This is a genomic window from Polaribacter staleyi (assembly GCF_038024045.1).
Taxonomy (GTDB): Bacteria; Bacteroidota; Bacteroidia; order Flavobacteriales; family Flavobacteriaceae; genus Polaribacter; species Polaribacter butkevichii.
The window spans coordinates 2,941,246-3,056,588 of sequence record NZ_CP150665.1 but is presented as its reverse complement, the minus strand read 5'-3'; the positions used below and the strand labels follow the sequence as shown (position 1 = coordinate 3,056,588).

The following is a 115,343-nucleotide window of genomic DNA, read 5'->3' as shown; positions in this document are numbered from 1 at the left end:
AGATAGTTTTTGGTTTAGTGCCGTAGAGGGTGAAGTATATGCAATGTCATCATTTTTAATGGCTTTATTATTCTGGTTAGGTTTAAAATGGGAAAGCGAAATACATACTGCTAGAGGAAACAAATGGTTAATTCTAATTAGTTTTGTTGTTGGTTTATCATTCGGAGTACACATTCTTTCATTATTGGTAATACCTGCCATTGTAATGCTATATTTCTTTAGAACATATAAAGAAATCAACTTAAAAACAACTGCAATTGCAACTGTAATTTCTGTAATTGCGTTAATGTTTGTTTTTAAATTCTTATTCCCGTTTACCTTAAAATTCTTTAGTGCTTCTGAGTTGTTTTTTATCAATTCTATAGGAATGCCTTATAACTCTGGAAGTATTATAGCTGCCTTAATTTTAGTAGCATTATTCTATTTCGGATTAAATTTTACACGCAAAAAAAACAAAATACACGCAAATACTTTAATACTTTCTGTATTGTTTATTATGATTGGTTTTTCTTCTTGGATGATGCTACCAATTAGAGCAAATGCAAATACTACTATTAACGAGAACAATCCTTCTAGTGCTCGTGAATTATTAGCTTATTATGATCGTGAACAATATGGTGATGCCAATGTTTTTTATGACACGTATTACTCTAATGCATACGAAAGAACACAAGATGCGAACAAGCCTTACAAAGACGATAAACCTAAGTATGAGAAAAGAAACGGTAAATACGAAATTGTAAACAACTACAAAGGCGTAGTACCAAATTGGTCTGATAAACACAAAGGTTTTATACCTAGAATGGTGAATTCTGCATCAGAAAAAATGTACAAATCTATTGCCGGAATTCCGCAAAACAGTAAACGTAGACCCACATTTGCAGAAAACATTAAGTTTATGATGAGCTACCAATTTGGCTACATGTACGGACGCTATTTTATGTGGAACTTTGTAGGAAGACAAAATGATATTCAAGGAAACTTAGATGTCTTTAATGGAAATTGGCTTAGCGGAATTAATGCCATTGATGAAGTTCGATTAGGTTCTCAAAAAGACCTTCCATCACAAGGACTAAACAATAAAGGAAGAAACAAATATTACTTTTTACCTTTAATTTTAGGAATTATAGGATTGCTTTACCAAATTAAATGGGATAAAAAGAATTTCTTTACACTTTTCTTATTCTTTGCTTTTACGGGTTTTGCTATTATTTTTTACACAAATCCAAGGCCTTTTGAACCAAGAGAAAGAGATTATGCTGTTGTAGGAAGTTTTTACATTTTTGCCATCTGGATTGGTTTTGGCGTACTTGCTTTATATGAATATTTAAAGAATTTTGCGAATAAAAAAATGGTTGCGATTGCAGTTTCTTTAGTTTCTCTTTTAGCCGTACCAACCTTAATGGCTTCTCAAAACTGGGACGATCATGACAGATCTAATAGATACACAACACATTTAAATGCACAAGCGTATTTAGAAAGTTGTGATGAAAACGCCATCATGTTTACCATTGGAGATAATGATACATTCCCACTATGGTATATGCAAGAAGTAGAAGGCATTAGAACAGATGTTAAACTGGTAAACACCTCTCTTTTTGCAACCGACTGGTACATAGATCAGATGAAACGAGCTACGTATAAAGCGGCTCCTATTCCATCTCAATTAAAACATGATCAATATAAATACGGAACTTTAGACGTTGCTTATTCAATGGATCATCCTCGTTTTAAAGATTCCGTAATGACCATTAAAAACTTTATGCGTTGGATTGCTTCTGATAGTGATGCGACGTATGTTGAAACAGAAAACGGTCAGAAAGAAAAGTTTTATCCAACTAATAAAATTAGAATTCCTGTTAACAAACAAAAAGTATTAGAAAACGGAATTGTTGCTCAAAAGGATGCCGATAAAATTGTGCCTTATATTGATATTACTATTGATGATAGAGCCTTGTTTAAAAATAGAATTTTAATGTTAGATATTCTTGCCAATAATAACTGGGAAAGACCTATTTACTTTACAGGTGGTGCAAATGCTGCCGAAGAATATCTTTGGTTAAAAGATTACTTACAATTAGATGGATTAGCTTATAAATTAGTACCTATTAAAACACCAATGGCTAAAAAGAGTTTGTTTGACATGGGAAGAATCGACCCAGAGAAAATGTATACAAACATTCAGAAATGGAATTGGAGAAATATTAATGACGGTAAAATCTATTTAGACGAACAAACTAAAAGAAATTCTATTTCTTTACGTAATAGCTTACTGCGTTTATCTGAAGCTTTCGGTAAAAAAGGTGATACTGTAAAAGCATTAGAAATTTTAGATTTATCTCTAGATAAAATGCCAATTAAAGACTTTGATCACTATAGCTTATCTTTAGGGTATCCAGAAGCTTACTATCACTTAAAAGACTCTAAAAAAGCAAGAGAAACATCTAGAGTTTTAATTGATTTATTTAAAGAAAAACTACTTTGGCTAAGTACTTTCTCTAAAGAAGATACAGAACTTATTTTTGACGACATAGACACAACCTTGTACATGTACAGAAACATTATTAGTCAGGCTGAAGCCGGAGAGGTTGACAAAGAATATTTAGATGCTTTACAAAACGAATTTATAGACATTGTAAAGCTCTTTAATCACCTCATTCCTGATGAAGAATAATAGTTTATAAATGAAAAGTTATTTCCCCAGAACGCCACGTTTTATTATGAGATTATTCTCTAAATATACGTGGCGTTTTAACGCCCACAAAAAAGAAATTTTTCTAACTTTTGATGATGGACCAACCCCAGAAGTAACCCAATTTGTTTTAGCCGAATTACAAAAATACAACGCAAAAGCCACCTTTTTTTGTATTGGAAAAAACATACAAAATCATCCTGAAATTTTTAAGGATATAATTACAAATGGGCATGCTATAGGAAACCATACGCAAAACCACTTAAAAGGTTGGAAAAACAAAACCGCAACTTATGTTGAAAATGTTTTAGAATGCGAGAAAACAATTGAACAATTTAAAAAACCAGAATATTCAAAACTTAAAACTCAAAACTTAAAACTTTTCAGACCACCTTACGGAAAGATAAAAAAAGCACAAGCTAAAGAACTCATAAAAAGAGGCTATAAAATTATTATGTGGAGTGTTTTATCTGCTGATTTTGACACAACAATTTCTAATGAAAAATGTTTAGAAAATGTTTTAAAAAACACCAAATCAGGTAATATTATTGTTTTTCATGATAGTGTTAAAGCTGCCGAAAGAATGCAATACGCATTACCAAAAGTATTAAAACATTTTTCTGATAAAGGGTTTGTTTTTAAGTCGATATAGAAATTACAGAATGTCATTTCGAATGAACTTTTTAACACTTCAACAAACTCAGTGTGACATTGTAAATTTTCATTAATATTACTATTCAATATATTAGTTTGAGCTTACCGAAGACTTTATGGCTTCTTATCTATTTAATTGTTTTTTCCCTTTGTTATTACTGTGAAAACAGGAATCCATACTTACTTTGCTATAGATTCCTGCCTACGCAGGAATGACAATTAGTTGCTAAAATCATTTTACACAAAATCTACTTTATAATAACATAGTATATTTTACTATAAGTAGCCAATAAAACGCCCAAATTGTCATTTCAAAATAAGCTTTTTGCGATTGAGAAATCTTATAATTTTCCTTCATTTTAATAATCGCATCTCGATACTAATTTCATAAAAAAATGAAATACACTCGATTTGACAGTAAGCGAAAATAGAGATTGCTTCGTGCCTCGCAATGACGGATCGTTTTTTTATACTACCAACCAAATAGAAACACAGAAAACATAATGTATTTTCTTTTAAAAAGGTAAATAACACTCCAAATGTCATTTCTAAATGAGCTTTTCGCGATTGAGAAATCTTATAACTTTCCTTAATTTTAAGGATCGCATCTCGATACTAATTTCATAAAAAATAAAATTCACTCGATGTGAAAAAAAGTGAAAATAGAGATTGCTTCGTGCCTCGCAATGACAAAGGTTAGCAAACAAACTCTAGCCCTGATTGAACCTTTCGACAATGCTCAAGACAGGCTATCTGTTTGAGCTCTTTTTACTGTCAGTTCGAGTGAATTTTGAAGAATGAAAAATTTGTATCGAGAACAGAAGTAAAAAAAGCGAGTAGTGAAAGCAGGAAATAGCTTCTAAAAAAATTAAAGGTATTCTTGTATCAAACCAATTAAGGTATTTGCGTCTTGCAAACCAGTTTGACGCCATTTCATTTGGCCATTTTTATAGATCATAAAAGTAGGGTTTCCCTTTACTCGCAAAGCATCTGCCAGTAGTTCATTCTTTTTAATATCTATCTTAATTACTTTGGCTTTTTCACCCAATGCAGCAGCTACATCTCTTAGGGTATGTACTGAGTTATCTGCATCATTCCAATCTGTATAAAAGTCGATTAAAACAGGTTTTTCAGTACTAATTATATCACCAAATTTTGCCATAATATAAATTTTTTTAAAGAGGGAAAATGTGTAAATATCTATTTGTAACTACACAAATATAAAGAAAAGTAATTAAATGGTCTGATTATCAAGCTTTCTTCAATTCTATCACCGTAATTTCTGGCCAAATTCCTACTCTTCCCGGAAATGCATGATACCCAAAACCTCGGTTTACATTAATATATCTACCGTATTCTTCGTACAAACCTGCCCATTGTTTGTACACATATTTAGAAGGACTCCATTTTAACCAACCCGGAATTTCGATACCCATTTGCAAACCATGTGTATGTCCACTTAAAGTAAGCTGATAATTAAAAGGATCTTCTTTTACTTTATACTCCCAATGACTTGGATCGTGAGACATTAATATTTTAAAATCTTCTTTTTTGATGTTTGCAGAGGCTTTTGCCAAATCGCCTGCTTGGTTAAATCCTTTCCCCCAATTTTCTACACCTACTAAAGCAATTTTTTGTCCGTCTTTTTCTAAATAACGATGCTCATCTAGCAATAAATCGAATCCTATTTTTTGATGAATGTCTTTTACTTTTTGAAAGTTATCTATTTTGTCTTGCGGATTCTCCCAATCCATATAATCGCCATAATCATGGTTTCCTAGAATAGAAAATTTGCCTTCCTTTGCCTCTAGCTTATCAAAAACATCCATCCAATTGTCCATTTCATCGGCTTTGTTATTTACAATATCTCCTGTAAACAACATGATATCCGATTTTTGCTGATTGATTAAATCTACTCCGTATTGTATTTTCTCTTTATTAGTAAAACTCCCAGAATGAATATCGGAAATTTGAGTGATTGTAAATCCATCGAAAGCATCAGGTAAATCTTTAAAACTCAATTGATATTTTAAAACTTTGTAATTGTATTTTCCTTGAATAATTCCGTAAATAAAAGCTGCAAAAGGTATTGACGCCAAACCTAAAGCTAATTGAGAAATAAACTTTCTTCTACCTGCCAAAGCTTTTGTTTCTCCGCTAGAAACGGCAGAAAATAATTTTAACACCCAACGATATGCATCTTCTCCAAAAAGTAATATGATAATAACAAGTTTAGGTATAGAAACAGTTAACAACAACCCCATTGCCATTTGAAACTGTGGCGTTTGCCCCTCGCTTCTAGAATAGGTTATAATGTTTACAAAAAAATTAATATAAACCGCAATGCTTACTAATAGAAAGGAATAACGAACTATTTTACTTTTAGAAACCGTTTTAAATGCTTGAAATGTATAAATTTCTACAAGTACAATAACAATTGTTAATATGATTAAAGGAAAAACCCAACGTGGCATAGTTCTATTTTAAAATGTTCGCAAAGATAACTGTTTAAATATCGAATGGATTTTAACGTCTTGTTAAAGTTTTGTACCTTTCTCGAATCTCAAAAAACACTATTTTTGAGGTCAATTTATCATCATTTAAACCACAAAACCAATATAATGTCAGATCAAAAAAGAGTTTTTTTAGTGGATGCTTTTGCATTAATCTTTAGAGGATATTATGCTTTTATAAAGAACCCAAGAATCAATTCTAAAGGATTGGATACTTCTGCAATTATGGGGTTTATGAATTCTCTTTTAGACGTTATTAAGCGTGAAAGACCAGATCATTTAGCGGTTTGTTTTGATAAAGGCGGAAGTGTGGACAGAGTAGAAATGTTTGAAGCTTACAAAGCCAACCGAGATGAAACTCCGGAAGCCATTAAGTTAGCTATACCTTATATACAAGAAATTTTAAAAGCCATGCACATCCCTATCATGGTTAAAGAAGGTTTTGAGGCTGATGATGTTATTGGAACCCTTTCTAAACAAGCAGAAAAAGAAGGCTACAAAACCTATATGGTAACGCCTGATAAAGATTTTGCGCAACTAGTTTCTGAAAATATCTTTATGTATAAACCTCGTTTTGGTGGTGGTTACGATATTTGGGGAGTAGATGAAGTAAAAGAAAAATTTGGTGTAGAAACCCCAGAACAAGTAATTGATTTTTTGGGAATGATGGGAGATTCTGCTGATAATATTCCAGGTTTACCAGGTGTTGGAGAAAAAACAGCTAAGAAATTTTTAGCTGCTTACGGTTCTATGGAAAACCTGTTAGCAAATACCCATGAGCTAAAAGGAAAAATGAAAGAGAAAATAGAAGCAAACGGAGAATTAGGTTTGCTTTCTAAACAATTGGCAACAATTATGTTGGATGTTCCGGTAACTTTTGATGCCAAAGACTTTGAATTAGACCAACCAGATAAAGAAAAAGTAACAGAACTTTTTAACGAATTAGAATTCAGAAATTTATTAACGAATTTCTTACGAACTTTTGCTGTTGAAAATGCTGAAAAATCAAATTCTGTAGAGGATAACAAAAACACGGACTCAAGTCCGTTGCAAAGTAAAAAAGCAGCTCCAGAAGGGCAGTTTGATTTATTTGCGGCTCCTGGAAGCGGAAGTGTTTCTGAAGAAGCCATTGCCTCTGGATTTAAAACCATAAAAGATACAAGTCATTTTTACCAACATATAGATTCGCCTTTTGCTAGAAAATTATTACTTAAAAAATTAATGGAACAAACTTCGGTTTGTTTTGATACAGAAACGACGGGTTTAAAAGCTTTAGAAGTAGAATTAATAGGTATTGCTTTTTCTTACGAAGTTGGTAAAGGATATTATGTTTCGTTCCCAGAAGATCAAGAAGAAACAAAAGCAATTTTAGAAGAGTTTAGACCGTTTTTTACATCCGAAGGAATCGAGAAAATTGGGCATAATTTAAAATATGATATCAAGGTTTTATCCAATTATGATATGCCTGTAAAAGGGAAGTTATTTGATACCATGATTGCGCATTATTTGATCAATCCAGATATGCGTCATAACATGGATATGCTGGCAGAAACGTATTTAAATTACCAACCGGTTTCTATTACAGAATTGATTGGTAAAAAAGGAAAAAATCAACTTTCTATGCGTGTTGTTCCGCTTGCAGACCAAACAGAATATGCCGTAGAAGATGCAGATATTACGTTTCAGTTAAAACAATTGTTTACAAGCGAATTAGAAAGCGGAAATGTAACCAATCTTTTTAATGATATAGAAACGCCTTTAGTTTCGGTATTAACTGCCATGGAAATTGAGGGAATTAACATTAATATCGATTTCTTAAGAGAGTTATCTGTTGCCTTAACAGATGATATTGATAGACTAGAAAAAAATATTTACGAGCAAGCAGGTGAAGAATTTAATATTGCTTCTCCTAAACAATTAGGAATTGTTTTGTTCGAAAAAATGGAGTTGGTTAAGAAACCTAAAAAAACAAAAACGGGTCAGTATAAAACAGGAGAAGATATTTTATCTTTCTTAGCAAAAGACCATAAAATTATTAGAGATATTCAAGAATATCGTCAGTATAAAAAATTACAAAGTACATATGTAGATGCATTGCCAAATGAAGTGAATCCGAAAACAGGAAGAATTCATACGGAATATATGCAAGCGGTTGCTGCAACGGGAAGATTGAGTTCTAACAACCCAAATTTACAGAACATACCTATTAGAACAGAACGTGGTAAAGAGGTTAGAAAATCGTTTATACCTAGAGATGAAAACTACGTGTTGTTAGCGGCCGATTATTCTCAAATAGAATTACGAATTATAGCAGCTTTAAGTGAAGAGGAAAACATGATTGAAGCCTTTAAAAACGGTGAAGATATTCACGCTTCTACCGCTGCTAAAGTTTTTAATGTTCCTTTAAATGAAGTGACTCGTGAGCAAAGAAGTAACGCTAAAACAGTCAATTTCGGAATTATTTATGGTGTTTCTGCTTTCGGATTAAGCAATCAAACAGATTTATCTAGAAGCGAAGCCAAAGAACTAATTGACACCTATTACGAAACGTATCCGAAGTTAAAGGCATACATGTCTGCACAAGTAGATTTTGCAAGAGAGCATGGTTATGTAGAAACGGTTTTAAACAGACGTAGATACCTAAAAGATATCAATTCTAGAAACGCTATGGTTAGAAGTGGCGCAGAAAGAAATGCGGTAAACGCACCGATACAAGGTTCTGCAGCAGACATTATAAAGTTAGCCATGATTCATATTCATAACCGCTTTGAAAAAGAAGGCTTTAAATCTAAAATGTTATTGCAAGTGCATGATGAATTGGTTTTTGATGCGCATAAAGACGAATTAGAAATTATTAGACCGATTATAAAAGACGAAATGGAAAATGCTTTTAAAATGAGTGTTCCTTTAGATGTTGAAGTTGGAATTGGAGAAAATTGGCTACAAGCGCATTAAATATAAAAAATGGAATTAGATTATATTGAAAATATAGATGGTCACGATCAAAATATTGTACGACTTTACAATTTTGATAAAGAAGAAGCAATTCTTTTTAGAGACTTATTGGTAGATACTGTTATTGATAAAAAACAAAAGTTAAATTTAGCACAGGTAGATTTTATTACGCCACGTAATTGCAATTTAATTTTCGGCCTATTCAAATCTGATGAAGGCATTTTATCCGAAGACAATGAAACTTTTTTCTGCATTCTAACCTTAGATGGTTTTGCAAACATGGCAAGACTTTTAGAGCCTTTTTGTAAAAAAGAATCTAGAGGGTATGAATATTTATATGATATTGACAACCCTACAGATTTATTATTTTGCCCAACCGCTACTTATGATGATGAGGATGATGAGCCTGAAGACGAAATAGAGTTTTAAAAAAAATCCCTTTCTAAATCGATAATTCTTATCAATTTAGAAAGGGAAAAACCAACAACTTAACTTAGTAATCTCTTTTTTACTGTATATCTGTTTTTAATCATAATTAAAAAATCTGCGATTATTTGCGTAATCTACGAGACATATAAAGTCGTAATTAGGAGATCATCCCACTGATTTCCGCAGAGGAAAAATAATTATTTTTTATCATAAAAAATTGCGGTGCCACTATATTGTTATATTTTTTAGATTCATGATGTTTTACAGACAATCAATCTCTTTTATTTTAACAATTCAGGATGGCTAAGAATTAATTCTATTTTTTTAATAATTACCGTAATTTCATTCATTTGCGCTTCTATATTTCTAAAATAAAGACTAATATCTCTATTTACCCAACTTTCTGAAATAACTCTTGCCCCCAAACTAATTCTTAAAACAGCACTTTGTAAATCATTTCCGTATTTTACATTTACCGCTTGCCCAATATGACATTTTTGAGCAGCAAGTCTAATAATTTTTAAAGAAGACCCTTCAAACTGTTTCGATAAATCAGAATTTAACAATACATACAGTTTTTTTACATTGTCTACAGACAACACTTCTTTGTTTTTAAGGATGAAAAAAGGAAAAATGGTACGGATATTTCTAATTCCGAATTCTTTATTATCGTACTTATTTTCATTTGCTTCATCACAAAGAGCTTCTAAAAAAGTAGCTTCTTTTATAGAATCTTCAACAAAATTGCAAAACATTTCAATTCCCATATTTCTATATAAAATTGGTGTTTTGTAATATCTGTCCATCTCTACAATCGCTGCTTTCCAACGCATATAAGAACCAATATTAAAGCCTTCGGATAACTCTTTAGAACACACCCAAGACACTGGCCAATCTGAATGATTGTAATATTTGGTTAATCCCTTTGGCAAGGTGTTTTTGGCAGTTTCGATTAATTTACTAACTGTTTCAGGAAAAATTAAAGCTCCTGAGTAAGGAGGCCCTGTAAAATATTTACTTCCCGTTATACTAACAATATATCCTTTACTTAAATAACTTTTTAAATCTGCAGGATCTAATCTAAGTTGGGCAGCATCAATAAGAACTTGTATTGATAAATCTTTTAAAGTACTTAATTTATCCATCATATTTTCACTAGGCGATTGATACCCTAGCTTAGAATGATCCATCACATGCAATACAATATGACGACCTAATTTATTGGTATCTGAAATGGCTTTAAAAACTTCCTCATCTAATTGTGCCGTTGTTTTTAACTTCCCTTTTTCATCTCTAAAAGGTATTTTAATCAAATCGATATCTCTAAACCCTTCTATTCTTTCTCCTTTTTTAGCAGGATAATTAAGAGCTGTATTGTTTTCAAAATGACAACCTTTTAACGCACCAGCTACACCACTACCTGTTTCATCAGAAGCTACTAAAACATGTGTAATCTCTTTTTCTGTAATAATTTGGGTAATCGCGGCTATTTGAAGCGAAGAATCTGTACCTGACGGAGAAAAAAGTATTTGACAAGCATCATTTAACTTAAATATTTTTTTTAGGTTATTTTTTAATGATTCAGAAAATTCGATAGCCGTCTTCTGAAAACCATTTTTTAAACTATCCTTAATTAATATACTTCTTACTTTATCTGTTTTATCATAAGCAAAATTAGAAACACTTGTTGCGGTAGAAGAAGCAAAAGTAAAAGCTTCTGGTCTCGGAAAAGGTCTGCAACCATATTTATTTAACAAATCTACTTCATCAATATTCAATCTAAAATCTCCACCAGCCATCAATAAATATTCTGTTGGTTTTGCCAGATTATCTATAATCGGTTTCCAAGATTTTTTAAACACTTTATCAGCAACATTTAAACCATGAATAGCTTCTAAAGACTCGTGTTTTAATAAATTCTCTGCATTTAATCCTTGTTCATTTTTAATCAAATCAATTAAAAAATAATCTAAATTTTTTAATTTTTCTTTGTCGTTTTTTGGCAATAATTTATAAAAAATTCTTGTTACTTCTAACGCTGCAATATTACACAATGCCGTACCATGTTTTTCTGCTCCCAAAGCTTTATACCATAGTTGCCATTCTATACCGTATCTTAAATAAACCAACGCTAAAACAGGATTTTTTAAGTATAAAGAACCAATTATAATAGACTTATTAGGCACAATTTTAAAAATACCAGGCTCTGTACTAGACGTAATAATATTTATATTGTTAACTTTAGGTACGGTGTTAAATCTTTTTAAAACATGCACTAGATAATTCACGTTTTCTTTTTCAAATAAAGATGTTCTTTTATATTGATCTTCTATAGGTATATTATTTGTCATAAGTACTTTCATTTAAACGTCCTAAGAACGTTTTTGCTCTTCTAATGAGACTATTTTTCTGATTTTTTAACCAGTAAATAATTCGTTTTTTTGGGAATGTAAAATTCTGAAAAAAAAGGTTTATATTATTAAATAAGTGTAAATTATTTTATTTTTATTAATTTCTAAATTTTTATTTACTACTATTTGTTTAAAATCATGTTATCTACAAACTTGGTTCTGAGTATATTTTCTATAAAACTAGGTATATTCTTTGGCAATCTAGACTGCATATCTGCAAAAACAACATCTGATTTTGCCTTACATAACAAGATGTTTTGTTCGTTTTCAATTTCAAATTGAAAACTAAAACGCACTTTTGGCATTTCTTTAATGGTGGTTTTTATGGTAATCAACTCATCAAAGTGTGCAGGTTTTTTATATTTTATATCAAAAGAAATTACAGGCAGCATTATTTGGTGTTCTTCTAGCTGAATTTCATCTAAATTTAATTTTCTTAACAACTCATTACGTGCCTGATGGCAATAAGTTACATAATTGGCATGATATACGTACCCCATTTTATCTACTTCCCCGTAGCGAGGTCTTAATTGAAATACATCAGTAATCATGACTTGTTTTTTCTAATTTACCAGAACTAAGTTGATGCCCCATCTGAAGCTCTTTAGTATCTAAATAAAATTTATTAAACACATTTGAGGGTATAATTAACGGCACACGTTTTACAACCTGAATACCAATTTCTTCTAAACCAACAATTTTATCTGGATTATTAGTTAACAGATTGACTTTCTGCACACCAAGAGCATTAAGAATATCGGCACCTATTTGATAATTTCTTTCATCGGCAGCAAACCCCAATTCTAAGTTTGCTTCTATAGTGTTTCTACCTAATTCTTGTAATTTATACGCTTTCATCTTATTCATCAAACCAATTCCCCTGCCTTCTTGTTGCAAATACACAATTACACCAACTCCATTTTGCTCAATCATTTTCATGGCCTGCATTAATTGATCTCCACAATCACACCTTAAAGAACCAAACAAATCTCCCGTAGCGCAAGCAGAATGAATACGAGTTAAAACAGGTTTGTTTTTAGTAAAGACTCCTTTTATAAGCGCCATGTGTTCTAACCCTGTTTCTTTTTCTTGAAACGGAATCAATTCAAAATGCCCATATTTAGTAGGCAGCTGCACCCTTTCTCCTTGTACAATTGTAGTTTCTTTATGCGTCATTAAATAAATTTAAAAAATGGAAATTAATATTAGTGACTACAGGCATGTGCATGCCCTTTTTTGTGCTTGCGACTATGTTTTGCACAACTAATACCATTATCGGTAGCATTACCATCAACAAACTCTAATATAACGTCTGCAGAATTACCAGAGCAACCTCTTATAACACCAATACCAGCAACAACTAGTTTACTCATGGCACTATCGCCAATATTACCTGCCAACATAAATGTAACACCTTCCTCTAACAAAACACTAATAATATTAGATTTACACCCACATTTACCGTCGGACTCTAACAGTTTTAAATCTTCAATTTCATTAGCATCAGAAAAGGTATAAATTTCATAAAACTTACAACGTCCGAAATGATCTTCTACTTTATTTTCTTGATTGATGGGTATGGCTATTTTTTTCATAATGATTCATTAATTTTTACAATATTTCTAGAGACACCTTTTTTGCGTCTTCCTTTTCTAAAAGGTCTGTTTTCTGGACTTGCATCCAAATCTGATTTTGTCTTGCGACATTTTCCTAATTTCATTCCTGTTTTTGGACCCAACCCTTCAGGACCTTTTCTATTAAAACTTGGCATCAGTTAATCATTTAAATTTACTAATTCGTTTTTATCATCACTTGGGCAATCACCACATACAGCAGTATCTTTAACACCATCAACTAACTTAAAACAGGTTTTGCATTTGTACCAATCTTTTTCAAATTCAAAATTACCTCCTTTAATAATTATCGATTTTCCTTCTACAAATCCTTGTCCTATTTTTTTTAAAGCACTGTTATAAATTCTAGTCAATGTAGGTCTAGAAACATTCATCTTTTTTGCAGCATCTCCCTGTGAAAGGTTGTCGTAAACAACCAACTTAACAGATTCATATTCCTCATACTGCATGACCACGTGCTCTGTATCACAAAAACGAATTCCAAAAGGCTTAAAACCAAGCATTTTTGGCGGATCTTCAACTTTTCTTTTCTTTTTAGGTCTTGGCATTTCTAAAATTTAATACAAAGATAATGAACCTACGTTCATTATAAAATAAAAAATAAGAGTTTTTTTCAAAAAAAAGAGATCCATACAAACAAAAAGAGAATCTACTTTATTTCTTATCAAATTAAGTAAACCAATTTGTGCTATTTTATCTTTAAATTTGCAGCCTATAACACAAGCAATGAGCATCATTTCTAAAGACATACAAAAAGCAGTACAGTTACTAACCAATGAAGAATTGGTTGCTATACCCACAGAAACCGTTTATGGATTGGCAGGAAATATTTTTAGCGAAAAAGCCATCAAAAGCATTTTTTCAACAAAAAAACGTCCGTTTTTTAACCCATTAATTGTACATATTCCTTCTGTAGCTTCTTTAGAAGGAATCGTAACACATGTTCCCGAAAAAGCAAAGTTATTAGCTGCAGCTTTTTGGCCAGGTTCTATGACCTTGGTTTTAAAAAAACACAAAAACATTCCGGATATTATTACTGCTGGTAAAGATACTGTTGCGGTTCGCGTACCAAATCACCCTGTAACATTAGAATTATTAAAACAACTTCCCTTTCCTTTAGCAGCACCAAGTGCAAACCCTTTTGGAAGCATTAGCCCAACAAAACCAGAACACGTAGAACGTTATTTTAAAAATGATATTCAACAAGTTTTAGATGGCGGTGCTTGTACAAATGGAATTGAATCTACTATTATTGGTTTTATAGATGATGAACCTATTATTTACCGATTAGGTGCATTGGCTTTAGAGGATATTGAAGCGGTTGTTGGTAAAATTTCGATAAAAAACAAAGACGACGTAAGTCCGGATGCTCCAGGTATGTTGGCAAGACATTATGCGCCAACAACCCGTACTTTTTTGGTTGATGATGTTGCTAGCGAAGTAAAAAATCATTTAGGAAAAAAAATTGGTGTATTGGTTTTTAAGAATACTTTAAGTGATGCTTCTCTAACCGAAATAGTCTTATCAGAAAAAGGGGCTTTGCATGAAGCAGCATCAAAATTATATGCTTCTTTACACGAATTAGATGGTAAAAATTTAGATGTAATTATTGCAGAACGCTTTCCTGAATCTGGTTTAGGTAAATCTATTAACGACAGGTTGCAACGTGCAACTTTTAGCCTTTAACCCTATAACTTGTAAATTTGAATTATTTCCAAAATTTTAAAGCAGATATTTCTAAAATAGAACTTCCAGCAAAATTTACATTCCCATTTTATTACCAACCTCATACGTTGGCTAAAATTGCAGCAAATGAGCTCCAAGAATATTTAGAGACCCAAACTGATTTTACACATAACTTTGGACTTACAGAAATAGAAAATGAATTGCCAATTGGTAAAATGTTTGGCGTTTTAGTAGTTAAAAATCAACAAAACGAAATTGGCTATTTAGCCGCCTTTTCTGGGAAGTTAGCAGATAAAAGTTTGCCGAAAAAATTTGTGCCACCCGTTTTTAATATGAGAACAGAAGGCAGTTTCTACATAAAAGGAGAACAAGAAATAGATTTAATAAACGGTCAATTATCTATTTTAAAGAAAGATAAAAGTTATTTAAAACTAAAAAAAACTGTTCAAAAACTATCTAAAGAAATAGAAAACGATTTAATGCTGGAGCGAAAAAAAATGAAGCTTCAGAAAAAAGATAGAAAAAACAGAAAAACAATAGGAGCATCAACTTTAAATGAAGCTGATTTTACTATACTTAACCAAAAATTAATTCAAGAGAGTTTTAACAACCAGTTCTATTACAAAGAACTTGTAGAATATTACGAAGATAAAATTGCTAAAAAAAGAACAGAATTGGCTCTTTTTGAAGATAAAATTGCCTCTTTAAAAAAAGAAAGAAAAGAAAAATCTAACTACCTACAACAAACACTTTTTAGTAAGTATGCTTTTTTAAACAAAAATAAGGAACTAAGAAACTTGTTAGATATTTTTGATAATCCAGACGTAAAACCACCCGCAGGTTCTGGTGAATGTTCTGCCCCAAAATTACTTCAACACGCTTTTTTAAACAATTTAACACCTGTTTGCATGGCAGAATTTTGGTGGGGAATTTCGCCTAACACAGCAATTAGAAAACACAAAAACTTTTATCCTGCCTGCCAAGGCAGATGCAAACCCATTTTAACACACATGCTACAAGGCATAAAAATGGACGATAATTTATTATTAGAAAACTTAGCAGAAAAACAAACTTTAGAAATCATTTATGAAGATGATGTTTTACTGGTTGTAAATAAACCAACCGAGTTTTTATCTGTACCTGGTAAAGATATTTCAGACTCTGTGTATACTAGAATTAAAGAAAAATATCCGAATGCCACAGGGCCATTAATTGTACATAGATTAGACATGTCTACTTCTGGAATTCTATTGCTAACTAAAACCAAAGAAGCTAATAAAACACTACAGAGTCAGTTTATAAACAGAACTGTAAAAAAACGATATGTTGCTTTATTAGATGGAAACTTAACTGAAGAGAGTGGAAAAATACAACTTCCTTTACGTGTAGATTTAGATGACAGACCCAAACAGTTAGTAGATTTTGAGTTTGGAAAAAATGCTGAAACCGATTGGAAAATCATCAAAAGAGAAAACGGAAAGACAAGAGTTCATTTTCACCCAATTACAGGACGAACACATCAATTAAGAGTACACGCCGCCCATAAAAATGGATTAAACACACCAATTATTGGTGATGACTTATACGGAAAGAAAGAAAATAGATTGCATTTACATGCAGAATTCATTGAATTTTCGCACCCTACAACTTACAAAAGAATGCGTTTTACGGTTGCCCCTGACTTTTAGAAGAATAAAAATTGATTTTCAATCATTTTAAGGACAAACAACCTTAAATGCAAGACAAACAAGTTATTTTAAAATACAAAAAAACTACCACTCAACATACTATTTATCATAAAAAAAGAAAATAGACTAAATTTATATGTTCATTTTTTTTCAATTGTTAGCTTCCTTTACAATTATACAATGCTCTTAAAAAATAATGATTGATACAACTTTAGCAATACTAAAGTTAAAAAAACTAAGACTTCAAAATATCTAAAAAAAGACTTCTATCAATTTCTTTGGCACCTAAACTAGCTAAATGATCATTATAAATTTGGCAATCTATTAATGAATATTCTTTATTTTTTGCTAAATAAATAAAAGCCAATTTAGAGGCATTAGAAACTTTACTAAACATACTTTCTCCACAAAAAATAGCATTGATCTCTAAACCATACAAACCACCAACTAAATTATCATTCTGCCAAACCTCTACAGATTTTGCAATTCCTTTTTCATGTAAATTAATATAAGCCTGCTCCATTTCATCAGTAATCCAAGTTCCAAAACCATCATTTCTTTCAATATTTTTACAATGATAGATTACCTCTTTAAAAGCTTTGTTCTCGGTTATTGTAAATTGATTTTTGTGAATCAATTTTTGCATCGATTTAGACACTTTTATTGCATCAGGATATAATACCATTCTTTTATAAGGACAATACCAAACAATAGGCTCTCCTTCAGAAAACCAAGGAAAAATTCCGTTTTTATAAGCATAAATTAATCGCTCTTCAGATAAGTCTCCACCTAAGGCTATAACTCCATCATTTGTGGTAAACTCATAAGGCGGAAATTCTATTTTATCTGTAAGCCAAATCATACTATTATCTTTATGGCTAAATTAAGGAATTCTTAAAAAAGTAGGAATCTAAATTATTGTTCATTTAATAAAAATTAAGTCCTTATTTTTGCAATCTATTTAAAGAAAAAGAGCAATCTAAAAATGGCGAAGAAAACAAGAAAGAAAACGAAAACACACAGAGCTAAATTAATGCATAGCTACTTTCATAGAACAGGTTTTTACTTGTTTATATGGGAAAGTTTAAAGAAAGCATTTTGGCCAATTGTTATTGTTGTTGTGAGTTTAATTCTGTTTAATAAATATGTATATAATATTAATGATGGCTTGCATCATTTTACACAAACGGTTTCTAGACTTACCGTTTTAACAACCTTCTTTATTTCTGAAACTTTACTAGGATTGGTACCGCCAGAAATGTTTATTGCTTGGTCTAAAAAAACATCAGAACCTATTTTAAATTTAACAATTTTAGCCACTTTATCTTATACCGGTGGTTTAATTTCTTATTTTATTGGAAAAACTGCTTTAAAAATAAAGTCTGTAAAAGATTATTTAGAAGTAAAAATGGCCGAAAACTTAAAAAACACGCGTAAATGGGGTGGTATTTTAATTTTAGTTGGTGCTTTATTACCATTGCCTTTTTCTATAGCTTGTATTGCTGCCGGTATGATTAAATATCCATTTAAAAAAGTTGTCTTTTTTGGTTTATTTCGTTTTGTAAGATTTGCAATATATGCTTGGGCAATTTTTCAAGTTGTACACTAAACAATCCGTTTAAAAATAATTATCTTTGCCGTATGGGATTAACAAATAATGATATTTTAAAAAAACTACGTGTAGCTCATAAATTACGAGATACAGATATTGTAGAAATTTGTGCTTTAGTAGACTTTAAAGTAAGTAAAGCAGAATTAGGCGCTTTATTTAGAGGTGAAGATCATCCAAAATATATGGAATGTCAAGATCAAATTTTACGTAATTTTCTAAACGGATTGGTTATTCATTTACGTGGGCCAATGCCTAAAAAAGGAGAAAAAAAATAATTTTTAAATTGTTAGACCGCTTCGATTTTAGCAAGAAAAACACAAAATATTAGATAAAAAAAGAGTGTAAATTAAATTTACACTCTTTTTTTTATCTAGAAATCTAACTTTCTAGTAATCTAATTTATTTTCTAGAAAGGTAAATCATCTGGCTCTTCATCTGTAATTTTAGATGCTGGCTCAAAATTATCTGCAGGAGGTATATTACCACTAGCTGCACCTTGAGATAAACTTTCAATTCTCCAACCTTGAATAGAGTTAAAGTATTTAGCTTCACCTTGTGGGTTAATCCACTCTCTACCTCTTAAATTGATTGCAACTTTTACATCTTGCCCAACTTTATAATTGTTTAACAAGTCACATTTATCTTGTACAAACTCTATCATTATCATTTGTGGATATTGATCGTCTGTTGTAACTACTAATTCTCTTTTTTGAAACCCGTTAGCTCCAAAAGTTTGAACGTCTCCAATTAATTTTACTTTACCAATAACTTCCATAATTTCTAATTTAATAAAAGTACTTTCCAAGCACTTTCTACATCATTCTTTTTTAAATACGCTTTCGCAAATGTATGTTTTTTTGTGGTTTCTAATCCAATAAATTCAGAATGTTCTTCTTTAAAGTTATTAACATCCTCTGCTGTTGGTAATTGTTCTACATTACCAAGCATCCCTAAATCATTACCTGTTAAAACAGTACTATTTCTAATTTCTAAAGGAATTTGATCTACTCCAATCCCTAAAGAAGCTATTGGTTTTGGTATTTCAAAAAACCCATCTTTGGCTCTTGTGTAGTAATTACCACCTGCTCTAGCTACTAAATCAATTTTATGCTGATCTATGCTACCATCATCAGCTAAAACAGTTTCTGAAATATGTACTTTTACAACCTCGCAAACTACCAAATTTCCTGCACCACCTTCATCACCTGTAAAAATAATATCCTTTACTTTACATTCTAATTGTACTGGAGATTCTGCTACTCTAAATGGTTTTATTTTATCCGAAGGCAACATCGTAAACCCTGCTTTTTCAAACTCATTTACCCCTTCTGGATATTCTGTAGAACTTAAAGACATTTGTTGTACCATGGCATAATTTACCACATTTATAACCACCTCTTTGGTAGCTACTACATTCTCTAAAGTATGTTTTATAGTATTATCTTTTACTCTTCTTGCGGGAGAAAAAACTAATATTGGCGGATTTGCACCAAAAATATTAAAAAAACTAAATGGTGATAAATTCGGATTTCCGTCTACATCAACTGTACTTGCAAAAGCAATAGGTCTTGGCGCTATGGCTCCCAATAAATAACCATGTAATTTGTGAGTAGAAATGTCTTTTGGATTGATAGAAAGCATAAACAAATTTTTAGATACGTAAAGATACTATCTAATCTTTAAATGAGTTATATACAAGAAACCTTTATATTTGTTTTAATGAAAATTTTCTCTAATACACTTCTATTTAAACGAATTACAGTTTTTGTTTCGTTTATTATTGTCTCTTTAATCCTCTGGAACACCTATACCTTCTTTCAAAAATTTAAACATGAAGAGCGTATTAAAATGGAAATTTTAGCAACTGCTCAAAAAGAAATAGCCAGTGACACCAACTTAGACGCAAATGTAGATTTGCCTTTAAAAATAATTGAGAACAACAGTAATATTCCAATGATTTTGGTGAATGACCAGGGAGCGATAGAATATTTTCAAAACCTTGACTCTGTAAAAGCTTTAAAAACTAGTTATTTAGAAAAACAATTACTAGAAATGAAGGCAGAAAACGAGCCTATTGAAGTGAGTTATAAGGGGAAAAACAAACAATTTATTTACTACCGAAATTCGGATTTATTAAATAGACTCACCTACTACCCTATTGCATTAATTTTAATTCTTGTACTCTTTCTAAGTGTTATTTATATGTTTTACAACTCTAACAAAGTTGCAGAAACTAATAAACTTTGGACAGGTATGGCTAAAGAAACAGCACATCAAATAGGCACCCCTTTATCTTCTCTTTTAGGATGGATTGCAATTTTAAAAATGGAAAAAGTAGATGATAAATATGTAGACGAAATAGAAAAAGATGTTAGCAGACTAAACACCATTGCCAATCGTTTTTCTAAAATTGGTTCTACTCCAGAATTAAAAAAAGAAAATGTGGTTGCTATTACAAAGCAAGCTTTCGATTATTTAGAATCTAGAAGTTCTAAACAAATATCCTTCTCTTTTATCACTACTGATGATGAGATTTACACAAACTTAAATACCGAATTATTTGGATGGGTTGTAGAAAACCTCATTAAAAATGCCATTGACGCCATGTTAGGCAAAGGAGAATTAAAGCTAAACATAGAAAATACTTCTAGAAAAGTAAAAATCACCATATCTGACACTGGTAAAGGAATGCCTAAAAAACTATTTAAGCAAATTTTTAAACCCGGATTTACCACTAAAAAACGTGGTTGGGGCTTAGGCTTATCACTTTCTAAACGTATTGTTTCTGATTATCACAAAGGAAAAATATTTGTCCAAAAATCTGAAATTGGAAAAGGAACTACTTTTGAAATCCTTTTAGACAAAGTATAGTTGAATGGTTTTTGCTATACGCCCTAAAAAGTGTATCTATTTAACACTTATTTCAAACACTAAAACACTTGGCAACACCCAACTTTATTGATAAAATCAACATGTTTTAAACACCAAAAGTTTCTAAAATCAGCACTTTTCTCTCTTAATAAATGGTTATTCAACCGATTTTATCTAATTACAAAAGCAACTCAACTACACAAAACTGCATTTTAAATACATAAAAAAACCACTCGAATAAAAACACCCCATTTTTTTAAACCTCATCACTAAATTTGTAGCTCGAAACGATATTAAAAAATTAAAAACCAGCTATATATGAATAACTTAAGGTTTAAAAAATTAAAGAGAGCATTTTTATTTATTATTCTATTTACTTTTTCTCAGATAGGTTATAGTCAATTAAGTGATTTACATATACTTCCGCCATTAAAACAAGACGCTAACAATCAAGCTATTCAGCAACAAACCATCTATTTATCTACACCAGAAACTGCAAGTTTCAATGTAAAAATATATAGAGGAACAAATACAACAGCATTAGCTACTTTATCACTTTCTAAAGCAACTCCAAAAACCTACAAGCCAGGTAATGGAGACAACAATATAACTCTAGTAACCAATGCTAATACTGGTATTAAATTATCTAACAGTGGTTTGCGTTTCGAATCTGAAAACGGAGAAAAATTTTATGTAAATTATAGAGGAAGATCATCTTCACAAGCAGCCTCAATTACCTCTAAAGGTAGAGCTGCTTTAGGTAAAAAATTTAAATGGGGAGGAGCTCCTATTGAAGCGAACCATAAAACAATGAGTGCAACATTAGGTATTATGGCTACTGAAGACAATACTTCTGTAACAATAAGTGGTTACAATACAGAATGTATATTTAGATATACAGGAACAGTTGCAGGCATTACCGATAATACTATAAACATTACTCTAAACAAAGGGCAGTCTTATGTACTTGAAGCTGCCAAAGATGCAACTACAGCAAATGTAGATGGATGGATTGGAGCATCTATAACTTCTGATAAAGATATTGCTATCAGCAACGGAATGTTAAATTTTGGTGTAAACCCAGGTAGCGCAAGCAGAGATGCTGGAGCAGACCAACCGGTACCAGAAGATAAATTGGGAAAAGACTATGTATTTGTGCGTGGTAATGGTGGTGCAAGTAATGAGTTTGTAATTATCATAGGAACCCAAGCAAACACAGAAATTTATGTAAATAACGAAACAACTCCTTTTGCTACGATAGGTATTGGAGAATATGCAGAAATACCATCTTCTAAATACTCTGGTACAACAAGCGGTAAAAATATGTTTGTGTCTTCAACAAAAGACGTATACGCTTACCAAGTGCTTTCAGGTAGCTCATCTATTGTTACAGTAAGTTTAAACTTTGTTGCCCCTGTAAATTGCTTATTACCTGACACCATGGATCATATCTCTAATATCGAAGACATTTCTGGTATTACAGCATCTGGAGGTTTATTTATCATAGCGTCAACCTCTACAGATAAATCTAACAAAGAACTGAGCTAAAAAACAACTCTTTTCTTCATTAAATTTACGCACTATTATTTTAGGCTCATAATGCTATGAATTCGTATTTTGAGCTTTTATTTTTTATGTAAATACTACTTATTTTGATAAAACAGAAACGTACGTTTCGTCATATGGTAAACCTGATTTTGCAATAGCAAAACTCTGTTTTATCAGTTTATTTGAAACCGCTATTAAAGCCAATTTCTTACTCTTACCCTTGTTAACAATTCGCTCATAAATCTCGCGACATCCTTTATTATGCTTGCAAGCTGTAAAAGCACAGAGAAACAAGAGGTTGCGTAACTTCCTATTTCCAACCTTACTTATTCTACTTCTTCCACGTACACTACTCCCAGATACTCTTATCGTTGGAGTAATTCCTACATAACTACATAATTGTGAAGCTGTTTCAAATTTCTTAAATCCATCAGTAATTACAATTAAAAACAATGCCGTTTTCAATCCTATTCCTGGAATACTAGTTAGCAATGTTAACTGTGCTTGTTGGTCTTGTTTTACTAATGATAGTACTTTTGTTTCGATTCCTAAAATCTCTTTGTCTAAATGTTTTTTAGTCCGTTTTAATGAACCATAAACCCACTTAGAGGGAATCCCTAAAACTTCTTCTCCGTGGATTTTATTCTTAACCGCTGTGCGTTTTTTAATATCACTATCTAATAACCTAAACAACTGTAAACACTCACTCTGAACATTAGTAAGAGCCGTATACAATGGAACTTCATTGATACTTCCATATTCACAGATAGCCTTTGCATCACTTTTATCCGTCTTTACTTTAGATAATTTCATTTGGATAAAACGCTTTACAGACAAAGGATTTACCACCGATACAAAAATGCTTTGTTTGTATAAAAACTGAGCTAATCTGTAATGGTAATAACCTGTTGCTTCCATAATAACTAATGAGTTTTTAGGTAAACTTTTTAAAAAGGTTTTAAACCCTAATTCATCATTTTTAAATTGATCATGACCATTTGTACTTCCATAAACATCAAAAACGTCTTTACTGATGTCAACTCCAAAAATTTCCTTATATTTATTCATAAGAACTGATTTATGAAAGAATAACCTACTTTTACTCACAACAACTTGAAATCGAGATCTAGGTCTCACAGAACTGAACGTGATTGTTAGTAGAAAAGAGAGAGGATTATCAATGTTGTCGAAGTCTTGGCTTCACCGTGTATATTAACCTTAATTCTCTCTTTTATTCTTTCTGATTTATATACTTAAATTTAGTCTTTTATTATAAAATGCTAACTTAAGTTGTGGTTACTGATGATACTGGCGTTATTGGCTTACCTGCAGAAGAAACTGTTTCTGGTACATCCGAATGGAAAACTTTATATCTTACAGGGCTTACAGGAAATGTTTCTGTAAATTCTACTGGTCCAATAGCGGTAGGTTTTTTAGGATATAATGGAGCTAGAGGTATTGCTGGTTATTTTTCTGGATTTGACACTGTACCTGCTACAGAATTAGCTGTTACAGGCGGTGGATGTTTACCAAATGCTAGTATTGAAGTAGTTAATAAAGATTTTGAAACCTATCAATGGTATGATAATGGTGCTTTAGTACAAGGAGCAACAAGCCATACATATACCCCAACAAAAGCTGGAGATTATTACGTACGTGTTTCTAAAGGAGGCTGTACTTATGACTCTCAACCTATCTCTGCTTACTACTGTAACCCAGATATTATTGTAAACAAAACCGCAGACAAAACGGAAGTTATAGAAGGTGGTACAATTACTTTTAAAATTACAGTAGAAAGTAAAGGATTAGACGCTGTAACAAATGTTAACATTTCAGATGTAATCCCTAGTGGATTAACAATATCTAGTGCAGAAGCAAGTACAGGTTCTTGGTCTGAACCAAACTGGACAGTAGGTACACTTACAAGCGGACAAATAGAAACGATTACAATAAAAGCAATCGTTAACCCAATGACAGGTACAACGACTAGCTCTTCATTAACAAACACAGTAACAAACACACAAGACCAAGTAGATAGTAATATTACTACAGACACCCCTTCTGTATCTTTTAATACTTTAAGAGATTATGATGGTGATGGCGTTGCAGATATATATGATATTGACGATGATAACGATGGTGTTTTAGACACTGTTGAAGGAGATGTTGATACAGATAACGACGGAATACCAAACAGATTAGATTTAGATTCTGATGGTGATGATTGTCCAGATACAATAGAGGCTCGCGTACCTGCAGTCCTAGAAAATGCAAACGTAATTAATAACACCTCTATAGACACTGCAGATGCTGTAATAAATATTACAAACAATGCTGTGGGTAGTAATGGACTAGCAGCTAGTTTAGAAGTTAATGATAAGACTACAACTTCAACAAACTTTACCTCTACCTATACTACCTATGCATTAGATAAAAACACAAATGTTTGTGGAGTTGCAATGATTACGCAAGTATATCAAACAAGTAATGAACGTTGGATAGAAATTACCAATAATCACCCTACAAATATTGTAGCACCAAACGCAGCTATTATTACACTCTTTAAAAACACTAATGGAGATCAAGCAGGTAAAGCACCTACAGCTTATACCTCTAATACAAATACTATTAACCCTGGTCAATCTATATTGATATCAGCAGGTAGTGTTACAAATAAACTTTCTACTGCAGTAGAAATAGTAAACACAAATGTTACCAATTTTGCTGGAGGAAATGATATTATAGCATTAACAAGAACATCTAACAATACTGCTTGGGAAGCAAGAACTGATGTTTTAGAAACGATAAAAGACAGTACAAGTTATGTACGTATTGATGAAATTTTAGAACCAAATAGAACTACAGACACAACAGAATGGGTCGCTTTTATAAATGATAATATTATTACGTATTCAGATTTAGTAAATGAAGATGATGAAGAACGTCATACACATGATCCTTTATTATCAGAAATAGCAACTGCAAATAACAATGCCAATATTAAACCAGGTTTACACCATTTTGGACCAACAAATAGAACAAATTCTGATTGGTCTAACGGATATCCTGATAGATCTAGAAATGTTCAAATTTCTGAAACATATTCTTTTTCAGAAAAATTAAGTGCTAGAAAATTTGAAGTTAAAAACGGAAGTGTTTTTAGTATTACTGATAATCTATTAGTAGTAACAAACAACATCAACATTGCTACAGCTACAGATGAAATTAGATTGGTGAGTTCTGACGATACTAATAAAGCGCAATTAATACAAACTCATAAAGGAACTGGACTCGTTACAGGTTTGGGTAGAATTCTTATAGATCAAAACTCAGATGTACCAAGCATATATAGATATAACTATATGAGCTCACCAGTAAACACCGTTGGCACCAATTCTTTTACTTTAGAAAACGTACTAAAAGACGGAACAACACCAACCTCTACAACTTCTACAGTAACAGATATTAATTTTGTAACAGGATATGATGGTAGTACAACATCTCCTATTTCTATACCAGATTACTGGATATATACCTACGCCAATGCATCTGGAAGAAGTAATTGGTCTCATAAATATAAAAATGGAACAATTCCACAAACCGACGGTTTTACAATTAAAGGAACTGGTGTTACCCAAAATTATACGTTTGCAGGTACACCAAAAGACGGAAATTTAAATACAACTATTGGTGCGCAACAATCTTATTTAGTAGGAAACCCATACGCTTCTGCAATAAGTGCTAAAAAGTTTATAGAAGATAATAAAAACACCATAACAGGTAATTTATATTTCTGGGAACATAATGGTGAAGAAGGTACAAATGATGGAACTCAAGGTCATAATTACGGCGGATATATTGGTGGTTACGCAATAAGAAACAGCGCTATGGGAATCGCCGCAAATAAAGTATCTACAAACAATGGTGCAACCCCTACAAATAGTGTTATTGAGGCAGAAACAGGAACACTTTTAAATGGCGCACAAACTTATGAAGATAATGGCATGAGTGGAGTATTACTAAATGGATTGAATCAAAAAGTTACTTTTACTAGTGGTGTTGTTGCAGATTCGTTATTTATTAATTACAAAATAAATCAATCTTTATTTTTAAATATTAAAATAAATGGAGTAGATAACCCTACTTACCTTAACACCACACCTAGCAATTATACAAATGTTTATATTGTTACAAATATAAAAGCAACTGATGAAATTGAATTTATTTATTCTAATGAAAATTCGAATACGAATATCTATATTAACACAATTACTTTAAAAGGAGATGGTGTTGATGATTCTGCCCCATCATTAGGAAACGGAACTTACAAATCTCCAGGTGCATACATATCTATTGGTCAAGGGTTTTTTGTTGATAGTAGTGAAAATGGAGGAACTATTTCTTTTAACAACAGCCAGAGAGAATTTATTACTGAAGGAACAGAATCTGTTTTCTTTAAAAGCAGTAATAAAAAAGCTAAAACTGAAAGTTTTACAAACACATTACCTATTATTAAATTAGGTATGGATTATAAAAATAACAATGGATTAGCCTTACATAGACAAATAGGTATTTCATTTAAAAATGGAAACTCTTTTGATTTTGAAACGGGCTACGATGCACCAATTTACGATGTTGGAACAACTGATATCTACTGGAAATTTCCAAGTACTAATAATAAATATGCAATTGCAGGTGTACAAAGTATTACTGAGGATCTAGAAATTCCTTTAGAAGTTACGTTAAAAAATACTGGTACAGTTACTATTGGTATTGATGAATGGAATGCAATTGACAGAAACATTTATTTAATAGATAGAGTAACAGAAACTTCTTATTTATTAAACAATGCAAAAATTGCTTTAACCTTAGTAAAAGGAACGTATTCAGAAAGGTTCTATTTAGGCTTTAAAGACATTAAGCCAGAAGTAAATACCACGTTAGACACTAAAGATTCTGTTATTTTAGACACAAATGTCTCTGTATATTTAGATAATAATACACAAGAATTGGTTATCAACAATAACAGTAATTTACAAATAGAAAATGTAAAGTTATTTAACCTTACAGGTCAACAAGTAAACAAATGGACTAACTTTAAAACGGCAACAACAGAAAGTAGATTAAAAACTAAAAAACTTTCTAAAGCTATTTATATTGTAAACATAGCAACGGAAAAAGGTATCGTTTCTAAAAAAGTTATATTAGAATAATTTAATTTAAAACACTCATATTGTAACCACGTTTTTATTTTTAAAACGTGGTTATTTTTTTTCTATCAAATATTTATAAAACCATATTCCAAAATTAAACCGAAAAACATCCAAAGTAAAAACTTTAGAAGTATTATTTTTAAGGTAATCTCTTCTCCGTCAATTAATGGCAAAAAAAATCCATCCCAATAAACATACAAAAAACCAAATTTAATCCATGGTTTTCTCTTATTCAAATTGATTAGAAATACTTGCTACTAATACCACAAACTTATCGTTTGTAAATTTTACTTTTTTAATAAATTGAATATCTTCCGTTATATTTGTAGGCACTAAATTTACGTGTACATATGGTACTTCTAAATCCATAACACTCGTACAAACTCTTTTACATGCAACTTCTTTTTTAATGATTTATCATTTGGGTTGATATCTAAAAAAGCAATATAGTTATCATCTTCTAAAGCTCTTTTAAAGCATAGAAGAAGCAACTAACAGCCTACCTATCATATAAAATTAATTATTAATATTCTAAAGTACTGATACCTTTGTTTTACAACAACTCATTTTATTATTACATTAGCATTTTATAATATAAAATACTCAACATCCCCCAAAATGAGAAAAAATTTATATAAAATAGTTATCAGTATTATTTTACTAACCTTAACACAGGTTGGTTATAGCCAATTAAGTGACTTACACTACCTCCCTCCACTAAAACAAGCAGTTAATAATCAAGCAATTGAATAACAAACCATCTATTTATCTACTCCAGAAACTTCAAGTTTTAATGTAAATATATTTAGAGGTACTAGTACTACAGCACTTGCCACTTTATCAATATCAAAAACAAATTCAGCAACTTACTCATTAACTGACGGTGATAACGAAATAACTCTAGTAACCAATCCCAATACAGGTATTACACTATCTAATAGTGGTTTGCGATTTGAATCTGATAATAAAGAAAAATTTTACGTGAACTATAGAGGGAGTTCTTCGGAACAAGCAGCATCAATAACCTCTAAAGGTAGAGCCGCTTTAGGTAAGAAATTTAAATGGGGAGGAGCTCCTGTTGAAGGAAAAAATACTACAAAAAATAAATCTACGGAAATTAGTGCTACATTAGGTATCATGGCTACGGAAGACGGCACTACCGTAACAATAAGTGGTTATGATCCAACATGTAGATTTAGATCTCCAACTGCAGTAGACGGTATTAGTTCTAGCACAATAAGTATTACATTAAACAAAGGGCAATCTTATGTACTTGAAGCTGTTACAGACTTTACACTACCAACACCCGCGGCTAATAAAGACGGATGGATTGGCGCATCTATTGTCTCTAATAAAGACATAGCCATCAGTAACGGAATGTTAAATTTTGGGGTAGATACTAATAAAGTCTCTAAAGACGCTGGAGCAGACCAACCTGTACCAGAAGATAAATTAGGTAAAGAATATATTTTTGTTCGTGGTAACGGAACGGAAGTAGATAAAAGTGAGTTTGTGATCATCATAGGAACCCAAGAAAACACAGAAATTTATGTAAATGATGAGACTGTTCCTTTTGATACAATTGGTGTCGGAGACTATGCAAAAGTACCTTCCTCTAAATATTCTGGTACCACTATTGGAAAAAACATGCACATAGCCACTACAAAAAACGTTTATGCCTATCAGGTTCTTGCTGGAGCCATCGCCAATTCTCATAAAACAGTAAGTTTAAATTTCGTAGCCCCAGTAAACTGTTTATTACCAAGCAGCATGGACCACATCTCTGCTATAGAAGATATTCCTGGACTTACTCCTGCAGGTAGAGTTGGAGGTTTATTTATTATCGCATCAACTACAACAGCAAACGCTGATATTGATGTTACCGATAGTAATGGCGCGGTTAGTTTACCTACAGAAGAAACTGTTTCAGGCACTACCGAATGGAAAACATTTTATATTACCGGACTTACAGGAGATGTGTCTGTAAAATCTACAGGCCCCATAGCTGTTGGGTTTTTAGGTTTTGAAGAAAATAGAGGTATTGCTGGGTATTTTTCTGGGTTTGACACTGTACCAGAAACTGATTTAGAACTTACAGGAAATGTTTGTTTAGATCATAATAACAACCTTACTATTGGCCTCATAGGTTCTCCAACTTACACTTCTTATCAATGGTTTAAAGACGATGTAGAGATTTTAAATGCAACAGGTGCAACCTATTCCCCCACAAATCCTGGAGATTATTTTGTACAAGTTACTACTGGAGGATGTACGTTTGTTTCCCAACCAATATCTGCTTATTATTGTGATCCTGATATTGTGGTAAATAAAACTGCTGACAAAACCGAAGTTATGGAAGGAGAAACCATTACTTTTAAAATTACAGTAGAAAGTAAAGGTTTAAATACAGTTACAAATCTTAACATCTCAGACGCGGTTCCTAATGGTTTAACAATTACTAGCGCAAGTACAAGCATAGGTTCTTGGACAGCCCCTAATTGGACGGTAGGAAATCTTATAAGTGGGCAAGTAGAAACCATTACAATTGTTGCAAAAGCAGATGCAATGACAGGTATTAACGCTACTTCTGCTAAAACAAATACAGTTACAAATACACAAGACCAAACAGACAGCAATACTACCACAGACTCACCTTCTGTTTCTTTTAATCTCTTAAGAGATTATGATGGAGATGGCGTTGCAGACATCTATGATATTGATGATGATAATGATGGTATTTTAGATACGGAAGAAGGAAATATTGATACAGATAATGATGGTATACCAAACCATTTAGATTTAGATTCTGATGGAGACGGTTGCCCAGATGCAATAGAAGCAAATGTACCAACTGTATTAACGAATGCAGATGTAAGTAATTTAGATAATACAACAACTGTAATAACTAATATAGCAAATGCTGTTATAGATATTACACAAGACCTAGTTGGTGCCAATGGATTATCAAATAGCTTAGAAGATGTAGACACAGATACAGCAGCCATAAATTACACATCAACATACACTAATTATGCTTTAGATACAGCATTAAAAGCATGTGGTACACCAATGATAACACAAATATATACTACAGACACAGAACATTGGGTAGAAATTACAAACATAGACCCAACAAATATTGTTGGTATAAACGCAGCAACATTGGCATTATTTAAAGACGGATCTGACCCAACAACAGCAACATCTCCTGTAATTTTTGCCAATACAACAGCTATTCAACCAAGTACTTCTATTTTAATTACTAATAATCTTACTAATGCTTCATTGAGTAATGCTAACGTTACGCCGATTACCGATGCAAACGCAATAGATTTTAAAGATTCAGATGATGTATTAGTACTAACCAAAGGTACAGAAAGCAATGCTTGGAACGGAAAAGTAGATGTTGTAAGCGCAATTGCAGACAATACAAGTTATGTGCGTATAGACGAAACTTTAGTCCCAAATACAGCCTATGACGCTACAGAATGGGTTGCTTTTATAGATGATACTATTAAAACACATTCCAACGAAATAGACGACACTAACAATATAGAACGTCATGCACATGCACCACTTTTATCAGAAATTGCTAATGCAAATGATGCCGCTAATATAAGACCAGGTTTACACAACATTAAACTTACTAAAAGGACAAGCAATGCCTGGTCTAATGGATATCCTGACAGATCTAGAAATGTTAAAATTCTTAATAACTTTAGTACTTCCGATAAATTAGACGCAAGAAAATTAGAAGTTAAAAACGGTAGTATACTTAGTATTACAGACAATTTACTTTTAGTTACTAATGAGGTTAAAATTACAGATACTACCGATGAAATTAGATTGATAAGTTCTGACAACACCAACAAAGCGCAATTAATACAAACACATACATCTACATCTAAAGTAACCGGTGATGGTAAACTATTAATAGACCAAAACTCTACCGCACCAAGTAAATACAGGTATAACTATTTAAGCTCTCCTGTAAATACAATTGGCCAAACAAATTTTACGGTTGCTAGTGTTTTAAAAGATGGTACAAAACCATTAGACGCTACCTCTACTATTGGTAATGGAAGTACTAACATAGCTAAAGAAATTACTTTTGTAACAGGTTATGATGGTGATTATACAAAATCTCCCATAGAAATTGCAGAATACTGGATTTATACGTACGCAGCCTCTGCAGACGGAAAATCTAATTGGTTACATAAGTTTAAAGGAGAAACCATTGCACAAACAGATGGGTTTCTACTTAAAGGACCAGGAAGTTTAAATCAGAATACAAAAGGACAAAATTATACTTTTGTAGGCACACCAAAAGACGGAACATTAACAACAACTATTAGTGCGGGAGATTCTTATCTAGTAGGAAATCCGTATGCATCTGCAATAAGTGCTAAAAAGTTTATTCAAGATAATTTAGATACTATGAACGGAAGTTTATACTTCTGGGAACATGCAGGAGAAAAAGCTTCTAGTAATGGGTCTGAAGGACATAATTACGGAGGATATATAGGTGGATATGGAGTTAGAAACCTATCTGGTGGAGTTGCTGCAACCAGTGTATCTAGCAATAATACTAGCGATAATGGCACACCTACTTTGGGTACTGGTTCTTATACAGAGCCAAAGGCTTTTATAGCAATCGGACAAGGTTTTTTTATAAATGGAGATGATGCCGCCTCTACAACTATAGACAATATTCAGTTTAACAATAGCCAAAGAGAATACATACAAGAAGGAAATGATTCTTATTTCTTTAAAAGTGAAAACAAAAAATTGAGTGCTAAAACACAAGGTCCTCAAAATACATTGTCAATTATAAAATTAGGAATGAATTATATAAATGATGACAATTTACCATTGCATAGACAATTATTAATTTCATTTAAAAACAATAACTCTTTTGATTTTGACAAAGGATATGACACAGAAATTTATGATGTAGGAACTACTGATATCTACTGGAAGTTTCCAAACAATGATAAAAAGTATGTAATTACTGGCGTACAAAGTATTTCTGATGAATTAGAGATTCCTTTAGAATTAATAACATCTAAAGATGGACAAGTAACAATTGGTATAGATGAATCGAATGCGATTGAAAGTGACGTTTATTTAAAGGATAAATTAACAAATACATCTTACTCTCTTAATAGTAAAAATATTGACTTAACACTTGCAAAAGGAACCTATACAGATCGTTTTGTACTTGCTTTTTCTAAAACCACAACATTAAGTGTAGATGATACTCTTTTAGAAAATAAAGTTACTGCCTATGTAGACAACAATGCTAAAGAAATTATAATTAACAACAACAGCAATTTAGAATTAAAAAAAGTAGCTTTATTTAATCTATTAGGTCAAAAGATAGTTGAATGGAATAACATTAAAACTGAAAGTAGACTAAAAATTAATAACCTCTCTAAAGCTATTTATATTGTAAACATAGCGACAGAAAAAGGAATGGTTTCTAAAAAAATTATATTAGAATAATTTATTCTAAAACACTTATATGGTAACCACGTTTTAAAATAAAAACGTGGTTACTTTTTTTTCTTTCTAATCTTTATAAAAGCATATCCAAAAATTAACCCAAAAAACATCCAAAATAGAAACTTTAAAAGAACTGTTTTTAAGATAATTTCTTTATCATCAATCAATGGCCACAAAAAAGCCTCACCAATAAACATACAAAACCCCCAAATTAAACCAATTCCAACCCACGGTTTCATCTTTATTCAAATTGATTAGAAATACTTGCTGCTAACACCACAAACTCATCGTTTGTTAATGTTACTTTTTGTGTAAATTGCATATCTGCCATTTGGTTTGTTGGCACTAAATGCACATGTACATGTGGCACTTCTAAACCAATAACACTCATACAAACTCTTTTACAAGCAACTGCTTTTTCTAAAGCTTTTGCAACTCGGTAAGAAAAATTCATAAGGTTTAAATATTCTTCTTTAGACAAGTCGAATAATTTATTTTCTTCCTTTTTTGGCACTACTAAAGTGTGTCCTTTTGCATTTGGGTTGATATCTAAAAAAGCAATATAATTATCATCTTCTGCTACTTTGTAACATGGAATTTCTCCTTCTATTATTTTTGTAAAAATGCTCATTATGTATGTGTAATTGGATTATAGATTAAATGTAGACAGTAATAAAACTGACAAACAGTAGTAAATATAAAAAAGAATTCGGGTTCTAGCAGTGCTAAAACCCGAATTTATAATGAATAAAAACGTCATTGCGAATGTAATGAAGCAATCTTTTAATCGATAAAGAGATTACTTCGTCATTCTTCCACGTAATGACTTTATCTCGAAATTTCTACAATCTCGAATTTCATAATTCCGTTAGGAACCTTAATTTCTGCAATATCTCCAACTTTTTTACCTAGCAAACCTTTACCTATTGGTGAGTTTACAGATAATTTACCATTTCTAACATCGGTTTCAGAATCTGCTACCAAGGTGTAAGAAAACTCCATTCCGTTTGCAGAATTTTTTATTTTAACGATAGAATGAATCAGTACTTTAGAAGTATCTAATTGAGATTCATCTATAATTCTAGCATTAGAAATTACATTTTTTAATTTTGCAATCTTAAACTCTAAGTGAGATTGTTCTTCTTTTGCTGCGTGGTATTCTGCATTTTCACTTAAATCTCCTTTATCTCTTGCATCTGCAATTTCTTGTGTTACTCTTGGTCTTTCTACTTGCTCTAGTTGCACCAATTCTTCCTTCAATTTCTTTAATCCTTCTGCCGAATAATATGATATATCGCTCATTTTTTTTTAATTTAAATTCATCAACTCTACTTAATAAATTACTTAAATTTATTAATAAAAGAGTAACTCTCTCACTTATAACACCCTTTAGGGGATTAAATTTAAAAATCCCATTACCTTTGCAGTAATGAGATTGTCCTACAAAGATACAAAATATTTGTAAATTGCAATCGTTTTAGATAAAATGAAACTTTTGTATGTTTAAAAAAATAATGTTTTTATGCTTTTGCATAACCGTTTTATCATGTAGCGATAACACGCAAATTAATGATTGTTTTATGGATGTACATGTCTCTGAAGTTTTAAACACCAGACTTCCATCTAACCAACTATTAACCATAAATGGTACTAGCAAAACGTATTCTATTGATGGTAGACAAATTCATATTATTAGAAATAATGCTTCAGACTTTATAGCGTTTGATTTAGAATGCCCAGATAGAAATTGTAATACCCCTTTAGATATTACTACAAATGCTCCGCTAATAACATGTACTTGCCATAATAGAAACTATAATTATTTACAAGGTGGTGCATTAATTGGAGAAGAAGGTTGTGGTATGTTAATGTACACTGTAAACCTTATTGGAAGTGATGCAGTACAAATAAGAAATTAAATTTATAGATTAGTTAAATTGAGTTGCTTATTTTTGCCTAAACACAACAATATTCAACGTGAAAAACTATTATTCTTCAGATTTTAAATTAGGCGTTCTTGGTGGCGGACAATTAGGCAGAATGCTTTTGGCCGAAACTCAAAAATTAGACATTCATACTTCTATTTTAGAAAGCAACAAAAATGCACCTTGTGCACAAATTTGCAACACTTTTGTTGTTGGAGATTTATTAGATTTTGATGCTGTTTATAACTTTGGTAAAACAGTAGATGTACTAACTATTGAAATTGAAAATGTAAACCTAGATGCCTTAGATAGATTAGAAGAAGAAGGTTTAACAATTTTTCCGAAGCCAAAAGATTTACGTATTATTCAGAGTAAAGCAAGACAGAAAAATTTTTATATAGATCATCAAATTCCTACTGCAGCATTTTCTCATTACGCGTATTTAGAGGAATTAAAACATTGTTTCGAAAACAATATTATAGATTTTCCTTTTGTCTGGAAAGCTGCTCGTTTTGGTTATGATGGTACTGGTGTTAAAATTGTTAGAAATATAGACGATTTAAACAACTTACCAAATGTAGAATGTATTACAGAAAAACTGATTCCTTTTAAAAACGAATTGGCAGTAATTGTAGCAAGAAATGTTAGTGGAGAGGTAAAAACATATCCCGTTGTAGAAATGGAATTTCATCCGGAAGCAAATCAGGTTGAGTATGTTATTTGTCCGGCAAGGATAAATAGTACCGTTGCAGAAAAAGCAAGAGAAGTTGCTTTAAAAGTAGTAAGTGATTTAGATTTTGTTGGTTTATTGGCTGTAGAAATGTTTCAAACAGTAGATGATAAAATTTTAGTGAATGAAGTTGCTCCAAGACCTCATAATTCTGGTCATTATTCTATAGAAGCAAGCTATACCAATCAATTTGAACAACATATTCGTTCTATTTTAAACCTTCCTTTAGGAAATACAGACAGTAAAGTTGCCGGAATTATGGTAAACCTTGTTGGTGAAGAAGGTTTTTCTGGTGATGTAATTTACGAGAATATAGAAGAGATTTTAAAGATTGATGGTGTTACGCCACATATCTACGGAAAAAAAGAAACTCGTCCGTTTCGAAAAATGGGACATGTTACGATTGTAAATACAGATATTGATATTGCAAGAAAAGTAGCACAAGAAGTTAAAGAAACGATTAGGGTAATTTCTAAGTAAATTTAAATAGTAAGACAAAACAGATTCCTGCCTTCGCAGGAATGACAAAAATAAAATTATGGTAGGTATAATAATGGGAAGTGATTCTGATCTTCCAATAATGCAAGAAGCAATAGATATTTTAGAGAGTTTTGATATTAAAATAGAAGTAGATATTGTTTCTGCGCACAGAACTCCAGAAAAATTAGTAGACTATTCTAAAAATGCGCACAAAAGAGGCATTCAAGTAATAATAGCGGGTGCTGGTGGCGCAGCACATTTACCAGGAATGGTAGCTTCTATGAGTCCGTTACCAATAATAGGAGTTCCTGTAAAAAGCAGAAATTCTATTGATGGTTGGGATTCTGTTTTATCAATTTTACAAATGCCTGGTGGCGTACCTGTAGCAACGGTTGCTTTAGATGGCGCAAAAAACGCAGGTATTTTAGCGGCTCAAATAATTGGTGCTTCAGACAAAGCTGTTTTAGACAAAATAATTGCTTACAAAGAAGAATTAAAATTGAAGGTTGAACAGGCTTCTGAACGAGTTAGAAAATAAAAAATGTCTCCTCGAGCGCAGTCGAGAGGTTTATATTAGGTCTCGACTGCGCTCGACCTGACACAGTTTAACAATTACACCTTTTTAGATGAATCCACTTTTACAAGATTTTAATACACCTCCTTTTTCTAAAATTTCTAATGAAGATTACAAACCTGCTATTAAAAAAGGGATTGAAATTGCCAAAGCAGAAATTGATAAAATTATAAACAACCCTGAGGTTCCTACTTTTGAAAACACAACCGTTGCTTTAGATTTTACTGGTGAAAAACTAAATAAAATTACGAGTATTTTCTTCAACTTAAACTCTGCAGAAACTAATGATGAGATTCAGAAAATTGCTCAAGAAGTTTCTCCTTGGTTAAGTGAATTTAGTAATGATATTACTTTAAACGAAGATTTGTTTAAAAGAGTAAAATCGGTTTTTGATAGTAAAGAAACGTTAGATTTAACACCAGAGCAAACAATGCTTTTAGAAAAGCAGTACAAAAGTTTTGCAAGAAATGGGGCTAATTTAAAGGAAGCTGATAAAATTGAACTTCGTAAAATTGATGCTCAACTCTCTAAATTATCTTTAAAATTTGGAGAAAACGTATTAGCAGAAACCAATGCTTTTGAACTTCATTTAACAAATGAAGAAGATTTAGCTGGCTTGCCAGAAAGTGTAAAAGAAGCAGCCAAAGAAGTGGCAACTTCTAAAGAGAAAGAAGGATATATTTTTACCTTAGATTACCCAAGTTACATTCCTTTTTTAACCTATGCAGACAATAGAGAGTTGCGTAAAAAAATGGCAATTGCAGCTGGTAAAAAAGCTTTCCAAGACAATGAATTCAACAATGAAAAAATTGTTTTAGAAATTGTAAATCTTCGTCATCAAAGAGCTAATTTATTAGGTTATAAAACACATGCTCATTTTGTTTTAGAAGAAAGAATGGCAGAAACCCCAGAAAAAGTAATCGAATTTTCTAATAATCTTTTAGAAAAAGCAAAACCTGCTGCTTTAAAAGAATTTGAAAATTTAGAAAACTTTGCAAAGAAATTAGACGGAATAGATCATCTTGAAAAATGGGATGGTTCTTACTATTCTGAGAAATTAAAGAAAGAATTATTCGATTTAGATCAAGAATTATTAAAGCCTTATTTTAAATTAGAAAACGTAATTGATGGTGTTTTTGAAATTGCCAACAGATTATATGATTTAAAATTTGAAGAAGTATCTAACATCGACAAATATCACGAAGATGTTAAAACATATAATGTAACAGACATAAATGGTAACTTTATTTCTGTATTCTATGCCGATTTTCATCCAAGAAAAGGAAAACGTAATGGTGCGTGGATGACAAGTTACAAATCGCAACAAATTAAAAACGGAATTAACGAAAGACCACAGGTTTCCATTGTTTGTAATTTTACCAAACCCACCGAAACCAAACCGTCTTTATTAACGTTTAACGAGGTTACAACCTTGTTTCATGAATTTGGTCATGCATTACACGGAATGTTAGCAAACACCACCTACAATAGTTTATCTGGAACGTCTGTTTCTTGGGATTTTGTAGAATTACCTAGTCAGGTTTTAGAAAACTGGTGTTTCGAGAAAGAAGCCTTAGAATTGTTTGCAAAGCATTATGAAACCGGAGAAGTTATTCCGATGAAATATGTAGAGAAGATTAAAGAATCTGCAAGTTTTCATGAAGGAATGCAAACCTTACGTCAGTTAAGTTTTGGTTTATTAGACATGCAATGGCACGGTCAAGATCCATCAGAAATTTCTTCTATAAAAGAGTTTGAAAACAACGCTTTTGCAAACACAAAATTATATCCTGATGTTGCAGAAAACTGTATGAGTACTGCTTTTTCTCATATTTTTCAAGGAGGATATTCTGCCGGATATTACTCGTACAAATGGGCAGAAGTTTTAGATGCAGATGCTTTTGAATATTTCTTAGAAGAAGGAATTTTTAACAAAGAAGTAGCCACAAAATTTAAAGACAATGTACTATCTAAAGGTGGAACAGAAAAACCTATGGAATTATACAAACGTTTTAGAGGTAAAGAACCAAAACCAGATGCACTTTTAAGAAGAGCGGGGTTAATTTAGTATTCAGTTTTCAGTAGCAGTTTTCAGTTCTCATCTTACTGAAAACTGCTACTGCCAACTGTAAACTGTTTCACTGCCTACCAAAATGCTACGCATTTTTCACTTCTATCCATTTACTCATATACTTTGTTGCCTGTAACGTTTGATGTTGCAACAAACTTCCTAAAAAATTATGAGTTCTATGTTGATCTAAATTCTCTTGAATTCCTTTTATTTGGTTGATAAAAAGCACTCCTAACCTCTCTTTATCATAGATTTGATTGATGATTTCAATTCCATTTTTTTGAGATGCTTTCCAAAGTTTTTCATCAGTATATAATTGAACTGCTTTTTCTGAAAATTTAGAGTAATCAGATTCTATAAAACCATTCCAATTAAATTTACCAGACATTCCTTCTGCTCCGATTTCTGTTGCAACACTTGGCGTACCACAAATCATAGCTTCCGTTAACTTTCCTTTTATACCTGCTCCAAAACGAAGAGGAGCTAACACAACCCTTGCGTTTTTAACAACCTCTTTAGCTTCTTCTGCAAAGCCTTTAATAATAAATCCTTCTTTTTTATTATGTAATTGATTTATTTGCTGGTTTGCATACGCTCCATAAATATGAACCTCTACTTTTGGTAAAACCTTTCTAATTTCTTTCCAAATCTCATTTTTTAATGTTAAAACAGCATCCACATTGGGTTTGTGAAAAAAATTACCAATAAAAATAAAATGCGCTCTTTCCTCAAAAGTTTTCCATTTTTCTTGCTGATGAACATCAATCTTATCTAATAAAAAAGGGAGATAACACAAGATTTTTTCATCAACTTTAAAAACATTTTTTAATAAATCCATTTCAAAAGAAGAGATAATTAAACTCATATCACAACGTAAAATTGAAGCGATTTCTCTTTTAGCATCATCAGATTTTAATAAAGCTTCCGTTGTAAATTCTTCTCCTTTTTTTAATTGCTGATGACGAGTTTTTCTTAAAAAATGTAAATCTTCCGTATCTAAAACTCGTATTGCATTTGGGCAATTTTCTGCAACTCGCCAACCAAATTGTTCTTCCATCATAAAACGATCAAACAAAACAATTGATGGGTTTAATTCGGTTATAAAATCATCAAAAGAAGCATTATTTAATGCTATAGCAACTTCATCAACACCTAAAGAACTTAAACTTGTTGCCTTCTCGCTTTTTTGAGCCGGAGAAGCAAACGTTATTTTAAAACCTTCTTGCAAAAACTGTTCTATAAGTTGTAACATTCTACTGCCGGCTGCAGAAGAATTAGGCTCTACCCAAACATACCCAATAATTAAAACCGATTGATTGCTCAATTATTTTGTATTTAATTGTTGTTTATATTCTGCTTGTACTTTTTTACCCCAAGCAACCACAGCATCAATTTGATCTTGTGTTAAATTGGCGTCTCCATGCATCCAAGTATAAGAATCTAACGGCATTTTTTTCTCTTCAACCTCTTCATATAATTCATCCATTTTATGTTCTTTCTTTTTTAAGGAATAGGTGCTCCATGCAGAAAAATTTAAATGTTTCTTACCTTCTTTAACATGCTCTGCTAACCAATAATTTACAGGTGTAATAGTATTGTACCAAGGATACACCGTTTTATCTGTATGACAATCGTAACAAGTAGTTTCTAATATTTTTTGTACATCTACTGGCGGATTTGTTTCTGCTATAAAGGTCTCTACAGAAGCTAAATCTCCTTCATTTTTTTCTGGACCAAAAAATTGTGCCACTAAAAATATGAATACGATAGCAATTCCTATTTTCTTTAGAATTTTCATTGGGTAAATTTTAAGATTTGTAGTACTGTAAAACTACTAAAATCTCTCTTTATTCTGTGAAAATATCCGTATTTTTGTCAACTATCTCTTAAAAAAGAAACCGAAAGGTTACATTATACGCAAAATAAACGCACTCATGAAATACGATATTATTGTAATTGGTTCTGGTCCTGGAGGATATATTGCCGGAATTAGAGCTTCTCAATTAGGTAAAAAAGTAGCAATTATAGAAAAATACTCAACTTTAGGAGGAACATGTACAAATGTTGGATGTATTCCGTCTAAAGCTTTATTAGATTCATCTCATCATTATTATGATGCGATTCATCATTTTGAAGAACATGGAATTGCCGTAGAAAACCCAACTTTCGATTTTAGCAAAATGGTAGACAGAAAAGCTAAAATTGTAGAAACAACTACAGGCGGAATTAAATACCTAATGGACAAAAATAACATTGATGTTTTTGAAGGTTTAGGTTCTTTTGAAGATGCTACACATATTAAAGTTACTAAAAATGATGGTTCTTCAGAAATAATTGAAGGCACAAATATTATCATTGCAACAGGTTCTAAACCATCTACTTTACCGTTTATTTCTTTAGACAAAGAGCGTGTAATTACTTCTACCGAAGCTTTAAAACTACCAGAAGTACCAAAACATTTGGTTGTAATTGGTGGTGGTGTTATTGGTTTAGAGTTAGGTTCTGTATACAAACGTTTGGGTGCAGATGTTACTGTTGTAGAATATGCTCCAAAAATCACTCCAACAATGGATGCTGATGTTTCTAAAGAACTACAAAAAGTTTTAAAGAAACAAGGTATTAAATTTGCTGTAAGTCATGGTGTTACTTCGGTAGAAAGAAATGGTGATGAAGTTGTTGTAAAAGCAAATAATAAAAAAGGAGAAGAAGTAACTTTTACTGGCGACTATTGTTTAGTAGCAGTTGGAAGAAAAGCATATACAGAAGGTTTAGGTTTAGAAAAAGTTGGTGTAGAAGTTAATGAACGTGGACAAGTTGCCACCAACGAACATTTACAAACTAACATTTCTAATATTTTTGCAATTGGTGATGTTGTTGCTGGTGCAATGCTAGCTCACAAAGCAGAAGAAGAAGGTGTTGTAGTTGCAGAATATTTAGCAGGAGAAAAACCACATATCGATTATAATTTAATTCCTGGTATTGTTTATACATGGCCAGAAGTTGCTGCTGTTGGTAAAACAGAAGACGAATTAAAAGCAGCAAAAGCAGATTATAAAGTTGGTAAATTTTCTATGAGAGCTTTAGGTAGATCTCGTGCTAGTGGAGATTTAGATGGTTTTGTAAAAGTTTTAGCTGATAAGAATACTGATGAAATATTAGGAGTTCACATGGTAGGTGCACGTGTTGCCGATTTAATTATGGAAGCTGCCGTTGCTATGGAATACAGAGCATCTGCAGAAGACTTGGCAAGAATTTGTCATGGTCACCCAACATATTCAGAAGCAGTAAAAGAAGCTGCAAAAGCTGCTTGGGACGGAAAGCCTTTAAACGCTTAAAACAGTAAAAAATACACTAAAAAAAATCTCAAAATACATTTATTTTGAGATTTTTTTTTATTTCAGCCTCTTACAACTATTAACTTACTTAAATTTGTTAGGCTGTTACTTTTTTAATTTCTTCATTTGTTTCTAAGGCTGTAAAATCTAATTTCCAACCAATCGTTTCTACTAAGTTTTCTATTAAAAGAATTGCTTCTAAAGCTTCTTTATTTGCAAGGCGAATTAAATTACTTTCTGGTATTTTAGCCAATACATGCTCTTTTGCTTCTTTATTTAGAGTTGTTAAATCTTCTGTATCAAATTTATTAAGATACCCATTTTTTAAATCATAAAATTTAATATCACATTCTATAGAAACCACTTCTGGCTGAGGAAAATCTGACATCACAATTTCTTTTTTTTCTGTATTAGCTTCTAATTTAATTTTTCTAAAATCGAAGCCAATATGTGCTTTTGCGTGAATTAAAATAATGGCTTTTTTCTTACTTGTAAATCCCCAAAAATTTTCTTTGGTGTTTTCATGATGATAAATTTCAGAAAAATCTCCTTCTACGGTAATCAATTTTGATACCTTCTTTATTTTATCTAATAAAATTACCGACTGCTTTTCTGTTAAACTCTTTTTTTTTGATAAAGAGAATTTTTGAGATATAAGATACGAAATCCCTAAACCAATAACTAACCCTAAAATAACTAACTCCATACTGTAAATATACTATTGTTTTCTTAAATTTTAACACTATTTAAGAGGAGGAATATCAAAATTGAAGCCAAAAAAATATTTACAACAAACTCTTTGGGTTAAAAAGTAGAGAAGCTTTTTTTTTAAATAGCTTTTGTTTATTTTTATCCCATGAAAAAAAAACACCTACTTTACTTTTTTCTATTGATTTACACCATTTGCTTCTCACAAAAAACAGACAGCATTCCGCTTAAAAACGGAATAGACAAACCTAGTTTATTGCCCATTCATCATTTTGGGATGTTTTCGGCAAGAATCAATCAAAACTTTAAAATTAGACCACCAGAAATAGCTACTTTAAATTTTTCTTACGCAAGCGCAAATACATTTCATCCTTTTGTAGAAATGTACATACCAAAAGATGAAGCTACTAGGCAAGCTTTAAGTAAGCAAACTTGGTATGACAGACACTTTTATGAAAATCAGCAAACAACTCCAGCAGCGTACGAAAACATTATTGTAGATGCCGTTTTTAAAAACTTTAGGGTAGATTATAATACCAAAATTGGAAAAAACCATGAACTCGGAATTACACTTCGCTCTTATTTAGTTAGTAAAGGAAAATACCCTTTTTCGGTTTTTACAAGTGATGAAACCATAGAGTGGTTTCATAGCAATGTTGCTGGTGGAGAAGATCCTTTTGGTAGAAAATATTATGGTATTAATAAAGTAAATGTAAAATACCAAGATAGAAATGGGAATACTTTAGAATTAAAAGACGGTCAATTTCTTTTTGCTGGAATAGAATTCAATCATTTTTACTACCCAAATTTCATCAACCTAAAAAACAGAAATATTCATGTTAATTTTGGTTCTCATTTAGGTGTTAACACTTCAAAACAGAACCCTTCTATTGATATTGGTGTTTCTGGAAACATCTTAAAAGAATGGAAATTAAACGAAAAATCAGAAATTAGATCTGCCTTTGGTACAAGTTTTTTAAGAAAAAATGCCATTAATTTTAAGGAAAACCTTGTGAACTTAGGAAGCAATAAATTTTTAGGAAGTTTAGAAGCTATGTTTGAGTTTACAAAATACACAAGAAAGAAAAATTATCATTCTGTATCTGTTAATTATCAAATTCAATCTCGCTTTAGTAAAAGAGCAGAAGCAGATTATTATCAATTAGTAGGGCTTTGGCAAGAAATTCATTCTGGTTGGCAAAATGGTTTTGCAAAATTATACGAATACCAATCTGCTTGGAGTTGGCTATATACTTATACTAGAAAAAAATATAGCTTTACCATTTATGTAAAGGAGGATTTGTATTTAAACAACTCGCCAGATTTACAAACAGGAATCAGTTTAAAAATTCCGCTTTCTAACAAATAAGATTTGTATTTTTGCCCCAAATATGCAAAGAACAATTCGCACTTTTTCTATTGAGAACATTATTGAATTCAAGAACCATTTATTGTCTTGGGCGCAACAATTTGAAACGGCACTTTGGCTAGATTCTAATAACTATCACCAAAAATACGCTAGTTTTGATGGTGCTTTGGCAGCAGATGATTTTACTTCCATTAAAACAGATTATCATCAAGGTTTTAACAAGTTAAAAGAATACCAAACTATAACCAAAGATTATATTTTTGGTTATTTAACCTATGATGTTAAAAATGATGTAGAGCGTCTTTCTTCTAATAATTTTGATGGTTTACATTTTCCAGATTTATATTTCTTTCAGCCTAAAAAACTGATTTTTATGAAAGGAAACCATGTTGAGTTTCATTATTTAAGAATGGTAGATGATGAGATTGAAAACGATTTTGAAGAAATTAACAAACTTGAAGAATCAATAATAAAAGAATCTAGTTCTGATATTAAAATAAAACTAAGAATTCATAAAGATGAATACCATGCTAAAGTAAGCCAAGTTTTAGAACATATACATAAAGGAGATATTTACGAGGCCAATTTTTGTCAGGAATTTTATGCCGAAAATGCTATCATAAACCCGGTGGAAGTTTACAAACACCTTAACCAAATTTCCGAACCTCCCTTTGCCTCTTTCTTAAAATTAGATAATAAGTTTGCTTTGTGTGCATCACCAGAAAGATATATTAAAAAACAAGGCACAAAAATAATTTCTCAACCCATTAAAGGCACTGCTAAAAGATTGGTAAGTGAGTTTGATGACGCTCAATTAGCTTTAGATTTAATGCGCGACGAAAAAGAGCGTGCAGAAAATGTAATGATTGTAGACTTGGTTAGAAACGACCTATCTAAAACCGCCAAAATAGGAAGCGTAAAAGTAGAAGAATTGTGCAAGGTTTATTCTTTTAAACAAGTACATCAATTAATATCTACCGTGGTCTCTGAGGTTGAAGAAAACACACACCCAATAGACATAATTCAAAGTACCTACCCAATGGGAAGTATGACTGGCGCTCCTAAAGTATCTGCTATGAAAATTATTGAAAACTTAGAAGAAACCAAACGTGGTTTGTATTCTGGTACAATAGGTTATTTTACACCAGAAAATGATTTCGATTTTAATGTAATTATAAGAAGTATCTTATATAATGAAGAAAAAAAATACATATCTTATTCTGTTGGTGGCGCTATAACGGCAAAATCTATAGTAGAAAAAGAATATGAAGAATGTTTGCTAAAAGCAAAGGCAATGAAGTATGTTTTGCTGAATTCAAAATAAAAAAATATGATACCAAATCAAGACGAACTTTTTCAAAAAACGTTAGATAGTTTAGATGAAAAACCAACGGAACAAAATATGTTTAACATGTTCTTAAAGTTATATCCAGCAGAATGGAAAGCACTAAAAGTTACCTTTTCTAAATTTAACCGAAGTAAACAATTTGGTAAAACAATTCCGTTACCAAAACCAGAAGTATCTATTAGAAAAGACATTCGTGTGTGGTTAAATAAACAATAAATGACTGACATAATATCTTTCTTTTTAGAAATTTATTTAGACATTAAATATTGGATTAAATACAAGAAACAACGGAAGTTTGAGAAAGAAAACAACCTGCCCAAAAGTATTGTTTTGTATCCGTACATAAAACAATTTGCAATAGTATTTAGCGTTCTTTTTGCTGTTTATTTTCTTGTTGTTATTTTTATCTTAAAGGATAATAATCAGAAAAAAACAACCAAAAGAATGAAAGAAATATCTAAACTTTTAGCCTCAGAAAAAAAACAGTTTGGTAAATTTCCATCAGAGTTAAAAGACATTATTAGAAACAATCCTTTAAGATCTAATATAATCATAGATAATTGGAAAACTGCTTTTGTGTATATTCCATCTAAAGATGGACAAAATTATCAATTAATTTCTTTAGGACGAGACGGAAAACTATCTACTAAAGACGATATTGTATATTCTTCTAATTAAAAAAACATCAACATATATAAAATGTGTTATTTTTGAAATATAATGCTACAAGAACTCTCTAACCACATCAACCATAATCTTCCTTTTTTAAAAGGCAAGAAATTATTAATCGCCATTTCTGGCGGAATAGACTCTGTAGCTTTAACACATCTGTTATCAGCATTAAAATTTAACATTTCACTGGCACATTGCAACTTTAATTTAAGAGGAAAAGAAAGCGATTTAGACGAAGCGTTTGTTAGGGAATTAGGAAAAAAACTAAAACTTAACACTTTTGTTACTCAATTTAAAACAAAAGAATTTGCTGAAGAAAACAAACAATCTACACAAATTGCTGCCAGAAATTTACGTTATGACTGGTTTGATAAATTGATAAAAGACCATCAATTTGATTATCTCTTAACAGCACATCATGCCGATGATCATTTAGAAACTTTTCTTATCAATTTAACCCGTGGTGCTGGTTTAGATGGTTTAACAGGCATTCCAGAAATTAATGGAAACATTGTGCGTCCGCTTTTAAAATTTTCTAGAAACGATATTTTAACGTTTGTAAAAGAAAACAATATTTCTTGGCGAGAAGATAAAAGTAATGCATCAACAAAATACATTAGAAACAAAATTAGACATCAAATACTCCCTGTTTTAAAGGAAATTAATCCTAGTTTGTTAGAAACCTTTGCAAAAACAACAGAACACTTAAAAGAAAGTCAGCAAATTATTGAAGACAGCATTAAACAAGTTACATTAGAAATACTTATTACGGATAACAATTACATCAAAATTAATATTGAAAAACTAGAAAAATTATCGAACCCGAAAGCGTATTTATATCAACTTTTAAAAGAGTACAATTTTACAGAGTGGAATGATGTTGCTAATTTACTTGCTGCACAATCGGGGAAACAAATTTTTTCTAAAACACATACTTTATTAAAAGATCGAGACTTTTTATTCCTTTCTAAAAAACTTTCTACGAGTACTGTTGATCAGTTTTTAATTGAAGAAAACACTATAGAAATTACAGAACCTATTCATCTAAAACTTGAAAGCGTAATAGAAAAATCAGCCGAAAATAACCAAACCATTTATGTTGATAAAAAACGTTTAGACTATCCTTTAAAACTTAGAAAATGGCAAGATGGCGATTTCTTTTATCCAACAGGAATGACCGGAAAAAAGAAATTGAGCAAGTATTTTAAAGACCAAAAATTATCGCTTTTAGAAAAACAAAATACTTGGTTACTTTGCAATAATACCAATGCAATTATTTGGGTAGTAGGGTATCGTTTAGACAACCGTTTTAAAACCACTCAACAAACAAAATCGGTTTTAAAAATAGCTGTTTTATAAAAAAAATGATGTTGTTTTTCTATCCCTAAAAAAAACAAAAACAACTCAGAGTAACAGAAAATGATAATTTCATAAAAAAAAGTTGAAATTTATATCGTTTTCTTAAATAAATCAAGGATTATTCATTAAAAAGTAGGTTTAATCATTTCTCTTTTTTGTAATTTTAATCCCGTAAAATCATAAGAACATGAACAATTTACCTAAGCTAGATAGATTTAATGAAAATGTACTGTCTAAATATCAAATTTACAACAGTATTTTCACAACGCTACCTTTTGATACTATAGACGATACTGGGGTTTTGTTACCTCTTTTACATAAAGTTTGTAACAAAGGTTTTAAACTAGAAAAAAACCCTACAGAAATTGTAGAACATTTTTTTAGTAAATATCAAGACGAACCTACAGAAAAAGAAAAAGCAGATTTACTTTTTCGTTTTATTCAATTTATAGAACGTCAAGTTGTTTTATTTGATGCCGTAGAAGATGCCGCATATCCTATTGTAAATAATATGGATGGTTTTGGAACGCTTAGAAACTCTAAAGAAGCTGCATTTCTTAGCAATAAAAAAGACGAATTAAGAGCGCACTTAGAAGATTTTAAGGTTCGTATTGTATTAACAGCGCATCCAACGCAATTTTACCCAGGTTCTGTTTTAGGTATTATTACAGACTTAGATAAAGCAATACAAGATGATGATTTATTACTAATTAGAAAATTGTTAGCTCAGTTAGGTAAAACACCTTTCTATAAAAAAGAAAAGCCATCTCCTTTTGATGAAGCTGTAAGTTTAATCTGGTATTTAGAACATGTATTCTATCACTCAGTTCCTAAAATTTACAACTATATTCAACAACATATTTATGATGGTGAACCGATAGAAAATGAAATTATAGAACTAGGTTTCTGGCCAGGTGGAGATAGAGATGGTAACCCATTTGTAACTACTAAAATTACTTTAGATGTTGCAGAAAGACTGCGTCAAACAATTTTAAGAAACTATTACAGAGACATTAGACGTTTAAAAAGACGTTTTACGTTTGATGAAGTACAAGAAATCTTTGCGAAGTTAGAAAAGAGACTTTATAAGCATGTTGTTAGAAGTTATACGAAAGTTAATTTTTCTCAAAAAATCTTATTAGAAGAGTTATATGCTGCAAAAGAAATCATTGTAAATAAGCATCAATCTTTATTTGTAGAAGAATTAAATGATGTTATCAACAAAGTAAAAATCTTTGGTTTTCACTTTGCAACTTTAGACATCAGACAAGATAGTAGAGTGCATCACCAAGCATTTACACAAATTGTAAAAGACTTATTAGAGACAGGAGACACTACCTTCCCTGAAAATTATTTAAGACTTTCTGACGAAGAACAAGTTGAAATTTTATCTGTTGTAAAAGGAAGCATAGACCCAAGTATTTTAACTGATGAAACTTCTATTAAAACCATAGAATCTATTTATGCGTTAAAAGAAATTCAGCAAAGAAATGGAGAACGCGGAGCAAACCGTTACATAATTAGTAACAACCAAAGTGCTTTACATGTAATGCAAACCTTTGCAATGCTAAACTTATGTGGTTTTGAAAACGAATTACCGGTAGATGTTATTCCACTTTTTGAAACGGTAGAAGATTTAGAAAATGCAGAAGACGTAATGAGAACTTTATATTCTAATAAAGTTTATAGACATCATGTTGCCAAAAGAGGACACAAACAAACTATTATGTTAGGTTTTTCTGATGGAACAAAAGATGGTGGTTATTTAATGGCAAACTGGGGTATTTTTAAAGCAAAAGAAGCTTTAACAAGAATCTCTAGAGAATATGACATTGAAGTAGTTTTCTTTGATGGACGTGGAGGACCACCTGCTCGTGGAGGAGGAAAAACACACCAATTTTATGCTTCTTTAGGCCCAACAATAGAAGACAAAGAAATTCAATTAACCATACAAGGACAAACTATTAGTTCTAATTTTGGTACACAAAACTCATCTCAATACAACTTAGAGCAATTAATAAGTTCTGGTATTAAAAATGATGTTTTTACCAAAGATCAATTAAATGATAGCCATAGAGAATTGATAAATGATATGGCCACTACAAGTTACCAAACTTATGTAGACTTTAAAAATCATCCTAAATTTTTACCGTATTTAGAAAAAATGAGTACGTTAAAATATTATGCAAAAACCAATATTGGAAGTAGACCAAGTAAACGTGGTGGATCTGACAAACTTGACTTTTCTGCACTTAGAGCCATTCCTTTTGTAGGTAGCTGGAGCCAGTTAAAACAAAACGTTCCTGGTTTCTTTGGAGTGGGAACTGCATTAAAAAAATATGAAGACGCTGGTAGATTTGATGAAATTATTGAATTCTATAACGCATCTGACTTCTTTAGAACTTTGTTAGAAAATAGTATGATGAGTTTAACCAAATCTTTCTTTGGCTTAACTTCTTATATGGCAGAAGATGAAGAGTTTGGAGAATTCTGGACTTTAATTTTTACAGAATACGAAACCACAAAACGATTACTTTTAAAGTTAACTGGTCATACAGAATTAATGGAGAATTTCCCTGTAGGAAAAGCATCTATTGAAGTTAGAGAACAAATTGTATTGCCTTTATTAACCATACAACAGTTTGCTTTAAAGAAAATTCAAGAACTTCAAAATAATGGAGGAAGCGCAGAAGATATAGAAATATATGAAAAAATGGTAATGCGTTCTTTATTTGGTAACATTAATGCAAGTAGAAATTCTGCTTAAAATTTTGTTTATCAAATAATTACAGTACATTTATAAAGTAAAATTACGTACTATGAAAAAATACGCTTCTTTACTTTTAACTTTATTTGTTGGTAGTTTTTGTTTTTCACAACAACAAACTACCAACAATAATTTTACTCCAATTAGTATTTACACTTCTTCTTTTGGGGTTAAAACAAACCAAAACCCTTCTTATTCATCCATTAAGAAGAATTTAAATCTCAAAAAGCATTATAAGTTTACCACAGTTTCTTTTGAAGAAATAGATGCAAATCAGTTTTTTATTTCTGATAAAAACCTAAGTACAAAAGCTACTCGATTTATTTATGATGACTACAAAAGTTATCGAGATGAAAACCTTTTAAAAGGATTTTTACAAAAACACGACCCTACTCGATGGGATTCATGTAACTTTAAACAACCAGCCATTAATTAATTTTTTTTATCTTTAAAGAAAAAAAATGCTTGTTAAAGTCTATGGTTCTGCCGTTTTTGGTATCGAAGCAACTACAATTACCGTTGAAGTAAATATTGATAAAGGAATAGGTTACCATTTAGTTGGTTTGCCAGATAATGCAGTTCGTGAGAGTTCTTATCGAATTTCTGCTGCACTCAACAACAATAACTACAAACTTCCAGGTAAGAAAATTATTATCAACATGGCTCCCGCCGATATTCGGAAAGAAGGTGCATCTTATGATTTAACTTTAGCTGTTGGAATTTTAGCGGCTTCAGCACAAATAAAATCAGAACATATAGATGAATACATTATTATGGGTGAACTTTCTTTAGACGGAAGCTTACAGCCCATAAGAGGGGCGTTACCAATTGCCATAAAAGCAAGAGAAGAAGGTTATAAATATTTAATTCTACCGAAGGAAAACGCTAAAGAAGCTGCCATTGTAGATGATTTAGAAGTTTTAGGAGTCGAAAATATTTTAGAAGTTATCCATCATTTTAATGAGGATCAAAAAATTGAACCAACCATTGTTGATACAAGAGCCGAATTTTACAAAAACATCGATTTCCCAGAATTCGATTTTTCTGATGTTAAAGGACAAGAATCTATAAAACGATGCATGGAAATTGCCGCTGCAGGCGGACATAATATTATTTTAATTGGTCCTCCAGGATCAGGAAAAACAATGTTGGCAAAGAGATTACCTTCAATTTTACCACCAATGACGTTGCATGAAGCCTTAGAGACTACAAAGATTCATTCTGTGGTTGGTAAAATAAAAAAAGAAGGTTTGCTATACCAACGTCCTTTTAGAAGCCCACATCACACAATTTCAAACGTAGCTTTGGTCGGCGGTGGACAATACCCGAAACCTGGCGAGATTTCTTTATCGCATAATGGGGTTTTATTTTTGGATGAATTACCCGAGTTTAAGAGAGATGTTTTAGAAGTTATGCGTCAACCATTAGAAGATAGAGAAGTTACCATTTCTAGAGCAAAATTTACAGTTACCTACCCAAGTAGTTTTATGTTGGTGGCAAGTATGAACCCGAGTCCGAGTGGTTTTTTTAACGACCCAAATAGCCCAATGACATCTTCTCCACAAGAAATGCAACGTTATTTAAGCAAAGTATCTGGCCCCTTATTAGATAGAATAGACATTCATATAGAAGTAACTCCGGTTCCGTTTGCAAAACTATCTGAAGAACGCAAGGGTGAATCTAGTGTAGATATCAGAAAACGAGTTACGGCATCTAGAGAAATACAGTCTGAACGATTTAAAGACTTTGAAAACATACATTATAATGCACAAATGAGTGTAAAACAGATTCGTGAGTTTTGTAAATTATCCGAAGAAAGTAAAACACTTTTAAAAACCGCTATGGAAAAATTAAACCTTTCTGCCAGAGCTTATGACCGAATTTTAAAAGTATCTAGAACCATAGCAGATTTAGCAAATTCTAAAAACATTTCTCCAGATCATATTGCAGAGGCAATACAATATAGAAGTTTAGATAGAGATGGTTGGTTGGAGTAAATTATTAACTTTTTTTATTCTTAATATAAATATTATAGAGCAAACCAAACATAATTAAAAAGACACCTAATAAGGTCCAAAGATTATAAATTTCTCCGAACCAAAATGCACCAATAGCAATCATAAAAATAACTTCTAAATACTTTAAAGGTGCAATTACATTTGTCTCGTGAGATTGTAATGCTTTGGTCATGTATAATTGACCAACATAACCAAAAACACCTAAACTTAGTAGCAACAACCATTCTATTAAACTTGGGTTTCTCCAATGATTGATAGACATAATACCTCCAAAAACAAAAGCCATTACCATAAAGTAATTGATAATTACTAATGGATTTTCTTTATCGCCAATTTTACGAATTACCACAAAAATAACCCCTAAAGAAATTGCAGATAATAGTACAAAAATTATTCCTAGAGAATCTACATCTACCCCAAAACCTTTAATGATTAAAACCCCAGAAAATGAGAGTAAAAACAAAAACCATTGTATTGGTTTTATTTTTTCTTTTAAGAATATAAAAGCAAGAATAGCTGCAAAAATTGGTGATGTATATCGTAATGAAACGGCAGTACCAACCGCTAAATAATTTAAAGATTGAAAGAAACAGGTTAATGAAATTACACCTGCAAGCCCCCTAATAAATAATAATTTTTTATGCGTACCTAGAATAGGAATTTTAGCCTTTAAAATTAATGGCACTGTAAAAAATAATGTTCCAATAGATCTAAAAAATACAATTTGATAGGCACTAAAATCATTTAAATATTTTACAACGGCATTCATTAAAGAAAATGCAATGACACTAAAAATCATGTAAAAAATGGCTGTTGAGCTTTTCATCAAGAAGTAGTTTGTATTATTTTAGGTAGCTATTAAATATTACGCAAAAGTAACAATTTAAAAATTGGTTAACCAATTTAGTTTTTGTTTTCTAAAAACTCCAATTTTTATAACTACTGGAGCTTTCTAACTTATTTTCTATAGAATCGTCTAATTCTTTAAAGAAATCGATACCCGTTAAAGCTTCAATTTTATCTACCGAAACCACAAATTTATACAATGGTAAATTCGATTCTTTATGAGGCATTAAAAACGCCAACATTTTAATTTTACCCTTGGTTTTATCTAAGATTACTTTATAAAATTGATTTGGTACAGAAACAGCTTCACTACCAATTGTTTTTAAATTATTTTCTAAAACGCCTCCTGTAATTACAAATACACCATCGTTTTTCTTTGCCCAATAACGCACTTTCTGTTCTAGACGATTCCAGACTCCTGCATTAAATTGATGTTCTTGCGGACTGATATTACTTGTTAAAAAAGTTTCGTCGTGCGCAGCTTTAGAGAAACGTCTGTCGGCAGCAGGACATAAATGCCCTTTATCATAACCAGTTTTTTTATAATTACGCCAATGTGCGGCTTTGGTTTTTACAGCGTTGTCAATTTCAAAATAAGGTCTTTTGTAATTTGTACTACTTAAATCGGATGCTTTTAACTCATACGCAACCCACTCTGCTTGTTCGTGTTTTTCGCTATAGGATAACGAATAATTTTGATGATGCACCACTTGGTTGGTTGTACTTGTTGGCAAAAAATATTGATTGGTAGTTGCTTTTGGTGTTTTACCAGCTTCTATTACAACATTTTCTTTTTGAGCATCTAACAGTTCTTCAGAACCTAAAACAGCTACTAAAATGATAATGGCTATTATGGATAGTACTTGTTTTTTTTTCAAGGTGATTATTTTAAGTTGTAAAGGTATGAATAAAGATAAAGTTAATACACTTCATAAATTATATGAGATTCCTCAATCGCCCAAAAAGCTCATTTCGGAATGACAGAAAGAGAAAATGACAATAGAATTACTAAGAACTGTTCTTTAAAATAGTATTCTTTTTTTAATCCTAAAACTCCGCGTTAGGGATAGAACGGTCTGTTTGAGCTCTTTTTTATTTTTCATAAAAAAAGCGAGTAGTGATAGCCTATTAAAACGCCCAAAAAGAAATTGAATTTATCAAAGAGAGATTGCTTCGTCATTCTTCCTCGCAATGACAAAAAAAAGAAAAACCCTTTCAAATTAATGAAAGGGTTTTTAAATATTTTACAATCAAAAATGAGATTGCCACGTCATTACTTCCTCGCAATGACAAATAGTTTTAGTATCTATAGTGTTCTGGCTTATAAGGACCTTCTACTGTTACACCAATATAAGACGCTTGTTCTGGTCTTAATTCTGTAAGCTCTACGCCTATTTTTGCTAAGTGTAATTTTGCTACTTTTTCGTCTAAATGTTTTGGTAACATATATACTTCATTCTCGTAAGCATCTCTGTTTGTCCAAAGTTCTATTTGCGCTAAAGTTTGGTTTGTAAATGAGTTAGACATTACAAAACTTGGGTGACCTGTAGCACAACCTAAGTTTACTAAACGACCTTCTGCTAATAAAATAATATCTTTTCCGTTGATGTTATATCTATCAACCTGTGGTTTGATCGTATCTTTTGTATGACCATGGTTTTTATTTAACCAAGCCATGTCAATTTCATTATCAAAGTGACCAATGTTACATACAATAACTTTATCTTTCATAGCCTCAAAATGACGACCTTGAATAATATCTTTGTTTCCTGTAGTTGTAATAATAATGTCTGAATTACCAACAACAGTTTCTAAACGTTTTACTTCAAAACCGTCCATTGCAGCTTGTAAAGCACAAATAGGATCGATTTCTGTAACCGTTACAATAGAACCTGCTCCTTTAAAAGAGGCTGCTGTTCCTTTACCAACATCTCCATAACCACAAACAGTTACACGTTTACCGGCTAACATAATATCTGTTGCTCTACGAATTGCATCTACTGCAGATTCTTTACAACCGTATTTATTATCGAATTTAGATTTTGTAACAGAATCGTTTACGTTAATTGCTGGCATTGGTAAAGTTCCTGCTTTTACTCTTTCGTACAATCTATGAACTCCTGTTGTAGTTTCTTCTGATAAACCATTGATTCCTGCAGCTAATTCTGGATATTTATCTAAAACCATATTGGTTAAATCTCCACCATCATCTAAAATTAAGTTTAATGGTTTTCTGTCTTCTCCAAAGAATAAAGTTTGTTCTATACACCAGTCAAACTCTTCTTCTGTTAAACCTTTCCAAGCATAAACTGCTGTTCCTGCTGCTGCAATTGCTGCTGCTGCCTGATCTTGAGTAGAAAAAATATTACAAGAACTCCAAGTAACTTCTGCACCTAAAGCTTGTAAAGTTTCTATTAAAACTGCTGTTTGAATTGTCATGTGAAGACAACCTGCAATTCTAGCTCCTTTTAAGGGTTGCTCGTTTTTGTACTCTTCTCTTAAAGACATTAATCCTGGCATTTCTGCCTCTGCCAATAAAATTTCTTTTCTTCCCCAAGCTGCTAAAGAAATATCTTTAACTTTATTTGGTACGTAAGCTAATTTAGTGCTCATATTATGTATATTTATATTCTAATTTTTCGAACTGCAAAGTTACGACATCCATTTTAAAAAAGTATGCCTCTTTACAAAAGTTTAACGATTAACAAAAACACTAAAGTATTCATTTGGAAAATCGAAGAATCATTTAATCAATTAAATACAAACGTTTTACTTACGGATAAAAGTCAAGCTCGTTTAGACGGAATGAAATCTGACTTACACCAAAGAGGTTTTTTAAGTGTGAGACATTTATTAAAAGAAGCTGGTTATTCTGATTCGGATTTAGTTTATGATGAATTTGGAAAACCACACTTAAAAGATGGAAAGTTTATTTCTATTACACATTCCTTCACTTTTTCTGGGTTGATAATTTCTGATAATTTACATGTTGGTATTGATATTGAAATGCAACGTGATAAAATATTAAAAATTGCACACAAATTTACACACGTTAAAGAGTACGTAACCATTGCAAACCACGATGCTTTAATAAGTAAACTAACCATTGTTTGGGGAGGAAAAGAGAGTTTATATAAAATATACGGTAAGAAAAAATTACGCTTTTTAGAAAATATTTATATTGAAGATTTTGATTTTAAAGACGCAAAAACCACTGGAGAAATTAGATATGATGGTAAAACTACCTCCTATCATATTGAGTTTTTAGAATTTGAAGGTTTTACGTGTGTGTATGCTTTTTAAAAGCGATGTAAAAATATTAAAGGATGATGAAAAAACAAATAGACAAACCAAGAGATGTATCTGACGATGCTATTTTTTCCATCATCGAATTGCAATTATCTAAGAATTATAAAACTACAAGGGTTTCTAATTCGAGATTAAATATTAGAAAAATCTATAATTATACTTCTGCAAACAATAGAGAAGTTACTCATAAACAATTGAATTTTAAGGATTCTGGATGTTTTACTGTAAGTGATACTTCTATTGTATTTATGATGAACCTAAAAAAACAATTCCTTTTTTGGATGATTTTATGGACATTCGGCGTACTTATTACCTGGAAAATATGGAACGCCTCTCTTCTACTCTCACTCTTTCTGATTACAACACCTATTTTAATAATTTGGTTGATTAGAACTGTTGCCTTAAAAAAGTTTATGTCTAATGAGCTTGTTGAGATTTCAAAACAATTAGGTAAATCACTCGGTGTGACACCATCTAATAATCATAGCTGAGAAAACGTAATATCAGTTCGAGTGATTTCGATTTTTTTATCGAAATTGTATCGAGAACACATCAAAAATAAAAAACTACAAGGTTTTTGAAACCTTGCAGGATGACAAAAATTCGTATTTTCGCAGTTGTGAATATTTATCAAAACATTTTATTAGCAAAAAAAGAGGGCAGAAAATTATTGGCTGTTTTAATAGATCCTGAAAAAATCGACTTAAACAACATTACTGCTTTTTTTGAAAAAGTGCATCAATCTATTGCTACACATATTTTTGTTGGTGGCAGTACAGATATAAATAACCTAACCGAAAATGTGGTTGCTGCTATTAAAAAAGAAACTCACTTACCTGTTGTTCTTTTTCCTGGTGATGTAAAACAAATCACACAAAAAGCAGACGGAATTCTATTTCTAAGTTTACTTTCAGGCAGAAATCCGGAATATTTAATAGAACAACAGATAAAAAGTGTTCCGTTTTTAAAGGATTCTAATTTAGAAATTATTTCTACGGGGTATATTTTAATTGACGGACAAAAAGAAACGGCTACTCAAAAAGTAAGCAACACAAAACCAATTGCACAAGAAAACACAGAACTGATTTTAAACACGGCTTTAGCTGGCGAATTTTCTGGCAAAAAATTGATTTATTTAGAAGCCGGTTCTGGCGCCAAAGTGCCTGTGGACGCAAATATTATCACTGTTGTAAAAAATAACTTATCGATTCCTTTAATTGTTGGTGGCGGAATTAGAACAAAAAAACAATTAGAAAATGCTTTTAATGCTGGCGCAGACCTAGTGGTTATTGGAACTGCTTTCGAAAATGATGAAGCTTTTTTTAATCAACTTAAAAAATAATACGCTATAATATTTCTCCACAGTTTGTCATTGCGAAGCGAGGAGAAATCTCATAACAGTGATAACACAACACCAACCAAGCCTTATGTGATTTCTCCCAAAAGGTCGAAATGACAAGATTCTATTTTTTAAATAGTTATAAATGAATTATACTTTTGTCTTTACTAATAAAAACTGAAAAGATTACATTTACAACTTCAAATAAAATTAAATGTCAGAAATTATCGATTTCCTTTTTGGACAGTACAAAACGTATGAAACCACAGATATTGTTTTAGAAATTATTGCGGTAATCTTTGGTTTTTTGTCGGTTTGGTATTCTAAACAGAATAAAATTTGGGTGTTTCCTACAGGAATGATTAGTACTCTAATTTTTGTATATCTTTTGTATAAATGGGAACTTTTGGGTGATATGATGATCAATGCCTACTACTTTATAATGAGTGTTTATGGTTGGTATATTTGGACGTATAAAAGTGATGGAGAGCATGAAACACCAATAAGCAGAACAACTTTAAAAGAAAAAAAACTGAGTATTGTTATTTTTATAGCAACACTTATTTTTGTGTATGCCGTATATACTTATTTTGAAAAATGGACAAGTTGGACTGCCTATGTAGATACCCTTACAACCGCAATTTTCTTTGTTGGCATGTGGTTAATGGCAAAACGAAAAATAGAAAACTGGGTGTATTGGATTATTGGAGACATCATTTCTGCTCCCCTTTATTTCTATAAAGGGTTTACTTTTACTAGTTTTCAGTATTTAATATTTACTTTTATAGCAATATTTGGTTATTTAGCATGGAAAAAGAACTTAAACAAGATCCAATTAACATCGTAAAAGTTGTTTTATTCGGACCTGAATCTTCTGGTAAAACAACACTTTCTCGTCATTTAGCACGTTATTACAATACGGTTTGGGCGCCAGAATTTGCACGTGAATATTTACAAGAAAAATGGAACAACGAGCGTAAAACTTGCGAAAAAGATGATTTATTACCTATTGCAATCGGGCAAATGAAGTTAGAAAATACGTTGGCTAAAAAGGCTGATAAAATTTTAATTTGTGATACCGATTTATTAGAAACTAAAGTATATTCCGAAGAGTTTTATGGAGGTTTTGTTGATGAAAGACTAGACGAAGCGGCAGATGAAAACACATACGACTTGTACTTATTAACGTACATAGACACGCCTTGGGAAGAAGATGATTTACGAGACAGACCAGAGCTACGTTTAGAAATGTTTAATGCTTTTGAAAAATCTTTAATAGACCATAACAGACCATATATTTTATTAAAAGGCGATAAAGAAACGCGTTTAAAAAATGCTACAGCAGCTATAGATAAAATAATTGCTGATAAAGAAAATTTACATTCTTTTTCTGATTCTTTACAAGATGTAGACATGCATTTTTTACATCAAAATACGGGGGATTTTGGAACTCCGTTTGAGTATTGAATGTAAAAGAGAAACAAGATACAAGAGAAGTGATAAGTGATAAGTGATAAGTGATAAGTGATAAGTGATAAGTGATAAGTGAAAAAACTATCGAATATTTATCTAAAAACGCTACTATTTTACTTTTTATAGCCTTTATTTTTAGAACAAATGAACAAAGAAAACATCTTAAAAGAACTTAATTTTAAAGGCATTAGAAGTTCTGGTGCTGGTGGGCAGCATGTAAATAAAGTGTCTTCTAAGATTGAGTTGACTTTCGATTTAGAAAATTCTCTTTCGCTTTCTGATACTGAAAAAACACTTCTAAAAACAAAGCTTTCAAATAAACTTACTAAAGAAAACACCTTAATTTTATTTTGTGACGAATCTCGCTCTCAGCACAGAAATAAAGAAGTAGCTATTAAACGTTTTTTAGAATTATTACGGGTAAATTTAATTCGCCCGAAAAAAAGAAGACCTACAAAACCAAGCAAATCTTCTGTTCGAAAAAATGCCGAAAAGAAAAAAAGAAATTCGGTTAAAAAAACATTGAGAAAGAAACCTGGTTTGGATTAAAATACTACATTTTTTTAACTTAAGATTCCTCAATCGTCAAACCACTCATTTCGGAATGACATACGTATTATTGCTTTTTAAAATGCGTCATTGCGAGGTACGAAGCAATCTATTTATAACACCAAATAAACATCAAAATGACCGATCAAATTCGTTTGGTATAAGAATGAGATTGCCACAGTTTACAAAAAAGTAAACTTCGCAATGACAGAAATTAAAATCGACCTAAAACCAAAAGCTAACAAATAGGCTTAGCCCTGATTGAACGATCTGTTTGAGCTCTTTTTTACTGGCAGTTCGAGTGAATTTTGAAGAATGAAAAATTTGTATCGAGAACAGACTGTAAAAAAAGCGAGTAGTGAAAGCAGGAAATAGCTTCTAAAAAAAGTGCTTTTGTTATTCTCTATGTCAAAAAACTGACTTAATTTTGCGCCGTTCTCATAAAGGGGTGCTAATTTTTAGTTGATAGTGTTTAGTTGTTAGTTTTTAGTCTTACTCAGACTTTTTAAACTTTCTACTTTCTAACTTTCAACTTATAGAAAAGCTGAGATCATACCCATTGAACCTAGAACAGGTAATGCTGTTTAGGAAATATCAAATGTTATTGCGAAGATTTTTTTCTGAAGCAATCTTTCTTATTGAAGAGATTACCACGTTGTAAACTCCTCGTAATGACAGTAATTAATTATTCAACATAAATCACAAGAATAATTACCTCTTTTTATTCGTTTTAAAATTTTTAAAATGAAAAAAATTACTTTTTTTTTATTCTTGTTTACAAGCATTCTTGTAAACTCCCAGACATTTACTCTTAACGGAAAAGTGGTAGATGAAAACAATGATTCTTTGCCAGGAGCAACTATTTTAGTAAAAGAAACTAAAAAAGGAACCTCAACAGATTTTGATGGAAAGTTTAGTGTAAGTCTTCTTAAAGGAGATTATACCATTCAGGTTTCTTTTATAGGTTATAAAACTGTTTCTAAAACAGTTTCTTTAACCAAAAATGATACAATTGCGTTTTCTTTAGTACCAAATGCTACTGTTTTAGAAGAAGTTTTGGTTTCTGCTGTTCGTGTTAAAGCTGATGCGCCAGTAACCCATTCTAATTTATCTAAAGAAGAAATTGCTAAGCGTAATTTAGGACAAGATATTCCTGTTTTATTAAAATATTTACCCTCTGTTATCTCTTCTTCTGATGCCGGAGCTGGTGTTGGTTATACGTATATTCGTGTACGTGGTTCTGATGCTTCTCGTGTAAACGTTACTGTAAACGGAATTCCTTATAACGATGCAGAAAGCCAAGGATCATTTTGGGTAAATATGGGAGATTTTGCTTCTTCTACACAAAGTTTACAATTACAACGTGGAGTTGGTACTTCTACAAATGGTTCTGGTGCTTTTGGTGCTAGTTTAAATATTTTAACGGATGCTATTTCTGAAGAAGCTGGTGGAGAAATATCGAATTCTTTTGGTTCTTACGGTACAAGAAAACATACTGTAAAATTTACAACAGGAAAAGTAAATAATCATTTTGAGTTTGCAGGTCGTTTATCAAACATTTATTCTGATGGTTATGTAGACAGAGCTTCTACAGATTTAAAATCATACTTTTTACAAGGAAACTATACAGACAAAAACACATTAATTAAAGCACTTGCATTTGGTGGAAGTGAAAAAACTTATCAAGCTTGGTATGGTTTAGAAGCAGATCAATTAGAAGAAGACAGACGTCAAAACCCATATACTTACGACAATGAAACGGATAATTATTGGCAAGATCATTACCAATTACATTGGAATGAAAAACTAACTAAAAACTGGTCTACTAATATTGGTTTAAATTACACGAGAGGAAAAGGATATTTTGAACAATTTAAAGGAGAAAGTGCTGTATCTAAATACAACGGAATTGTTACTGCTACAACCACTAGTTGGGATGGAAAACCTGCTACGGACTTAATTCTTCGTCGTTGGTTAGACAACCATTTTTATGTAGTAAATGGAAACGCAACCTACAAAAAAAACAAATTAGAAGTTGTATCTGGTTTTTCTTATAGTAATTACACAGGAGATCATTTTGGAGAAGTAATTTGGGCAAAAGAATTTGCTTCTACTGCAAATATTAGAGACCAATATTACTTTAGTGATGCTACTAAAAAAGATTTTAGTGTTTTTTCTAAAGCTACTTTTAATATTATGGATAATCTAAAGGCTTTTGTAGACATACAAGGTCGTTTTGTAAATTACAAAACAGGTGGTTTAACTTCTGATAGAAATCTATTAAATGTTGAAGAAAAGTTTAACTTCTTTAATCCAAAACTAGGTTTAACTCACAAAATTAACGACAACAATAGTTTATATATTTCTTTTGCAAAGGCAAATAAAGAACCAAATAGAAATGATTACAAAAATGGGGAAGATGTAAAATATGAATCTTTAAATGATTATGAACTAGGATGGCGTTTAAAAAACAAGACAATACAATTAAACACCAATATATACTACATGTCTTATAACAATCAATTAATACAAACAGGTGGCTTAAATGATGTTGGAGAGTATTTACGTGAAAATGTAAAAGACAGTTATCGTTTAGGTATAGAAATTGATGGAAATATTAAAGTAACAGACCAATTTAGTATCAACCAAAATATAACATTAAGTAGTAATAAAATTAAAGACTTTATATTAGACAGAAACGGAACAAAAACAAACATTGGTACAACTAACATTGCTTTTTCTCCCAACCTTATAACTAGTAATGCTTTAGTTTATCAACCAATAAATAATTTTCAGTTATCATTTTTAACTAAATATGTTGGAGAACAATATTTAAGTAATACGAATACTGAAGCTTCGAAATTAGAAAGTTATTTTACCAGCGATTTAAATTTTATTTATGAAATAAAAACATCTTCTATTTTTAAATCTATCATATTTACGGGTGTTGTAAATAACATTTTTAATAAAGAATATGTGGATAGAGGTTATACTTATTTAAACAATTGGTCTAAACCAACCTCTTTTGAAGTACAAGGTTATTACCCACAAGCTACTAGAAACTTCTTAGTTGGCCTTACTTTAAAGTTTTAAAAAAACATCATTTATTAGTATTTTTTGATTAAAATTGACGAAAAAATAAACAAAACGAGCATTTTCTATTGAAAATCGCTCGTTTTTTCGTATATTGTAGATTCATGAGAAATTCTTTCTTTTACATCAAAAATAATACGAGCATTTATAGTCTAGATTTTTGTAGTACAAAAAATCATACTGATAAATCGATTACCGCTGCTTTCTAGTTTTTTAAGAAATTACATTAGTTATCATCTTTTACTTCATAAAAAAGTGTTTTTACACTTCTTTAAAACTATATATATGAAAATTATTAAAATTCAAAGAAAAACAAAATATCAAAAATATTATTCGTCTGCTATGGGAACTCTAAACTCTAGAGTTACTTACATTAAAAAATACTTTTTAGGGATTCCTTTTAAAACGATTCACAAATACCGAGAAACCTATTACGGAGAAATGAAAATGTGTGATGATTGCAATCTATTTATCTAAAATTAATCTTAAAAAACCCCAAACAATATATGAGACAACTTAAAATTGTAAAGCAAGTAACCAATCGTGACGCCAAATCTTTAGAAAAATATTTTCAAGAAATCAGTAAAATTGGTCTTATTACTGCTGATGAAGAAGTAGAACTAGCTTTGAAAATAAAAAAAGGGAACAATAGAGCGTTAGATAAACTTGTTACCGCAAATTTAAGGTTTGTAGTTTCAGTTGCAAAACAATACCAAGGTCAAGGTTTAAAACTATCTGATTTAATTAATGAAGGTAATTTAGGTTTGGTAAAAGCAGCAAAACGTTTTGATGAAACAAGAGGTTTTAAGTTTATTTCTTATGCCGTTTGGTGGATTCGTCAATCTATTATGTCTGCCTTGGCAGAACAATCTCGTATTGTACGTTTGCCTTTAAATAAAATAGGAAGTATTAATAAAATACGTAAAATATATGATCGTTTAGAACAAAACCAACAACGCATGCCTACTAATAAAGAAATAGCAAAACAGTTAGACATGACAGAAACTGAGGTTGCACAGTCTTTAAAAAACTCTGGGAGACATATTTCTATGGATGCACCATTTAAAGAAGGTGAAGATTCTAATTTATACAATCTAATGCAATCTGATGATTCTCCTAGACCTGATAAAAACTTAATGACACAATCTTTATCGATAGAAATAAATAGAGCTTTAGACACGCTTTCTAGCAAAGAAGCTAAAGTGATAAAAATGTTTTATGGCATTAATCTTCCTGCGCCTTGCAGCTTAACTGAAATTGGAGAAATTTTCGACCTTTCTAGAGAAAGAGTTAGACAAGTAAAACAAAAAGCAATTAGGCGCTTGCAACATCAATCTAAGACGCATCTTTTAAAAACATATTTAGGGTAAATAGTTTACTATTCTTAAACTATTTTACAAAAAAAAGGAAGCAAAATTGCTTCCTTTTTTTTGTGTAAAAATTATAGAAATCTACTTTGAAGGCTCTAACAACAATACAATTTTATTAAAATCTGCAGCGCTATTAATTACTGTTCTGTATTCTTCGTACATAGCAACTTGGATATTATTTTCTCTATAATGCTCATCTGCAGTAACGGTTAACGTATTTCCTTTTAATTGGTAAGAAGATTTAAAAGAAAACAATTCTTTACCATCTTTCACATACGAATTGTCAATAATGATATCCTCTAAATTGGTTATTTTATATCCTTTAGGGATATGGAGCGTTAAGGTTCTGTAGTAACTTCTATGAAACTGACCTTCTAAAGGCAACACTCGTTCCTTTTCTTGATACATTTCTAATTGTTGTCCAATTAAATCGCCTAATTTAAATAAGTATTTTCTGCCTGCTTTTTCTACAAATCCTTCTGTTGTAAAATCTACAATAACTTGCAATGGTTTTACCCCAAACAACTCTGCATCGTCATTTATTAGTTTTCTGCTTTTAATTTCGAACTCTGGCGTGGCACTTTCTACAAAACTATCTACTAAATCATTTCTAGCTTCTTTACCTTGAATTAAATGCATAAAAGGTTGAATATTCATGGCATAATATCCGCTGAAAGCTCTGTCTAAATGGACCGTGTTTTCTGTTAAATTATCTTCATCAAAATCGATGGTAACCTTCATAACATCTGCAATTTTATCTGCGGTTACCGGTTCTATATATTTAATTTTACCAGTTACTGATTTCTGATCACCATTTACTACTTCCTTCAAAAACAAACCGTAATTATCGGTTACATAAGGCATCGGGAAACCAAATCTTGTACCTGATGCATTTGGTGACAAATACTTATCTGAAGCAGGGAAATACAGTAAAAAGTCCGTTAAAAAATTAGTCGCTTCAAATTCTGGGTCAAACTTTATTTCATTTCTATCAGTTGTTACAACCAATTCATGCGTTATATTTAAAGTTCTTAAAACAGCGATATATAATTTTATAACTCCGGTTTCATTGGCCACTTGTTGGGCTAAAATTAAATCTAAATTTTCTAAATCATCACCATAAATATCTTGAGAATACACGGTTGTTTTTATGTAATAATCTAATTTTCTTACAATCGTTTCTTCATCTGCTTTTTTTGGCAAGTCTAATTCTTTTATAAAATCGTTAAGTAAACCAGTTGTTTTTTCTGAATATGCTGGATAATAAGAAGTATATAAATTATGAGCGATGTTGCCATAAGAAATAATATCAACATCCATATTATTGGTGTTTTTATCCATTTTATAGACAATAAATCCTCTGGATGCATTATAAGGCGCTTGGTATTCATTTTCTAATTTCGGCACCTTAGCAACATATAATTTATAATGTATTTTATCGGTATTTAAAGTATCTCTATCAACATCTGGTACATTATTATAACTCTTAAATTTAAACAGCAAATTAGTTGGTGAAAATAAATCGAACTCTACATTTTCTTTATAATAAGCATCTTGAATGTACCTTTTTTCTCCAGTATAACTTGGTGGTCTTTTTACCACATACATATATTCAATAAAACTACCTTTTGTAATCCCTTCTAAGGCATAATATTTATAAGTACTTCCTGTCTCTTCATCTTCTGCCGTTAATATTTTAGATTGATCTAGATTGATAATTTTGCCTTCTGGCGTAATTACTCTAGCTTTATTTATTTGTAATTCGGCACCCACCGTAAATGGTAAATAAATTTTGTTATATTCTTCAATGGCGTCATCAGAATTTAACCACAACACTTTGTGCTCTAAAAAATATTCCACTAAATCTTCTTTATCAAAAGTAAATTCTGTTACAGTTTTTTCTTTTACAGCAATCATGTCTTCTGTTCGCTCTTTTTCTACGGTGTAATTAGGACTTGCTTCCCAATCATAACTTTTAAAAAAAAGAGTTTCTTGAGCTACTGCAATCTGAAAAGTAAATAACAAGGCAACTAATAAGCTAATTTTAATCTTCATAATTTATTTTTATTGTTTTTTTAGAACTACAATTTCTTTATAATTTCTTTCAATTTTTTTAATCGCTGTGTTTACTTCTTTTTGTTCTTCTAAAGTTAAAACTAAGAAGTTTAATTCGATTTCTTGCTTGTAAACAACCTCTTTACCAATTGTTTTATAACTAATCTTACAAGTCAAAAAATCATTAGAAACAGTTACATTTTCGGGCACATAATCTACCACATACCCTTTGGGAATTTCAAATGTGGTTGTATAACTAAAGAATTTTTTATAATCGTATTCTATGGCGTTCTTTCGATTCTTATCTGTTTTATAAGAAGAAATATCTTTATTTAAATTTAGATTGATGTAAATTTCATCGCCCAAATTTTTAGCATAATTTTTAATCTCAAAATCATAGTCCACAATAAAATTATCGTCATAATGATATTTATTGGTCTCTTTAAAATTGCTAATTAAAAAAGTATTATTCCCTTTCTGAAACACGTTGTTATAGAACTTTTTTAACTTCGTTTCCGTATTTCCTGTTTCTAAACTATGAAAAATATCAATTTTTGGATATCCAGAAATCTCAGTTTTAGAAGACCCCATAATGCTTCCATTTTCAATTTTTATACGAGTAACATCTGTAACTGCATTTTCTTTAGCAGCTACAATTGGTACTTTTTTAATTTTAAAGTCTTTTCCGTACCCAACCAATGCTTCCTTTCCTTGAATAAAGGAAGTTGGCATTCCGAATTTTATATACCTACCTGTTGCATCTAAATAATAGGTTTTTCCGTTGTTCTCATAAGAGAGAATCATGTGATTGTCTACAACGGGTGTTGGCACCTCATCATACGTATACGGAATGCTTCTTGTACCAATCCAAGTTAGATTTCCTTTCACACCTGCAATTTCTAACATTCTGTACAAAATACTAGAATTGTCTTTACAATCGCCATATTTTTTTCTAAAAACATCGTTTGATTCTCTCGGAATAAAACCACCTAATGCATACTCAAAAGCAATGTATTTTATGTTTTGCTGTGTCCAATAATAAATGGCTTTTACCTTTTCTAAATCGGTTTTTTTATCCGCAGTAATACTTGCAACTAAATTTACCAACTCTGCGTTGGGTGCTTCTGTATTTACATTTTCTACCAAAGAATAATACCAATTGTACAGATCGGATACTTTGCCTAACAATTTACTTTTTTTACCCTTAATTTTATAAGAAGTGATAATTGGCACAATGTGAGGTAAAATGGTTTTGTAACTTGGTGTATTTGCCTCAAACTCATATTCTGGTTGGTTGTTTAACGTCCAGGTATAAATTACGTTATCCCCTTTTTTATCTTCGGTAAATTGAATTTCTGTATCAGAAATATTGAATTCCTTGAATTCTAAATGCACGTTTTCATCAACAATAATGGTGACTTTGTTTTTTTGAACAGGAAAATAATCACCAAAATAAAAAGGGGTTAAAAAACGAGGATTTTTAATTTTCTGAGAATATTTTAAAATCGATTTTGATCCTTTTTTTAAATTCGGATACACATAATTTAACAACTTAGAATCGTCATGAAAAGACTGATTTAATTCATCTTTCTCTGTAAACTTTTCTACTTTATTTTCTACATATTTGTTATTTTCATAAGAAAAAGAAGCGGCTTCTATTTTATTTAATTCAAAAAATGCAGAAAAATTTAAGGTGTTTTTAGAGTTATAAGTGGCAGCATCATTTAAATACAAGTCTTCTTCTAAAAATTCTTGATTGATTTGTAAACTATCATTAACAATATCTATAGTAATTATAGTTTCTTGCTGTAAACGAGTTCTTGCCGCTTCTGGGTGCAACTTGTGATACTTTAAATACTCAGCAGAATACTGAGCATTTAAGCTTGTTATTACAAATAAAAAGAACGCAATTAAACTTAATCTATAAATCTTCAACCTTGTTTGTTTTTATAAAACTAAAATACAAAAAAGAGAGAACAAAACCCCTAAATAAAGGCTCTTGTTCTCTCTCTACTATGTATTTTTATGCTTCTATTTTTCTTTTATCCATTGATTATATCCACCGAGAACGTTTATTACTGTAAATCCTTTTTCTTGAAGTACCTCAGAAGCTTTTGCACTTCTTCGTCCACTTCTACAATAAACATACACAGGCTTATTTTTGTCTAAAGAGTTTGCTGCTTTTACAGGAAAATCGGCATCAAACAAATTTGCAAATTTTGCAGTTTCTATAAACCCTAACTGTACTTCTTTAGGCGTTCTAACATCTAGTAACTGGATGTTCTCTTTTTCTAATAAGACTTTTAATTCTTGTGTAGAAACAGATTTTAACCCTTCTTGAGAATTACAACTTAAAAAGAATAGCGTTAAAAAGAATAATGGAATTAATTTCTTCATTTATTTTATTTTAAAGTTGATGGACACACTGCTGCTGTTCTTTCGATATTTGTATTTCTTATTGCTGCATAACCACCAGCAACATCAATTACATTATGAATACCTCTTGCTTTTAAAATAGAAGCCGTAATTACAGAACGATAACCACCACCACAATACACATAAAAATCTCCTTTTTCAGGAAACTCAGAGATGTGTTCGTTTAAAGAATCTAACGGTGTATTTTTTACATCTACAATATGTTCACTTGCATATTCACCTGGTTTTCTAGCGTCAAAAACCACTGCATTTTCTTTAATTTTTTCTTCTAAAACATCTGCAGAAACAGAAGTTAAAGTATCTATCTCTTTACCTGCTTTTATCCAAGCATCAAAACTACCTTCTAAATACCCTAAAACATTATCGAAACCAACTCTAGACAAACGTGTAATAGTATCTTCTTCTCTACCTTCTGGAGCAACCAACAAAATAGGTTGCTTAATATCTTTAATTAATGCGCCAACCCAAGGAGCAAAACCACCATCTATACCAATAAAAATAGATTGTGGTATAAACCCTTTTACAAACTCCGTTTGATGACGAACATCTAAAATAACTGCACCTGTTTCATTTGCAATAATTTCAAAATCTTTCACAGATAATGGTTTCTCACTATTTTTTATAACATCGTCTATATTTTGATATCCTTCTTTATTTAACTTTACATTTAAAGGAAAGTAGGCTGGAGGCGGCAACAAACCATCTGTAACTTCTTTAATAAACTCAGCTTTGGTCATGTTTGCTCTTAACGCATAATTGGTTTGTTTTTGATTGCCAATTGTACCTACTGTTTCTTTACTTAAATTTTTACCACAAGCAGAACCTGCTCCATGCGCAGGGTATACAATAACATCATCTGCCAATGTCATTACCTTATTTCGTAAACTATCAAATAGAAAACCTGCTAAGTCTTTTTCTGTAATATCTCCTTTTTGTGCTAAATCAGGACGACCAACATCTCCTAAAAACAAGGTGTCTCCACTAAAAAGTGCGTGGTCTTTTCCGTTTTCATCTTTTAACAAATAACAAGAACTCTCCATGGTATGCCCTGGAGTGTGTAATACAGTAATTGTAATATCACCAACCTTAAAAACTTGATTGTCTTCTGCAATAATTGCCTTAAAATTTGTTTCTGCCGATGGACCAAACACAATTTCCGCACCCGTTCTTTCTGCCAAGGTTACGTGTCCGCTCACAAAATCTGCATGAAAATGCGTTTCGAAAATATATTTGATTTTTGCATTATTTTTAGCTGCACTATCAATATAATCTTGTACTTCTCTTAAAGGATCTATAATAGCCACTTCGCCATTACTTTCTATGTAATAAGCTCCTTGCGCCAAACAACCGGTATAAATTTGCTCTATAATCATAATCTTATCTATTTAATACTTTAAAGTTTATTAAAAACAACAAACCTCTCAGATAACTTTTATCAGTTACGTTAATAATTATTTATATGCTTGATGTATATATTTTGCATACTTTTCTTGATGTTCTCTATTGCCTGTCTTATAAAATTTTACAGCTTCGTTTGCACGCATAAAAAAGTGATTGATTCCTATAATCTGTAACACTCCACTTCTAAACAAATCGTCTCTTACAGGGCCTTTAACACCTGCAAAATAAAACATGATATCTTTTTTCTGATAGAACTTAATTCGCTCTTTTAGCATTTCTACACCAGTACTATCAACCCTATTAATGCTCTCTGCATCTATAACTATCAATTTTAATGCCTTTCCTTTTTTTGCAGCCATTTCATCTAAATTATCTCTAAAATAACTTGAGTTGGCGTAAAATATTTGTGCATCAAACCTAAAAATTAAAATATCATCGTGTATAATTACCTCTTCAAAACGATTTTTATTTCTGTAAAAATTAGAATTTGGTACTTTTCCCAATTCCGTTACATAAGGCCTAGAGGTTCTATAAATTAACACAATTAAAGAAAGCCCCACTCCAACAATAATGCCGAATTCGATTCCTAATAATAATGTAGCAATAAAGGTGGCTAACATCAACCAGAAATCTAAATAATTGGCTTTCCATAAAAAAGCAGCTTCTTTAATATTTACCAAATTAAAAACAGCTACAATAATAATTGCCGCCAATACTGTTTTTGGTAAATGATAAAATAAAGGCGTTAAAAATAAGAGTGTAAAAACCACCATTAATACAGAAATTAATGCAGCCATACCTGTTCTTGCTCCGCTTTCTTGATTAATAGCAGAACGAGAAAAACTTGATGTGGTTGGGTATGCACTAAAAAAAGACCCTACCATGTTTCCTAAACCTAAAGCAATTAATTCTTGATTGGGTCTTATTCTGTATTCATCTTGTTTTGCTTCTAAAGACTTTCCTATAGAAATGGTTTCTAAATAACCAACCATCACTAAGGTAAAAGCAATAGGCAATAACTCTCTTATTAAATCGATATCAAACTCAGGAATGCCAAAAGTTGGTAAGCCAGAAGGAATGTCTTTTACAATAGAAACATCCTTAAAAGCTGCACCAAAATACTTTAACATTACAATTCCGAGAATCACAACAATTAAGGCACTAGGTATTTTTTTATTGATTTTTCTAAAGATGATAATCACCACAACAGAAATGAGTCCGATAATAGTTGTGTGTTCATTCAAATCAATTATACGCCTCCAAATATCTGCTACCACATACTGAATTTGATCACTTTGAACAAAGTCTACACCAAACAAATTCCGAAACTGATTAAACCCAATAATTAACGCTACCGCGGATGTAAAGCCCGTTATTACGGGTTTGGATAGGAAGTTTACAATAAACCCCAAACTAAAAACCCCCATAATAAATTGGATTGCTCCAACCATTAATGCTAATAAAATGGCGATGGAAATATAACTATCAGAACCCGCTAAAGCCAAGGTAGAAACCCCTGTTGCAACAATTAAAGAATCCATTGCTACAGGACCAATTGCTACTTGTCTAGACGACCCAAAAATAGCGTACATAACTTGTGGCATTAAAGCACAATACAAACCATAAATTGGTGGTAAACCTGCAATTAGTGCATACGCAATACCTTGCGGAATTAAAATAATACCAACAGTTATACCCGCTAACAAATCTCCCTTAAAAAGAGATCTATTGTAGTTTGGTAACCATTCTAAAATTGGTATTATTTTTTTTATGTTCATTTCTTGAGAATCAAGAAAATAGAATCAAGAATAAAGACAGATATTCTTATTCTATTACTTTAATATTTTTATTTAATTGGTTAATTTCATCTATTCACACAACACACTCTTGTTTCTAAAATTAGATAACAAACACATAGTAACATCAAAAACAAAAATTGTTGTCTATTTTCTATTCTCTTTACTCTTGTTTCATTTTTCTCTAAAACAATTCTCCTTGATTTCTTCCTTTTACTCTTCCTAAATGTGTGTATGCTAATGCTGTTACTTCTCTTCCTCTTGGAGTTCTCATAATAAAACCTTGCTGAATTAAAAAAGGTTCGTACACTTCTTCTATGGTTTCTGTATTTTCTGAAACAGCAGTTGCAATGGTACTTAAACCAACAGGTCCTCCTTTAAATTTATCGATAATAGTCATTAGAATTTTATTGTCCATTTCATCTAAACCATGCGCATCTACATTTAAAGCTTTTAAGGCAAATTTTGCAATTTCTATAGTAATACTTCCATTTCCTTTTATCTGTGCAAAATCTCTAACTCTTCTTAACAAAGCATTTGCTATTCTTGGTGTACCCCTACTTCTACCTGCAATTTCTATGGCAGATTCCATAGAAATAGGAACATTTAAAATATGTGCACTTCTTTGAATAATGGTTGTTAATAATTCTGTTTTGTAATAATGTAATCTACTACTTATTCCAAAACGAGCTCTCATTGGTGCGGTTAACAATCCAGATCGGGTTGTAGCACCAATTAACGTAAAAGGCTCTAAATTTATTTGAACAGTTCTGGCATTTGGGCCAGATTCTATCATAATATCAATTTTATAGTCTTCCATTGCAGAGTACAAATACTCTTCTACAATAGGACTTAATCTATGAATTTCATCAATAAATAATACATCTCGCTCATCTAGATTTGTTAACAAACCTGCTAAATCACCTGGTTTGTCTAAAACAGGGCCAGAAGTAACTTTTATCCCCACCTCTAATTCGTTGGCTAAAATATGTGCCAAGGTTGTTTTTCCTAAACCCGGAGGACCATGAAAAAGCGTATGATCTAAAGCTTCGCCTCTTTGGTTTGCGGCTTCAACAAATATCTTTAAGTTATCTATTGCTTGGTCTTGTCCTGTAAAATCATCAAAAGAAAGCGGACGTAATTTTTTTTCTACGTCTAAATCTTCATTTGATAAATTGTCGTTTTCAGGATTTAAGTTTTCATTCATAACTACAAAGATAATTTATTTTAAAGTACAGTTTTGTAAGATTTGTTACATATCAAAAAAACCTTTCTGAATAAGAAAGGTTTTTTTGAATACGGTATCTAATTTTTAATTTTTTAAAATCTTACTAGTAAATGTACCTTTGTTGGTTTTTATACTAACAATATATATAGAAGAAGATAAACTACCTACCTCTAAATCAAGTTTTTCATCAGATATATTCAGTTTCCATTTTTTAATCTTCTGACCTAGTACATTAAATATTTCTACATTTTCTATAACCAAATTGGTATTATTTATTATTAACAAATTACCAGAACGTTCATCCATATAAGTTCTTAAATGTATATCATAAATTTCATCCCTAGTAATTAATGTTTTAGCTGGGGTAAAGGTGATGAAAAATCTATTCTCATAAATTCCTTTTGATAATTGCAATTCAACCAACTCATTAAATTTTAATTCTGTGGTTGTGTTTTCTAAAGCATCAAATAGATAAATTTTTTGATTAATATTTTCTAATTCATCTATCCTTATAAAAACAGGTTCTTGAGATCCTATAAGAAGTGTTAATGGAACTTTTAAAGCATCATTAATCCCTTCAACTCCTGCAATTGCTAATTTCTGATTATCCATTTCATCAAAATTCCAATATACATCTGTAGATTGAACATCTATCATTACACTTTCATATCCATAATCAAAACCATAAGAATGATTTTCATTAAATGAAATTCCTATTTGCCTATGAATCTTTATATAATCTTTATTCGTAAAATTCATCCCTAGTTTTAAAATAGGAAGCGTATTATTAGTTGTTTTCTTCTCTTTTCCTTTAAAAAAATGAGGCTCAGTTACTTGATAACTTCTTTGCTTATTATTAAAATTGATAGTCCCTCCATCTATATCTGAAAAAACAAAAAAACCTTGCCCTGTAGCAATATACCTTGTTGGAGTGCTGTATGAATAAGAATCTGTTAACCCATTAGAACCAACTACACTAGTAGCAGATGTTGCCATAGAAAAAGTTAATTGAGCATAACCTCCTTCATACCCCGCCTTTATATGACCTTGATCTGTTGCTTCTCCTGAATGTTCCCAAAAATAAAGCGTACCATCAATTGTATCTTCATTATTTAATATAAATGCCTTACCATCTAAAGTACCTGCGTATGGATTCCCTAAAAGACTATTTGTATTTGCAGATAAGTTAAATGAAATATCTCCATCAACTGGACTTCCATAAAAAGTAAAATATTGAGGATTCTCACCTGTACTTTTCATAATATATCCTAAACCTTTAGATAAATACCCCGTATCTTTTAATTGCACCCAATCATTACCTGCTGTACTATTAAAATAAGCCCAAATCCAATAACTTGCTATTTGTATAGGACTAGTAGCAGCCCCATCATAACCGCCAACAAAATTAATATCTGTAATTATTGAATTAGCAGAAAGGCTACCTCCAGGATCTTTCATTATTTCTGAAACTCTATACGTATTACCTCCAATAAACTCTACAACAGGTGATGACCAATAGTTATATCTAAATACGTTAGGAACCTCGCTTTTTTGGCTTATTAATAATTTTCCATTACCCGTTACCTTACTACTGCCATCATGTACTTGAATAAACTGTGCGGTTCCTAAAATTCTAATTTGTGCATTTACATTTATATGAGTGTTATTTAAAACAATTAACGCATTATCACTAACACTTAACACATTATTATCTTGCACATTTAATATTCTTGCATTTAAACTACCTGCAGAATGCGTGTAAGTTTCTTTAATTATTACACTTCTAGATTTATCAGGAAAACCATTACTCCACGCAGACCCTATACGTATGGTTGGATTTATTTTATGTAATCCCAAACCACTGTTGGTTTCTAAAACTGGAGTTTTTACTTCTGATAAGAGCGGTGCATTTACATGCCTTACAATTGCAGGAATTGGATTTGTATCTCCAACAACTGGTATTGAATCATCAATAAAAGAAATCCATTCTGATGGGGTAAAAGTGGTATTTGCTTTGGTTATTTCATCGATACGTACTAATGATGTTGTATTACTAATATTCTTAACAACATCATATCTATTCTCCCAAGCAGAAGCATTTACGGTTTTTGAAAGAATTATAGTGTCGTCTCCACCACTAAAATCAGTAATATTTGCGTCTGTTAATTCGGTAGGATTATTTATAAGAGTAACTCCTGGAAGTGATGCAACAGATTTTATAACAACAGAGCCACCGGCTGGTATACTTGCTATTGTTAAATCTGCCGTAGGCATAATAGCACTTGCAGAAGCAATACCTAAATCTTTAAATAAAACTAAACTGATATTAGTTACAGGTGTTGTTCCAATATTTGTTAATTCTATTGCGTTACCTGACGCCGTTTGATACACTTGACTAATAATTACAGGCAACAAACTACAGCTTTGGTCTTGTACTAAATTATCTTGACTACTCCCTAGTAATTGACCACTATCAGTCGCTATAACCGGAATACCATTTACATCTACATCTCCTTTTAATCGATTGTTACCTTCTACATCTGCAAAAGTAAAAGTAGCACCACCTTCTAATGCATCAGGGCAACCATCTCCATCACTATCCGCATCAAACTGATCTATAATTCCATCTAAATCAATGTCATATCTATCATCTATATTATCTGAATTAGAATCTACAAAACCGCTAAGACTAGGGTCTTTGTAATCTATAATTCCGTTTTTATTTGTATCTGCAATCGGGCTTCCACTATATGCATTTTCTGCAGTATCTAAAATACCATCATTATCGTCATCTAAATCAATAATATCAATTATTCCATCTAAATCAGTATCCGTTGTATCACAAGCTAAAACACTACCATTTTGGCTATCACCAATATTTTGTCCTGTACCACCACCCGCTTCTGTTAAAGTTGGTATTCCCAGTGCGTTTACTGCTCCGGTAATTACAAAATTAGCATCTAAATCCGTTTGCTTAACAGTACCTGTTGCTTCTAAAGCATCCGGACAACCATCTCCATCACTATCCAAATCTAAATAATTAGCAACACCGTCTCCATCAAGATCACCAGTCCCTTCAATAGAATCTAAAACACCATCATTATCATCATCTAAATCATCAGTATCTTTTACACCATCACAATCGTTGTCTTCACCTGCTTCAGATATTGTTTGTGTATTATTACTTGGATCACTATCTGGCTGAAACAACCCCGTTGCTGTAGCTGTAAAACTGATAGGAAATGAAGCCGTACTTACAGATGTAGTAACTGTTAGCGTTACACTTTCTCCTTCTGTTAAATTATCCACAGTCCATTTATTATTAGTATTATTAAAACTTGCTGATAAAGGAGAAACACCTGCTTCAGAAAAAACTGCGGAGTTACTTGTTGCAGACATTCCGGTTGGAATTTCAAAATCTACATCAAAATCTTTTGATAGTTCGGTAGCTGATTTATTTGTTATCGTTGTTGTAAAAGTAGCTGTGGTAGGTGCACAAAAATCATCTGCAGAAATCATTGAGTTTGCCACTTCTAAATCTGTAGCTGGTAAAAGTATTTTTATTGCATCGTAATTATATGCTGTAAAGGCAATGTCTGTATTACCAGATGTAGTATGTACAAAATTAGTTATTTGGTTAAAATTACTAGTTGTAATTCCAAAATCACTTAATTTAATAGAAAGCACTCTTAAATCTCTCTTGGTATTTACACCAAAGGTACCGGTTACCAAACCTGTAGCAGGATTTACTTTGTAAATAGTCCAATCTGTATCGCCAACAGTCGCAACACCTCCAAATGTCACATTTACTTCCGCCCCCACTATATTACCTGCGCTATCTATAAATTTAAATTTATCTGTATTTCCAGGAGACCCTGTTTGAGTAACAATAATGTCTGGCAATGCATCATTAATACTTACTGCTTGGTTTATTACAATGGCATCATACACTATTACTTGACTTTTAATATTAAAAAAGTTTGATGCTAATTCTAATCCATTACTACCATCTCTAACAAAATGAGAAGGAACAATAGGATTAAATGTTTTTATATAATCTGTTGCACTATTATTTTGTGAAACACCGCCCCAATTGGTTCCAATACCAATTAATTCTTCCGATTTATAACTAATAGAAGCTGGCATTGGAAATGAAACAAAATTCCCGCTTGTATATGTTATATTATTAGCCGTTAAAATTGCATCATTAACACCCGTAGAGTAGGTAGCCCCACCTACGGTAAAACCTAATAAATTATTAGAATCATCATAAGTAGCTGGTACTATATTAGAAGATATAAAAAACCCACCATTATCACCATAAATGGATGTTACAGCTGTTTGTGCATTAAAAAATAGAGTAAAATGTAAAATGCAGATTAAAATTATAGAATGAAAAAACTTCTTAGATGAGTTTAAATAAATAAGGGGCATGCTTTTAAATTAAATTAAAAAAATTAGTTTTTTTAAAGATGAATTTTTATTTATAAATAATCTGTTAGTAAAGATAAATACTAGAGCATCTTAACAAATCACTCCTTAATCAGAAATATTTACAAATTTTAATGGGGGAGATAATAATTTAAAACTTATTGATAATCGTAAATATAATAAAATCAAAAAAGCCTTTACAAATTGAAAAGGCTTTTTTTATTGATTTTAAAAAATTTATTTTACTTCAAAAATATTATTCTCTAAATTAATGTCTGCCATTAATCCGCTTTTATCAATAGTAACAGATTTTACAACTTTAGAAGTTGTAAAAGAATATGTTGGCATTGCCCAACCCCAATCTTTTAAAATGGTTGCTGTTGTTGGTTTATTGCCTCTCAACATTTCTAAAGGAATATTAAAACTTTCTGATGTTCCATCAACATAAGCTACCTCAACATCCATTGGCATTGGCATCTGCCCGATTCTTTCTAAAGTAATTGTTTTATTATCAACAGATTTCACACCATAATCTATAGTATGTGTCGTTTCTGTCCACTCATTTAAATACCAACCTAAATCTAATCCGGCAGTTTTTTCCATAGATCGTTTAATATCATTTGGAGTAGGATGCTTAAAACTAAAATCTGTAAAATACTTTTTTAATCCGTTTGCAACATTCTCTTTACCAATAATATATTCTAACTGACTTAAAAAGATGTTTCCTTTAGAATAACTTGCTGTGCTATACGCCCAATTTGTGTTGTATCTATCTGCATGTGTAGATAAAGACTCCTCATAACCCTTTGCAACAATTGCTCTATATCCTTTATAAGAACCTGCATGCGGATTCTCTTTATTTTCTTTTAAGATTTCGTTTTCTGCTTTGTTAGAAATATAGGTTGTAAAACCTTCATCCATCCAAGGGTGTAAACTTTCATTAGATGCTAACAAAAACTGAAACCAAGTATGTGCCATCTCATGTGCTGTTACGCCAAAAAGACTCCCAAATTTACGTTTACCAGTAATTAAAGTAGACATTGCATACTCCATACCACCATCTCCACCTTGTATTACAGAGTATTGTTTATATGGATATTGACCAACATGCTCACTATAATAGGTCATTAATTCGGCTACTTTAGGTTGTAAATCTTTCCAGTTTTTTAAATAAACTTCTTCAAGATCTTTCTTATATAAAAAGTGTAAATCAATTCCGTTTTCCATTTTTAAAACATCATGAATGTATGCAGGATCTGCTGCCCACATAAAATCGTGCACATTTGGTGCTTTAAAATGCCATGTTAATTTATCGCCTTTAGGCAAGTTTAATTCTTTTGAATCATCTTGATACCCATGACCAATTTCTTGAGGGTTTTGTAAATTTCCAGAACCACCAATAGTATAATTTTTATCAATATGAATGGTTACATCAAAATCTCCCCAAACACCTTGAAATTCTCTAGCGATATAAGGAGGCGTATGCCAACCTTGAAAATCGTATTCTGCTAATTTAGGATACCATTGCGCCATAGATAACGCAACTCCTTCTTTATTGTTTCTTCCAGAACGACGAATTTGAACAGGAACCTGAGCATCAAAATTCATTTCTAAAGTAACTGTTTCTCCAGATTTTATAGGTTTATTTAATTGTACTTCTAAAATTGTACCTACGGTTTCATGAGAAACTGCAACGCCATTTTGTTTTAACGAATTTACCTTAATGTACCCTATTTCATCTGGCTGTAATTTGCTAATTCTGTCTCTAACTCTTCTGTCTGGATCTTTAATATTTAAAGAACGAACATCCATTTGAGATCCTGGTTGAAATGCATTAAAATATAAGTGATAAAATACTTTACCTAAATCGTCTGGAGAATTATTAGTGTACACTAAAGTCTGTTTTCCTTTGTATTGATATTTGTTTACATCTACATCAACATCCATTGTATAATCTACATGTTGTTGCCAATAGGTTTCTTTAGACAAATAAGTGGCATTTTTTGTAACCGAACAAGAGGCTAACAGGATGATTGACAATCCTAAAAAGTAAATTTTTCTCATATTTAAGTTGATTAAAGTTCAAAAAAAAAGCAGCACCTTTTACAATGCTGCTTTTCTAAATTAATAATTATTTTTTTCCATTTACCATTTCATCTGCCATTTTTAAGGCATTGTAAGCATTTACAACTCTACCCGAAACTGATAAATCTGCAAAAGGAACTTTTATTCCTTTTGGATTTTCTCTTGATTGAGAACCTGGTTGAATTACATCAAAATTAATTTTGATACCAGAATTCATTAAAATATGTTTTACCTGACTTGCAGATAATTTAGGGTAATAAGAACGAATTAACGCTGCAACACCAACGGTAGAAGGTGCAGCCATAGAAGTACCGCTAAATTTTTTGTATTCATTTTCTGGAGTTGTAGAATAAATTTGAACTCCAGGTGCAAAAACATCTACATTCTTTTTACCGTAGTTAGAAAAATTAGCTGGTAATTTTTCGTTATAATTAGCACTCATTGCACCAATTGTTAATACGTTATCAGAAATTTCTGTTTCTAAATCTTTAGAATCGTTAGGATACGTTCTTTCAACATCAATATTTTTACCATCATTTCCTGCTGCATTTACAATTAATACATCTTTAGAAGCTGCATATTTTATAGCATCATAAACCCATTCTTTTTTAGGTGAATATCCTTTACCAAAACTTGTGTTAATTACTTTTGCTCCATTATCTACTGCATAACGCAAACCTAAAGCAACATCTTTATCATACTCATCTCCGTCTGGCACAGCTCTAACAGCCATAATTTTCACATGATTTGCAACCCCATTTATTCCTATTCCATTATTTCTGCTTGCAGCAATAATACCAGAAACATGCGTTCCGTGTGCTTCATCTTTTACAGAGTGACCGGTTTTATTATTTCCATAAACCTTTACATCCATTGTATAAGCATTGTCTCCAACAGCACTTCTATAGTCTTTTTTTAAAGCCTCTCCATTTAACAAGTCTGCAGAATTTGTAACTAATTTAGTAAGTTCTTCTTTTGCTGCACTTAAAGATGGTAAACCAAAACTAAACATTTGCTTAGCAATCGCAACACCTTGTAATAAAGCAGGATCTTCGGTAACAATAGCTAAAACCTCTTCTTTAGTATAATCTGTTTTATTTAAGTTTTTAGAAATAACATCGTCTGCATTTGTTATTCCTTGTAACATTTGCTCGTATCTTAATTTACTTTTCTCTGCACCTTCTAGTTTTTTATCATAAAACGCTTTTGCTTCTTTTGCTTCTTCTTCACTAGCAATAGATGGGTTTTTTACAATTCTTTCGTATTCTAAATTTTCTTTATAAATACTCCCTAAAAAATTCCAGCCATTAATATCATCTATAAAGCCGTTTTTATCATCATCAATTCCATTACCTGCTACTTCTTTTGGGTTAACCCAAGCCACATCTTTAAGGTCTTCATGCTCTAAATCTGTTCCAGAATCTACCACACCTACAATAACTTCTACTCCTTTTTTACCAGAAAGAAACTGATATGCTTTTTCAATACTCATACCTGGTATCGAATCTGTTAGCAAGTCTGCATGACTCCATTTATTTAACTCATCCTCAGACAACGTTCCTTTTTTAGCGGTTGCATTTAGTACCGTTGTTGCCCCCTGTGGAACAGGAATCTTAGAAATTGATTTACAACTAGAAAAAACTAACCCAGCAAAAGCTACGTAAAAAATAGGTTTTAAAACTCTCATAATCTCACTTATCTTAATTAAATATGTCTATAAATTTATGTGTATTCTTTAATCTAACTCCTTTTTCTGTATGCTGAACCGTACAAATTTCATTATAAGCATCATGTTCTAAAAAAAGGTAATATTCTTTATCTGCAGCTTGGTTTAAAAATGCTGCTTTTTCTTTTAACGTTAACAAAGGCCTTGTATCATACCCCATAACATAAGGCAAAGGAATGTGCCCAATAGTTGGTAATAAATCGGCTACAAAAACAATGGTTTTACCTTGGTAAGTTAACATAGGTAACATTTGTTTTTCTGTATGGCCATCCATAAAAAGTACGTCAAAACCAATTTGTTCTTTAAAATTACTGTGAATAAAATTTAATTGACCACTTTCTTTTATCGGGATAATATTTTCTTTAAAAAAAGAAGATTTTTCTCTTGGGTTGGGTTCGGTTGCCCATTTCCAATGTTTATCATTAGACCAAAATTTTGCGTTTTTAAAAGCAGGTTGTAAAAAAGTTCTTTCTGCATTCCACTCTATAGCTCCTCCACAGTGATCAAAATGTAAATGTGTTAAAAAAACATCTGTAATATCATCTCTATGAAAACCATATTTTGCCAAAGAAGTATCTAAAGAAAAATCTCCAAAAAGGTAATAATAGCTATAAAATTTATTTGATTGTTTTGCTCCTAAACCTGTATCTACAAGAATTAAACGGTTTCCGTCTTCAATAAGCATACTACGCATGCTCATATCTATTAAGTTATTTTTATCTGCCGGATTGGTTTTTTGCCAAATTGTTTTAGGTACAACCCCAAACATTGCACCACCATCTAATTTAAAATTACCTGTTTCTATAGGATATATCTTCATTCTGTGTAGATTAAAATCATAAAAAAAATCGACTATAAAAATAATCAATTAAGACTTAATATATTCACAATACTTCATAAAAGTACAAGGGAACAAAGATGTAGAAAATTATATAAGTTTTTGTTAAGAAAAATCTAAAGGTTACCTATAAAACCTAAAATATTTTATGAATTTTAACCTTACTTATTATTAGCCTTGTTAAAACTCAAATTACATAAAAATTTAGCAACTCTTAAAATTAAAAAAACTAAAAGAGTTAAACCTAGAATTACAAATAACAATTGATTTTCGAAAACAGATTCTACTGCTGCTACATTATTTGAAGATAAAACTTGTAAAAACATAATCTATAGTCTTTTTTAACTGTGGTTAGCAAAAATAGTATAGAACTGCGTTTTTGAAGGTATTTTTCGATAAACTGCACTTTAGTTTCGATGACAAGAGATGTAATTACTTTTAAATAAATTATTCCTTAACTATTATTTGTTGATGAATTTCGTTTCCAAAATTATCTGTAGCAGAAATAAAGTAACTTCCAATCCCTAAATTCACACCAAATTCATGCACTTCTTTTGTGGTTCCCAAATACGTATCATCTACATACCAATACAATACTGCCTCTTTATTTGCATGGGCTATTTTTAAAACAAGTTCATTCTTTTTTCCATCAAAGTTCTTTGGCAAAAAAATGGTGCTTTTTTCTGTTGGATACATAAATTTCATCACATTTTTTTGTTCTCCTAAACAATCATTTCTAAATTTTGGTAACGGTTTGTAAAACGGATTTTTATCCTTGTAATAGTATTCCATTAATGGAGGCAACACAAACCATTTTTTTTGCTTGATATTTTCTAAGCGTTCACAAGAAGTATTTACTTGATAATTTTCTGACACATCCACATTCACCAATACATGATATGGACAAGGTTTGGTTTTTAAACCCGAATTCTGTACAAATTCTACAGTTTTTTCTTCGCAATTTTCAGTAGCCCTATAACCACTTTTAGTACAAACTTCTATTTCTGTCATTTCATCAAAAGGTTTTTCAAACCATTCTGAATTTGGTAATTTATCAAAAATATCAAACAAAATAGGTGCTGCTGCTTGCACGCCAACCAAACCAGGTCTTCCTTCTCCATCGGCATTCCCCACCCAAACTCCAACTACATAATCTTTGGTTGTTCCTATTGCCCAAGCATCTCTGAAACCAAAACTAGTACCTGTTTTCCAAGCAATTTGTTTAGACGAATTAAAAAACTCCCAATTTTGATCTGCATTGGGTCTATTTACATCTTTTAAACTCTCAAAAGTTAAATAAATAGAAGCGGCATCAAAAATGATTTTTTCTGATGATTTTTCTCCGAAATCTATTTTTTTATCGGCATAAAAAGTAGGTTCACAAAATTCATTTTTAAAATACCTGCTCGAATTTTCTGAATAGTGATTTACCGTAGATGCCATTGACGCATAACTCTTACACAAATCCCACAAATTGCTCTCGGCACCACCCAAAGCCAATGTTAACCCGTAATAATTAGGGTTTTTCTTTAAATCTTTTAACTTTAACTTTTGTAAATAATGATGAAATTTTTCTAACCCAAAACTTTGCAACATTCTTACCGTTGGTACATTTAAAGATTTAGACAATGCTAATTTTGCAGAAACAGCACCCGCATATTTTTTGTCGAAGTTTTCTGGATGATAACTTCCAAAATTTGTTGGTACATCTGCAATTAACATATTTGGCAACAAATCTCCACTATCTAACATGGCTGCGTACAAAAATGGTTTTAAAATACTTCCTGTACTTCTAGGCTTATCTATAACGTCTACAAATTTTTGATTTTTTTGCGTTGTTTCAGAATTGCCCACATAGGTTAAAACCTTCCTACTTTGTACATCTAAAACCAAAACAGAAATATTAAATATCTCATTGTTTTTCAGTTTTTTATAATGATTATTTACAATTAAATTTGTTTGAATTTGCAACTTTTTATCAATCGTAGTTTTTACAAATTTTCCATTATTATTTTTATTTATTTTCTGCAATAAATGCGATGTAATTTGTGGAAGTAGATATGGTTTTTGCGGTAATTCTTCTAAAACCGACAATTCATACGTTAATGAATCTATTATTTTTTTAGTGAGTAACTTTTTTAACAATCGATTTCTTTTTGCTAATAATCTATGTTGATTTTTCCCCGGATAAATCAAGTTTGGCGCATTGGGTAAAACGGCTAAAGTTGCGGATTCTGCCCAAGATAAATCTGTAGCTTTTCTATTAAAGTAACGCCAAGAAGCAGCATCTAAACCTATAACATTCCCACCAAATGGCGCGTTAGAACTCCAATAGGTTATAATTTTTTCTTTAGACGCCCTAAACTCTAAACGCGTTGCCAAAATTAATTCTTTTACTTTTTCTAAATAAGTTCTTGGTCTATTATCTCTACTTAACCGAATTACCTGTTGCGTAATGGTACTTCCGCCTCTTTTTACACTTCCGGCTTGTAAATTTTGTTTTAATGCTTTCAAAATAGAAACCGGATTAAACCCTGGATGTTCATAAAAATGTTCATCTTCAAACTGAATTAAACAGGTTTTAAATTTCTGCGGAACCGAATCGTTATGCGGAAAACGCCATTGACCATCTTTTGCTATTAAAGCCCCCAATAACTCATTTTTGTTACTTGTAATTACAGTTGATGTTGGCTTTGTAAATAATTTATTAGGCAAACAAATCACATAGAAAATCAGCAAAACAACCACTAGAATTGTTTTCTTTTTATGACGTTTTATGTAGTTTGTTATTTTCAATTTTTGATGTATTAATTTCTTTTAAGATTTAATTGTCCTTTCGAAATGAGCTTTTTTAGCGATTGAGAAATCTCACAAACAAAATATTCATGATGAGATTCCTCTTCCTACGTCAATTGGAATAACAATTCTACTTTTATCTGTCATTGCGAGTTTACAAAGCAATCTGTAATTTTATTCCAAAGATTGCTTCGTTCCTCGCAATGACAATCATACACATATTACCTGTACAAGCGTCACTTCGAAATGAGCCTTTTCAGCGATTGAGAAATCTCACAAACAAAATATTCATGATGAGATTCCTCTTCCTACGTCAATTGGAATGACAATTCTATTTTTATCTGTCATTGCGAGTTTACGAAGCAATCTGTAATTTTTATTGAAAGATTGCTTTGCTCCTCGCAATGACATTTTTTTACTTAATAACCTGTATCCAACTCCCTTTAGTTCTCACCATATAATCATTATCATACATTGCTTCTACTTGAATCCCTGGTAAATAATAAGTCCCTAAATACGCAGCATTCAATAAAACTGAAAACGTTTTTGTTTCTGATTTTTTAGATTGATGTTTCAAATCGAAGTAAAAATTAACCCTATCATCTCTAATATCTGTATAACGAGCTTCACTTTTTGTGGTCGTTCCAAAATCGGTAAAACGAGTGTTAACAATTTCCCATCCGGATGGAAAAATTTGTGTTAACGCAATATCATTAACCGTTTCGTTTTTAGGATTACTGACCGTAATTTTTGCTACAAAATCCTGACCTTGTTTTAAGTTTTTTATATCAATCGACTTTCCTTGTAAATCTTTATACTGAACAGCAACACTTAAACCTCTAGCTTCTGTAATTTCATCGCCCAAAGGCAATTGACCCGAATTGATAATTCTTGCAAAAACAATATTATTATCATCATTTTTTATGTTGATAGCATTTGTACCGCTTTTTACATCTAAAGTTCGTTGCACCATAGAACTTTGCGTTTTAATAGCCACTGTTTTTCCATTATTGGTATACTTCAAATTCATGGCTTTTCCTCCGTTTTTAACAACCATTTTACCAATTGCTAACAAACTATACGCGGTAGATTGGGTGCTCATCCATCTTTTACTAGACAACTCTTTGGCTATAGATTTTGCCACACTTTTTATGTCTTTATGATCGGTAATTAGCATGGTTTCTAAAGCCATTGCTCGGTTTCTATCTACAGAACCATAAGAGTAATAATTATATTTAGAAGAGGTGAAATTAATGTTTGCACTACTCATAATTTCTTTACTTGCTTCTTTTTGTCCTGCCAAAGCATAAGCTGCAGCCAATCGCCATTTTGCTTCGTTAGAAATTTGCTTAAACTCGCGCATTCTGTTCATGGCAGACAAATCTGGACTACCAGCCAATGCCAATGTATACAATCTGTAAGCTTGCGCTAAGTCTGTGTAATTATGACTATAATTCGGTCTCCAGTTTCTTGCAGCATTTTTCTGATATCTTATAAAATTACTTTTAAAAGTTAACGGTAAAACAAATCCTTTTTTAGCAGCTTCTAACATAAAATGACCTGCGTATGTTGTACCCCAATCATTTACATAATTTTCTCCAAGCCAATAACTCAAACCTCCATTTGCTTGCTGAAAGTTTCCTAATCGCTTAATTCCGTTTTCTATATTTTCCTGAATTTCGCGTTTTTTATCCGACGTTAAGTCGAAAATATCATTCAGAAATAATTGAGGAAAAACACTCGACGTAGTTTGCTCTACACAACCATGTGGATACTGAATTAAATACGCCAATCTACCAGAAAAATTAATTGGCGGAATTGTAGACAACTCTAACGTAGCTGTATTTGAACCTGCTACACCAAATGTACTAAAGTTAATGGTTTGGGTTTGTTTCCCTACTATAGTTGCCTCTACCAATTTAGAGGTAGTTGGGTTTGGATTTACAACATCTAATTCCACTTTATAAGTAGCTTTTTCTCCGTTTCCTGATGCAATAATTTCTACCGTATTTATGCCGTTTGCTTTTAAAACATCCAATTCAAAATACACCATTTTTTCATCTGGTTTCTCAAAATTGATGTTTTGCGTTTTATTGCCAATAACCGAAATTCCGTTAGACGTTTTTACCTGAACCGTTACATTTTTCACTTTTTTATCCATTGCAAAAATGGTAATTGGCAAGGTAACTTTTTCTTTTGGTGATAATTTTCTTGGCAACGTAGCCAATACCATTAAAGGTTTTTTAACAGGCACCGCTTTTTCTGCATTTCCAAAAGCTTCCTTATTTACATCACCAGCAACCACCATTGTTCTTACAGAACCAATATAATTTGGTAAGGTAATTTTATGCGAAGCTGTTTTTCCTTTTCCTAAATAAAACGGACCTAAATACTTTACAACCGGTTTAAACCTGTTGGCTTTTCTATTTTTCCCTTTTGCAGCACTTCCATCTCCACCAATTGCAAAAACCTGATCTATACTACCCGAATACGCACCAATTACATCATCAAAAATATCCCAAGTTTTTACACCTAAAGCTTCTCTTGCATAAAAAACATCAAACGCATTCGGTGTTTTAAATCGTGTTAAATCTAACAAACCTTCTTCTACAACCACCAAAGTATAGGTCATGGTTTTGTTGTTTTTTTCTGAAACTTTTACCACAAACTCTTTTTCCGGCTGTAACTCATCTGGCATAGAAATCTGAGGTTCTAATTTGGTGTTTTTATCTTCTACCAAAAGCGGAATTACACCAAATAACCTTAATGGCAAATCGTTTTCTGAAACATGATGTGGTTGCAATAATGAAATGTTTACAAACACATTGGGTGCCATATTTTTGTTGATAGGAATTTCTACAGAAGTTGTTCCTTTTTTAGTTTCTACCCATTTAGTTTCTAAAACTTTTGTACCATTTTCTATACTGATTAATGCATGCCCTTTACTACCTGAAGGAAATGTAATTTTTGCAGTTTCACCAACAGCATACTTTTCTTTATCCGCAGAAAAAACCAACATTTTAGCAGCTTCTTTATCGCCAGAACCAGCATTTTGCCACCAATTCTTATAAAAATACGCAGTTCTACCCGTTGCATGACCACTTTTTTTATCAATAACACGTATTAAAAAACGACCTCTATCTCTTTCTGGAATATTTAATTTAAAACTTCCTTTTCCTTTAGAATCGGTACTAATTTTTATTGTTTTATAAGGTTTATTATAAGTACTAGAAGTATATCTCGATAAATTATCATCTGAAGAACTCCACCACCAACGCCATTGAATTTGATACACTTCTACCTCAATTTCATCTCTTTTAGTTGGCACTCCTTTTTCATCAACAGAAACCACAGAAAAGGTTTGATTTTCATCCGTAAAGAAAGAACCATATCTATTTCCTTTTGGCGATTTTAACCCGATAAAAGAATCAAAAGGTGCATATTTTTTAGTAAAAGCATCTATAGAAAAATCTCCTCCGTTTTCAAAAGCTCTTACCAGAAACTGAACATTTAACATGCCCGGAGCATTTTTACCAATACTTAATTTACTATTGATATTTGCCTTTCCGTTCGCATCTAACTTCCCTTCAAAAACATTTATTTCTTCGGATGAAAAATCTCTTGACGGATCTGTAAAAACATAATCTTTATAGGCTTTAAAGCTATAATTAGCCGAAGAAACCTTAGCTTTAATTTCTGCTTTTAGATTTTTTGCAGGTGTACCATGCAACCATTTTACATCTAAAGTTCCGTTTATAGGTTTGTTGTTAGATAAAACCTCATCATTAAAATCTACTTTAATTTTTAAACGATTTGGTTTAACTGTTTCAATTTTTAAACTCTTGTAAAACTTGGCACCACCTACAGAAATTTCGGCATTGTAGTTCCCTGTTTTTGCTTCTTGTACTGTAGAAAATGTAAACTTGTAAAAATTATTAAGATTCTCTGATGTTACTTTTTTATACACCAATTTACCACTAGGATCTGTTACTTCTAATTTTACAGGATGATTTTTTGGCAACTTATTATCGGCATCATTTAGCATAAAAGTTAAGTGCACATTATCTCCAGGGCGCCAAACGCCACGTTCTCCATACAAATATCCTTTTAAACCTTTTTGGGTTTTACTTCCGGCAACATCAAACTTACTTAAAGACAAAGAATTTCCGTCTAACAATCTAATATAGCCTTTGTTATTTCCTTTAGAAACTACTGCAAAAGCAGCACTTTTGTCGGTTTCTACATTTGCAAACCCTTCTGAGTCTGTTTTAGTAGAAAGAATTTCTTGTTGCTGAAAATTATATAATTTTATAATAGCACCTGTTTCTGGTTTTGTCGTTAAAATATTAGTAATAGCAAAGAAATAAGAGTTGTCTGTCCCTTTTTTTGCAATGATACCTAAATTAGAAGCCAGTAAATTCTGAGTTACTTCTTTATAGCGATAATAAGAATCTGAACAAGGATTGTCTCTTTCTCTCCAATCATAATCACGGTCTTTATAATCGTATAATTTATTATCCCAATACAACTCTTCTCTTGCATTTGCGTCTTCAACAATACTTAAATCATCAAAGTCATTATCATCAAATTCCTCTAAATTTGTATTGGAAGTTTTATTTTCTGAACACGTATAAAACACCTGATTTTTATGATAACTCAACTCTACCCTGTAAATTGCTCCAGGTTCTGCCTCAAACATTTTAGACAGATCTACACTGTATGCTTTCCATTTTTGTGTATTGTTCTTTTTATTATCAATTAAAGTAATGGTTTGTTTTGCAACTCTTCTACCAACTCTTTTAATTTGATACTCATTATTACTATTGATGTTATTTTCTTGCAAAAACTGCAATACATTATCTTCATATATTTTAATAACTCTAACATCTACTTCTTTTACGTTGATGGCCTCGAAATTGAATTTTAAATCTTTAGAGTTTGGTAAAATTGTTCCGCTACTTATGGCTCTAATTTGTGGTTTTTTTTGCTCGAAAGTAATGGTTTCTTTAAAAAGTTTTTTGAGTTTAAAATCATCTGAATTTCTAATTCCTTCAAAAACGGAAACCAAAATATTTCCTTCAAATTTATTATCAGAAAATACTTTTAACTCATTTCCGTTAACGATAAAACGAGGTTTTTTTTCATTTTGAATAGCAACCAAACCATCAAAATTTTGTTGTTTTTTTAAGCGATCAGAAAAGTTGATAGAAATGTATTGCTCTGTACTATTATTAACTTTTAAGCTTAGTACTTTAAAATTGTTTTTACCCGGAATTAAAATTTTATTTTTTCCTTTTGATGTTGCGTTAATTGCTTTACCATCCCAAGAAATTTCTAATTGAGAATCGTCTACAAAACGTTTGATACTATCAATCTTAAATTCAAATATTTTTCCTTTCTCATACGATTCATTCCAAATTATATTTTTTGAATCGCTGTTTTGAGAAGCATTTAAAAGCTTTTTTGCATTTTCTAGAGAAATTACATCTGCAGATTTTACAACACCTTCTACATATTGATATTCTTTAGAATAGGATTGTAAATTATTGGTTTGAATATTAAAATTAGGTGTAATTGTTTTAAACTGAAACGTGTAATCGTTAAATCCCTGAGGTGTATTTTTATAAATCTCTTTTAACTTTACCGTTACACTATATTCTGTATCTGCATCTAAAACTTCATCCGGAATAAAAATAAAAGCATGCTTATTTACCGTTTTAATTTTTCCGTTTACAAATGGTTTTATAGCAATTATTTCTGATGAAATTTCTTTATTTGCTTCCCAACCGGCTACTTCTTTAGCTAGGTTAATTTCAATATTATTAGCCACAGAAACTACTCCTGAGGTAGTATAACTAATATATTCTTTAAATTTAAAGATATTATCGGTTTTCATTTCTTCTTTTTTACAAGAAAAAATTAATAGCAAAATTGAGATTGTTAAAAGTAGATTTTTAAGTTTCATAATAATTGTATTTGTAAACACTTATCAAAAGTAAGGGTTCCTTTTTAACTTAAGGGTAACCATTTAGTATTCGCTACTGTTTATTTAGTATTCGCATAAAATAAAAAAACCCCAATCTTAAAGACTGGGGTTTTTGAGGTGTCTAGCGGATTCGAACCGCTGTACATGGTTTTGCAAACCATTGCCTAGCCACTCGGCCAAGACACCTTTTTATCTTAAAACTAATTTACAAAAATTTATAAATATGTTTTTAAGGATTGCAAATTTAAGCAAATTTACAAGGATTGCAAGTGTTTTTTTACTTTATCGCTTTTTTGTAAGAATAATTACCACTTCTTCTACATTTCCGCCGATAGGTGGATTTATTTTTGCCACAGAAACTTTGGCTTTTTTTACCATTAAAATTTCTTTAAAAATTCTATCTAATATTCTCTGTGCCACCTCTTCTAACAACTTAGAACGAATTGCCATTTCTTCTTTTACAATACGATTTAAGTGTACATAATCTACCGTATCTGCCAATTCATCTGTTTTAGATGATTTTTTTAAATTGGCTTTAATTTCTACATCAACATTGTATTCAGATCCTATTTTTGCTTCTTCTTCTAAACATCCATGAAAAGCATAGAGTTTTATATTGTTTACTTGTATTATTCCCATTTTGTATTTTAAAAGTACAAATATAGCTTTATTAACCGATTTTTATTGACTTTCTACAACCGTGTTAGTGATAGAAACGGCAGCTTTTTTATAGTTTTTTTTCTAAAACTATAAAAAACTACAGTGTAAAGCACGACCCGCAGGGAAACACCCAAAAAAAAGGACTTAAAAATGAGTTATTTTATGTAATTTTGGGGCTTAATTTTGTACCGAAACAGATGTCTGAAGAGAAAAAATCGCTCAATTTTTTAGAGCATATTATTGAAGAAGATTTAGCAAACGGAATGCCTAAAGAAAATTTACGTTTTCGTTTTCCGCCAGAACCAAATGGGTATTTACATATTGGTCATACCAAAGCAATCGGAATTAGTTTCGGTTTAGGTTTGCAATACAATGCACCCGTAAATTTGCGTTTTGATGATACAAACCCAGCAAAAGAAGAGCAAGAATATGTAGACGCCATTAAGGAAGATATTTCTTGGTTGGGATATTCTTGGGCAAATGAATGTTATTCATCTGATTATTTTCAGCAATTGTTCGATTGGGCAATTTTGTTAATAAAAGATGGAAAAGCATATGTAGATTCTCAGTCTTCTGAAGAAATGCGTCTGCAAAAAGGGACGCCAACTCAGGTAGGTACCAATAGTCCTTTTAGAAACAGATCTGTTGCTGAAAACTTGGAATTATTTCAGGGAATGAAAGACGGAAAATTTAAGGAAGGGGAACATACTTTGCGTGCAAAGATTGATATGGAAAGCCCAAATATGTTAATGCGTGATCCTTTAATGTACAGAATTATGTATAAATCTCACCACAGAACGGGTGATGATTGGTGCATTTACCCAATGTATGATTGGACGCATGGTGAGAGTGATTATATTGAGCAAATATCACATTCTTTATGCTCTCTTGAGTTTAAACCTCACAGAGAATTATATAACTGGTTTAGAGATCATATTTATAATTTTAGTAAATCTGAATACCCAAATCCGCCAAAACAACGTGAGTTTTCTCGTTTAAATTTGAGTTATACAATTATGAGTAAACGTAAATTGTTAACGTTGGTAGAAAAAGGAATTGTAGCTGGTTGGGACGACCCAAGAATGCCTACAATTTCTGGTTTAAGAAGACGTGGTTACACTCCAGAATCTATAAAAAGTTTTATTGAAACTGTTGGTGTTTCTAAGCGTGAAAACGTAATTGATGTAGCACTTTTAGAGTTTAAAATTCGTGAAGATTTAAATAAAACTGCTAAAAGAGTAATGGGTGTTTTAGACCCTGTAAAAGTAGTAATTACGAATTATCCGGAAGGAAAAGAAGAAATCTTAGACGCTAACTATAACGACTATGAAGATGGTTTTGGTAGCAGAGAGGTTCCTTTTTCTAGAGAGATTTATATAGAACGTGAAGATTTTAGAGAGGAAGCTAATAAAAAATTCTTCCGTTTAAAATTAGGAAAAGAGGTTCGTTTAAAAAATGCGTATTTTATTACAGCAACTAGTTGTACTAAAGATGCTGATGGAAATATTACAGAAATACAATGTACGTATGATCCGTTAACAAAATCTGGAATGGACACTGAAGAAAGCAAGCGTAAAGTAAAAGGTACTTTGCATTGGGTTTCTGTAAAACATGCTGTAAAAGCAGAAGTAAGAGCTTATGACAGGTTGTTTTTAGATGAAGCGCCAGATAGCCACAAAGACAAAGATTTTATGGAATTTGTAAACCCTAATTCTTTAGAAATAATTACTGCTTTTGTAGAACCTAGTTTACAAACGGCTAAAATTGGCGAACGTTTTCAGTTTCAGCGTATGGGCTATTTTAATGTTGATGATGATGCTACCGAAGATAATTTAATTTTCAACAAAATTGTTGGATTAAGAGATTCTTGGGGAGGGAAATAAGTAGGCAGTGTTCAGTTGCAGTTATCACTGTTGGGGTGACTTAGTAGGCAGTAGCAGTGGGCAGTTATCACTGTTGGGGTAAGACATCTCGATACAATTTTGATGAAAAATCAAAATTACTCGATGTGACAGAAACCGACAAATAAGTGTTAGGTGTTAGCAAATTACGAAATGTCAGTTCTTGCACGGTAGAGAACTCATAAAAATTATAATTATGAAAAAATTAATTGTTTTAAGTTTATTAATATTCGCTTCTTGTGGTAATAAAAAAGAAACGAAGCAAATTGCAGAAATTTCTTGCGGCCTATGTCAGCTTCATTTAGATGCTGATGAGTGTAGCTTAGCGGTTAGGTTTAATGATAAAGCGTATTTTGTTGATGGTTTTAATATTGATGATTTTGGCGATGCACATGATGAGAAAATTGGCTTCTGTAATGTAATTAGAAAAGCAGAAATTACTGGTGTAGTTAAAGATGGACGATTCGTAGCGAGTTCTATTGAATTGATTGAAGAATAGAACCTAGATTTTAAGCATTAAAAATCATGACATAAAATAGATTTCTGCTTTCGCAGAAACTAAAATATATACGAAATCCGATGAAATAATTTTCATCGGATTTTTTTTATACTGTAAACGGAAGACTGTAAACTACCCACTAATCTAAGGCGCAGGATTCGGAATTAACTTATGAACAGCTTCTATTTCATTTAAAATTTCTTCTGATAAATCAATGTTTATGCTACCAATATTTTCTTTTAACTGACTCATTTTTGTAGCACCAATAATATTACTCGTTACAAAAGGTAATTGATTAATGTATGCTAAAGACAACTCAGTTAAGCTCATTCCGTTTTTTAACGCAATTGCTTCATAGGCTAAAACTGCTTGTTCGGTTAAATCTGTCTGATATCTTGTAATATAATTAGGAAATAAAATTCCTCTTGCATCTGCAGGTTTTTGTCCTCTTAAATACTTCCCTGTTAAAACCCCTTGTGCCAAAGGAGAATACGCTAATAAGCCAATATTTTCTCGCAAAGAAACTTCAGACATTCCGTATTCATAACTACGGTGTACTAAAGAATATGAGTTTTGAATTGTTACCATTCTTGGTAAATTTACCTCTTTAGCAGCTTGTAAATATTGTAGGGTACCCCAAGGTGTTTCATTAGACAAACCTATTTGTCTAATTTTACCTTCGCTGATTAAAGTTTGTAGGGTTTCTAAAATCTCTACATGATTTTCTGCCTCTTTATTAGAAGTTTTATAAGGATAATCTCTTGTACCAAAACAGTTAACACCCCTTTCTGGCCAGTGCAACTGATACAAATCTATATAATCTGTTTGCAACCTTTTAAGACTACCTTCTACAGCATCTATAATTGCTTCCTTTGCAAATCCGTTTGCTCTAATATGCGCTGTATAAGGCCCAGAACCAGCAATTTTACTTCCTAAAACAACCTTATCTCTATTTCCTGTTTTTTTAAACCAATTTCCTATAATTGTTTCTGTAGTTCCATAAGTTTCTGGCGTTGCAGGAACTGCATATAACTCTGCAGTGTCAAAAAAGTTTACGCCTTGTTCTAAAGCGTAATCCATTTGTTTAAAACCATCTTCTTGCGTGTTTTGCCTTCCCCAAGTCATGGTTCCTAAACAAATCTTAGAAACTTTAATATCTGTATTTGCTAATTTTGTGTATTTCATAGTAATGTGTAAACGTGTAATTGTTTATTTGTGTAACTGTACAAAAACTGACCGCGAAATTATAATATATTCTTCTATAAAACAATAAGCGTGTAATTTTACAATTACACGCTTATTAATAAATTTATATTTTAAAATGAAACTTAGTCAAGCTCAGTTTTACATCTTAAATGTTAATTAGAATCTGAAATATGATTTAAAAATATAACGGTCTATTAAACAATTACACGATTAAACAAATAAACAGTGAAACGACTATTTTAAAATTGCATCAATTCCTGGTAATGTTTTACCTTCTAACATTTCTAACATAGCACCACCACCAGTAGAAACATAACTTACTTTATCTGCAAAACCAAATTGTTTAACAGCAGCAACAGAATCTCCACCACCAACTAAAGAGAATGCACCATTTTTGGTTGCTTTATCAATAGAATTACCAAGAGCAATTGTTCCTCCTGCAAAAGATTCCATTTCAAAAACACCTAAAGGTCCGTTCCATAAAATTGTTTTACACTTGTTTACTACAACATCAAAATTTGCTTGAGATTTTGGTCCTGCATCAACACCTTCCCATCCATCAGGAATTGCATTGATATCGCAAATTTGTGTATTTGCATCATTAGAAAAATCATCAGCAGCAATAACATCTACAGGAATATGTACTTCCACTCCTTTTTCTTTTGCTTGCTTTAGAATATCTAAGGCCAATTCCATTTTATCATCTTCACAAATAGAGTTTCCAATTTTTCCTCCTTGTGCTTTAATAAAAGTAAAACTCATTCCACCACCAATAATTAAGTGGTCTACTTTATCTAAAATATTTTCGATAACCGTAATTTTAGAAGATACTTTTGCACCACCCAAAATTGCTAAAACTGGTCTTTCAGAATTATTTAATACTTTGTCTATACTTTCTATTTCTCTTGCTAATAAGTTTCCAAAACATTTGTTTTCTGGAAAAAACTGAGCAATAATAGTTGTTGAAGCATGAGCTCTGTGTGCAGTACCAAAGGCATCGTTTACATAAATATCACCTAATTTAGATAATTTTTCTGCAAAAGCAACATCTCCTTTTTTCTCTTCTTCGTAAAAACGTAAGTTTTCTAATAATAAGATTTCTCCAGACTGTAAATTTGCAACGGCTTCTTCTACTTTATCACCAATACAATCTGCCACAAATTTTACATTTACACCCAAAATTTCAGTTGCTTTGGCTACAATATGACTTAATGAAAACTCATCTTGAAATCCTTTTGGACGTCCTAAATGAGACATTAACACACAGCTTCCTTCTTGCTCTAAAATATCTATAATTGTAGATTTTGCAGCTTGAATTCTAGTAGCATCCGTAACTTCAAATTTATCATTTAAAGGCACATTAAAATCTACACGAATTAACGCTTTCTTATTCTTGAAATTAAAATCTTTTAGTGTTTTCATCTTTTATTAATCTATTTTCAACAAAAATACCGAATTATTTACTCTTTTTGAACTCTAAAACCCAAAATTTAATACAACGTTTGCGAAGATAAAGACAACGCTTACTTCTATTTTAGAAATTAAAAGATTGCACTCTAAAATTGATGGATTAATGCCAAACAAATTTTATATTTGCCTATGCTTTTTAACCAAATTATCGGCCAAGAACACATTAAAAAACACTTAAAAGTATCTGCGGAGAACGGCAGAATTCCGCACGCACAATTATTTGTGGGTAAAGAAGGAAGCGGAACCTTGCCTATGGCAATTGCATACGCACAGTTTTTATTGTGTAATTTTTCTGATAATGTAGACGTTTGTAACTTAAAGTGCGACAAGCTACAACATCCAGATTTGCATTTTACATACCCTGTTACCGCTAATGAAAACGTAAAAAAACATCCTGTTAGTAGTTTGTTTTTAGAAGATTGGAGATCTTTTATAGCTACACAACCTTACGGAAGTTTGTTTAATTGGTTGCAACATATTGGCGTAGAAAATAAACAAGGAATTATTGGTGTTGATGAAGCAGAAGAGGTTGTAAAAAAACTACGCCTTAAAAGTTACGAAGGTGGTTTTAAGGTAATGATTATTTGGATGGCTGAAAAAATGAATATTGCTGCCGCTAATAAACTATTAAAGTTAATTGAAGAACCACCAGAAAAAACGGTTTTTATTTTAATTACCGAAAACGAAGGAGACATTATAAATACTATAAAATCGCGTTGTCAGGCACTACATTTTCCTGCTTTAAGCGAGCAAGATATTTCTAATACCCTAGTGGTAGACCATCAGGTTTCGGATAATGAAGCTGCAAAAATAGCACATCAGGCAGAAGGTAATTTTAACAAAGCCTTGCAATTACTACAGAATAATTCTAATGATCTTGTTTTTGAAGAATGGTTTATTGCGTGGATTAGAACCGCTTTTAAAGCCAAAGGAAACGCTGCTGTTGTACAGCAATTAATAGAATGGTCGGAAAACATTGCCAAAACCGGACGAGAAACTCAGAAGCGTTTTCTAGAATATTGTTTGCAATTTTTTAGACAAGCTTTATTATTAAATTACAAGTCTAAAAACTTGGTTTTTATGGAAACCAAAACCGGATTTGACCTTTCTAAATTTGCTCCTTTTGTGCATTCTGGTAATATTTTAGACATAGAAAAAGAACTAAATGATGCCATGTATCATATAGAAAGAAACGGAAATCCAAAGATTATTTTATTAGATTTATCTATGAAATTGACTCGTTTTTTACACAAAAAAGAGGCAACGGTTTAGAAGCTATTTCCAGCTTTCGTTACTCGCTTTTTTTACCATAAAAAATGGTAAAAAAGAGCTCAAACAGACCACTCAATCTGGGCTAAACTTGTTTGCTAGCTAATTTAACTTCCTTAGGTAATAATTAAATATTCCGTTAAAAACGAACTAATTAACAATACATTAATAGTCTACTCTTTTCATATTTATATTTTTGAATGTAATTTAAAAGTTAAAAAATGAAAATAGTATTAACTTCATTCCTTCTTTTTATTTCAACATTTATTTTTTCTCAAGAAAAATTCAATAATGAAAAAGAAATTAAGAATACTCAGAACTATAATATTCAAGAAATAAGTAAAAAAGTAAATGAAACCATTACAATTTTCGGAACATTACTCACACCAAAATCTAATTACAATAATATACTTGTAATATTATCCGGAACGGGAAAAACATCTCAAAAAGCTCATAATTATTTAACCAACTACTTGCTTAAAAATAATATTGGGGTTTTTAAATTTGACAAAAGAGGAGTTGGTAAATCTACCGGAGAATATAATGACCAACCAAAAATTTATACAAGTGATTTTATAGGAATATACAGCGAATTAAGAAAATTAGAACCTATAAAAAATAAGAAAATTGGCTTTTTAGGTCACAGTTTAGGTGGCATTGTAACTACAATGGCTATCGAACAGAATGTAAAACCAGATTTCTTAATTCAATGGTCTGCTCCAATTGGAAAACCAAGAGAATTATTAGGCTATCAAATTAAAAATGGAATTAAAAACTATAATAAATCAATAATTGGCAAGAACAAAGAGGAGCAGATAAAAAGTTTAAATTACATTCATCATTTGATAGATAAAAACCCAAATAAAACTGCTTTAGAATTATGGAAAATTGCAAAAAAAGAATCAAAAAAAGTAAACATCAATAAAAAATCTTTTTCGAATTACTTAACACCTATAAAAGTTGAGTTTGCAAGAATTAACAATACAAAAACCTATCAAAATATAGATTTTCCAACTTTAGTAATTATTGGAGAAGAAGATATTTTGGTTGACCCAAAACAAAGTAAAGTCGAACTAAATGAAATTGGAAATTCAAATATTATATTTAAAGAAATTAAAAATTTAAACCATTTTATGACTAAAAAAGGAACTAGCCAACTAACAAATGAAATTTATAATGTGGATATGTCATTTAAAAAGTATTTGGTAAATTGGATTGCAAGTTTAAAAAGTTAAAAACTAATCACTAATTCCGTTTTCAATTCTTTTTGCAATAAATAAATCTGCAATTGTTGGATTTTCTGAGCAACTTTTTATCTGTATAAACTCGTCACCAGCTTTTACAAAACCTGTTTGTAAAACTTTAAAATAAACACCACAAAAAGTGGTTTTCCAAAACTTTTTTACAATACCCATATTATTAAAACGGACTCCCAATTTATAACACGGTTCTCTTTGTACAGTTGCTTCTAGAATGGTATCACCAACTTTAAAAGTATCACCTTGATGAATTTTAGTTTCATCAATATCATCAATAGTTAAGTTTTCTCCAAAAATTCCCATTTCAAAATTCACTTTCGGGTACATCTCTTTCCAATATGCATAGTGTTTAAAAGAATAACCATAAACAGATTGTAAAACACCTCCATGATTCTCTCTATCGCAAATAGCGTCTCCTTTTACCTCTTCTACGTCTAAAAAAACCGGATGCTCAACGGCATATTTAAAGATACCTGTAGTAACCAATGTACCTTTATAATCTATTTCTTTTCGTTCCCCAATATTTGTTGAAATGATTTTCATATAAAATCAATATAAATGAATAACAAATATAAAGTTTTAAAAGCTATTTTTTTGTTTTTAAAAATTTAGAAGGGGAGTTGCCATAAACTTTCCTAAAGCACTTACCAAAATAACCAGGATCACTAAAACCTACCATATAACTAACTTGACTTATCGGAAGTTCATTTTGCTCTAGCAATTGCATTGCCCTCTTTAACCTTATTAATCGCATAAAATCATTAGGAGATTGCCCCGTAAGCTTCTTTAATTTTCTAAAAAAAGTAGACCTACTTGTATTCATATCAAAAGCTAATTCATCTACCCAATAAGTTTCTTTAGCCATATTAATTTCCATAAAATCCATTATTTTTCTTAAAAATGCTTCATCTGTAGAATTTAATGTAACTTTTTCTGGCGTTAATTCTTTTTCTGTTTGAAAACGTTTACGCATTAAATCTCTAGATTCTATTAATTTACCGACCCTTACACAGAGTAATTTCATTTTAAAAGGTTTTGGCAAATAAGCATCTGCTCCAGATTCTAGACCTTTAATTTTATGTTCTACAGAATTTAAGGCTGTTAACATTATAACTGGTATATGACTTGTTCTAATATTAGTTTTTATTTTATGACACAACTCTACACCATCCATCTCAGGCATTAAAACATCTGTAATTACAATATCCGGTATCATTTTTAAGGAAATACTTAAAGCTTCTCTACCATGTTCTGCTTCTAAAATATTATAGTTTTTAGAAAGCCCATCTTTAATTAATTGTCTGATATCTTTATTGTCATCAACAACCAAAACGGTAGATTTGTTATTGCCTTCAGGAATTAATTTTTCTTCTAAATCTAATTCTTCTTCATTTATTGGTTCTGAAACATTTATTTCTATAATCTCATCGGATAATAAATGCTCCTTACCTAGTGGAAATTTTAAGATAAAATTGGTTCCATTAAATTCTTCTGAAAAAACTTCTATAGTACCATGATGTAAATCAACTAAATCTTTTACGATTGCTAAGCCAATTCCAGATCCCTTATTTTCATCTTTTTTTACTTGATTTACCTGATAAAACCTTTGAAAAACATACGGCAATTCATCTTTACTTATACCAACACCATTGTCTTTTACTTCAATTTGAAGGTATTCTGTTTTAATATCTCTGCTTTCTATATGTATTTTATTTTTAGACGGTTTACTAATTATAATCTTCACCTCTCCTCCTTCTGGAGTAAATTTAATTGCATTAAAAATTAAATTATTTAGAATTTTTTCTAATTTATCCCAATCAAACCAAATATCTACTTGGTACACTTCGCACTCAAAAGATACGGTAACATCTTTTTTATTTGCAATAGCTTTAAATGAAAACACAATTTCTCTAACAAAATTTATAATATTAGATTTAGTTGCTCCTAGTTTTGTTTCTCCTACTTCTATTCTTCTAAATTCCATTAGTTGATGTACTAATCTTAACAAGGAATCTGCATTTCTTTTTACGATATTTAATTTAGATTTTAAAAATGCCTCATTATTAATATCAGATTCTAGTAATTCTTCTACTGGGTTTAAAATTAAGGTAATTGGTGTTTTAAATTCATGAGAAATATTTGTGAAAAATTGTAATTTTAATTTATTAACTTCTTCAACTTCTTTTTGAATTTGAACCGCTGCTTTTTGCTTAGACTTTAAATTAAAATAAGAAATAATACTTAATAAAAATGACAATATTAAAACACCATAAACTGTACAAGCCCACCAAGTTAACCAAAAAGGAGTTTCTATATGCAAGGCTATACTTGTATAATCATTATTCCATAAACCATCATTATTTGAAGATTTAACATTAAATCGATAGTTACCAGGAGCTAAATTCGTGTAGGCTGCAAATCTTTTACTAGAAGTAGTATTTTGCCAATCTGAATCAAAGCCTTCTAATCTGTATTTAAACTTATTTTTTTCTGGGGCTGCAAAATGTAAAGATGCAAACTCAAAGGAAATATTATTTTGTGAATGCTTAAAATTAATTTCTTTCGTCTTATTTACCGCTTTAGAAAGTAGTACTTTATCATCGTATGCTTTACCAACAACAACCTCTTTATTAGAAATAGAAATTTTTGTAATTACTGTTTCTGGAAAGTAGTTATTTTCTTTAAGTTTCTTAGGTTTAAAAACATTGAACCCTTTTACACCTCCAAATAGAAAATCTCCATTTTTCCTTTTAAGATAAGCTAATTCTTGAAACTCATTATCTTGAAGTCCATCATTTATATCATAATTTCTAAATGTTTCTTTTTCTGGATTAAAACTAGTAATCCCTTTGTTGCTAGACAACCATAAATTACCGTTATCATCTTCTAAGATTCCTTTTATTACGTTATTTGGTAAACCATCTTTTTCAGAATAAACCTTTACAACCTCATAAGTATTGGTTGCTGTTCTTACAATTTTATTTAGACCTCCACCAAAAGTCCCAATCCAAATATCTTTATTATGATCTTCATAAATAGATAAAATATAATTATGACTTAACGATAATTTTTTATCAACACCTTTCTTTAAAATCTTAAATTTTGGATATTCTTTACCTACCTCCTCTTTTGACAATATACTTAAACCATTGCTTGTTGCCACCCAAATATTACCATTACTATCTTCAAAAACATTCCTAATAATATTACCCGAAAGACTTTGTGGATCTTCTGTATTATTTAAAAAACAATCTTTCTGATAAAAATTACCCTCAGCATCTAATTTCCATCTGTACAACCCACCATTATATGTCCCTATCCATAGGTAATTTCTACTATCTTGTAGTAAAGAAAAAATACTATTTCTAAACTCAGAATAAGGCTTTATACTCGTTACTTTAGATTTTGGATTTGAAATATCTAATTGAAAAAAGTTTGGATCTCCTGAACCACCGATTAATAGATATGTTTTATCTTTTATTTTTACTTCTTCAATTGCATAAACATTTTTTAGTTCTTGAAATTTGTTATATGAATTATAATTTTTTAGCCTTTTATTTAAACCACCACCTTCAGTTCCAACCCAAAGGTTTTGATTACTGTCTTCGTAAAAGGATCTAATTTTATCGTAACTTAAACTTTTTTCATTTTGTGTTTTTTGAACATGAATAAATTCTTTTCTATTAGGGTCAAATTTATTTACACCTCCACCATTTGTTCCAGCCCAAATAATACCAGATTTATCTTTATATAAATCTGTTATAATATCTTTACTTATGCTATTAGGTTGTCTCGGATCATAAACATACTTTTTTATCTTCTTGATTTCATCCTTAGAAGAATTATACCTTATTTCCCATAAACCATTAGTGGTACCTGCCCAAATAATATTTTTATCTACTATCAAATTATTAAAAGACCCATCAAGTATTTTTTTTACTATTATTTTTTCTGTGTTTTTGGTTTTGTAAAAAAGCCCATCACTAGTTGCTAATAATAACCTTCCATCTTTTTCTGTTATGTCTCTAACAACAGCATTAGGTAATTCTATTTCCTTGTTTATATTTTTAAAATATTCATCTCCATTAAAACCAATGGATAGTTTGTAAATACCATTATAACCACCGAACCAAATTTGACCAATAGAATCTTCGTAAACAGTATCTACTGACAATAGATTTATATTACTAGGAACAGGTGGTTCATCATATATTTTAATATGCTTAAAAACAACTTTATTATTAGTTGCCTTTAAATCTAACATGTTTATGCCTTTGTTTGTACCAACCCAAAGACGATTCTTTTTATCTCTATATAGACACGATATATTATTTCCATTTAAACTATTAATAACCTCTTTATTATGTTTATATGTAGTAAATTTCTCTAAAGTTCTATCAAAATAAATAAGTCCGCCTCCAGTAGTTCCTATCCAAAGATTTCCATCTTGATCATCTTCAATTTTATAAATTAAATTGCTAGAAATAGTGGATATATCATCTAAATTTGGTTTATATACTTTAAAAGAATGACCATCATACCTATTTAAACCATCGTGTGTACCAAACCACATAAAACCATCTTCATCTTGATGAATTGCGTTAACATCACTCTGAGACAAACCTTTAGATGTCGTTATAGCTTCAAAATATATAGATTTTTGAGCAAATGTTTTAATAACTAAAAAATAAAGCAGAATAGTTAAGATAGTAAGACATCTTCTATTACTTACTTTAAACTTATTTAGAAAGGTATTTTTTAATTTGTATAACATATCTAGTATTAAGAATCTTAAAAAGTATAAATATAAATTGAATAAAAAAAGTGACCCAAGGATAAACCTTGAATCACTTTCCCATTCAAACAAATAATAATTCAAAACAATCTATTAGTATCCTTCATTTTGCTTTAAGTTAGGGTTTTGGTCTAACTCATTTTGAGGTATAGCAATGTACTCTCTACCTGGTTTATAGGCTCCAGTACCAGCACTATTAGATTTTAAGCTAGGGTTGTTAACTATTCTTTCAACAACTTTGCCCCATCTTAATAAATCAAAATACCTTGTACGTTCAAAAGTTAATTCCTTTACTCTTTCATCTTCTATGTCTTGCATCGTAGCACTTGTAAACTCTGGCATATCTACTCTTCTACGTACTTTATTTAGTGCCTCTAACCCCTCTGAAGATAAACTATTATCATCTAACAAATCTGCCTCTGCAAACATTAGTAAAACATCTGCATAACGTAACATTCTTAAGTTGTTACCTGCACCATGCCAACCTTCGGCTAAAGCCTGACTTAAACCATTAAAAGCCCAATCTGTATATTTATTTCCATAAACTGTTGTTTCTGTTGATTTATAAACTTCGTCATACCTTTGGTTTCCATACGTTTTTGGTTCTAACACCTCTCCTTTATAAGTAGTCGTTTCTGTAGTATTAAAAAAGAAGGTTGTATAAGCTCTTGGATCTATTTCATTGTTTATTGTTTTTTCATCTAAAAATAAATCTATAGCCCATTGGTTAACTTCCATACCATCTTGATTTGTAAAACCTGCAGGAGCAAAATCTGGCTGATAACCAGATCCTTTTCCTTTTCCAGGTCCATCTCCCCCCCAACCAGCATTTCCATCTGCTATTAATTGAATTTCAAATAATGATTCTGCATTGTTTTCAAATTCTTCTGTAAAATTATGTGCATAATTATCCATTAGCTTGTAAGAACCTCCCATAATTTTAGCAAACTCTGTTTTTGCATCTCCATATTTTTGTTGATACAATAAAGCTTTTCCTAAATAACCTGTTGCTGCACCAGAAGTTGCTCTACCTTTTTGATCTGCTGGCCAAGAAGTAGGTAACATACTTTGTGCTTTTTTTAAATCTGATTCTATTAGTTCCCATACTTGTTCTGGAGTTGCTTGCACAATAGATAATGGGTCTTCGATTTCTGAAAATGGAATTTCAAGTAATGGTATATTTTTCCAGTTATTTAACAGGTTAAAATAATTAAAGGCTCTAATAAAATGAGCTTCTCCAAGAATAGCATCCTTTTTTTGTTGGTCCATCTCTATATTAGGAACTCTAAACAATACTTCATTTGCTCTTGTAACACCTTGATACATTGCTTGCCAAACCCATTTAACCGGATTTCCTGCAGGATCTGTATTAAAGTAACTAACTTGAGTTCTATCAGAAGTCCCATTACCATTTATTACATCATCTCTATAATCTGATAAAAAAACTTCAAATCTAGAATAATATAAAATATTAGAAAACGGACTGTAAGCTCCAATAATTCCTTTCTCAGCATCCTCTTCTGTCTGCCAAAAAGAGTCTGGCGTTAATGCATTAGGATTGGGTTGGTTTAAAACGTCTTCATTACATTGTATGTTGAGTATACAAATTGCAAATAGCGCTAAACTTATTTTTACTATTTTTTTATTTTTTTTCATTTTTTTATAAAATTTAAAATTTAAAAAGAAACTTGTACTCCAAGTTGAAATGTTCTTGGAGTTGGGTAACTACCTTCATCTACACCTGCATTAAATATTTTTCTAGAACCACCTCTACTATTTCTACCTACTTCAGGATAATAACCTGTATAATCTGTTATTGTAAATAAATTTGTAGCAGTTACATATAATCTAAGTTTACTGATTTTTATTTTCTCTAAAACATCTTTCGTAAAGTTATACCCTACTTGTGCATTTCTTAACCTAAAATAAGCTCCGTTTTCTACATAAAAATCAGACATTCTCTTATTAGCACCATTGTCTGACTTTGTATTTCTAGGTATTTCTGAATTTGTATTTGTTGGAGACCATCCATTTAAAGCATCTGCAAAATAATTTCCTTCATTATCAAAATAACCTCTATATTTTGTTCCGTTTAATATTGAATTACCAGTAACTCCGTTAAATAATAAACTAAGATCAAATTGTTTATAGTTTGCACTTAAATTAAAACCATACTCAAAAGTTGGTATCGGGGTTCCTAAATATGTTTGGTCATCCACATCAATATCTCCGTCTCCATCTATATCTTTAAATTTAATATCACCTGCTATAGGACTTCCTGTAGCATCATTCGCAGCAGTTGCCTCTGCATCTGTTTGATAAATACCATCTGTTACATATCCAAAGAAAGAACCAATTGGTTGCCCCACATCTGTTTTAGTAGCATTTAAAGTATTGGAAGTAAAACTTCCTTGACGAATTGGTGTAGAACCTCCTAAACTTGTAACATTATTATCTAATACAGAAATATTACCAGAAACATTAAATGAGAAATCATCTCCAATAGCATCACCATAACTTGCTACTAATTCGAAACCTTTATTTTCTACACTTGCGGCATTAAAAGGAATTGCGTTTTCAAATCCTGTATATAAAGGAAGTTGAATATTTACTAAGATGTCTTCAGATTTTTTAACAAAATAATCCATAGTAACATTTAACTTATTATTTAATGCTCTAAAATCTAAACCAATATCTAATGTTTTAGTTGTTTCCCAAAAAATATTAGGATTTACACCTTTAGTAATAGAGTAACCAGTTACTCTAGAAGGTGTTTCTCCTAAAACATACTCACTAAATAAGTTTAGTTCTGGATCTATTGCATAGATACTAACGTTATTAGAACCAATTTCACCATAACTTACTCTAAATTTTATATCGGTAATAGCTTCAACATTTGCCATAAAATCTTCGTTACTTACATTCCAAGCTAAAGCCATAGAAGGAAAAGTACCCCATCTTAGATTTTCTCTAAAAAGAGACGAACCATCTTTACGTAAAGTTGCAGTAATTAAATATCTATCATCATAAGAATAATTGACTCTTCCAAAATAAGATTGAATTGCAGATGTTACATCATATGAAGGCGCATTACTTAATTCTTCTGCAGCAGAAGCGATACGAATACTGTTAGAAGGAAATTTTCTAGCTTCTATACCCAATTGCCTTGTATTGTTTTTTTGTTCTGTATATCCTGCAAGAAGATCTATAGAATGTTTTCCAAAAGTTTTTTTGTAGTTTAAAGTGTGCTCTACTAAAGTTGATAAGAAATTAGTATTACTTTCTCTTAACTCAGAAAACTGTTTAAGACCACCGTCTTTAAAAAGCTGATCTTCTGGCGTAAACTCGTAATTATTATTTGTAGAAGATTCTAAACCAAGATTTATTTTATATGTTAATCCTTCTAATATTTCATAAGAAGCAGCTAAACTACCTAAAATATTATTTTTTGTTACTGTTCTATCCTGAAGTGCAGCAGCTCCTAATTCATTAATTATTGTTCCAGGACCGTAATAAGAAGCTAATGCAGAACCCGGTTCAATATCAGATGAATTCCAATTTCCATCTGCATCTTTTAAACTTATTGTAGGAATTAGATTTCTTTCTTTATTAAAGTATGGATTTGGATTGTTAATTGTTCTTGTTAAACCAATAGTATTATCTAGACGAAATTTTCCTCGGATAAAAGAACCATTTGCTCTTACTGTAGTTCTACCAAAATCTGAATATTTTACAATACCATCATTATCAAATTGATTTAAAGAAAGACTGTATAATAAATTATCTGTTCCTCCAGCTAGTCTAACATTTGTGTTTTTTACTATTGATGTTCTAATAGACTCTCCATAAAGATCACTTGTGTTGTCTGGATTAAACTGAGTGTCATTTGCCGGAGACCTCTCTCTACCATCATTATCATCTGCTTTATTTACAATATCTGCATATTGTCTTGCATTAGCCCAATCTAAAGTATTAATAATTTTATTAAAACCGATACTAGTATCTATATCTACGGTTAGTTTACCATTTCTACCTTTTTTGGTTGCTATAATAACAACACCATTTGCTGCTCTAGAACCATAAATAGCAGTAGAAGAAGCATCTTTTAAAACAGAAATACTTGCAATATCTTGTGGATTTATAGAGTTCATGTTGCCAGTAATAACACCATCAATTACAAATAAAGGTCCTGCATCAGATAATGTACCAATACCTCTAATTGTAATTACAGAACTAGAACCTGGGGCACCCCCTTGAGATTGAACATTTACACCAGCCATTCTACCTTGTAAAGCTTGTGCAGGATCGTTAAATGTTAAATTCTCAATATCCTTAGATCCCACTGTAGAAACTGCTCCTGTAAGATCTTTTCTTTTTTGAGAACCGTAACCAACAATTACAATTTCTTCTAAGCTTTCTGTACTTACTTCTAAAACAATTTTAATCTTTTTTTCTGAACCTACAGTAACCTCTTTTGCTTTAAAACCTAAATAAGAGGCCACTAAAACGTCCCCTTTTTTCGCTTTGATCGTAAATAAACCATCAAAATCTGTAGACGCACCTACCGTTGTTCCTTTTACTGTAACATTAACTCCGGGTAATGTTATACCATCTACATCTACTACAGTTCCTTCTATAGTTTGCGCATTTAAATGCTGCATACTCATTACTGAAAACAGCAATAACAGCAGTGATGCATTTTTTAAAAATCTAAAAAATAATTTTCTGTTCATAAAGTTTTGAATTTTGTTGAATTAGTTTTTTTGAAGTCTACACTATTTTAATCTCGCAAAAACTTCACTCCAAAGAAACAGTTTTAGCTAGTTTAAGTTTGGTAATATCGTGTCAAATTTCAGGAAATAGCAACCAAAGACCCCTAAAAATAGGTGTTTAACAAAAAACTAGTATGAAAATTATGTTTTTAACAAAAAAGAGAAAAGAGATATTCTACAAATTACTTTTCTTCTGTTAAAGGGTGCGCTTCAAATAATTTTAGATTGCCATTATTTAACGCAAATAATAAAGACCTCTTTTTGTCCTTACCTATATAAATAGTTTCAATTTCTTTAATTTCACCATTTATAAAAAAACCATTTGATTTTGATGTAACAATTTTATTTACAGAATTAGGCTCAATAATTAAACCATAATCACCATCATTTCTTGGTGTCTCAACTTCAGATTGATATAAATTACCACCACTAACAATTTGTAAGTTTTTATTCTGATTACTTAAAACTTCAAAATCATTTATAGAAGAAAATTGTGCTCTGCGCGGTAATTCATGTAAAACATATGTATTATCTCCTTTATTTTCTATCCAAGAATTTGCAAAAGTAAATGCTTTGTAATGCAAAGATTTATCTAACATCGTTTTACCATAAATATCTTCTAACGTAGCGTTTGCAAATAAGTCATAAGTTTGAAAACGTTTTTTAATTGCTGGTACTTGTTGTGATGAGCATTCTCTACCTCTTAACGGCAATAAAACACCTTTTTTCTTATAACTTAAAACAATATCTGTTGTACCGTTTTCATCAAAATCATTGGCATACACTTCAAAAGGTGCTTTTTCTGTAGCTTTATATTTATAATTTAAACCTAAATTCCCAGCAACGTAATCTATATCTCCATCATTATCGTAATCTATCCTTTTTATACTATTCCACCAACCAGTAGATCTTTCTAAACCAACATCGGTAGTTACTTCTTTAAATTTATTTCCGTCATTTTCAAAGAAGCGAATTGACATCCATTCTCCAGTAATTATTAAATCTGTTTTACCATCGGTATTAAAATCTTCCCATAAAGCTGCAGTAACCAACCCTAAATTAGAAAGCTCTGGAAATACTTTTTGAGTAACATTTACAAATCTAATATCATCATCTACTCCTCCTTCATTTTTTAAAATATAACTTTCTGCAGGAAATGGGTATTTACCAGGAACAATTCTACCTCCAACAAAAAGGTCTAAGTCTCCATCATTATCATAATCATTTGCAGTAACTACTAATCCACTTGCAATTATATTTGGTAAAGATTCAGTGGCTTTAACAAAACCATCTTTGGTATTTATATACAATCTATCTTTATAATAAGTTAAAGGTTTGGTAACATCGTTACCTCCACTTACAACATATAAATCTAAATCATTATCTCCATCTGCATCAAAAAACACAGCCCCAGTATCCTCTTGATTTGCATCTTCTTGCCAAGGACCATTTAAAACATCAAAACTACCTGAAGTATTCTGAACGTACATAGAAGATTCATTTCCGGCAGCATTACCAATAAAAAAATCATCTAATCCATCATTATTAATATCACCAACTGCTAACGCAGGTCCTAATTGAGAGTTTTTATGAGGCAATAATGGTTCTAATGCAAAATCATTATACACATCTTCTGTATGTTTAAAATCTATTCCAGATTTTAATGTGATATCTTCAAATAAATGAGATTCTTCTTTTAATTTATTTTGCCTTAAAACAGCTTCTTTAAAGTCTAAATCTATGGTTTTATTTATGGCTACATTATATAAAACCTGTTCTTTACTATTTGGCCAAACTACCTCTAGAGTATCAATGACAGTGTCTTTGTTTAAACCAAAATGCATTATTGGTTCTACACTAGATTGAAACCCTCTAGTTAATGTAAACTCTTGAAATTGTTTTCCTTCTTTACTTTTTAAAGTAACCTTAGCTCCCAAACCTGTAGGATTATTTTCTGGTCCATTAAATTTAATTCTTAAATAATTAGAAGATGTATTGTTTTTAATAACAGAAACTACATCATCTAAATTATTAATTACAAGGTCTAAATCTCCATCATTATCTAAATCTCCATAAGAAACTCCATTAGAGAAACCTTTATAGCTTATATTCCACTCTTTATTTGCTTTAGAAAACTTGTAATTTCCTTCGTTTCTAAAAATAAAATTATCAATTGGAGTACTTGGGTAACTTTTATAATCTAATGTTTTATTAAAGTCCGAAAAACTAGTCATCTTCGTTCTTTTATTTACGTCATTATTATTCACATCACGTTTAATACCGTTGGTAATAAAAACATCTTTTAAACCATCATTATCAAAATCAGCAAATAAAACTCCCCAACTCCAATCTGTAGTTGCTAAATTCGTTAACCTAGAAACATCGCTATAAAAGGGAACACCATTTTTGTTATTTCCGTTATTAACTTGCAAGACATTTTGCATATATTGGTAATGTAAACCTAAATCTACAGCTTCATAAAAAGACTTAGGATTCATACTCGCCATATTTGTTTTAGATCTTTTATAATCAGCAGGAGTCATATCTAATTGCACAATATCTAATAATTTGTCATTATTAAAATCAGCTACGTCAATTCCCATTCCAAACATTGCCGTATGTTTTGTTGCTTCTTTTACCACTTCTTTAAAAGTACCATCTCCATTATTAATATAAAAATAGTCAGGTACATTAAAATCATTCGATAAATAAAGGTCTGGTAAATTATCATTGTTAAAATCGGATGTCATTATACCTAATGTCATTCCAAAGTTTTTAACATTTGCTTTCTCTGTTACATCACTAAAAGTATTATCACCATTATTTTTATACAAATGACCAGAATCTTCTAATCTATTTTCTTGCATTTTCTGATGGTAATATTGGTTTCCCATACTTACTTTTACCATCGGATAGTTTGCCACAAAAACATCTAGTAAACCATCTTTATCGTAATCTAAAAAAGTAGCTTGAATAGAAGTTGAAGCATCATTTAAACCATATTCTTTTGCTTTTTCTGAAAAAGTATTGTTTTTATTGTTGATAAAAAGTTGATTTTCTGTAGTACCAGAAATACCAGAAACAGACACATAAATATCTAACCAGCCATCAGAATTTATATCTACCATTGTAACACCTGTATACCATCTATTATCTCCAGAAACATTTGCAGACTCAGTAATGTCTTCAAATTCCATATTTCCTTTATTTAAATACAGTTTGTTTTTAGACATATTTCCTGTAAAATAAATATCAGATAAACCATCATTATTGATATCTCCTATAGCAACTCCTCCTCCCAAATACATGTACGGAAAAGTAAAATAGTTTAAAGTATCACTTTCTATAATATTATTTGAAAAGTTAATTCCTGAATCAGTATTTAATACTTCACTAAATTTTGTCCTACTAGTTTCAATAATTTCTTTTTGACAAGAAAAAAGTATAAAAAACAATATTGAAATACTCAGAATTTTTTTCATAATAAAGATCATTTTTAATAGCGAAGATTAAAGAACGACATTTTAAAAATATTTTGGGTACTACATTGTCTTGTTTGACACTCATATACTACTATATGAACAAATATTACCAAACTATAAAAGATACTTTTACCCAAAAAAGATAAAAATAGTTGTAAACTAGAGCGTTTTGAGAAGTAATAAAAAATTATTTTTTAAATTTTAACAATGCCTTTTTAGTGAATTCTGATAAAACTAATTCTCCTGAAACAGCTGCTCTTTCTACCAATAAATCCGGCCAATTTTCTGTTCCTTGCCACAATGCTTTCTTCATTTCTAATAAAGCTACAGAATTGTAAGAAGCCAATTTTTCTGATAACAATTCAACTTCTTCATCCAGTTCTTTTTGCGATTCAAAAACCTTTGCATACAAACCTTTTTCTTTAGCCCAATAGGCATTTTTCCAATTGGTTGCATCTAACGTTAATTCTGCGGTACCAGAAACTCCAATTTTACGAGTTACTGCTGGTTCAATTACAAAAGGTCCAATTCCTATTGTAAATTCAGATAATTTTATTGCCGCATTTTCTGTTGCCAAAACATAATCGCAAGCAGCAGCTAAACCTACTCCACCACCCACTGTTTTTCCCTGAACACGACCAATAATTAATTTACCACAAGTTCTCATGGCATTTAGTACGTTTGCAAAACCAGAGAAAAATTGTTTTCCTTCTTCTAAGTTTGAAATGGCCACTAACTCATCAAAAGAAGCACCGGCACAAAATGCTTTTTCTCCTTCAGACTTTAAAACAATAACAGAAACAGCAGCATTATTTCCTACAGAAATCAATTCGTTTGTTAATCTATCTAACAATTCACTCGGAAAAGAATTACTTGCAGGATGCCCAAATTCTATGGTTGCAATGCTATTTTGAATATTGGTATATAAACTTCCGTTTTGTCTTGTAGTGCTCATATGAATGTATTTTTAGTAAAGTTAAGGTTTAATTCTTAATGTCATTTCGAAATGAGACTTTTTAGTCTATTGAGAAAAATAAAAGTATAATATTTAATGAGATTGCTTCCTTCCTCGCAATGACAACGCAAACTAATCATGTTCTGCAAGTGGTAAAAACTTACTTCTAAACTTAATAATTAATGGCAATCCTCTTGCAACCATCCAAAGGGTAAAGGCAATCCAGATGGCAGTTAATTTAAAATCGTAATAATCAAAAATCAATAAAGTGGGAATAAAAACCAAACTGGTGGCTAGAATAAGTAGGTTTCTTAAATATTTCATTTCTCCCATTCCTTTAAACATTCCGTCAAAAATAAAAGTAACTGCGTTTATAGGTTGCATTAATAAAATAATCCAAAAAACATTATAAAACTGTTCTAAAACAGCTATTTCTTTCGTGAAAATTTGTCCGATGAAACCGTAAAAAACAAAACCTACTAAAGCAATAATTACGCCCATTATTAAACCATATTTAAAAAGCTTGTTACTTAATTCTATCAATAATTTATAAGATTTTGCCCCTAAAAGTTTACCAGATAAAATGTTGCCTGCACTCGAATATCCATCGATCATAAAAGCACCCAACAACCAAATATTAATCCCAATAGTATACGCAGCAATGTATTCTTTTCCGTAATCTGTAGCATAAGAAGTTGCAAAGTACAAAGCTGCATTTAAAGCAATGGTTCTAATAAAAAGGTTACCAATCATCCCCAACAAACGAGGAACTTCTTTATGAAAAGGCAGTTTTAATTTTAATGAAATAGGCGTTTTTTTCATCAACAAAACCAATGCAATAATTGCCATTACAACTTGCGCAATAATACTTGCATAAGCAGCACCTTCTATTTGCATTGCTGGTATGTAACCTTCTACTCCGTAAACCAAAATAATATCTAAAAACACATTTAACAAGGCTCCTATTATGGCAATTATCATTGGATAATATGTGTTTTGCAAACCTCTAAAAATACCGAAAACAGCAAACACAAAAAGTGAGAATGGAAAGCCAAAAATTCTTATTTTAAAATAAGTAATACAATACTCTAAAACAATACCTGATGCATTATAAAATTGAAAAATTTGTTTTGCAAATGGATAAGAAATTGCTAAAACAAATACACTGCCTAATACAACTATAGCAATGGCTTGTGCAGGTAAATCTTTTACTTCATCTAATTTATTGGCACCAACATATTGAGAAATAATTGAAGAAATGGCGCTTCTAATTTGCCCAAAAACCCAAATTAACATCGATATAAATGCACCTACAATTCCTACTGCCGCTAAACTTTCGGTTGCGTTTTCATTAATATTACCAATAATGGCAGTATCTGTAATAGATAATAAAGGCTCTGCAACCCCAGCAATTAAAGCTGGAATTGCTAATTTATTTATGTTTTTAAAACTGATGTTTGTTTTCATATCTAGATTTTGCAAATGTAACTAGATTTGCCTTAAAGATTACAGCCTTTCTAATACACTCTAGATAAATTACATGCTTACAGC

General features: G+C 31.1%; 82 protein-coding genes and 1 tRNA gene (1 of these 83 running past the window's edge). 38 read left to right on the top strand and 45 right to left on the bottom strand.

Annotated elements, in window-relative coordinates; all coding sequences use genetic code 11:
* A protein-coding gene (locus WHD07_RS12895; protein WP_343328740.1) for a DUF2723 domain-containing protein crosses the window boundary here: on the top strand, positions 1–2,674 show its 3' portion. Its footprint begins 404 nt before the window's first position; the window shows 2,674 of its 3,078 coding nt (coding positions 405–3,078); its start codon lies beyond the left edge, outside the window; the stop codon is at positions 2,672–2,674.
* Between the two features lie 10 nt (positions 2,675–2,684).
* A complete protein-coding gene (locus tag WHD07_RS12890) occupies positions 2,685–3,344 on the top strand; it encodes a polysaccharide deacetylase family protein (protein ID WP_343328739.1) in 660 nt (219 codons plus the stop codon).
* Positions 3,345–4,214: 870 nt separating this feature from the next.
* Here WHD07_RS12890 and WHD07_RS12885 read toward each other — a convergent pair.
* A complete protein-coding gene (locus tag WHD07_RS12885) occupies positions 4,215–4,508 on the bottom strand; it encodes a thioredoxin family protein (protein WP_343328738.1) in 294 nt (97 codons plus the stop codon).
* Between the two features lie 88 nt (positions 4,509–4,596).
* The gene (locus tag WHD07_RS12880) at positions 4,597–5,820 is read right to left on the bottom strand and encodes a metallophosphoesterase (RefSeq protein WP_343328737.1); all 1,224 of its coding nucleotides are present in this window, start codon (positions 5,818–5,820) and stop codon (positions 4,597–4,599) included.
* 147 nt (positions 5,821–5,967) lie between these two features.
* On the opposite strand from WHD07_RS12880, the gene polA reads away from it, so the two are divergent.
* On the top strand, positions 5,968–8,814 hold the full coding sequence (gene polA / locus WHD07_RS12875) for a DNA polymerase I (protein WP_343328736.1): 2,847 nt from the start codon (positions 5,968–5,970) through the stop codon (positions 8,812–8,814).
* A 9-nt stretch (positions 8,815–8,823) separates the two neighbouring features.
* Entirely contained in the window at positions 8,824–9,243 is a 420-nt protein-coding gene (locus WHD07_RS12870; RefSeq protein WP_343328735.1) for a hypothetical protein, read from the top strand.
* Between the two features lie 281 nt (positions 9,244–9,524).
* Here WHD07_RS12870 and WHD07_RS12865 read toward each other — a convergent pair whose 3' ends face one another.
* The 6 genes from WHD07_RS12865 to WHD07_RS12840 form a co-directional block, all read right to left on the bottom strand.
* Positions 9,525–11,594, bottom strand: a complete 2,070-nt coding sequence (locus WHD07_RS12865) for a hypothetical protein (RefSeq protein WP_343328734.1) — start codon at positions 11,592–11,594, stop codon at positions 9,525–9,527.
* A gap of 182 nt (positions 11,595–11,776) precedes the next feature.
* Complete coding sequence (locus tag WHD07_RS12860; protein WP_343328733.1) at positions 11,777–12,205, bottom strand: thioesterase family protein; 429 nt, start codon at positions 12,203–12,205, stop codon at positions 11,777–11,779.
* Positions 12,195–12,830 (bottom strand): GTP cyclohydrolase II, encoded by a 636-nt coding sequence (ribA, locus tag WHD07_RS12855; protein WP_343328732.1) that lies wholly within the window; start codon positions 12,828–12,830, stop codon positions 12,195–12,197. Before ribA ends, WHD07_RS12860 begins: the two co-directional genes overlap by 11 nt.
* A gap of 29 nt (positions 12,831–12,859) precedes the next feature.
* Positions 12,860–13,249 carry a NifB/NifX family molybdenum-iron cluster-binding protein gene (locus tag WHD07_RS12850; protein ID WP_343328731.1) on the bottom strand — a complete coding sequence of 130 codons (390 nt, stop codon included), beginning with the start codon at positions 13,247–13,249 and terminating at the stop codon, positions 12,860–12,862.
* A complete protein-coding gene (locus WHD07_RS12845) occupies positions 13,246–13,425 on the bottom strand; it encodes a DUF5320 domain-containing protein (protein ID WP_343328730.1) in 180 nt (59 codons plus the stop codon). Before WHD07_RS12845 ends, WHD07_RS12850 begins: the two co-directional genes overlap by 4 nt.
* A 3-nt stretch (positions 13,426–13,428) precedes the next feature.
* Entirely contained in the window at positions 13,429–13,836 is a 408-nt protein-coding gene (locus WHD07_RS12840; RefSeq protein ID WP_105049496.1) for a DUF134 domain-containing protein, read from the bottom strand.
* A gap of 178 nt (positions 13,837–14,014) precedes the next feature.
* On the opposite strand from WHD07_RS12840, the gene WHD07_RS12835 reads away from it, so the two are divergent.
* Together WHD07_RS12835 and WHD07_RS12830 are read left to right on the top strand one after the other, a co-directional pair.
* Positions 14,015–14,974: an L-threonylcarbamoyladenylate synthase gene (locus tag WHD07_RS12835; protein WP_105049497.1), complete on the top strand. Its 960-nt coding sequence runs from the start codon at positions 14,015–14,017 to the stop codon at positions 14,972–14,974.
* A 17-nt stretch (positions 14,975–14,991) separates the two neighbouring features.
* Complete coding sequence (locus WHD07_RS12830) at positions 14,992–16,662, top strand: RluA family pseudouridine synthase (protein WP_343328729.1); 1,671 nt, start codon at positions 14,992–14,994, stop codon at positions 16,660–16,662.
* Between the two features lie 235 nt (positions 16,663–16,897).
* Here WHD07_RS12830 and aat read toward each other — a convergent pair whose 3' ends face one another.
* A complete protein-coding gene (aat, locus tag WHD07_RS12825) occupies positions 16,898–17,524 on the bottom strand; it encodes a leucyl/phenylalanyl-tRNA--protein transferase (RefSeq protein WP_343328728.1) in 627 nt (208 codons plus the stop codon).
* A gap of 123 nt (positions 17,525–17,647) precedes the next feature.
* Here aat and WHD07_RS12820 point away from each other — a divergent pair, with 123 nt between their 5' ends.
* Together WHD07_RS12820 and WHD07_RS12815 are read left to right on the top strand one after the other, a co-directional pair.
* Positions 17,648–18,271 (top strand): YqaA family protein, encoded by a 624-nt coding sequence (locus WHD07_RS12820; protein ID WP_343328727.1) that lies wholly within the window; start codon positions 17,648–17,650, stop codon positions 18,269–18,271.
* Between the two features lie 32 nt (positions 18,272–18,303).
* Positions 18,304–18,549 (top strand): DUF1456 family protein, encoded by a 246-nt coding sequence (locus WHD07_RS12815; RefSeq protein ID WP_343328726.1) that lies wholly within the window; start codon positions 18,304–18,306, stop codon positions 18,547–18,549.
* Positions 18,550–18,680: 131 nt separating this feature from the next.
* Here the strand turns inward: WHD07_RS12815 and WHD07_RS12810 are convergent, their stop codons facing one another.
* Both WHD07_RS12810 and WHD07_RS12805 read right to left on the bottom strand, forming a co-directional pair.
* Positions 18,681–19,049, bottom strand: a complete 369-nt coding sequence (locus WHD07_RS12810; protein WP_105050589.1) for a DUF3127 domain-containing protein — start codon at positions 19,047–19,049, stop codon at positions 18,681–18,683.
* Positions 19,050–19,054: 5 nt separating this feature from the next.
* Complete coding sequence (locus WHD07_RS12805) at positions 19,055–19,915, bottom strand: flavin reductase family protein (RefSeq protein WP_105049502.1); 861 nt, start codon at positions 19,913–19,915, stop codon at positions 19,055–19,057.
* A gap of 78 nt (positions 19,916–19,993) precedes the next feature.
* On the opposite strand from WHD07_RS12805, the gene WHD07_RS12800 reads away from it, so the two are divergent.
* A complete protein-coding gene (locus tag WHD07_RS12800; protein ID WP_343328725.1) occupies positions 19,994–21,145 on the top strand; it encodes a HAMP domain-containing sensor histidine kinase in 1,152 nt (383 codons plus the stop codon).
* Between the two features lie 318 nt (positions 21,146–21,463).
* On the top strand, positions 21,464–22,693 hold the full coding sequence (locus WHD07_RS12795) for an IgGFc-binding protein (protein WP_343328724.1): 1,230 nt from the start codon (positions 21,464–21,466) through the stop codon (positions 22,691–22,693).
* Positions 22,694–22,792: 99 nt separating this feature from the next.
* Here the strand turns inward: WHD07_RS12795 and WHD07_RS12790 are convergent, their stop codons facing one another.
* Positions 22,793–23,761: an IS110 family transposase gene (locus WHD07_RS12790; protein WP_343328560.1), complete on the bottom strand. Its 969-nt coding sequence runs from the start codon at positions 23,759–23,761 to the stop codon at positions 22,793–22,795.
* A gap of 224 nt (positions 23,762–23,985) precedes the next feature.
* Between WHD07_RS12790 and WHD07_RS12785 the strand changes: the two genes are divergently transcribed.
* Positions 23,986–27,906: a T9SS type A sorting domain-containing protein gene (locus WHD07_RS12785; protein WP_343328723.1), complete on the top strand. Its 3,921-nt coding sequence runs from the start codon at positions 23,986–23,988 to the stop codon at positions 27,904–27,906.
* A 228-nt stretch (positions 27,907–28,134) separates the two neighbouring features.
* On the opposite strand, the gene WHD07_RS12780 is transcribed toward WHD07_RS12785, so the two are convergent.
* Positions 28,135–28,275, bottom strand: coding sequence for a hypothetical protein (locus WHD07_RS12780; RefSeq protein WP_343328722.1), 141 nt, complete (start codon positions 28,273–28,275; stop codon positions 28,135–28,137).
* A 612-nt stretch (positions 28,276–28,887) separates the two neighbouring features.
* On the opposite strand from WHD07_RS12780, the gene WHD07_RS12775 reads away from it, so the two are divergent.
* A complete protein-coding gene (locus tag WHD07_RS12775) occupies positions 28,888–33,411 on the top strand; it encodes a T9SS type A sorting domain-containing protein (RefSeq protein WP_343328721.1) in 4,524 nt (1,507 codons plus the stop codon).
* A 50-nt stretch (positions 33,412–33,461) separates the two neighbouring features.
* Here WHD07_RS12775 and WHD07_RS12770 read toward each other — a convergent pair whose 3' ends face one another.
* The 3 genes from WHD07_RS12770 to greA form a co-directional block, all read right to left on the bottom strand.
* Complete coding sequence (locus WHD07_RS12770; protein WP_343328720.1) at positions 33,462–33,650, bottom strand: hypothetical protein; 189 nt, start codon at positions 33,648–33,650, stop codon at positions 33,462–33,464.
* 2 nt (positions 33,651–33,652) lie between these two features.
* Positions 33,653–34,042, bottom strand: coding sequence for an HIT family protein (locus tag WHD07_RS12765; protein WP_343328719.1), 390 nt, complete (start codon positions 34,040–34,042; stop codon positions 33,653–33,655).
* 197 nt (positions 34,043–34,239) lie between these two features.
* Positions 34,240–34,713 carry a transcription elongation factor GreA gene (greA, locus tag WHD07_RS12760; RefSeq protein WP_105049508.1) on the bottom strand — a complete coding sequence of 158 codons (474 nt, stop codon included), beginning with the start codon at positions 34,711–34,713 and terminating at the stop codon, positions 34,240–34,242.
* A 278-nt stretch (positions 34,714–34,991) separates the two neighbouring features.
* On the opposite strand from greA, the gene WHD07_RS12755 reads away from it, so the two are divergent.
* The 4 genes from WHD07_RS12755 to WHD07_RS12740 all read left to right on the top strand — a co-directional run bounded on the left by WHD07_RS12755 (position 34,992) and on the right by WHD07_RS12740 (position 39,188).
* On the top strand, positions 34,992–35,330 hold the full coding sequence (locus WHD07_RS12755) for a Rieske 2Fe-2S domain-containing protein (protein WP_343328718.1): 339 nt from the start codon (positions 34,992–34,994) through the stop codon (positions 35,328–35,330).
* A 58-nt stretch (positions 35,331–35,388) separates the two neighbouring features.
* Positions 35,389–36,546: a 5-(carboxyamino)imidazole ribonucleotide synthase gene (locus tag WHD07_RS12750; RefSeq protein ID WP_343328717.1), complete on the top strand. Its 1,158-nt coding sequence runs from the start codon at positions 35,389–35,391 to the stop codon at positions 36,544–36,546.
* A gap of 58 nt (positions 36,547–36,604) precedes the next feature.
* A complete protein-coding gene (gene purE, locus WHD07_RS12745) occupies positions 36,605–37,084 on the top strand; it encodes a 5-(carboxyamino)imidazole ribonucleotide mutase (RefSeq protein ID WP_343328716.1) in 480 nt (159 codons plus the stop codon).
* A gap of 88 nt (positions 37,085–37,172) precedes the next feature.
* Entirely contained in the window at positions 37,173–39,188 is a 2,016-nt protein-coding gene (locus WHD07_RS12740) for a M3 family metallopeptidase (RefSeq protein WP_343328715.1), read from the top strand.
* Positions 39,189–39,276: 88 nt separating this feature from the next.
* Here WHD07_RS12740 and WHD07_RS12735 read toward each other — a convergent pair whose 3' ends face one another.
* Positions 39,277–40,515 carry a glycosyltransferase family 4 protein gene (locus tag WHD07_RS12735; RefSeq protein ID WP_343328714.1) on the bottom strand — a complete coding sequence of 413 codons (1,239 nt, stop codon included), beginning with the start codon at positions 40,513–40,515 and terminating at the stop codon, positions 39,277–39,279.
* Entirely contained in the window at positions 40,516–40,989 is a 474-nt protein-coding gene (locus WHD07_RS12730; protein ID WP_343328713.1) for a heme-binding domain-containing protein, read from the bottom strand. It abuts the gene before it with no gap.
* Between the two features lie 136 nt (positions 40,990–41,125).
* On the opposite strand from WHD07_RS12730, the gene lpdA reads away from it, so the two are divergent.
* The gene (gene lpdA / locus WHD07_RS12725; protein ID WP_343328712.1) at positions 41,126–42,526 is read left to right on the top strand and encodes a dihydrolipoyl dehydrogenase; all 1,401 of its coding nucleotides are present in this window, start codon (positions 41,126–41,128) and stop codon (positions 42,524–42,526) included.
* A 97-nt stretch (positions 42,527–42,623) separates the two neighbouring features.
* Here lpdA and WHD07_RS12720 read toward each other — a convergent pair whose 3' ends face one another.
* A complete protein-coding gene (locus WHD07_RS12720; RefSeq protein ID WP_343328711.1) occupies positions 42,624–43,232 on the bottom strand; it encodes a DUF4230 domain-containing protein in 609 nt (202 codons plus the stop codon).
* A 150-nt stretch (positions 43,233–43,382) separates the two neighbouring features.
* Between WHD07_RS12720 and WHD07_RS12715 the strand changes: the two genes are divergently transcribed.
* The 8 genes from WHD07_RS12715 to WHD07_RS12680 all read left to right on the top strand — a co-directional run bounded on the left by WHD07_RS12715 (position 43,383) and on the right by WHD07_RS12680 (position 52,746).
* Complete coding sequence (locus WHD07_RS12715) at positions 43,383–44,603, top strand: hypothetical protein (protein WP_343328710.1); 1,221 nt, start codon at positions 43,383–43,385, stop codon at positions 44,601–44,603.
* Between the two features lie 22 nt (positions 44,604–44,625).
* The gene (locus WHD07_RS12710; protein WP_343328709.1) at positions 44,626–45,927 is read left to right on the top strand and encodes an anthranilate synthase component I family protein; all 1,302 of its coding nucleotides are present in this window, start codon (positions 44,626–44,628) and stop codon (positions 45,925–45,927) included.
* A 6-nt stretch (positions 45,928–45,933) separates the two neighbouring features.
* The gene (locus WHD07_RS12705) at positions 45,934–46,167 is read left to right on the top strand and encodes a hypothetical protein (protein ID WP_105049519.1); all 234 of its coding nucleotides are present in this window, start codon (positions 45,934–45,936) and stop codon (positions 46,165–46,167) included.
* Positions 46,168–46,629 (top strand): type II secretion system protein GspG, encoded by a 462-nt coding sequence (locus tag WHD07_RS12700; protein ID WP_343328708.1) that lies wholly within the window; start codon positions 46,168–46,170, stop codon positions 46,627–46,629.
* A gap of 42 nt (positions 46,630–46,671) precedes the next feature.
* Entirely contained in the window at positions 46,672–47,982 is a 1,311-nt protein-coding gene (tilS, locus tag WHD07_RS12695) for a tRNA lysidine(34) synthetase TilS (protein WP_343328707.1), read from the top strand.
* 187 nt (positions 47,983–48,169) lie between these two features.
* On the top strand, positions 48,170–50,749 hold the full coding sequence (locus tag WHD07_RS12690; RefSeq protein ID WP_343328706.1) for a phosphoenolpyruvate carboxylase: 2,580 nt from the start codon (positions 48,170–48,172) through the stop codon (positions 50,747–50,749).
* 52 nt (positions 50,750–50,801) lie between these two features.
* Positions 50,802–51,185, top strand: a complete 384-nt coding sequence (locus tag WHD07_RS12685) for a hypothetical protein (RefSeq protein ID WP_343328705.1) — start codon at positions 50,802–50,804, stop codon at positions 51,183–51,185.
* 25 nt (positions 51,186–51,210) lie between these two features.
* A complete protein-coding gene (locus tag WHD07_RS12680) occupies positions 51,211–52,746 on the top strand; it encodes a YifB family Mg chelatase-like AAA ATPase (RefSeq protein WP_343328704.1) in 1,536 nt (511 codons plus the stop codon).
* Between the two features lie 4 nt (positions 52,747–52,750).
* Here the strand turns inward: WHD07_RS12680 and WHD07_RS12675 are convergent, their stop codons facing one another.
* From WHD07_RS12675 to ahcY, 3 genes are all read right to left on the bottom strand, one after another.
* Positions 52,751–53,593, bottom strand: coding sequence for a DMT family transporter (locus WHD07_RS12675; protein ID WP_343328703.1), 843 nt, complete (start codon positions 53,591–53,593; stop codon positions 52,751–52,753).
* Positions 53,594–53,684: 91 nt separating this feature from the next.
* Positions 53,685–54,491 carry a DNA/RNA non-specific endonuclease gene (locus tag WHD07_RS12670; protein WP_343328702.1) on the bottom strand — a complete coding sequence of 269 codons (807 nt, stop codon included), beginning with the start codon at positions 54,489–54,491 and terminating at the stop codon, positions 53,685–53,687.
* Positions 54,492–54,912: 421 nt separating this feature from the next.
* Positions 54,913–56,226 (bottom strand): adenosylhomocysteinase, encoded by a 1,314-nt coding sequence (ahcY, locus tag WHD07_RS12665; RefSeq protein ID WP_105049525.1) that lies wholly within the window; start codon positions 56,224–56,226, stop codon positions 54,913–54,915.
* 63 nt (positions 56,227–56,289) lie between these two features.
* On the opposite strand from ahcY, the gene WHD07_RS12660 reads away from it, so the two are divergent.
* The 9 genes from WHD07_RS12660 (at position 56,290) to WHD07_RS12620 (ending at position 64,746) form a co-directional block, all read left to right on the top strand.
* Positions 56,290–56,916 carry a 4'-phosphopantetheinyl transferase family protein gene (locus tag WHD07_RS12660; RefSeq protein WP_105049526.1) on the top strand — a complete coding sequence of 209 codons (627 nt, stop codon included), beginning with the start codon at positions 56,290–56,292 and terminating at the stop codon, positions 56,914–56,916.
* Positions 56,917–56,939: 23 nt separating this feature from the next.
* Positions 56,940–57,413 (top strand): hypothetical protein, encoded by a 474-nt coding sequence (locus WHD07_RS12655; protein ID WP_343328701.1) that lies wholly within the window; start codon positions 56,940–56,942, stop codon positions 57,411–57,413.
* A gap of 101 nt (positions 57,414–57,514) precedes the next feature.
* The gene (locus WHD07_RS12650) at positions 57,515–58,264 is read left to right on the top strand and encodes a geranylgeranylglyceryl/heptaprenylglyceryl phosphate synthase (protein ID WP_343328700.1); all 750 of its coding nucleotides are present in this window, start codon (positions 57,515–57,517) and stop codon (positions 58,262–58,264) included.
* Positions 58,265–58,475: 211 nt separating this feature from the next.
* Positions 58,476–59,108, top strand: a complete 633-nt coding sequence (gene pnuC / locus WHD07_RS12645) for a nicotinamide riboside transporter PnuC (protein WP_343328699.1) — start codon at positions 58,476–58,478, stop codon at positions 59,106–59,108.
* Positions 59,069–59,728, top strand: coding sequence for an AAA family ATPase (locus WHD07_RS12640; RefSeq protein ID WP_105049530.1), 660 nt, complete (start codon positions 59,069–59,071; stop codon positions 59,726–59,728). Before pnuC ends, WHD07_RS12640 begins: the two co-directional genes overlap by 40 nt.
* Positions 59,729–59,878: 150 nt before the next feature.
* Entirely contained in the window at positions 59,879–60,283 is a 405-nt protein-coding gene (gene arfB, locus WHD07_RS12635) for an alternative ribosome rescue aminoacyl-tRNA hydrolase ArfB (protein ID WP_343328698.1), read from the top strand.
* A gap of 744 nt (positions 60,284–61,027) precedes the next feature.
* Positions 61,028–63,376, top strand: coding sequence for a TonB-dependent receptor (locus WHD07_RS12630; protein ID WP_343328697.1), 2,349 nt, complete (start codon positions 61,028–61,030; stop codon positions 63,374–63,376).
* A 285-nt stretch (positions 63,377–63,661) separates the two neighbouring features.
* Complete coding sequence (locus tag WHD07_RS12625) at positions 63,662–63,853, top strand: hypothetical protein (RefSeq protein ID WP_105049533.1); 192 nt, start codon at positions 63,662–63,664, stop codon at positions 63,851–63,853.
* Positions 63,854–63,882: 29 nt separating this feature from the next.
* Positions 63,883–64,746: an RNA polymerase sigma factor RpoD/SigA gene (locus tag WHD07_RS12620; RefSeq protein WP_343328696.1), complete on the top strand. Its 864-nt coding sequence runs from the start codon at positions 63,883–63,885 to the stop codon at positions 64,744–64,746.
* Between the two features lie 81 nt (positions 64,747–64,827).
* Here WHD07_RS12620 and WHD07_RS12615 read toward each other — a convergent pair whose 3' ends face one another.
* From WHD07_RS12615 to folB, 14 genes are all read right to left on the bottom strand, one after another.
* Positions 64,828–66,801, bottom strand: coding sequence for a DUF3857 domain-containing protein (locus WHD07_RS12615; RefSeq protein WP_343328695.1), 1,974 nt, complete (start codon positions 66,799–66,801; stop codon positions 64,828–64,830).
* 9 nt (positions 66,802–66,810) lie between these two features.
* The gene (locus tag WHD07_RS12610; RefSeq protein ID WP_343328694.1) at positions 66,811–68,736 is read right to left on the bottom strand and encodes a DUF3857 domain-containing protein; all 1,926 of its coding nucleotides are present in this window, start codon (positions 68,734–68,736) and stop codon (positions 66,811–66,813) included.
* Positions 68,737–68,832: 96 nt separating this feature from the next.
* Positions 68,833–69,198: a rhodanese-like domain-containing protein gene (locus WHD07_RS12605; protein ID WP_105049536.1), complete on the bottom strand. Its 366-nt coding sequence runs from the start codon at positions 69,196–69,198 to the stop codon at positions 68,833–68,835.
* A gap of 5 nt (positions 69,199–69,203) precedes the next feature.
* Positions 69,204–70,610: an MBL fold metallo-hydrolase gene (locus WHD07_RS12600; RefSeq protein WP_343328693.1), complete on the bottom strand. Its 1,407-nt coding sequence runs from the start codon at positions 70,608–70,610 to the stop codon at positions 69,204–69,206.
* A gap of 78 nt (positions 70,611–70,688) precedes the next feature.
* Positions 70,689–72,416 (bottom strand): SulP family inorganic anion transporter, encoded by a 1,728-nt coding sequence (locus WHD07_RS12595; RefSeq protein ID WP_105049538.1) that lies wholly within the window; start codon positions 72,414–72,416, stop codon positions 70,689–70,691.
* 202 nt (positions 72,417–72,618) lie between these two features.
* Positions 72,619–73,641 (bottom strand): Holliday junction branch migration DNA helicase RuvB, encoded by a 1,023-nt coding sequence (gene ruvB, locus WHD07_RS12590; RefSeq protein ID WP_343328692.1) that lies wholly within the window; start codon positions 73,639–73,641, stop codon positions 72,619–72,621.
* A gap of 105 nt (positions 73,642–73,746) precedes the next feature.
* Complete coding sequence (locus WHD07_RS12585; RefSeq protein WP_343328691.1) at positions 73,747–78,096, bottom strand: T9SS type A sorting domain-containing protein; 4,350 nt, start codon at positions 78,094–78,096, stop codon at positions 73,747–73,749.
* Positions 78,097–78,330: 234 nt separating this feature from the next.
* Positions 78,331–80,157, bottom strand: a complete 1,827-nt coding sequence (locus WHD07_RS12580; protein WP_343328690.1) for a M1 family metallopeptidase — start codon at positions 80,155–80,157, stop codon at positions 78,331–78,333.
* Positions 80,158–80,224: 67 nt separating this feature from the next.
* Complete coding sequence (locus tag WHD07_RS12575; RefSeq protein ID WP_343328689.1) at positions 80,225–81,865, bottom strand: S8 family peptidase; 1,641 nt, start codon at positions 81,863–81,865, stop codon at positions 80,225–80,227.
* A 13-nt stretch (positions 81,866–81,878) separates the two neighbouring features.
* The gene (locus tag WHD07_RS12570; protein WP_105049543.1) at positions 81,879–82,724 is read right to left on the bottom strand and encodes an MBL fold metallo-hydrolase; all 846 of its coding nucleotides are present in this window, start codon (positions 82,722–82,724) and stop codon (positions 81,879–81,881) included.
* A gap of 465 nt (positions 82,725–83,189) precedes the next feature.
* The gene (gene pbpC / locus WHD07_RS12565; protein WP_343328688.1) at positions 83,190–85,538 is read right to left on the bottom strand and encodes a penicillin-binding protein 1C; all 2,349 of its coding nucleotides are present in this window, start codon (positions 85,536–85,538) and stop codon (positions 83,190–83,192) included.
* Between the two features lie 415 nt (positions 85,539–85,953).
* Entirely contained in the window at positions 85,954–91,503 is a 5,550-nt protein-coding gene (locus WHD07_RS12560) for an alpha-2-macroglobulin family protein (RefSeq protein WP_422897639.1), read from the bottom strand.
* A 136-nt stretch (positions 91,504–91,639) separates the two neighbouring features.
* A tRNA-Cys gene (locus WHD07_RS12555) sits at positions 91,640–91,710 on the bottom strand.
* A 96-nt stretch (positions 91,711–91,806) separates the two neighbouring features.
* Positions 91,807–92,163, bottom strand: coding sequence for a dihydroneopterin aldolase (gene folB, locus WHD07_RS12550; protein WP_343328686.1), 357 nt, complete (start codon positions 92,161–92,163; stop codon positions 91,807–91,809).
* Positions 92,164–92,381: 218 nt separating this feature from the next.
* Between folB and WHD07_RS12545 the strand changes: the two genes are divergently transcribed.
* A complete protein-coding gene (locus WHD07_RS12545; protein WP_343328685.1) occupies positions 92,382–94,067 on the top strand; it encodes a glutamine--tRNA ligase/YqeY domain fusion protein in 1,686 nt (561 codons plus the stop codon).
* A 214-nt stretch (positions 94,068–94,281) separates the two neighbouring features.
* Positions 94,282–94,584 carry a DUF6370 family protein gene (locus tag WHD07_RS12540; RefSeq protein ID WP_343328684.1) on the top strand — a complete coding sequence of 101 codons (303 nt, stop codon included), beginning with the start codon at positions 94,282–94,284 and terminating at the stop codon, positions 94,582–94,584.
* A gap of 144 nt (positions 94,585–94,728) precedes the next feature.
* On the opposite strand, the gene WHD07_RS12535 is transcribed toward WHD07_RS12540, so the two are convergent.
* Positions 94,729–95,769, bottom strand: a complete 1,041-nt coding sequence (locus tag WHD07_RS12535) for an aldo/keto reductase (protein ID WP_343328683.1) — start codon at positions 95,767–95,769, stop codon at positions 94,729–94,731.
* Between the two features lie 255 nt (positions 95,770–96,024).
* Positions 96,025–97,212 carry a phosphoglycerate kinase gene (locus WHD07_RS12530; protein ID WP_105049548.1) on the bottom strand — a complete coding sequence of 396 codons (1,188 nt, stop codon included), beginning with the start codon at positions 97,210–97,212 and terminating at the stop codon, positions 96,025–96,027.
* 177 nt (positions 97,213–97,389) lie between these two features.
* Between WHD07_RS12530 and WHD07_RS12525 the strand changes: the two genes are divergently transcribed.
* On the top strand, positions 97,390–98,532 hold the full coding sequence (locus tag WHD07_RS12525; RefSeq protein ID WP_105049549.1) for an ATP-binding protein: 1,143 nt from the start codon (positions 97,390–97,392) through the stop codon (positions 98,530–98,532).
* Positions 98,533–98,750: 218 nt separating this feature from the next.
* On the top strand, positions 98,751–99,764 hold the full coding sequence (locus tag WHD07_RS12520; protein WP_343328682.1) for an alpha/beta fold hydrolase: 1,014 nt from the start codon (positions 98,751–98,753) through the stop codon (positions 99,762–99,764).
* Between the two features lie 3 nt (positions 99,765–99,767).
* Here WHD07_RS12520 and WHD07_RS12515 read toward each other — a convergent pair whose 3' ends face one another.
* From WHD07_RS12515 to WHD07_RS12485, 7 genes are all read right to left on the bottom strand, one after another.
* Entirely contained in the window at positions 99,768–100,331 is a 564-nt protein-coding gene (locus WHD07_RS12515; RefSeq protein ID WP_343328681.1) for an MOSC domain-containing protein, read from the bottom strand.
* A 43-nt stretch (positions 100,332–100,374) separates the two neighbouring features.
* Positions 100,375–104,562 carry a hybrid sensor histidine kinase/response regulator transcription factor gene (locus tag WHD07_RS12510; RefSeq protein ID WP_343328680.1) on the bottom strand — a complete coding sequence of 1,396 codons (4,188 nt, stop codon included), beginning with the start codon at positions 104,560–104,562 and terminating at the stop codon, positions 100,375–100,377.
* Positions 104,563–104,676: 114 nt separating this feature from the next.
* Positions 104,677–106,239, bottom strand: a complete 1,563-nt coding sequence (locus WHD07_RS12505) for a RagB/SusD family nutrient uptake outer membrane protein (RefSeq protein WP_343328679.1) — start codon at positions 106,237–106,239, stop codon at positions 104,677–104,679.
* A 20-nt stretch (positions 106,240–106,259) separates the two neighbouring features.
* On the bottom strand, positions 106,260–109,316 hold the full coding sequence (locus WHD07_RS12500) for a TonB-dependent receptor (protein ID WP_343328678.1): 3,057 nt from the start codon (positions 109,314–109,316) through the stop codon (positions 106,260–106,262).
* Between the two features lie 221 nt (positions 109,317–109,537).
* Positions 109,538–112,837 (bottom strand): VCBS repeat-containing protein, encoded by a 3,300-nt coding sequence (locus WHD07_RS12495; RefSeq protein ID WP_343328677.1) that lies wholly within the window; start codon positions 112,835–112,837, stop codon positions 109,538–109,540.
* A 187-nt stretch (positions 112,838–113,024) separates the two neighbouring features.
* Positions 113,025–113,792 (bottom strand): enoyl-CoA hydratase/isomerase family protein, encoded by a 768-nt coding sequence (locus WHD07_RS12490; RefSeq protein WP_343328676.1) that lies wholly within the window; start codon positions 113,790–113,792, stop codon positions 113,025–113,027.
* Between the two features lie 132 nt (positions 113,793–113,924).
* Positions 113,925–115,259 (bottom strand): MATE family efflux transporter, encoded by a 1,335-nt coding sequence (locus tag WHD07_RS12485; protein ID WP_343328675.1) that lies wholly within the window; start codon positions 115,257–115,259, stop codon positions 113,925–113,927.
* Between the last annotated feature and the right edge of the window lie 84 nt (positions 115,260–115,343).

Coding starts and splice junctions, on each gene's coding strand:
- WHD07_RS12890 (WP_343328739.1), top strand. CDS start 2,685: ATGAAAAGTTATTTCCCCAGAACGCCACGTTTTATTATGAGATTATTC.
- WHD07_RS12885 (WP_343328738.1), bottom strand. CDS start 4,508: ATGGCAAAATTTGGTGATATAATTAGTACTGAAAAACCTGTTTTAATC.
- WHD07_RS12880 (WP_343328737.1), bottom strand. CDS start 5,820: ATGCCACGTTGGGTTTTTCCTTTAATCATATTAACAATTGTTATTGTA.
- polA (WP_343328736.1), top strand. CDS start 5,968: ATGTCAGATCAAAAAAGAGTTTTTTTAGTGGATGCTTTTGCATTAATC.
- WHD07_RS12870 (WP_343328735.1), top strand. CDS start 8,824: ATGGAATTAGATTATATTGAAAATATAGATGGTCACGATCAAAATATT.
- WHD07_RS12865 (WP_343328734.1), bottom strand. CDS start 11,594: ATGACAAATAATATACCTATAGAAGATCAATATAAAAGAACATCTTTA.
- WHD07_RS12860 (WP_343328733.1), bottom strand. CDS start 12,205: ATGATTACTGATGTATTTCAATTAAGACCTCGCTACGGGGAAGTAGAT.
- ribA (WP_343328732.1), bottom strand. CDS start 12,830: ATGACGCATAAAGAAACTACAATTGTACAAGGAGAAAGGGTGCAGCTG.
- WHD07_RS12850 (WP_343328731.1), bottom strand. CDS start 13,249: ATGAAAAAAATAGCCATACCCATCAATCAAGAAAATAAAGTAGAAGAT.
- WHD07_RS12845 (WP_343328730.1), bottom strand. CDS start 13,425: ATGCCAAGTTTTAATAGAAAAGGTCCTGAAGGGTTGGGTCCAAAAACA.
- WHD07_RS12840 (WP_105049496.1), bottom strand. CDS start 13,836: ATGCCAAGACCTAAAAAGAAAAGAAAAGTTGAAGATCCGCCAAAAATG.
- WHD07_RS12835 (WP_105049497.1), top strand. CDS start 14,015: ATGAGCATCATTTCTAAAGACATACAAAAAGCAGTACAGTTACTAACC.
- aat (WP_343328728.1), bottom strand. CDS start 17,524: ATGATTTGGCTTACAGATAAAATAGAATTTCCGCCTTATGAGTTTACC.
- WHD07_RS12820 (WP_343328727.1), top strand. CDS start 17,648: ATGGCGAAGAAAACAAGAAAGAAAACGAAAACACACAGAGCTAAATTA.
- WHD07_RS12815 (WP_343328726.1), top strand. CDS start 18,304: ATGGGATTAACAAATAATGATATTTTAAAAAAACTACGTGTAGCTCAT.
- WHD07_RS12810 (WP_105050589.1), bottom strand. CDS start 19,049: ATGGAAGTTATTGGTAAAGTAAAATTAATTGGAGACGTTCAAACTTTT.
- WHD07_RS12805 (WP_105049502.1), bottom strand. CDS start 19,915: ATGCTTTCTATCAATCCAAAAGACATTTCTACTCACAAATTACATGGT.
- WHD07_RS12800 (WP_343328725.1), top strand. CDS start 19,994: ATGAAAATTTTCTCTAATACACTTCTATTTAAACGAATTACAGTTTTT.
- WHD07_RS12795 (WP_343328724.1), top strand. CDS start 21,464: ATGAATAACTTAAGGTTTAAAAAATTAAAGAGAGCATTTTTATTTATT.
- WHD07_RS12790 (WP_343328560.1), bottom strand. CDS start 23,761: ATGAATAAATATAAGGAAATTTTTGGAGTTGACATCAGTAAAGACGTT.
- WHD07_RS12780 (WP_343328722.1), bottom strand. CDS start 28,275: ATGGATTTAGAAGTACCATATGTACACGTAAATTTAGTGCCTACAAAT.
- WHD07_RS12770 (WP_343328720.1), bottom strand. CDS start 33,650: ATGAAACCGTGGGTTGGAATTGGTTTAATTTGGGGGTTTTGTATGTTT.
- WHD07_RS12765 (WP_343328719.1), bottom strand. CDS start 34,042: ATGAGCATTTTTACAAAAATAATAGAAGGAGAAATTCCATGTTACAAA.
- greA (WP_105049508.1), bottom strand. CDS start 34,713: ATGAGCGATATATCATATTATTCGGCAGAAGGATTAAAGAAATTGAAG.
- WHD07_RS12755 (WP_343328718.1), top strand. CDS start 34,992: ATGGATGTACATGTCTCTGAAGTTTTAAACACCAGACTTCCATCTAAC.
- purE (WP_343328716.1), top strand. CDS start 36,605: ATGGTAGGTATAATAATGGGAAGTGATTCTGATCTTCCAATAATGCAA.
- WHD07_RS12740 (WP_343328715.1), top strand. CDS start 37,173: ATGAATCCACTTTTACAAGATTTTAATACACCTCCTTTTTCTAAAATT.
- WHD07_RS12730 (WP_343328713.1), bottom strand. CDS start 40,989: ATGAAAATTCTAAAGAAAATAGGAATTGCTATCGTATTCATATTTTTA.
- lpdA (WP_343328712.1), top strand. CDS start 41,126: ATGAAATACGATATTATTGTAATTGGTTCTGGTCCTGGAGGATATATT.
- WHD07_RS12720 (WP_343328711.1), bottom strand. CDS start 43,232: ATGGAGTTAGTTATTTTAGGGTTAGTTATTGGTTTAGGGATTTCGTAT.
- WHD07_RS12715 (WP_343328710.1), top strand. CDS start 43,383: ATGAAAAAAAAACACCTACTTTACTTTTTTCTATTGATTTACACCATT.
- WHD07_RS12710 (WP_343328709.1), top strand. CDS start 44,626: ATGCAAAGAACAATTCGCACTTTTTCTATTGAGAACATTATTGAATTC.
- WHD07_RS12705 (WP_105049519.1), top strand. CDS start 45,934: ATGATACCAAATCAAGACGAACTTTTTCAAAAAACGTTAGATAGTTTA.
- WHD07_RS12700 (WP_343328708.1), top strand. CDS start 46,168: ATGACTGACATAATATCTTTCTTTTTAGAAATTTATTTAGACATTAAA.
- tilS (WP_343328707.1), top strand. CDS start 46,672: ATGCTACAAGAACTCTCTAACCACATCAACCATAATCTTCCTTTTTTA.
- WHD07_RS12690 (WP_343328706.1), top strand. CDS start 48,170: ATGAACAATTTACCTAAGCTAGATAGATTTAATGAAAATGTACTGTCT.
- WHD07_RS12685 (WP_343328705.1), top strand. CDS start 50,802: ATGAAAAAATACGCTTCTTTACTTTTAACTTTATTTGTTGGTAGTTTT.
- WHD07_RS12680 (WP_343328704.1), top strand. CDS start 51,211: ATGCTTGTTAAAGTCTATGGTTCTGCCGTTTTTGGTATCGAAGCAACT.
- WHD07_RS12675 (WP_343328703.1), bottom strand. CDS start 53,593: ATGAAAAGCTCAACAGCCATTTTTTACATGATTTTTAGTGTCATTGCA.
- ahcY (WP_105049525.1), bottom strand. CDS start 56,226: ATGAGCACTAAATTAGCTTACGTACCAAATAAAGTTAAAGATATTTCT.
- WHD07_RS12660 (WP_105049526.1), top strand. CDS start 56,290: ATGCCTCTTTACAAAAGTTTAACGATTAACAAAAACACTAAAGTATTC.
- WHD07_RS12655 (WP_343328701.1), top strand. CDS start 56,940: ATGATGAAAAAACAAATAGACAAACCAAGAGATGTATCTGACGATGCT.
- WHD07_RS12650 (WP_343328700.1), top strand. CDS start 57,515: ATGACAAAAATTCGTATTTTCGCAGTTGTGAATATTTATCAAAACATT.
- pnuC (WP_343328699.1), top strand. CDS start 58,476: ATGTCAGAAATTATCGATTTCCTTTTTGGACAGTACAAAACGTATGAA.
- WHD07_RS12640 (WP_105049530.1), top strand. CDS start 59,069: ATGGAAAAAGAACTTAAACAAGATCCAATTAACATCGTAAAAGTTGTT.
- arfB (WP_343328698.1), top strand. CDS start 59,879: ATGAACAAAGAAAACATCTTAAAAGAACTTAATTTTAAAGGCATTAGA.
- WHD07_RS12630 (WP_343328697.1), top strand. CDS start 61,028: ATGAAAAAAATTACTTTTTTTTTATTCTTGTTTACAAGCATTCTTGTA.
- WHD07_RS12625 (WP_105049533.1), top strand. CDS start 63,662: ATGAAAATTATTAAAATTCAAAGAAAAACAAAATATCAAAAATATTAT.
- WHD07_RS12620 (WP_343328696.1), top strand. CDS start 63,883: ATGAGACAACTTAAAATTGTAAAGCAAGTAACCAATCGTGACGCCAAA.
- WHD07_RS12615 (WP_343328695.1), bottom strand. CDS start 66,801: ATGAAGATTAAAATTAGCTTATTAGTTGCCTTGTTATTTACTTTTCAG.
- WHD07_RS12605 (WP_105049536.1), bottom strand. CDS start 69,198: ATGAAGAAATTAATTCCATTATTCTTTTTAACGCTATTCTTTTTAAGT.
- WHD07_RS12600 (WP_343328693.1), bottom strand. CDS start 70,610: ATGATTATAGAGCAAATTTATACCGGTTGTTTGGCGCAAGGAGCTTAT.
- WHD07_RS12595 (WP_105049538.1), bottom strand. CDS start 72,416: ATGAACATAAAAAAAATAATACCAATTTTAGAATGGTTACCAAACTAC.
- ruvB (WP_343328692.1), bottom strand. CDS start 73,641: ATGAATGAAAACTTAAATCCTGAAAACGACAATTTATCAAATGAAGAT.
- WHD07_RS12585 (WP_343328691.1), bottom strand. CDS start 78,096: ATGCCCCTTATTTATTTAAACTCATCTAAGAAGTTTTTTCATTCTATA.
- WHD07_RS12580 (WP_343328690.1), bottom strand. CDS start 80,157: ATGAGAAAAATTTACTTTTTAGGATTGTCAATCATCCTGTTAGCCTCT.
- WHD07_RS12575 (WP_343328689.1), bottom strand. CDS start 81,865: ATGAGAGTTTTAAAACCTATTTTTTACGTAGCTTTTGCTGGGTTAGTT.
- WHD07_RS12570 (WP_105049543.1), bottom strand. CDS start 82,724: ATGAAGATATATCCTATAGAAACAGGTAATTTTAAATTAGATGGTGGT.
- WHD07_RS12560 (WP_422897639.1), bottom strand. CDS start 91,503: ATGAAACTTAAAAATCTACTTTTAACAATCTCAATTTTGCTATTAATT.
- folB (WP_343328686.1), bottom strand. CDS start 92,163: ATGGGAATAATACAAGTAAACAATATAAAACTCTATGCTTTTCATGGA.
- WHD07_RS12545 (WP_343328685.1), top strand. CDS start 92,382: ATGTCTGAAGAGAAAAAATCGCTCAATTTTTTAGAGCATATTATTGAA.
- WHD07_RS12540 (WP_343328684.1), top strand. CDS start 94,282: ATGAAAAAATTAATTGTTTTAAGTTTATTAATATTCGCTTCTTGTGGT.
- WHD07_RS12535 (WP_343328683.1), bottom strand. CDS start 95,769: ATGAAATACACAAAATTAGCAAATACAGATATTAAAGTTTCTAAGATT.
- WHD07_RS12530 (WP_105049548.1), bottom strand. CDS start 97,212: ATGAAAACACTAAAAGATTTTAATTTCAAGAATAAGAAAGCGTTAATT.
- WHD07_RS12525 (WP_105049549.1), top strand. CDS start 97,390: ATGCTTTTTAACCAAATTATCGGCCAAGAACACATTAAAAAACACTTA.
- WHD07_RS12520 (WP_343328682.1), top strand. CDS start 98,751: ATGAAAATAGTATTAACTTCATTCCTTCTTTTTATTTCAACATTTATT.
- WHD07_RS12515 (WP_343328681.1), bottom strand. CDS start 100,331: ATGAAAATCATTTCAACAAATATTGGGGAACGAAAAGAAATAGATTAT.
- WHD07_RS12510 (WP_343328680.1), bottom strand. CDS start 104,562: ATGTTATACAAATTAAAAAATACCTTTCTAAATAAGTTTAAAGTAAGT.
- WHD07_RS12505 (WP_343328679.1), bottom strand. CDS start 106,239: ATGAAAAAAAATAAAAAAATAGTAAAAATAAGTTTAGCGCTATTTGCA.
- WHD07_RS12500 (WP_343328678.1), bottom strand. CDS start 109,316: ATGAACAGAAAATTATTTTTTAGATTTTTAAAAAATGCATCACTGCTG.
- WHD07_RS12495 (WP_343328677.1), bottom strand. CDS start 112,837: ATGAAAAAAATTCTGAGTATTTCAATATTGTTTTTTATACTTTTTTCT.
- WHD07_RS12490 (WP_343328676.1), bottom strand. CDS start 113,792: ATGAGCACTACAAGACAAAACGGAAGTTTATATACCAATATTCAAAAT.
- WHD07_RS12485 (WP_343328675.1), bottom strand. CDS start 115,259: ATGAAAACAAACATCAGTTTTAAAAACATAAATAAATTAGCAATTCCA.